Consider the following 112,469-nt stretch of genomic DNA (forward strand, 5'->3'; position numbering starts at 1 on the left):
GGGTGGGCGACCAGGTGCCGGGACGGCCGGTGCGCTCGCAGCTGATCCGGCTGATGCAGGCCAAGGCCCGTACCGAGCTGGCGGTGCGGCGCGCGGCGGCGGTCCGACGGCTGCGGGAGGTGGCCGACCTGGAGTTCGTCAACGGCGGCGGCACCGGCAGCGTGGAGTCCACCGTGGCCGAACGCGCCGTCACCGAGGTGGCGGCCGGGTCCGGGCTGTTCGTGCCGCGGCTCTTCGACCACTACCGCTCGTTCCGGGGCCGCCCGGCCGCGCTGTTCGGCCAGCCGGTGGTGCGCCGCCCCGGCCTCGGCGTGGTGACGGTGCTCGGCGGCGGCTACCCGGCCTCCGGCGCGGCCGGCCCGGACCGCTCGCCGGTGCCGTACCTGCCGGCCGGACTGCGCTACGACCCGGTGGAGGGCGCCGGGGAGGTGCAGACCCCGCTGCTCGGCCCGGCCGCGGACGACCTGCTGATCGGCGACCGGGTCTGGTTCCGGCACGCCAAGGCGGGCGAGCTGTGCGAACGCTTCGCCGAGCTGCACCTGGTCGAGGGCGACCGGATCGTCCGGACGGTGCCGACGTACCGGGGCGAGGGCCGGACGTTCCTCTGACGCTTCGTCCGTCTTTGCCCTACCGTGGTGCCGACACCGCGAACACCGAGGGGGCAGCATGGACACCGAACTCGTGCAGGAGATGGTGAGGTCCGGGGCGACCTCGGTGGCCGGCCTGATGGCCACGGCCGCCTGGAACCAGGCCGGCTCACGGATCGCCCGGCTGTTCGGGCGCGGCGAGCGGGACGAGGAGGCGAGCGCGGAGCTGGAGGTGATCCGCGCCGAGGTGCTGGAGGCGGGCGACGACGACGAGGTCCTGGCCGACCAGGCCGCGGCCCTCCGCAACCGGCTGCGCGCGCTGTTCCGGGAGAACCCGCAGGCAGCCGAGGAACTCCAGGAGATCCTGGCGGAGTTCGCGCCGAAGCCGCCCCAGCAGGTGGCCCACGAGACTTACAACCAGACGATCAACAACGGGACCTACAACGGAACCGTGATCATGGCGGGCAAGATCAACAACATGAACACCTGACCTTTCCCCAGCCTTAACGGGGCCCGATGGAACGGCTAACTCCAGCCTTCCGTCGGGCCTTTGCGCTGCTCGGGGGCCTACAGCCCGTCAACAAGCGCAGTGCGCCCGACTATTGCCTTCTGGTCCAGACCAATCCTACGCTTCCGCCGGGGGTCGCGCGCCGGGCCGGCGGCTCCCGAACGGGCAGGCGTGCCCTTTCCCCCACACCCGCCCGGAACGACGGTCGAGGAGTCCCCACCCCATGTCCATCAAGCGCAGTGCCCTGTCCGTCGGCGTGGTCGGCGCCGCGGTCCTCGCGGTGGCCGGTGCCACCGCCGGTACCGCCAGTGCCCACGGCACGATGACCAACCCGGTGAGCCGGGTCGCCGCCTGCTACGCCGAGGGCCCCGAGCACCCGGTGTCGCAGGTCTGCAAGGACCTCGTCGCCGCGAGCGGCACCCAGCCGCTGTACGACTGGAACGAGGTCAACATCGCCAACGCCAACGGCAACAGCCAGGCGCTGATCCCGGACGGCAAGCTCTGCTCGGCCAACCGCGACAAGTACGCGGCGCTGGACTGGCCGCGCGCCGACTGGCCGGCCACCGCGGTGAAGCCCGGCTCGTTCACCTTCCAGTTCCGCACCACCGCGCCGCACGTCGGCACCCAGACCGTCTACATCACCAAGGCGAGCTACGACCCGACCAAGCCGCTGAAGTGGTCGGACCTCGACCCGACCCCGGTCGCCCAGGTGCAGGTCGACCGCAACGCCGTCAACGGCTCCTACAGCTACTCCGGCACCCTGCCGCAGCGCACCGGCCGCCAGGTGCTGTACACGGTGTGGCAGCGCAGCGACAGCCCCGAGGCCTTCTACGCCTGCTCCGACGTCGACTTCGGCACCTCCACCACCGCCGTGTCGGCGCTCGCCGCCCAGGCCCCGGCCGCGCCCAGCGACGCCCAGATCGCGGCCGACGCCTCGAAGTCCACGGTCGCCCACCACGGCCACGGCGGGGACCCGGACTCCCCGGCCGGCCAGGTGATCCCGACCGCCTCCGCGGCCGTGGGCGGCACCTCGGCCACCGGCCCGCTGCTGCTCGCCGGCGCGGCCGCGATCAGCGTCGGCTGGGCCGGCATGGTGCTCCGGCGCCGTCGCGTCGAGGCTGTTCGACGCGACTCCTGACGCCGGGCGCGGGGCCGGGCCGGCCACTCCCCCGTCCGGCCCGGCTCCCGTGACACGTGCGGCGACACGAGACGGCGGCCCCACCCGGAGGATTCCTCCGGGTGGGGCCGCCGCCGTGTGAGGAGCGTCCGACCTCAGGTGGTGCTGCCGCTGGTCCCGCCGGAGCCCGAGCCCGAACCGGGCAGGCCCGGGAGCGTCGGCAGCTTGCCCTTGTAGGCGGTGATGCCCTGGACCACGGTGTCCATCACCGCGACGTCCGGCGCCTTGTCGGCGATGTCGAAGCCGAAGTGCACCGAGACCAGCGACTTGCCGTCCGCGGACGGGAAGACCACCGTCTCCACGTAGCCGTTGTTGCCCTTGGGCGCGTCCACCTTCCAGCGGACCAGGTAGCCGTCCTGCCCGTTGACCTTCACGGCCTCGGACTTGAGCTCCTGGTGCCCGGTGATCTCGCCGTACGCGTCCTTGGCGGCCCCCGCGATGTCGGCCCTGGCCGCCGCCTGGACGTCGGTGCCACCGCCGTCGATCTTGCCGGTGTTCACCCCGCCGAGGGTGCAGCTGCTCTTGCCGTCCGCGCAGGTGTACGAGCCGACGGTGATCATGGCGTAGCCCTGGTTGGTGGTGCCGGCCTCCCAGCCGTCCGGGACGGGCAGGGTGAGCCGGTTCACCACGTCGATCGCCTGGTCGGTGCCGGGCAGCAGCTTGCCGTTGCCCTTGCCGCCACCGCCCTTGCCGCCCTTGCCGCTGCCGCCGTTGCCACCGCTGCCCCCGCTGCCGTCGCCGTCGCCGTTGCCCGGGTCGCCGAAGCCGGGGATGCCGTTGCCCCACGGGCCGTAGCCGCCCTGGGGAGCCGGCCGGGCGCTGCCGCGCGGGGAGCGGTCCCCGTGGCCGTCCATCGCGAGGTAGGTGATCCCCGAGCCGGCGCCCAGACCGAGCAGGGCGGCCACGGTGGTGGCCAGCGCGAGCTTGGAGGGCTTGCGCCGGGGCCTGGGCGGCGGCCCGGCGGGCGAACCGTAGGCGGCGCCGAAGGCCGGCGGCTCCGGGAAGCGGACGGTCGGGCCGCTGTCCAGCACCTCGCCCTCCAGCACCCGGGGCTGCTCGGCCGTGCCCGCTGCCGCCGTCGGCTCCGCCTGTGGAGCGTCCGCCTGGGCGGCGCCCGGTGCCGGGGCGTCCGCGGGCGCGGGCCGGGTGTCGGCCGTCCAGCCCTTGCCGTCCCACCACCGCTGCGGCCTCGGCTCGGAGGTGGTGTCCTTCGGATCCGGGTACCACCCGGCGGGAATCTGCTCGCTCACGGTAGAGAATCTAAAGCCAGCCGGATAAACGCGAAATCAGCGCAGCAGGGAATTCCCGCCGTTTTCGATGAGATTCCGGTGAGAACCCGGTGCGCCGGGCCGCGGCGGCGGCTACAGCGGGGTGACGTACGCCCCGGAGATGCCCCCGTCGACCAGGAACTCGCTCGCTGTGATGAACGAGGAGTCGTCGCTGGCCAGGAAGGCCACCGCGGCGGCGATCTCCTCGGCCCGGGCGAAGCGGCCGAGCGGAATGTGCACCAGCCGGCGGGCGGCCCGCTCCGGGTCCTTGGCGAACAGCTCGCGCAGCAGCGGGGTGTCCACCGGCCCCGGCGAGAGCGCGTTGACCCGGATGCCCTCCCGGGCGAACTGCACGCCCAGCTCGCGGGACATCGCCAGCACCCCGCCCTTGGAGGCGGTGTAGGAGATCTGCGAGGTGGCCGCGCCCATCCGGGCCACGAAGCTGGCGGTGTTGATGATCGAGCCCCGCCCGTGCCGGCGCATGTACGGCAGCGCGGTCTTGCAGCACAGGTAGACCGAGGTCAGGTTGACCTCCTGGACCTTGCGCCAGGCGTCCAGGCCGGTGGTCAGGATCGAGTCGTCCTCGGGCGGCGAGATGCCCGCGTTGTTGAACGCGACGTCCACGCTGCCGTACGTCTCGTACGCCTCGTCGAACAGCGCCTCGACCATGTACGGGTCGGTGACGTCGGTGTGCACGAAGAGCCCGCCGACCTCCTTGGCGGCGGCCCGTCCGGTCTCCTCGTCCAGGTCGGCGCAGACCACCTTCGCCCCCTCCGAGGCGAGCCGGCGGGCGGCGGCCAGGCCGATGCCGCTGCCCGCGCCGGTGACCACGGCGGTGCGGCCGACCAGCCGGCGGCAGACGGTCTCGTTGTCGCTCATCGGACTGTCACTCCTCGCTGTGGATGAAGACGTTCTTGGTCTCGGTGAAGTGGCGCAGCGCGTCCGGCCCCAGCTCGCGGCCCACCCCGGACTCGCCGAAGCCGCCGAAGGGCGTCCAGTAACGCACCGAGGCGTGCGAGTTGACCGACAGGTTGCCCGCCCGGACGCCCCGGGCCAGGCGCAGCGCGCGGCCGACGTCCCTGGTCCAGATCGAGCCGGACAGGCCGTAACGGGTGGCGTTGGCCAGCCGCAGCGCGTCGGCCTCGTCGGTGAACGGCAGGACGGCGGCGACCGGGCCGAAGATCTCCTCGGTGACGGCCGGGGCGTGCGGGTCCTCGGGGGCGATCACCGTCGGCGGGTACCAGTAGCCGGGCCCGTCCGGGATCTTGCCGCGGGCCAGCACCGGCAGTTCGGGGGTGAGGTAGGAGGCCACCCGGCGGACCTGGGCGGCGGAGATCAGCGGGCCGAGCGCGGTCTCCGGGTCGGTCGGGTCGCCGGTGCGCAGGGTCTCGACGGCGGGCAGCAGCAGGGCGAGGAAGTCCTCGTACACCTCGCGCTGGACCAGGATGCGGCTGCGGGCGCAGCAGTCCTGGCCACTGTTGTCGGCGAAGGACATCGGGTCGGCGGCGCGGGCCAGGTCGGCGTCGGCGAAGACGATGCTGGGGCTCTTGCCGCCGAGCTCCAGGGTGACCCGCTTGGCGCGGGCGGCGCAGCGGGCGGCGACCTCCTTGCCGACCACGGTCGAGCCGGTGAACGCGATCTTGCGCACGGCCGGGTGGTCCACCAGGGCCCGTCCGGTGGTGGCGCCCGCGCCGGGGACCACCTGGAACAGGCCCTCGGGCAGGCCGGCGGCGAGGGCGAGTTCGGCCAGGCGCAGCGCGGTCAGCGGGGTGGCCTCGGCGGGCTTGAGCAGCACGGCGTTGCCGGCCGCCAGGGCGGGGGCGAAGCCCCAGCCGGCGATCGGCATCGGGAAGTTCCACGGCGCGATCACCCCGACCACGCCGACCGGCTCGTGGATGGTCACGTCCAGGCCGCCGGGGACGGGGATCTGCCGGCCGGTCAGCCGTTCCACTCCCCCGGCCGCGTACTCCAGCAGGTCGCGGACGTTGCCGGCCTCCCAGCGCGCGTTGCCCACGGTGTGGCCGGCCTCGCTCACCTCCAGGGCGGCCAGCTCCGGGACGTGCAGCTCGACCTGGTCGGCGAACCGGCGCAGCAGCCGGGCGCGCTCGCCGGGGGCCAGCGCGGCCCAGCCGGCCTGGGCCCGCTCCGCGCGCCGGACGGCGGCGTCCAGCCGCTCGGGGGTGGTGTCCTGGACGGTGGCGAGCACCTCGCCGGTGGCGGGGTTGCGGACGGTGCCGCTGGTGGGATCGCTCGTAGGGGTCACGGCTCACATCCGTTCGAAGGATCGGTAGCGCTCCCAGTCGGTGACCGCCCCGTCGTAGGCGGACTGCTCGACCCGGGCCATGTTCAGGTAGTGCTCGACCACGTCGTCGCCGAAGGCCTCCCGGGCCAGTTCGCTGCCCGCCCAGAGGTCGGCCGCCTCGCGCAGCGATCCGGGCACCTGGGCGTACTCCTCGACGGCATAGGCGTTGCCGAGGCAGGGTGCGGGCAGTTCCAGCTTGCGCTGGAGCCCGTGCAGGCCGGCCGCGATCATCCCGGCCACCGCGAGGTACGGGTTCACGTCGCCGCCCGGCACCCGGTTCTCCATCCGCAGGCCGGGCCCGTGGCCGACCACCCGGTAGGCGCAGGTGCGGTTGTCCCGGCCCCAGGCGACGGCGGTCGGGGCGAAGGAGCCCGGGCGGAAGCGCTTGTAGGAGTTGATGTTCGGCGCGTACAGCAGGCTGAACTCGCGCAGCGCGAGCAGCTGGCCGGCCAGGAAGTGCCGCATGGTGTCGGTCATCCGGCCGTCCCGGTCGGCGAAGGCGGGCGCTCCGACGGCGTCGCGCAGCGAGAGGTGGATGTGGCAGCTGTTGCCCTCGCGCTCGTCGTACTTGGCCATGAAGGTGAGCGCGCAGCCGAGTTGGGCGGCGATCTCCTTCGCGCCGGTCTTGTAGACGCTGTGCTGGTCGCAGGTGGTGAGGGCGTCGGCGTAGCGGAAGGCGATCTCGTGCTGGCCGAGGTTGCACTCGCCCTTGGCAGACTCCACCACCAGGCCGGCGCCGGCCATCTCCGTGCGGATGCGGGAGAGCAGCGGCTCGACCCGGGCGGTGCCCAGCATCGAGTAGTCCACGTTGTAGAGGTTGGCCGGGGTCAGGCCACGGTAGCCGCCCTGCCAGGCCTGCTCGTAGGTGTCGCGGAAGACCAGGAACTCCAGCTCGGTGCCGACGTCGGCGGCCAGGCCGTGCTCGGCGAGCCGGGCGAGCTGGCGGCGCAGCAGCTGGCGCGGGGCGGCGTCCACCGGGTGGCCGCCGTGCCGGGCGAGGTCGGCGGTGACCTGGGCGGTGCCGGGCTGCCAGGGGGTCAGCCGCAGGGTGGCGAGGTCCGGGCGCATCGCGAAGTCGCCGTAGCCGGTGGCCCAGGACGAGAAGGCGTAGCCGTCCACGGTGTTCAGGTCGACGTCGACGGCCAGCAGGTAGTCGCAGGCCTCGGCGCCGTGCTCGGCGACCTCGTCGAGGAAGAACCGGGCGGCGAAGCGCTTGCCCTGGAGGCGGCCCTGCATGTCGGTGAAGGCGAGTGCGACGGTGTGCACCTCGCCGGCGTCCACCAGGGTGCGCAGCTCGTCCAGGGTCAGTGGTGGCCGGGGCGGCGAGCCCGCGGCGCTCTGTTCGGGCATGGCCGAACCCCTCTCCTCGATCACTCGCCAGTGCGCCGTTGATCACTCTTCGAGATCAGGCGGTCACAGCGAACCGTACGGCCTGCGGCTCACGGGGCGGAAGAGGGCGGGTGGGTGTCGAACGCGGATGTCGGGCGCCCATGGCGTGCGGACGCGCGTAGCCGGCACGGGTGGCCCGCGGGAGTGACCGCCGGGCGCGCCCGGCGGGCGTGGCTGACGGTGGATCAGGCGCTTCGGGTGGAGAATGCCCGCCATGGATCGCAGGCCTTTGATCGGCGTCAGCACCTACCTGGTGGACGCGAGTTGGAGCGACTGGCGGGCCCGCCGGGTGGTCCTGCTGCCCGAGCGGTACACCGCGCAGATCCGGGAGTCCGGCGGGATCGCGGTCCTGTTGCCGCCGGACGCCCCGGAGCGCGCGCCCGAGGTGCTGGCCCGGCTGGACGCCCTGGTGGTCGCGGGCGGGCCGGACATCGACCCGGCGTACTACGGGGAGCCGGCCCATCCGGCGACCGAGGTGGACTCGCCGGAGCGGGACGCCTGGGAGGTCGCGCTGCTGCGGGCGGCGCTGGCCGCCGGGATGCCGCTGCTGGCGGTCTGCCGGGGCATGCAGATCCTGAACGTGGTGTGCGGAGGGACGCTGGTGCAGCACCTGCCGGACGTGGTGACCCTCGACGTGCACGGCGGCGCACCCGGGCACTACGGCTCGCACCCGGTGCGGCCGGTGCCGGGGACGCTGCTGGGCGGGCTGCTGCCGGAGAGCGAACTGGACGTGCCGACCTTCCACCACCAGGCCGTCGACCGGCTCGGGGCGGGCCTGCGGGTGAGCGCCCACGCTCCGGACGGGACGGTGGAGGCGGTGGAGGGCCCGGGGTTCGCGCTCGGGGTGCAGTGGCACCCGGAGCAGGGGGACGATCTGCGGCTGATGCGGGCGCTGGTCCGGGCGGCCACTGCGGCTTCACTCGACGCGCTGGCGCTGGGGTAGCCCAACTGGGCGCGCAGGAACGGGAGTTCGGCTCGTACGACGGCTGCGGAGTGCGCCGGGTGCGGCCGCTTGGACGGCAACGACAACGGTCACCAGTACAACCTTTGGATCTTTGTCGATTCTGCGGTTCACTTCGGTTGCGGGGCGGTCGCTTCGCGCCCCCTTTCCCACCCGTGCGCCCCGAGAGGACTTCCATGGCCGGGCACGAGCACTCGCACGATGATCATGCACATGACCACAAGCACCCGCACGGCGGCGGCGGACATGCGCATGGGCACGGGCACGGCCATGGCCACGGGCCCGGCGGCCACTCGCACGGTGTCGCCGCCGACGCGGACCGCCGCTGGCTGCTCGGCGCCCTCGCCCTGATCGTCGTCTTCATGGCCGGCGAGGTCGTGGTCGGCTTCGCCGCCAGCTCCCTGGCGCTGATCTCGGACGCGGCGCACATGCTCACCGACGCCGCATCGATCGTGCTCGCCCTGGTCGCCATGCGGCTCGCCGCCCGCCCGGCCCGCGGCGGCTACACCTACGGCCTCAAGCGCGCCGAGATCCTCTCCGCCCAGGCCAACGGGGTGACCCTGCTGGTGCTGTCCGCCTGGCTGGGCTACGAGGCGGTCACCCGGCTGCTGGAGCCGCCGCAGGTCACCGGCTCGCTGGTGCTGATCACCGCGCTGGTCGGGATCGTGGTCAACCTCGCGGCCACCTGGTGCATGTCCAAGGCCAACCGCAGCTCGCTGAACGTCGAAGGCGCCTTCCAGCACGTCCTGACCGACCTCTACGCCTTCATCGCCACCGCCGTCGCCGGCCTGGTCGTCCTGACCACCGGCTTCGCCCGGGCCGACGCGATCGCCTCGCTGATCGTCGTCGCGCTGATGCTCAAGGCCGGCATCGCGCTGGTCCGGGACTCCGGGCGGATCTTCCTGGAAGCCGCCCCCGCCGGGATCGACCCGGACACGGTGGCCGACCGGATGGTCACCGAACCGCTGGTCGAGGAGATCCACGACCTGCACATCTGGGAGATCACCTCCGGCCAGCCCGCCCTGTCCGCGCACATCCTGGTCACCCCCGGCGGCGACTGCCACGCGGTGCGGCGGTCCTTGCAGCGCCGGCTCGCGGGCGAGTACGGCATCACCCACTCCACCCTCCAGGTCGACCACGTCGGCGAGGACGAGGCCGGCGCGCTGCTCCAGATCGCCGGGCCCGTCGACTCGTCCTCCGCCTCCTCCGCCGCCCCCGCTTCCGACCACTGCGGCGAGGCCCACGGCCCGGTGCACCGCGCGGGCCCGCACGAGCACTGAGAAGCGCTTCCTCGTCACCCCCATGCGGCATGATCTGAGGCGTGACCGCACCGCGACTGATGCTGCTCGACTCCGCCAGCCTGTACTTCCGGGCCTACTACGGCGTACCGGACACCCTGCGCTCGCCGCAGGGTGAGCCGGTCAACGCCGTCCGCGGCCTGCTGGACTTCATCGCCCGGCTGGTCCACGACCACCGCCCCGACCAGCTCGTCGCCTGCATGGACGCCGACTGGCGCCCCCAGTGGCGGGTGGACCTCGTCCCCTCCTACAAGACCCACCGGGTCGCCGAGGCGGCCGAGGACGGCGAGGAGGAAGTGCCCGACACGCTGGCCCCGCAGGTCCCGGTGATCGAGCAGGTGCTGGACGCCCTCGGCATCGCCCGGGTCGGCTCCCCCGGCTACGAGGCGGACGACGTGATCGGCACCCTCACCGCCCGCGCCACCGGGCCGGTGCAGATCGTCACCGGCGACCGCGACCTCTTCCAACTGGTCGACGACGCCCGCGGGATCACCGTGCTCTACCCGGTCAAGGGCATGGGCAACCTCCAGCTCACCGACGACGCGCTGCTGCTGGAGAAGTACGGCGTGCGCGGCGCCCAGTACGCCGACATGGCCGCCCTGCGCGGCGACCCGTCCGACGGCCTGCCCGGCGTCAAGGGCATCGGCGAGAAGACCGCCGCCCAGCTGATCAACGAGTACGGCGACCTCCCGGCCATCCGCGCCGCCGCCCTCGACCTCTCCTCCAGGCTCACCCCCGCCCGCCGCCGCAACATCGTCGAAGGCGCCGCGTACCTCGACGTCGCCCCCACGGTCGTCCGCGTCGCCACCGACGCCCCCCTCCCCGCCTTCGACCCCGCCCTCCCCCGCGAGCCCCTCGACCCCATGACCCTCGAATCCCTCGCCGCCCGCTGGGGCCTCGGCACCTCCCTCACCCGCCTCCTCGAAACCCTCGCCACCGGCTGAGCCCACCCGCGCCCATCCGCAGGGGCCCGCGCGTTCGCCCCGAACGCGCGGGCCCTTCGTCGTTCCCGGGAAGCTTGACCGATATCTACTTTGCGATGCAAAGTTCATGGCACAGCAAAGCATGACGGCATGACAAGGGGTGGATCATGGAGTCAACTCACCGGGGCAGCCCGTCCGAACTCCTCACCGAGACGGAAGGGCTCCAGGCCCGGGCCCGAACGCGACTACACGGCTCGGGGGTGCCGTTGCTCGGGTTCGGCCTGCTCGCACTGGCCGCCGTACCGATCGCCGGCCAGGCCTACAACTTCGGCGCCAACGGACGGTCCGTCGACTCCTACCCGGCCTTCGCCTACTCGGAGTACATCGACCTCTGCGTAGCGCACGACCTGAACGGCCCGTGCCAGACCGGCGAGTTCGACGGAGCCATCCTCCGCTTCCTCGCCTGGGGCGTCTGGTTCGCGCTGCTCCCGGCCGCCTGGCTGGCACTGGCCCACTGGTACCGGCGGCGCGGCGAGGCGCGCGGCATCGTCCCGCGCCGCAACAGCTGGGTCGCCGTCGCGGTCGGCATCGGCGTCCTGATCCCCGCGGTGCTGCTCGCCCTGCTCTCCGCGAACCGTGTGCCGTTCCTCCTGACGCTCCTCGGGAACACCTACGCCTCCCCCTGGTACGTGGTCGGCATCGGCCTGACCGCCCTCGGACTGACCGAGCGCAGCCCCCTGGTCGCCTCCGCCGGACTCCTCCACACCGCACTGCTCACCGCTTACCTCGCGGCCCCCTGGGAAAGCGGCTGGCTCCCCTGGCTCGACCGGGGCGACGGCGGCTGGAGCGACGGCCCGCAGCCGAAGGCCCTGCTGCTGGCCGCGGTCCTGCTCGCCACCGGACTGGCGCAGTGGACGGCGGCCCGCCGCACAGCGGGGGCATCCCGTACGGTCGCTCCATGAGCGTTGCCGACGAAGCCGAGGAACAGCACCCGACCCTGGCCCTGGACGACACCGTCCACCAGCGGGTCCGGCTGGGCATCCTGGCCATCGCCCGGGAGGCCGACCGGGTCGAGTTCGGCTTCCTCAAGGAGCAGCTGGGCGCCACCGACGGCAACCTGTCCCGCCACCTCAAGGTCCTGGAGGACTCCGGCCTCATCACCCTCTCCAAGGGCTACGTCGGCCGCCGCCCCCGCACCTGGATCTCCCTCACCCCCCGCGGCGCCGAAGCCCTCGACCACGAACTCCGCGCCCTCCGCGCCCTCGTCCGCCGCCTCGACGCCACCGGGGAGTAGGAAGTCGGCCCGCCCGACTTCCTACTCCCCGACCACTACGCGGCCGGCCAGCCGTGGTGGGTCAGGCCGCCGGGGTCGGTGAGGGCGCCGCGGATTCCGGCGGCCGGGTAGGGGATCAGGTCCTCGGGCAGGTCGTCCTCGGTGAACCAGCGCAAGTCCAGGCACTTCTCCGGCTCACGGTTGACCGGCTCCCCCTCCCACCGGGTGGCGAGGTAGAACAGCCCGAGCCGCAAGGTCCCGGGGTCCTGGTGGGGCACGACGGTGTAGGCGAGGAACAGGCAGGCCGGGTCGGTCGCGATCCCGGTCTCCTCCTCCAGCTCACGGGCGGCCCCGCAGGCCGGCTTCTCCCCCGGATCGAGCTTGCCGCTGGGGGCGTGCCACTGGCCGTAACCGTAGGGTCCGCCGCGTTGGGACAGCAGGACCTTGCCGTCCGGAGTGCGCAGGATGACGTGGACGTCCACCACCGGAGGCGCGACTGCCGCTCCGCCGACGGGGTTGGTGCTGGTGCTCATGTTCTCTCTAACTCCCGTACGGGATTTTGGTGTTGATCATTTGAGGCGGGACCGCTTCCAGGATGGCCTGTGCGGTCTGCTCGGGAGTCAGGTGGGTGGTGTCGACGGTGTGCAGCCGGTAGCCGAGCCGTTCGAGCACGGGGGCGGCCTCGGCGTAGAGCCGGAGTTCGCGGGTGGTCGCGGCGGCATCGAGCTCGAAGCGGTGCCGGGTGCCCCGGCGGGCGAGGCGGCGTTGCACGGTGTCGGGGTCGGCGGTGAGGAGGACCGCGAGGTCGGGCACGTCCACGTCGAGGATCTGGATGCCATCGACGGCACCCCGGTGCTCGAAGTGAAGCCCTGGTTCGAGGAGTTCGGTCCGCGCGGAGAGGTGCGGCAACCTGCTTGGCCACCGAGATGCTCCGCGATTACTTCGCCCCGACGCCCCCGACGTCCCCGACGCCCTGAGCGCCCTCACTCGGGACGAGCGAGGACACTCAGGTCAAGTACGGAGATTCGGTTCATCGCAGGAAGTCGGCTGAACCGACTTCCTGCGCAACGTCACTCAAATCCGTTGCTGCTTCGGCCCGCCGAAGCGGCGCCGACAAGAAGGGGGTGGGGAGCCGCCATGGCCGCAGGCCTGGCGGCTCCCCCTCTCGGGTCGCCGGGAGGGCATGCGGAAGGGGCCCGCACGTTCGGGTGAACGGGCGGGCCCCTTGCGGGTGTTCGGTCAGCCCACGGAGGAGTAGGCGATGATGCCGCGGCGGAGGCTGTCGACGGCCTTGCGGGCGGTCTTGCGGAGCTCGGCGTCCTCGCCGGCGGCGTCCTGGATCTGGCCGAGGACGTCGATCAGCTGCTTGGTCCAGCGGACGAAGTCGCCGGCCGGCATGTCGGCGTCGCGCAGGACCTGGTCGAGGTTGTGGCCGAGCGCCCAGCGGTAGGCGACCCAGGCGAAGCCGAGGTCGGGTTCGCGCTGGCCGACACCCTCGGCGGTGTTGATCCGGTGCTGCTCTTCCAGGGCGTCCAGGTGGCCCCAGATCCGGACCATCTTGCCGAGCGCCTCCTTGGCCGCGCCCTCCGGCACCCGGGGGGCGCCGGCGTCGTCGGCCTGGCGCGCCTCGTACACCAACGCCGAGGCGCAGGCGGCGAGTTCGGCGGCGGCGAGGCCGCTCCAGACGCCTTCGCGGATGCATTCGGAGGCGAGCAGGTCGAGTTCGCCGTAGAGCCGGCCGAGCCGCTTGCCGTCGTCGGTGACGGCGTCCCCGCTGAGGTAGCCGAGGTCGGTGAGCAGCGCGCAGACCCGGTCGAAGGTGCGGGCGATGGTGTGGGTGCGCGAGCGCATCCGGCGTTCCAGCAGCTCGGTGTCGCGGTGCAGCCGGTGGTAGCGCTCGGACCAGCGGGCGTGGTCCTCGCGGTCGGAGCAGCCGTGGCAGGGGTGCTGGCGCAGTTCGGCGCGCAGCCGGGTGATCTCCGGGTCGTCGGCGGCGGCCGCGCGGCCGCGCCGGAACCGCTCGGGCTCCAGGTGGCCGGCCTTGGTGCGCAGCGCCGAGGCGAGGTCGCGCCGGGACTGCGGGCTGCGCGGGTTGAAGGACTTGGGGATGCGCAGCCGCTCGATCGCGACGACCGGGTACGGGAAGTCGATCATGGCGAGCCGCTTGACCTGCCGCTCGGCGGTGAGCACCACCGGGCGCGGGCCGTCCTGGAAGTCGGGGTGGCGCGGGCCGCCCCGGCCGGTGCGGTTGACCGGCGGCAGGCCCGGGTCGAGGACCAGGGCGAGGCCGGCGAACTTGCCGGTGGGGACGTGGATGACGTCGCCCGGCTTGAGCTGCTCGATCGATTCGGCGGCGGCCGCGCGGCGCTGGCTGGTGCCCTCCCTGGCGAGCTCGTTCTCGCGGTCCTTGAGCTTGCGGCGCAGCTCCATGTACGCGTCGAAGTCGCCGAGGTGGCAGGTCATCGACTCGCGGTAGCCCTCCAGCCCCTCTTCGTTGCGCTGCACCTGGCGGGCGATGCCGACCACCGAGCGGTCCGCCTGGAACTGGGCGAAGGACGTCTCCAGCAGCTCGCGCGAACGGTGCCGGCCGAACTGGGAGACCAGGTTGACGGCCATGTTGTACGAGGGCCGGAACGAGGACTTCAGCGGGTAGGTGCGGGTGCCGGCCAGGCCGGCCAGGGCCTCCGGGTCGAGGCCGCGCTGCCAGAGCACCACGGCGTGGCCCTCGACGTCGATGCCGCGCCGCCCGGCCCGGCCGGTGAGCTGGGTGTACTCGCCGGGGGTGATGTCGGCGTGGGTCTCGCCGTTCCACTTGACGAGCTTCTCCATGACCACCGAGCGGGCGGGCATGTTGATGCCGAGCGCCAGGGTCTCGGTCGCGAAGACGGCCTTGACCAGGCCCTTCACGAAGAGCTCCTCGACCACTTCCTTGAACCGGGGCAGCATCCCGGCGTGGTGGGCGGCGATGCCGCGCTCCAGCCCGTCCAGCCACTCGAAGTAGCCGAGGACGTGCAGGTCCTCGTCCGGGATGTCGGCGCAGCGCTCTTCGACGATGGCGCGGACCAGGGCCCGGTCGGAGTCCTTGTTGAGCCGCAGCCCGGAGCTGAGACACTGCTGGACGGCGGCCTCGCAGCCGGCCCGGCTGAAGATGAAGGTGATCGCGGGCAGCAGGCCCTCGGCGTCGAGCCGGTCGATGACGTCCACCCGGCCCGGCGTCCAGACCCGGCCGGGGCGGCCGTTGGGCATCGAGCGGCCCCGGCCGCGGCCGAAGCGGTCGCGCGGGTTGCGGTCGAGTTCGGAGCGGGCGAGCCGGACCAGTTCGGGGTTGACGGCCTTGCCGGGGTTCTTCAGGTTGTTCTTGGGGCGGCCGTCACGGTCGGGGTCGGCGAACAGGTCGTACATCCGGTTGCCGGCCATCACGTGCTGCCACAGCGGCACCGGCCTGGTCTCGGAGACGATCACCTTGGTGCCGCCGCGGACGGTGTCCAGCCAGTCGCCGAACTCCTCGGCGTTGGAGACGGTCGCGGAGAGCGAGACGAGGGTGACCGACTCGGGGAGGTGGATGATGACCTCCTCCCAGACGGCGCCGCGGAAGCGGTCGGCGAGGTAGTGCACCTCGTCCATCACGACGTAGCCGAGGCCGTCGAGGGTGCTGGAGCCCGCGTAGAGCATGTTGCGCAGCACCTCGGTGGTCATCACCACCACGGGGGCGTCGCCGTTGACGCTGTTGTCGCCGGTGAGCAGGCCGACCTTGGCGGCGCCGTAGCGCTTGACCAGGTCCCCGTACTTCTGGTTGGAGAGCGCCTTGATCGGCGTGGTGTAGAAGCACTTGCGGCCGGCGGCCAGGGCCAGGTGCACGGCGAACTCGCCGACGATGGTCTTCCCGGAGCCGGTGGGGGCGGCGACCAGGACGCCGGAGCCGGCCTCCAGCGTCTCGCAGGCCTCCACCTGGAAGTCGTCGAGCGGGAAGTCGTACAGCTGCTGGAAGCCGTACAGGGCGGTGGCCTGCTCCTTGGCCCGGCGACGGCTGGCCGCGTACGCCTCGGCGGGGCTGAGCTCCTGGTCGTCCTGGGGCTCTGGCTGGGGGGTGTTCATCGCCGTCCGGGTGTGGTTGGTGTGATCTCGCATCTCAGCCAGAGGTTACCCGGGAGGGCTGACATCGATAGCACCCTTTTTCGGCGCGACGGTGAGCGACGGGGCGCGACGGAACGCGACGGTGAGCGCCCCGGTCCGACGGGCTCCCACCCCGCCGCCTCAGCCCTTCAGCAGCTCCGCCAGCCCGTCCGCCAGCCGCTCGTACTCCGCCGGCCGGTTGTACAGCTGCGCGCTGACCCGCAGCACCCCGCCGCCGGCCCACGGGCGGACGGCGATCCGGGTGCCGAGCCGCTGCCACACCTCGGCCATCAGCTCCCGCACCTGCGCCTCGGTCTCGCCGTGCCCGGCCGGCAGCCGGACGGTGCGCATCCACACCCCGGCCGTCGCGGGCAGCGGCTCCAGGCCGGTCCGTTCGACCAGCGTCCGGAGGCCGTACGCGGCGAGCGCGGTGTTGTGCGCGGTCACCGCCGGGTGCCCGAGCTCGCGCAGCAGCGCGAAGCCGGCCGGGGCGGCCAGCCAGGGCGTGTAGTCGCAGGTGCCGCGCCACTCGACGCTGTAGGGGAAGCCCTTGTCGTGCTCCCAGGACAGGGCCAGCGGGCGCACCCGGCCGGTCCACTCGGGGCGGACGGCGAGCACCCCGGTGGCGCGCGGGGCGAAGGCCCACTTGTGCAGGTTGCCGAACCAGAAGTCGGCGTTCGGGTCGATCGGGGCGGGCAGCATGCCGGGGGCGTGGGCGCCGTCCACCACGGTGGTCACGCCGCGGGCGCGCAGTTCGGCGAGCAGGGCCGGGCCGGCCACCAGGCGGGCGGTGGGCGAGGTGAGCTGGTCCAGGACGGCGACGGTGACGCGCTCGTCGACGGCGGCGAGCACCGCCTCGCGGACGGCGTGCTCGTCCGGGGCGTCCAGCGGCACCGGGGCCACCACCACCTCGGCGCCGGTCTCGGCGGCCCGGCGGGCCGCGGCCTGGACCACCGAGCCGTAGCCGTGGTCGGTGACCAGGATCCGGTCGCCGGGCGCGAGCGGGATGCTGGCCAGGGCGATCGCGACCGCCTCGGTGACGTTGGGGACGAACGCGAGCCGGTCCGGGTCGGTCTCCAGTTCGGCGGCGATCAGGGTACGGGCGGCGGCGACCCGGGCCGGGAGGTCGGCGAAGAAGCCGTCCGGGTCCTGCTCGTGCTCGACGCGCAGCCGCTCCTGCACCCGCTGGACGGGGACGGGCACGGCGCCGAACGAGCCGTGGTTCAGGTGCGCCGCGTGCGGCGACACGCTGAACAGCCCGTCGGCGGCCGGCAGCGGGGCCGGGGGTTCGACGGTCCGCGGGTCCTCGATCACGGCTTCCTCCGCTGGCTGAGGTGCCGTCGGCCGACGCCGGCCGGCACCTGGAACGGCGTGTGACAGGTCACGGAGAGGCTACTGGCCGGGCCGTGCGGTGTCTCCCCCGCCGACCGCGCGATCCGTTGACCGGTGCGCCGTCCCGCGAAAGGCCCCGGATCCCCCCGACGAAAAGGGACCCGGGGCCGGCTTCCTTGCCCGGCCTCAGCGCCCCAGGGCGCGGGCTGTGCCCGGCCTCAGCGCCCCAGGGCGCGGGCGGTGCGGGCGGCGGTCAGCATCCCGAGGACGGTGATCGCCGCGATCCCGAAGGTCATGTACCGGGCCGAGTCGACCGGGCTGTCGGCGCCCAGGTTGACCAGGGTGCCGGCCAGCGCCGAGGTCACCGAGAAGGCGATCAGCTGGGTGGTGTTGATCGCCGCGGCCGCCTTGCCGCCCTCGGCCGGGTCGCTGCTGCTGCGCATCGCGGCCACGCTCAGGTGCGGGAAGGCCAGCCCGATCCCGGTGCCGGCGCCGAACAGCGCCACCGCCCAGAGCAGCACCCGGAGCCCGGAGGCGTGCCCGGTCTGGGTCAGCCCGTACAGCAGCAGGCCGCCGACCAGCACCAGCGGGGCGGTGCGGATCGCCGCGGCCCGGCCGCGCGCCGACTCGATCCCGACGCTGAACAGCTGGGCGGCCGTCCAGCCGGCCGAGATCGCGGCGCCCAGGAACCCGGCCACCAGCGGGCCGAGGCCGCCCAGCTGCTGGCCGAACAGCGGGATGAAGTTCTCCGCCACGACGCCCGCGCAGAGCACCGCCACGGTCAGGTAGAGCCACTTCAGCGGGCTGCCGGCCCGGTAGGTCCGCTGCGGCAGCACCGTCGCCGACGCGCGCCGTTCGACCGCCACGAAGCCCACCAGCAGGCCCAGTCCGGTGAGCAGGCAGAGCGCCGTCGGCCAGCCGCTCGGCACGGTGGAGCTGACGCTGAAGGCGGCCGCGGCCAGGGTGAGCAGCAGCAGCGAGGGCAGGGGCACCGGGCCGCTTCCCTCCCCGGCGTTGCCGGAGGGCCCGGGCAGCACCCGGCGGGCCAGCACCGCCAGCACCAGCGCGGCGGCCAGCAGCAGGACGTACGCCCAGCGCCAGGCGCCGAGTTGGGCGAAGAGCCCGCCCAGCGACGGCCCGACCAGGGTGCCGACGCCCCACATAGCGGAGACCAGTCCGGCCGCCCGGGTCCACAGCCGCTCCGGCAGCGCGCCGCGGATCACGGCGTAGCCGAGCCCGGCCACCAGCCCGCCGCCGAGGCCCTGCACCACCCGGCCGAGGATCAGCGCCGCCATCGACGGGCTGAGCGCGTTGACCACCGCTCCGGCGCCGAAGACCAGGAAGCCGAGCACGTACGCCCGGGCGGCGCCGAGGCGGTCCAGCAGCCGGCTGACCAGCATCGAGGCGATGACGGCGGCCATCAGGAAGCCGGTGGCCACCCACGCGTAGTACCGCTCGCCGCCGATGCCGGCCACGATCGAGGGCATCAGCGCGGCGGTGAGGTAGAGGTTCATCGCGTACAGCGCGACGCCGCCCGCCAGGATCGAGGCGGCCGCGGCGTACCGACGGGAGAAGAGTTCGCGCCACCCACCGGAGGCCCCCGCGTGCGAGACCTCAGCCGGGTAACTGCCCAGCTCGGCATGGTCGGTGTCGCTCTTGACGGCAGTCGATTCGGTCACGTCCGGTACGCTAGGACTTCAAGAGAACTTGAAGTCAAGGAGCCGCCATGACCACCGCCCCGGTCGATCTGCTGAGCGTCGGCGAGGTGGCCCGGCGGGCCGGGATCGCCACGTCGGCCGTGCGTTTCTACGAGGAGCAGGGGCTGATCTCCTCCGAGCGCACCACGGGCAACCAGCGGCGCTACCGGCGGCACGTGCTGCGCCGGATCTCGCTGATCCTGGTCGCCAAGCGGCTCGGCATTCCGCTCTCCGAGGTCGCCGAGGTCTTCACCGGACTACCCGAGGACCGGATGCCCGGCAAGCACGACTGGGAGCGCATCTCCCGGCGCTGGGCCGAGCAGCTGCGCGCCCGCCGGGTCGAGTTGGAGCGGCTGGAGGGCGAGCTGACCGGCTGCATCGGCTGCGGCTGCGTGTCGCTGCGCCGCTGCCGGGTGCTCAACCCGGGCGACGAACTGGCCGCCGAGGGCCCGGGGCCGCGCCGGCTGCTGCCGGAGGACGGGCTGCTGCCCGCCGAGGAGTGAGCGGGCCCGCCCGGAGGGGCACCCGGGCGGGCCCGGTCGGACGCGGCCCTCGCAGGGTTCCCCGCCGCGTCCGACCGGGGGTCCGGCGCGACCCGACCCTCCGGAGGTCGGTGACTTCCGGAAAGCAGTGGGCCGTCCCACCGGATGATCAGTAACATAGTAATGTGAAATTGCACTGCACAAGAGGTGGCGCCACCCGTTACCGAGCTGTGTCCGTGCCCCGCGCATCTCCCCCTTCCCGCCCAGGAGTTCACCGGTGAACCTGCCCCCGACCGGCCTCAACACCGGGAGCCACGACCTCCCGGTCTCCCCCGCCCTCGCCTCGTTCATGGGCTCCCACTGGAGCGCCACCCCGCTCCCCGCCGATCGACGCGTCCCCGGCTACGACCGCTTCCCCGGCCGCCGCGCCCGGCTCTGCGCCGCCTTCCCCGGCGAGCGGCTGATCGTCCCGGCCGGCCGGCTCAAGGTCCGCTGCAACGACCTCGACTACCGCTTCCGCCCGCACAGCGCGTACGTCTGGCTCACCGGCCTCACCGGCGAGGACCAGGCCGACCACGTGCTGGTCCTCGAACCGGCCGGCCCCGAGGGCCACGAGCCGGTCCTCTACCTGCGGCCCCGCTCCCCGCGCGACGGCGGCGAGTTCTACCGCGACCGCCGCTACGGCGAGTTCTGGGTCGGCCCCCGGCCCGACCTCGCCGAGGCGGCCCGGCTCACCGGGGTACGCACCGAGCACCTCGACGACCTCGGCAAGCTGCTCTCCGGCCCGCAGCCGCCCACCCGGGTGCTGGCCGACACCGACCCGCTGGTCGACGAGGCCACCGAACGGCGCGGCCCCACCGCGGCGGACGGCGAACTGGCCGCCGTCCTCGCCGAGTTGCGCCTGGTCAAGGACGAGTGGGAGATCGGCCAGCTGCAACTGGCCGTCGACCACACCACCACCGGCTTCGAGGACGTCGTCCGCGCCCTGCCCACCGCCCTGCGCCACCACCGCGGCGAACGCTGGATCGAGGGCGTCTTCGACCTGCGCGCCCGCGCCGAGGGCAACGGCACCTCCTACACCACCATCGCCGCCTCCGGCGCCCACGCCTGCGTCCTGCACTGGATCCGCAACGACGGCGCCCTCGACCCGAACTCCCTGCTGCTGCTGGACGCCGGCGTCGAGACCGACACCCTCTACGCCGCCGACATCACCCGCACCCTGCCGCTCAGCGGCACCTTCACCCCGGTCCAGCGCCAGGCCTACGACCTCGTCCTCGCCGCCCAGAGCGCCGGCATCGCCGCGCTGCGCCCGGGGGCGCGGTTCCGCGACTTCCACCGCGCCGCCATGCGGGTCATCGCCGAGGGCCTCGCCGACTGGGGCGTCCTGCCCGTCTCCGCCGAGGAGGCCCTCGCCGAGGACAACGGCCTGTACCGCCGCTACACCCTCTGCGGCAGCGGCCACATGCTCGGCCTCGACTACCACGACTGCGCCAAGTCCCGCGCCGACCGCTACCTCGACGGCACCCTGGAGGAGGGCATGGTCCTCACCGTCGAACCCGGCCTCTACCTCCAGCCCGACGACGAGACCCTCCCCGCCGAACTCCGCGGCCTCGGCATCCGCATCGAGGACGATCTGGTCATCACCGCGGACGGCGCCCACCTGATGTCGAGCGCCCTGCCCCGCACCGCCGACGCCGTCGAATCCTGGATGGCCGAGCTGCTGGACTGAGACCCGCCCTGGCTCACGCCCCGCGCGCCGCGCCCCACAGGTCGGTGACGATGGCCTCCGCCGGGCCGGTACGGGCCAGCAGGTGGGCGGTACCGGCCCACAGGTGCATGGCGGCGGTGTCGCCCCGGCGGGCGGCCGCGACGCGCAAGGGGGTGGTGAGGCGGTTGACCTCGGGGTAGGCGGGCGGGGCGTACGGGCCGTAGCGGTCGATGAAGGCGTTGCGCAGGCCGCGGGCCGGGCGGCCGGTGAAGGCGCGGGTGACGGCCGTCTCCGGGAGTTCCACGAGCGCGTCCTGGTGGGCGGCCGGGGCACCGGACTCGTCGGAGCGCAGCAGCGCCGTGCCCAGCTGCACCGCCGCCGCCCCCGCCCGCAGCGCCGCCGCGATGGCCGCGCCGTCGCCGAGCCCGCCCGCGGCGATCAGCGGCAGCGCCGTCACCTCCCGTACGGCGGGCAGCAGTCGGAGCAGCGGCAGCTCTCCCGGCCGGTCCGTCACCCGGTGGGTGCCCCGGTGCCCGCCGGCCTCCGGGCCCTGCACGCAGAGCGCGTCCATCCCGACGGCCTCGGCGTCGCGTGCCTCCTGCGGCGTGGTGACGGTGGCGACCTGGGCCGTCCCGACCGCCCGCAGCGCCGCCGCCTCCTCGGCCGTCGGCAGCCCGAAGGTGTACGAGACCACCGGCACCGGGTCCGCGACCAGCGCGGCGAGCTTGGCCTCCCAGTCGTCCCGGTCCGGCCCGACCTCCTCCGGCAGCGTCACGCCCCACTGCTCGGCCTCCGGCCGCAGCCGCTCCCGGTAGGCCGCGACGGCCGCGCCGTCCCCGGGCTCGCCCGGCACGAAGAGGTTCACCCCGAACGGCCGATCGGTCGTCTTCCGGACCTCGGCGATCTGCTCGGCCATCGCGGCGGCGGACTTCATCCCGGCGGCCAGGAACCCCAGCCCGCCGGCCCGGTTCACCGCCACCACCAGCTCGGGCGTCGAAGGACCGCCCGCCATCGGGGCGCCGATCACGGGTACGGCGAGGTCAGGGACACGGACGGCCATCGGGGGTCTCCTCAGGTACGGGACGGCCCACTCTACGCTCGGCGGATCAGCCCCCGCCGCCGCGACTCCCGGACCGCCGCCGTACGCGAGTCCACCCCCAACTTGGTGTAGATGTGCACCAGATGGGACTTCACCGTGGCCTGGCTCAGGTGCAGCCGCTGGCTGATCTGCTGATTGGTCAGCCCGTCCGCGACCAGCCCCAGCACCTCGGTCTCCCGGGCGCTGAGCGCCGCCGCCGGCGTCCGCATCCGCTCCAGCAGCCGGTCCGCCACGCTGGGCGCCAGCGCGCTGCGCCCGGCCGCCGCGGCCCGTACGGCCTGGGCCAGCTCCTCCGGCGGCGCGTCCTTCAGCAGGTAGCCGGTGGCGCCCGCCTCCAGGGCCGGCAGGGTGTCCGCGTCGGTGTCGTAGGTGGTGACGACCAGCACCCGCGGCGCGCCCGCCCTGGCGGTGATCGCCGCGGTGGCCTGCGCCCCGTTCATCGCCGAACCGGGCCCGAACTGGAGGTCCATCAGCACCACGTCCACGCCCGGCTCCGCCGCCAGCTCGACGGCCCGCTCGGCGGTGGCCGCCTCCGCCACGATGGCGAAGTCCGACTCGCACTCCAACACCGCCCGCAGCCCGGCCCGCACCACCGGGTGGTCGTCCGCGATGAGCAGCCGGATCACTGGCCCGCCTCCGCGCCGGCCGGCAGCTGCACCGCCACCGCCGTGCCCTGCCCGGGCGCCGACTCCACCGTGAAGCTGCCGCCGAGCGCCCGCGCCCGGGCCCGCATCGAGGGCAGCCCGAAGCCGCCCTCCTCGCTGGTGCGGCCCGCGACCACGGCCGGATCGAACCCGTCCCCGTCGTCGACCACGTCCAACGCCACCTCGCCCTCCATGTAGCTGAGTGTCACCTCCGCCCGGGTGGCCCCCGCGTGCCGGACGGTGTTGCCGAGCGCCGACTGCGCGATCCGCAGCAGCGCGACCTCCTGCGCGGCCGGCAGCCGGAGCGGGTCGCCGGAGACGTGCAGGTGGACGGGCAGCGCGCCGTGCGCCGTCGTCGTCGCGCACAGCCGCTCCAGCGCGACCGGCAGCGGATCGCCGTCCAGCGAGGGCGGGGTCAGCGCCCGGACGAACCGCCGGGCCTCGTCCAGGTTGTCCTGGGCGGCCTGCCGCGCCTGCTCGACGTACCCGGCGGCCGCCTCGGTGCGCTCGGGCAGCGCCCGCTGGGCGGCCCGCAGCAGCAGCTGGATGGAGCTGAGGCTCTGTGCGAGGGTGTCGTGGATCTCCCGGGCGAGCCGCTCGCGCTCGGCCAGCACCCCGGCCGCGTGGTGGGCGGAGGCGAGGTCGGCGCGGGCGGCGGTCAGCTCGTCGATCAGCCGGCGCCGCTCCTCGCTCTCCCGGTACAGCGCCTGGTAGCCGAGCACGGTGGCGGTGGCGACGGCCGCGCCGAGCGCGGGCCCGATCGAGGCGGCGAGGCTGAAGCTGTGCTGGTGCCAGGACCACGCGGTGATCGCCCCGACGGCGGTCAGCGCGACGGCCACCGGCCCGCCGCGCCGCCCCAGCAGGTGCAGCTCCAGGAAGTACAGCGGGAACGCCAGCCAGACCCCGTCCTGGGTGGCGAGCAGCACGCCCGCCCAGGTGACGCCGAGCAGCGCCAGCCAGAGCGCGGCCGCCCGGCGCAAGCGGCGGACGGCGGCCAGCTGCGGCCCGACGGTGTAGACGGCGGCCATCGCGGTGGCCGCGGCGCCGACGGCGGCCGGATCGCCGCTGTGGTCGACGAAGACGGCCCGGGCGACGGCGAGCGCGAGGAGGCCCGCCACGAGCAGGTGCAGGCAGACCTGGAGGACGCGGGCGACGGGGGTGGTTCTGGATCGTTCGGTCGCCATCCGTCCAGCCTAAGTCGGCGCCGACAGCCGGGCATCAATCAAAAGGTTGAACTCCGCGTCTGCCCTTTGATGCCCAGGATGCAATCCCCGGCGCGATGCCTCCAGGCCCCTGCGTCCACGACCGTGGAAGCGTCGGAAGACACCCTGTCCGCTTCGTAGGAAAGGCCCAGCGTGTTCGTCGCCTGGAGGGACCTGAGGTTCGCCAAGGGCCGGTTCGCCCTGATGGGGACCGTCATCGTGCTGATCACCGTCCTGGTCGGCCTGCTGTCCGGGCTGACCGCCGGACTCGGCCGGCAGAACATCTCCGCGATCACCGGCCTGCCCGCCGACCACCTGGTGTTCGGCAAGCCCGCCGACGGCCAGAAGCTCTCCTTCACCGACTCCCAGGTCACCCCCGACCAGTGGCAGGCCTGGGCCCGCGAGCCCGGCGTCACCTCCGCCCAGCCGCTCGGCATCACCACCACCAAGGCCGCCGCCGGCCGGCGCACCGCCGCGCTGTCCGCCTTCGGCGTCCCGGAGGACTCCGGGCTCGCCCCGAAGGGCGCCCGGATCGCCCCCGGCCAGGCCGTGCTGTCCAGGACCGCCGCCGAGAACCTGGGCGGCCTCACCCCCGGCGCCGAGTTCACCCTGGCCGGGCACCCGCTGCGGGTCTCCGCCGTCGAGGGCGACGCCGCGTACAGCCACACCCCGGTGATCTGGACCAGCCTCGGCGACTGGCAGCAGGCCGCCCCCGGCGGCGCCGGCCACGCCACCGTCATCGCGCTCGACACCGCGAAGGGCGCCGACCTCGCCGCCGCCGACGCCCGCCACGGCACCGAGACCCGCACCCGCGACGACGCCCTCACCGCGATCGGCTCGTACACCTCGGAGAACGGCTCCCTCCAGCTGATGCGCGGCTTCCTGTTCGCCATCTCGGCCCTGGTGATCGGCGCGTTCTTCACCGTCTGGACGATCCAGCGCAGCGGCGACATCGCCGTCCTCAAGGCCCTCGGCGCCTCCACCCGCTACCTGCTGCGCGACGCCCTCGGCCAGGCCGTCCTGCTGCTGGTGCTCGGCACCGTCCTCGGCACCGCGATCGCCCTCGGCGCCGGGGCTCTGATCGGCTCCGCCGTCCCCTTCGTGCTGGACGCCCCGACCCTCCTGCTGCCCGCCACCGTCATGATCGCCCTCGGCGCGATCGGCGCGGCCCTGTCCATCCGCCGGATCACCTCCGTCGACCCGCTGACCGCCCTGGGGAGTGCCCGATGACTCTCATGCTCGACCGCATCACCTTGACCTACCCGGACGGCGACGGCCGGCTCACCGCCCTGGACGAGGTCTCGCTGACCGTCCCCAAGGGCTCGGTCACGGCCGTCGTCGGCCCGTCCGGCTCCGGCAAGTCCAGCCTGCTGGCGGTGGCCGCCACCCTGATCACCCCGGACTCCGGGCAGGTCGTGATCGACGGCACCGACACCGCGGGCCTCGGCCGGGCCGACCTCACCGCGCTGCGCCGCACCAGGATCGGCATCGTCTTCCAGCAGGCCAACCTGCTGCCCTCGCTCACCGCCGTGGAGCAGCTCCAGGTGATGGCCCACCTGGACGGCCGCGCCCCGCGCAGCGCCCTGCCCCGCGCCCTGGAGCTCCTGGACGCCGTCGGCCTGCGCGACCAGGCCGCCCGCCGCCCGCACCAGCTCTCCGGCGGCCAGCGCCAGCGGGTCAACATCGCCCGCGCCCTGATGAACGACCCGACCGTGCTCCTGGTGGACGAACCCACCAGCGCTCTCGACCACGAACGCGGCGCCGCCGTCCTGGACCTGCTCACCGAGCTCACCCACCGCCGCGCCACCGCGACCGTCCTGGTCACCCACGACCGCACCCATCTGACGGCCGTCGACCAGATCGCCGAGGTGCGGGACGGCAGACTGACGATCCCGACGGCGGCGGTCTGAACTACTTCTTCGCCGTCAGCACGTCGTCCACCGACAGCGTCACCGAGGCGCCGATCGACTCCGGCAGGGTGAAGGACTGCCCGGGGTGGTGGACGGCGTGCAACCGGTACTCGCCGTCCTCGGGGTCGGTCAGCACCATGACACGCTGCTTGCCACGATCCACGATGACGTAGACCGGCACCCCGGCTTCCGCGTACAGAGTCGGCTTGATCTTGAGATCGATCAGGTGGTTCGAGGAGGTCACCTCCACCACGAGCCTGAAGATCGCCGGGTCGTAGCAGTTGCGCTCGACCAGGTGGTCGGCGTAGTCGGCATCGACGATCGACATGTCCGGAACGGCGTAGTCCGACGGCCCGTGGGGCAGCCAGAGGCCGATCCCCTGAATCACCCGGGTCGTCTTGCCGTGGAGGCCTGCTACGAGGAACGGAATGCTGAGGCTGGTGAGAGAGTCACCGTGTTGTCCGTCCGGAGGCGGCGTCACTGTGATCTGTTCTCCGAGGATCTCGACCCGGTGCCCCACGAACTGCTTGGAGATCAGCTCAGCGGATTCGAGCAGCGTCATCTGCTCGAAGGGGCCCTCCAGTGCTGCGGCGGACATGGATTCCTCCTGGCTGCCGATGTCGAGACCATCATCGTAGAGCTCGGGCGCCTGCCGACGCCCGATTCCCAGCCTTCACCCGAACGAGCGGTTTGGCCCCTACCGGGCCTGGAGGCGCAGGGCCGGCTGGTCGTCCTCGGCGGTCTGCTGACCGGCCCAGAGGGAGCGGACGTGGCCGAGGTGGCGGGTCATGCAGGCTTCGGCCGCCTCGGCGTCGCCGGCGAGCATCAGGTCGAGCAGCTCCAGGTGCTCCTCCGCCGAGGAGACCAGCTCGCCGCGCTCGTCGAGACGGTTGAGGCCGTACAGCCGGGAGCGCTTGCGCAGGTCGCCGACCACGTCGACCAGCCGGGTGTTGCCGGCCAGGCCGAGCAGGTCCAGGTGGAACTGGCGGTCGGCCTCCAGGTAGCCGATCAGGTCGTGCTTGCGCGCCGCCGCGACGATCGCCTCGGCCTGCGGGCGCAGCCGTTCCAGCTGCTCCTCGGTGGCGGTGCGGGCCACCCGGCCGACGGTCGGGACCTCGATCAGGGCGCGGATCTCGGTGTAGTCGTCGAGGTCGCGTTCGGTGAGCTCGGTGACCCGGAAGCCCTTGTTGCGGACGGCCTCGACCAGGCCCTCGCGGGCGAGGTCGAGCATGGCCTCGCGGACCGGGGTCGCGGAGACGCCGAAGTCGGCGGCGAGCGCCGGGGCGGAGTAGACGACACCGGGCCGCAGTTCGCCGGAGATCAGGGCCGCCCGGAGTGCGTGGGCGACCTGGTCGCGGAGCCGCTCCTGGACGGAGATCAGGGTGCGGGATTTGAGGTCGGCCATGGTGTTCCTCCGGATGGGTGCAGAACACCAGCGTACAATGTCACGTTACGTTGCGTACGCAACAGCCGGTGATCCGAGCACCCGCCGATCCGGCCCCCGCGACGCCGAAAAGCCGTGGTGGCAGCGGCGATCGGCCGCTGCCACCACCCCCGTCAGCCCCCCGCTGGCCCTCCCCACCCCCCCACGGACGGCTACGCCCGGCGGAAGCGTCCCACGAGTGCGCTCAGGCTGTCCTCGCCGTGCCCGGCCTCGACGGCCCGCCGGAGCACCTGCGCCAGCAGCGCCGGCAGCTCGCCGTCCACCCCGGAGGCCTCCGCGGTGTGCCGGACGTGCTCGATGCCGGCGAGCCCCATGGTCAGCCGGTCGACGTCGCCGCGGTGGTCCCCGGCGGTGATCCGCGGCGCGTAGAACTCGATCATCCACGGCATCAGCGCGGCGGTGGAGACGGCGTGCGGCCGGAACTCCTCGGCCGAGATGCCGTTGGCCTCGGCGATCGCGGTGGCGTGCAGGTAGCCGACCATCGAGGTCCAGAACAGGTCCATCTGGATCTGGTAGTACAGCTGCGCCAGCCCGGGGTCGTCCCCCCGGTAGTCCGTCCCGGCGAGCACCTCCAGGGTGTCCCGGTACCGCTCGAACAGCTCGGCCGGTCCGCTGTAGAAGACGGACGACTCGGGGCTGCCGATGCCCGACGGCGGCACCTGCACCCCGCCGTTCAGGTGCTCGGCCCCGCGCTCGGCGAGCCAGCGGGTGACCTCGCGGGCCCGCTCGGGGGTGTCCGAGCCGAGGTTCGCGAAGACCTTCCCCTTCAGCGCCGGCTCGGCCGACTCCAGCACGGCGATCACCGCGTCGTAGTCGGTGAGGCTGAGCACCACCAGCTCGTTCGCCGCCACCGCGGCCTCTGCGCTCGGCGCCGACTCGGCACCCCGGCCCACCAGTTCGGCCGCCCGCCCGGCCGTACGGTTCCACACCGTGACGGCGTGCCCGGCGTCCAGGAACGCCCCGGCCATGGCCTGCCCCATCGGGCCGAGCCCGATCACCGTCACCGGGCGCTTCGACTGCTGCTCCACGGACATGCGTCTCCCCCTCCACGAGAACGAATCACTAGAACGAACGCTCTATCCAGAGCGACGGAGCTGACGCTAACACGGCTCTAGAGCGAACGCTCTATTCATTCCTTCGGCTAGGATCACGACGTGAAGACGCCCGTGACCAAGCCCGCGAACAAGCCCGCGGGTGCGCCCGAGAAGACCGCCACCGTCGGCACCCGCGAGCGGATCGTCCGGACCACCTCCCGGCTGCTGCAACGCCAGGGGTACGAGGGCACCGGGATCAAGCAGATCTCCCGCGAGGCCGAGGCCACCCTCGGCTCCGTCTACCACTTCTTCCCGGGCGGGAAGCAGGAGTTGGCCGCCGCGGCGATCCGACACGGGGACGAGGAGTTCGCCGTCCTGCTGCGCGCCGGGCTGGGCTCCTCGGCGGACCCCGGCGAGGCGATCACCACCTGCACCCGGATGCTCGCCGACGAACTGCGCGCCTCCGGCTGGCAGGACGGCTGCCCGATCACCACCACGGCGCTGGAGACCGTCGGCCGGGTGCCGGTGATCGAACAGGCCGTGGCCGAAGCCTTCGCCAACTGGCGAGCCATCGTGGCGGATTGGCTGCTCGCCGCCGGCATCGACGCGGAGGACGCCCGCGAGCTGGCCGACACGGTCCTCAACACCCTCGAAGGCGCTGAGCTCTCCGCCCAGGTCGCCCGCGACGAGGAGCCCCTACTGGTCAGCGGCCGGCACCTGGCCCGGCTGCTCGCGACCTACCGCTGAAGCGCGGCCGACAGCCCTCGGGAGCAACGGACTTGTCGATCGAAGCGGCACTCTACGACGGCCGCCCCCACACCGTCCGACGCGGCAGCGGCCGACGCGGCGGCCCAGCCCTGCTGCACCTGTCGACCGACCACGGCCCCGGCCTCGCCGAGGCGCTGGCCGCACACGCCGGGCCGTCCGACCACCGGCTGGGCCGGATCGACCCGTACGGGGACACCCTGTTCAACGAGCAGGACGCCGGCGCCGCCTTCGAGGAGGCCACCGCCCTGCTCGCCCGCTGCACCACCGAGGCGCAGCGGGCGGCCGTCCGCGACCTGCGCAACCTGCTGGCCAACTGCGCGGCCACCCCGGGGAGTTGGCTCTGCCTCATCGGCGACTGAGCGGCCGCTACGGCGACCGGTCAACCCCGGCCCGCCGGTACACCTGCGCCGCGACCGCCAGGTCCTCCCAGGCCATCCCGACGCTCTTGAAGAACCGCGGCCGCTCCCGCGGCACCGGCGCCTCGCCGCGCACCAGCTCCGCGAGGTTCCACAGCCGCCGCCCCGCCACGCCCGCCAGCAGCAGGTCCCCGGCCTCCCGGGCCGCGACCGCGCGCGCCTCCACGTACAGCTCGGCCCGGTCGACCAGCGCCGCGTCCACCTCCCGCGCGTCCGGCTCGTGCGAGCCGACCGCCGCCACCGCCGCGTGCGCGGGCACCAGCGCGCCGTCGAACAGCGGCGTGCGCGCGGTGGTGCAGCAGACCACCAGGTCCGCCGCCGCGACCGCCTCCGGCCCGCCGACCTCGGCCGTCAGGCCGAGGCCCCGCCCGTACGCGGCCAGCGCTCCCGCCCGCCCGGCGTCGCGCGCCACCACGGTGAGCCTGGTCAGCGGCCGGACGGCGAGCAGCGCGTCCAGGTGCCCGTACGCCTGCGGCCCGGAGCCGAACAGCACCAGGTGCTCCGCCCGCGGCACCGCCAGCCGCCGCAGCGCGGCCGCGGTGACGGCGGGCGTGCGCAGCGCGGTGAGCGCGGCGCCGTCCAGCAGCGCGACCGGTTGCAGGGTGGGCCCGTCGAGCAGCAGGTAGCTGCCGGTGATCCGGGGCAGCCCGCGCGCCGGGTTGGCCGGCGCCACCCCGGCGATCTTCACGCCCGCGTACGGCCCGGCGGCGGCCGGCATCAGCAGCAGCTCCCCGGCGGGCACCGGTACGGCCGACCGGGCGGGTGCCGCCTCCGGGTCGAACCCGTCCAGCAGCACCCGCTCGATCGCCCCCACCGCCTCGGCGGGCCCGACCCCGCCGACCCCAGGCACGGCGTACCGGAGCGGCGCGACAGCCGCACCGGAGGACTCGGCCGGTCTCACAGCAGGAACCCCGCCCCCAGCTCGTCGCCCGGCTCCAGGACGAAGCCGTGCTCGCCGGTGCGGAACGCCGCGCCGCCGACCTCGGTGACCACGCCCTCGCCCAGCGGGTCGCCGCCGGGCAGCAGCGAGCCGGTGAAGACGGTGCCGATGACCGACTCGTGCCGCAGCGGCTCGCCGGGGGCCAGCCGCCCCTCGGCGGCGAGCACCGCGATCCGGGCGGAGGTGCCGGAGCCGCAGGGCGAGCGGTCGATCTGCCCGTCCGCGAAGACGGTGACGTTCCGCTGGTTCAACCCGCCGTCAGCGGAGGGGAGTTCGTCGTACAGCACCACCCCGTACACGCCGGACAGCCGGGTGGTCGACGGCCGCCGAGCCGTCCAGTGCCGCTCTGATCTCCCGCCCCAGTGCGGTGAGTTCGGGCAGCCGCGCCGGTTCCACGGCCAGGCCCAGCGCGGCCGCCGGAACGGCGGCGTAGCAGGCGCCGGAGTGCGCCACCGCGACCTCCACGGTGCCGCGCGAGGTCTCCACCGGCAGCTTCAGCGCGGTCACCCGGGTGGGCACGTTGCGGAAGGTCACCCCGGTGGTCCGCCCGCAGGACCGGTGCACCAGGGCGGTGACCCGGCCGGACGGCACGTCGATCCGCACCGGCGCCACGCCGTCGGCGGGGGCCGCCACCAGGCCGGAGTCCACCGCCCAGGCGCCGAGCGCGATGGTGCCGTGCCCGCAGGCGGTGGAGTAGCCGTCCTTGTGCCAGAACAGCACCCCCAGGTGCGCCCCGTCGTCGTCCGGCGGCACCAGGAAGCCGCCGTACATCCCGGCGTGGCCGCGCGGCTCCCGGCTGAGCAGCCGCCGGACCTCGTCCAGCGCGCTGGGCCGGGGCGCGGTCGCGCTGCCGCCCGCGCCGAGCGCGATGGCCCGGCGCTCGGCGACGGTGTCGCCGGGGATCGGCGGCGCGCCCTCCAGCACGATCCGGAACGGCTCACCGGCCGTGTGGTAGTCGACGGTGCGCACGAACATCAGGCGGCTCCGCCCGGCAGCACGCTGACGGTCCGGCTGACGGTGTAGAAGTCCAGGGCCGCCTGGCCCTGTTCGCGGTCGCCGTGGCCGGCGCCCTTGGTGCCGCCGAACGGCAGGTGGAAGTCGACGCCGCTGGACGGGGCGTTGACCCGGACCATGCCCGCGTCCAGCCGGTCGGCGGCGGCCAGCGCCACGTCCAGGCTGCGGGTGTGCACCGAGGTGGAGAGGCTGTGCGGGGTGTCGTTGGCGAGCGCGATCGCCTCGTCCAGGTCGGCGGCGGCGTGCAGCACCGCGATCGGTCCGAAGAACTCCTCACTGGCCAGCGGGTGTTCGGCCGGTACGTCGGTGAGCAGGGTCGGCTCGACGTACCAGCCGGCCCGATCTGGCACCCGGCCGCCGGCGAGCACCACGGCCCCGGCCTCGACGGCCGAGGAGACGGCGCCGGTCAGCCGGTCCCGCGCACCGGCGTTGATCACCGGTCCGCAGACCGTGTCGTCGACCGCCGCGAGCGCCTTGACCAGCGCCTCGCGCAGCGGCTCGTACGCGGCGCCGACCGCGATCACCCGGCTGGTGGCGGTGCACTTCTGCCCGGCGTATCCGGCGATGGCCGCGGCGAGGTGCCCGGCGGCCGGCTCGATGTCGGCGTCCGGCAGCACCAGCGCGGCGTTCAGCCCGCCGAGTTCGGCCTGCACCGGCACCCCGCGCTCGGTCGCGGCCCGCACCACGGCCCGGCCGACGCCGGTCGAGCCGGTGAAGGAGACCACGTCGGCCGTGTCCACCAGCGCCGCGCCCTCCGTCGCCCCGCCGGGCAGCACCGTGAACACGTCCTCGGGCAGGCCGGCCGACGCGGCCAGCTCCGCCAACCGCAGCGCGCAGGCCGTCGCCTCCGGCGCGGGCTTGAGCACCACCGCGTTGCCGACCGCGAGGGCCGGTGCGGCCTTCCAACCGGGGATCGCCAGCGGGAAGTTCCACGGCGCGATCAGCCCGGCCACCCCGTACGGGCGACGCCGGGTGAACAGCAGTCCGGGCCCGGCGGCGGTCTCGTGCACCGCCCCGGACGGCGCGTACGGCGCCTGCGCGTAGTAGCGCCAGATCGCCGCGGTCCGGGCGACCTCACCGGCCGCCTCGGCCTGCGGCTTGCCGACCTCGCGCACGATCAGCGCGGCCAGCTCCGGCGCGTGCGCCTCCACGGCGTCCGCCATCCGGCCGAGGGCCGCCGAGCGGGCGGCCGCCCCGGCGGCGAGCCAGTCGCCCTGCGCCGCCCGGGCCCGCCCGACGGCGGCCCGCACGGCCTCGGCACCGGGCTCCTCGACGGCGACCACCAGGTCGTCCGGGTCGGCGGGGTTGTACGAGGTGATGGTCACGGCCGGCAGCCCTTCGAAGGAGGAACGGGGGAGTTCAGAGCAGGAAGCCCGCCGGGAACGGGTCGTTCGGGTCGAGGAAGTACTGGGCGGTGCCGGTGACCCAGGCCCGCCCGGTGACGGTGGGCACCACCGCCGTCCGCCCGGCCACCTCGGTCTCCTCGACCAGCCGCCCGGTGAAGGTGGTCCCGATGAAGGAGTCGTTGCGGAAGTCCCGTCCGAGCGGCAGTTCGCCGCGCGCGTGCAGCTGGGCCATCCGGGCCGAGGTGCCGGTGCCGCAGGGCGAGCGGTCGAACCAGCCGGGGTGGATGGCCATCGCGTGCCGGGAGTGCGCGGCGGTGGAGCCGGGGGCGAGCAGCTGGACGTGGTGGCAGCCGTGGATGGACGGGTTCTCCGGGTGCGCCGGCCGGTCGGGGCTCTCGTTGATCGCCGCCATCATGGCCAGGCCCGCGTCCAGGATCTCCTGCTTGCGCTCGCGCGCGAACGGCAGCCCGAACTCGGCGAGCGGCAGGATGGCGTAGAAGTTGCCGCCGTACGCGAGGTCGTAGGTCACCGTGCCGTAGCCGGGCACCTCGATCTTGCGGTCCAGGGCGACGGAGTAGGACGGCACGTTGCGGATGGTCACCGCCTTGGCGGCACCGTCCTCGACCCTCACCTCGGCGACCACCAGCCCGGCCGGGGTGTCCAGCCGGACGGTCGTGACCGGCTCGACCACCGGCACCATCCCGGTCTCGACCAGGACGGTGGCGACCCCGATGGTGCCGTGGCCGCACATCGGCAGCAGTCCGGAGACCTCGATGTAGAGCACCCCGAAGTCGGCGTCCGGCCGGGTCGGCGGCTGGAGGATCGCGCCGCTCATCGCCGCGTGGCCGCGCGGCTCGTACATCAGCAGGGTGCGGAAGTGGTCCAGGTGCTGCTGGAAGTGCACCCGGCGCTCGGCCATGGTGGCGCCGGGGATGACGCCGAAGCCTCCGGTGATCACCCGGGTCGGCATGCCCTCGGTGTGCGAGTCGACGGCGTGGAACACATGACGGCTGCGCATGGGTCACAGCTCCCGTACAGGTTCGGATGGTTGGAGGGGCGCCGGACCGGCCGGGGCCGGAGTCGGCGGAGCTCAGACCAGCCCGTCGGCCAGCGCCTTCCCGGTGGCCGCGCGCACGGCCGCCTCGACCTCCGGGGTGAGCGGCACCCGCGGGGCGCGCACCGGGCCGCCCAGGCGCCCGGCGATGTCCATGGAGAGCTTGATGGCCTGGACGAACTCGGTCTTGGAGTCCCAACGCAGCAGCGAGTGCAGCGACTTGTAGAGCGGCAGCGCGCTCTCCAGGTCGTGCCGGACGGCGGCGTCGTAGAGCGCCACCGAGGCGGCCGGCAGCGCGTTCGGGTAACCGGCGATCCAGCCGACCGCGCCGGCCAGCGCCAGTTCCAGCAGCACGTCGTCGGCACCGATCAACAGGTCGAGCCCGGGGGCCAGTTCGGCGATCTCGTACGCCCGGCGGACGTCGCCGCTGAACTCCTTGACCGCCACGATCGAGCCCTCGCCGTGCAGTTGGGCGAGCAGCGCGGGGACGAGGTCCACCTTGGTGTCGATCGGGTTGTTGTACGCCACGATCGGCAGGCCCGCCTTGGCGACCTCCGCGTAGTGGGCGCGCACCGAGGCGTGGTCGGCCCGGTAGGCGTTCGGCGGCAGCAGCAGGACGGAGCCGGCGCCGGCCTCGGCAGCGTGCTCGGCCCAGCGGCGGGACTCGGCGCTGCCGTACGCGGCCACCCCCGGCATGACCCGGGAGCCGTCGCCGGCCGCCTCGATCGCGACCTCGACCACCTTGGCGCGCTCCTCTGCGGTGAGCGTCTGGTACTCACCCAGCGAGCCGTTGGGGACGACGCCCTCGCAGCCGGAGTCGATCAGCCAGCGGACGTGCTCGGCGTAGGCGTCGTAGTCGACGGAGTGGTCCGGGCGCAGCGGCAGCGTGGTGGCGACCATGACGCCGCGCCAGGGACGGGTGGTGTCGTGCTGGGTGATGGACACATGAACTCCTTGATGAGGTGTGACATTTTATAAGTGGGGGCGGGCCGCAGACAAGCTCCCCGACCCGCCCGGTCGAGCCCTACTCGGCGGCCAACTGCGAGAGCGGCACCGGACAACCCAGCGGCCGCCGGTCCGGCCCCGGCTCACCCGAGCCGGCCAGGCAGGCCACGGCCGGACCGCACATCCGGCCCTGGCACCAGCCCATCCCGGCCCGGGTGAGCAGCTTGACGGTGCGCGGATCTCCCGCGCCCAGGTCGTCCACGGCCTCCCGGATCGCCGCGACCGGCACCTCCTCGCACCGGCAGACGTCGGTGTCCGGGCGCAGCCAGCCGGTCCAGCCCGAGCCCGGCCGGTGGGCGGCGGCCATCAACCCGGCGAAGGCCCGCAGCCGGGCCCGGCGGCGCAGCAGCACGGTCGCGGGCAGCGCCCCGGCGACCGCGTGCGCGGCCAGCTCCCCCTCGGCGAGGGCGAGGTCCGCGCCGCCGACGCCGTTGGTCTCCCCCGCCGACCAGAGGCCGGGCACGCTGGTGCGCAGCCGGGCGTCCACCGCCAGCGCGACCGCGCCGTCCGGCCCGGTGGCGGTCCGCGCGCCCAGTTCGGTGGCCAGGTCGATCTGGGGCAGCAGCCCGTGGCCGACGGCGAGCGCGTCGCAGTCGATCCGCCGCTCGGTGCCGGGCACCGGCCGCCAGTCGGCGTCCAGCCGGGCCACCGTCACACCGGTGACCCGCTCCGTCCCGTGCGCCTCGACCACCGCGCTGCGCGGGCGCAGCCGGACGCCGTGCCGCAGCAGCGCGCCGCCGTGCCCGGCGCCTTCGACCAGCTTGCCGGGCACGCCCGCCAGCACGCCGGGGCGCCGCCCGTACCCGAGGTAGGCGGTGGCCTCCACCACGGCGGGCACCTCGGCCCCGGCGGCGACCAGCGAGGAGGCCGCCGCGAGCAGCAGCGGGCCGCTGCCGGCCACCACGATCCGCCTGCCGGGCAGCACCAGCCCGGCCTTGAGCATGGCCTGCGCGCCGCCCGCGGTGACCACCCCGGGCAGGGTCCAGCCGGGGAACGGCAGCTGCCGCTCGTAGGCGCCGGTGGCGAGCAGCACCGACCGGGACCGGACGGTGGCCCGGTCGGTGCCCTCCGGCCCGCGGGTGACGTGCAGCGCGAAGCCGTCCCCGGTGCGCTCCAGTGCCCACACCTGGTGCCCGCTCCGGAACGCGGCCCGCCCCGCGCTCTCGTGCCCGGCGAGCCGGTCGGCCAGCCCGGTGTAGACGGACCAGCGGTGGTGCAGCCGGTCCGGCCGGGCCGCGCCGAGGCCGGGCGCCGGATGGCGGTAGTACTGCCCGCCGGTGCGCTGCGCGCCGTCCAGCAGGACGCAGCTCAGCCCGAGGTCGGCGGCGGTGACGGCGGCGGCCAGTCCGGCCGGGCCGGCGCCGATCACGGCGAGGTCGAAGGTCTCAGACGGCGAGGTCGGCACGGCCGTGGCCCTCCTGGGTGGTGACGGTGGTGCCGGGCTCGGCGGGGAGCAGGCAGGTGCGCTGGTTGGGGCGGCCGTCCACGGTGGCCAGGCAGTCGAAGCAGGCGCCGATCCCGCAGAACGCGCCGCGCGGCTTCCCGCCGACCCGGGTGGTACGCCAGGCGAGCACGCCGTCGGCCCAGAGCGCGGCGGCGATCGACTGGCCGGGCAGCGCGGGGACGGGTCGCCCGTCGAACTCGATGTGGTGGGCGGGCCCGGGCTCGGCCTCGACCAGCCCGGCGGGGGTGCGGCGGCGCATCGGCGGCCTCTCCGATCTCACGGGTCCGACAGGGAACCGCACGGGCCATGGGTCATCTCACGGGCCCGGCGGTGAGGGCAGGGAATCTCCCGACCGGGCCGTCACCCGGCCGGGAAGCGGTCCGCCCGGAACGGCGCGAGGTCCGGCTCCGGCCGCTTGCCGGTGAGCTGCTCGCTGATCAGCAGCCCGGTCGCCGGGGCCAGCCCGATGCCGGCCCCCTCGTGCCCGCAGGCGTGGTACAGCCCGGGTACCCGGGGGTCCGCCCCGATCGCCGGGAGGTGGTCCGGCAGGTACGGGCGAAAGCCCCGGTAGGCGCGCAGCACGGTGACCTCGGAGAGCACCGGGAAGAGCTCCGCGGCCTGGGCGGCCAGTCGGCGCAGCACCTCCTGGGAGAGCGTGCGGTCGAAGCCGACCCGCTCCCGGCTGGCGCCGATCAGCACCGGCCCGCCCGGGGTGCCCTCCACCACGGCGGAGGTCTCCAGCCCGGCCGAGCCGCTGGCCACGTTGGCCACGTAGTCGGCGGCGTACACCTTGTGCCGGACGATCCGCGGCAGCGGCTCGGTGACCAGGACGAAGCCGCGCCGGGGCAGCACCGGCAGGTGCGCTCCGGCCAGCGCGGCCAGCTCGCCGCCCCAGGTCCCGGCCGCGTTCACCACGGCGGGCGTGGCCAGGCTGCGCCGGTCGGTCCGCACGGCGCGCACGGCGCCGTCCGGGCCCCGGTCCACCGCCGTGACGCTCTCCCCGGTGATCAGCTCCGCGCCCATCCGGCGGGCCTCGCGCAGCAGGTGGGCGGCGGCCAGGGCGGGCTGGACCTGGGCGTCCTGCGGGTAGTGGAAGCCGCCGGCCAGGCCCTCGGCCAGGTGCGGCTCCAGCTCGCGCAGCCGCTCGCCGGGCACCTCCTCGGCCTGGACCCCGGCCTCCCGCTGCCGGGCGGCGAAGGCCCGCAGCGCCTCCTGCCCGGCGGCGGTCGGGGCGACCACCAGGCCGCCCTTGGCCTCGTACTCGATCGCCGGGCCGAGCCGCTCGGCGAGTTCGCGCCAGAGCCGGGTGCTGAGCAGGGCGAGGTCGAGTTCGGGGCCTGGCTCCTTGTCGGAGACCAGCAGGTTGCCCTCGCCCGCGCCGGTGGTCCCACCGGCCACCGGTCCGCGGTCCACGACGGTGACGGCGAGCCCGGCGCGGGCGGCGTAGTAGGCGCAGGCGGCGCCGACCACACCGGCGCCGACCACGACGACGTCCAGGGGAGGCCTCTCGGCGGTCATCAGCACACCAGTAATATGTCACATGCCATCGCCACTGACCAGAGGGCGGCGAAAAGCCCCGGCCCACCGCTCGAAAGCGGCGGACCGGGGCCGATCGGGGCCGATCAGATCAAGGGCCTGCTCAGGTGATGTCGTCCATCTCGTCCCGGCGGGACGCCGGCACCGGCGCACCGGCCGCCGGGGTGGTCGAGGCCTGGACCATCTCCGCCCCGGCCACCGGCCGCACGGTGAGGTCCACCTGCGAGGCCTCCTCGTCGTCCAGGTCCGCGTCCGGGTTGTTGCGGCGCTTGCGCTTGTCGTTGAAGAGCGCGACCCCCACCGCGACGAAGTACAGCCCCCAGATCGGCGCGGCCAGGGCCAGCATGCTCAGCGGCTCGGCGCTCGGCGTGGCGAAGGCCGCGAACACCGTGATGCCCATGACCATGCCGCGCCACCAGCCCAGCAGCCGCTTGCCGGTGACCACGCCGATCATGTTCAGCATCACCAGCAGCAGCGGGAACTCGAAGGCCAGGCCGAAGACCAGCACCATCCGGGTGGCGATGTCGAAGTAGTCCTCGGGCGGCAGGATCGGCGTGGTGTTGTTCGGGGTGAACGAGATCAGCACGTCGACCGTGGTCGGCAGCACCAGGATGGCCAGGGCCACGCCGGCCAGGAACAGCGGCGTCCCGCAGACCAGGAAGATGACCGTGTACTTCTTCTCGTGCCGGTGCAGGCCGGGCGCCACGAAGGCCCAGACCTGGTACAGCCAGATCGGCACGGTCGCGACCACACCGGCCGTCAGGGCCACCTTGAGCATCCAGGTGAAACCGGCGGTCAGACCGATGTTGGAGACCTGGGCGCACTTGCCGTGGTAGTGCTCGACCAGTTCCTTGGTGTCACAGCGCGGCAGCGGCTTCAGCAGCAGGTCCTCCAGCTGCCGGTGGTAGATCGCCGCCACGATGGTGAGCAGCACGATCGCCAGGACCGACTTGATCACCCGGTTGCGCAGTTCCCGCAGGTGATCGGCGAGGGCCATCCGCCCCTCAGGATCTTTTGGCGCCTTCGACGCCTTGGAGAGCTTGCTCAACCCCGGTCCTCAACTCGTGCGTGGGGGCCCGCCGGTCGACGGGCCTCCGAAGTCGCGTACGTCACGTGCGCCGCGCTCAGTGCGGGCGCTGGTCGGACTCGCCGTCCGAACGCATCGCCTTGGCCTCGCTCTTCAGGATCCGCATCGACTTCCCCAGCGAGCGCGCCACCTCGGGCAGTCGCTTGGCTCCGAACAGCACGATGGCGAGAACCACGATCACCACGATCGCGGTCATCGAGATGCGCATGCGCGACCACCTTCACTCATGGCGGCCCGACGAGCCGTCCGCTGCGGATGGTAACCGCTGCGGATGACGCCACGACGACGGCCGCCCGAACAGGACAGCGGCCCCCGGTACACGGTTCAGGAGCCACCTGAGAGCGTAACCCGCCCTCACCCGCACGCAGCAGTCCCCGGTACCGCCGGGAGTCCGGCCGTGCCAAGCGACCGGGACGGCTGTCCGACCGAAACGGCTACGCGACCGGGACACCCTGCTCCGCGGCCGGGACACTCTCGCCCGGCACCGCGTCCGCCAGCTCCTCCGCCGCCGTGGCCAACGCCCGCGAGGCCTGGTCCACACCCTTGGCGAGCGTCCGCACGTCCAGCCAGAGCCGGATCGCGAGGACCCCGAGGACCAGCAGGCCCGCGGTGGCGAGCAGGACGGCGGCGACGAGCATCCAGGACATGCGCCCCAGCCTATACGCGCCGTACGGGGGTCAACCCTCCACCGGGACGAGCCGCATGGTCCGCACCCCGGCCCCGGTGAGCGCCTCGACGATCTTCTCCCCGGCCGGCTTGCGCACCGCCGCCCCGCACCGCGGGCAGCCGAAGCTGTAGTGCGCCTGGGCCGGGGTGCGGCCGAGGGTGAGCCGGAACTCCTCGGCCGGGAGCTCCACCTTCTCCCGACACTCGGAGCAGTACACCTTGAATCTGGTCCCGGGTTCCACCGCTCAGACCTGCCCCTCCCCGTAGGCGGCCAGCGCCTCCCGCGCGGCCGAGCGCGCCTGCTCGGCCAGTTCGGGCGGCGAGACGATCCGGCCGTCCCGGCCCAGCCGCAGCGCCAGCGGGCGCAGCTGGGAGGGGTCGGCGCTGCGCAGGGTGATCCGCAGCCCGCCGTCCGGCAGTTCCTCGGCCCGGTCGTGGGTGTAGTACTCGGCCACCCAGCGGCCGCCGGAGGAGACCTCGACCACCACCTCCGGGTCGTCCGCCGCCGGGTTGACCAGCCCGCCACTCAGGTCGCGCGGCTCGCGCCGGGGCGGGTCGGCCGGGACGTCCAGGACACGGATCTCGGCGACCCGGTCGAGCCGGAACATCCGGTGGTCCTCGGAGGTGCGGCACCACGCCTCAAGGTAGGTGTGGCCCTCGGTGAGCAGCCGGATCGGGTCGACCTCGCGCTCGGTCATCCCGCCGCGCCCGTGCGAGTAGTAGCGCAGCCAGAGCCGGCGGCCCTCGCTGAGCGCGCGGTCGATGTCGGCGAAGACGTGGCTCTCGGCCTCGAAGGTCACGCCGACCCGGGCACTGCCCTCGGCACTCTCCCCTGCCGCGTTCTCGATCTTGGCGACGGCCCGGGTGAGCGCCTCCCGGTCCCCGGCCCGCAGGCCCGGCAGCCCGGCCACCGCCCGGGCGGCCACCAGCAACGCGGTCGCCTCGTCGGCGGCCAGCCGCAGCGGCTGGGCCACGTCGTCGACGTTGTGCCACCAGATCCGCTCGCCGTCGGTGTCGATGTCGAGCAGGTCGCCGCCGCGGAAACTGGTGCCGCACATCGGCAGCACGTTGAGGTCCCCGATCAGCTCGCGCTCGCTGATCCCGAAGGCCCGGGCCACCTCGGCGACCTCGGCGCCCGGCCGCTCCCGCAGGTAGGTGACCAGCGACAGCATCCGTCGTGTCTGGTCGATCGCATTGCTCATGCCCGCACATCCTCAGTACCCGCGACCGCCCGCAGCCGGTCGATCACATCCGCCCTCAGCTCCTCCGGCCCGAGCACCAGCACGTCCGGCCCGAACTCGGCCAGGTCCGCGCCCAGCCCGTTGCCGTACGGGATCTCCAGCTCGTCCCAGGCCTCGTCCACCCGGGTGCTGGTCAGCGCCTTGGTGCGCAGCGGGAAGCCGGCGTCCCGGCGGACCCGTACGGTCGCGGTGGCGGTGGCGCCCTCGCCGGCGAACTTCGCCACGGTGGCCCGGACGTCCACGTGCTCGGGCACGGTGCCGAGGAAGGCCCCGGACTTCGCCTTCACCCGGCCGGTGATCCGGCTGAGCCGAAACACCCGGGCGTCGCCCCGGTCCCGGTCGTACCCGGCCAGGTACCAGTGCCCGCGCCAGCACTCCAGCGCCCACGGCTCGACGCTGCGCTGCTCGACGGCGGCGGCGCCGGCCTTGCGGTACTCGAAGGTGACCGGACGGCGGTCCCGGGCGGCGGTGAGCAGCGGCTCGAACGCGGCCTCCCGGGCGGGAATGCGCGGCTCCAGGGCGGTACGGCCCTCGGCCTCGGCGAACGGCACCCCGGCCGCGCGCAGCTTCTGGAGGGCGCCGCTGGCCGCGCCGGACATCTTGGCCTGCTGCCAGACCCGGGCGGCCAGGGTCAGCGCGGCCGCCTCCTCGGCGTCCAGGGCGATCTCGGGCAGCCGGTTGCGGTCGGCCCGGGCCAGGTAGCCGAGCTCGCCGTCCAGGGTGCTCTCGTCGACGTCGATCACCAGGCCGAGCTCGCGCAGGTCGTCCTTGTCCCGCTCGAACATCCGGTTGAAGGCGTCCTCGCTGCTGCTCTGCCAGGCCTCGCGGTACGCCTCGATGGATTCCCGCAGCTCCTTCTTGGAGAGCGGACGTCTGGTGTTCATCAGGCACAGGGCGAGATTCATCAGCCGCTCTGCCTTGGCGATCGCCATCGCTGACCCTTCCGGTGTGCCGCGCCGCGCGCGGGGTGCGCCAACCGGGCGATCACCACCCGGCGGGACCGACCGTACCGGTAGCGGTACGCCGTGCAAAAGCGGCCTCCCGAAACGCCCGTGGGCCGGGCCCCCGGAGGGGTCCGGCCCACGGCCACGACGGGCTCAGACGCCCAGCAGGTCGACCACGAAGATCAGGGTCGAGTGCGGCGGGATCGCCGGGGTCGGCGACTGGGCGCCGTACGCCAGGTGCGACGGGATGGTCAGCTCGCGACGGCCGCCGACCTTCATGCCGACGACGCCCTGGTCCCAGCCCTTGATGACGCGGCCGGCGCCCAGCGGGAACTGGAACGGGCCGGTGCCCCGGTTCCAGCTCGCGTCGAACTCCTCGCCGGTCTCGAAGGTCACGCCGACGTAGCGGACGCTGACGACCTGGCCCGGCTTGGCCTCATCGCCGTCACCGACGACGATGTCGCGGATCTGCAGCTCCTTCGGGGCGTCCCCGATCGGGAAGTCGATCTCGGGCTTCTCGTTGAGGTTGACGCTCACAGTCCCTCTTCTCACATTCACTGTCATGGCGGCCGCGTGTGCGCTGTCGTCGCGCCCGCGCGGCCGGACCCGAAGGTCACACGCGCACCATTGTCACCCGGAAGTGACTCAGCCCTGACCGGCGTCCAGGATGTCCACCACGAAGACCAGCGTCGAGTTGGCCGGGATGTCGCCCTGGCCCTTGTCGCCGTAGCCCAGCGAGGCCGGGATCACCAGCTCGACCCGGCTGCCGACCGTCTGGCCCTCCAGGCCCTGGTCCCAGCCCTGGATGACCTGGCCGCCGCCGACCGGGAAGGTGAACGCCTGGCCCTTGCTGAGCGAGGAGTCGAACACCTTGCCGTCCTTGAACAGCGCGCCGGTGTACTGGACGACGACCTTCTCGCCCTTCTCCACCTTCGGCCCGGTGCCCTTGATCAGGACGTGCGACTTCAGCTCGGTCGGGTCCGCCGCCCCGGGCACCGGGGTGATCTCGGCCGGCTTCTTGCCGTTGTCCTTGACCTGCGGGAAGTCCGCCGGCGGCGGGGTGACGGTACCGCTGACCACCGCGTCGGGCGCGTTGGCGTTGCGGATGTCGATCACGAAGATCAGGTCGTCCTTGGCGCCGATCGACATGTCGGCCTTGCCCTGCGAGCCGAAGGCGGCGGCCGGCGGGGCCACCACCAGCAGCCGGGAGCCGGCCTTCTTGCCGATCACGGCCTGGTCCAGCGCCGGGATCAGCGCGTCGGTGCCGGCCTGGAAGATCTGCGGCTTCCCGCTGGCGTCGTACGAGCTCGGGATGTCCTTGCCGGTGTTCCAGTCCTTGGCGGTGTAGTCCACCGAGGTCCAGGAGTTCTTGTCCACCTTGGCGCCGGTGCCCTCGGTGAGCACCTTGACCACGAACGAGCCGTCGGACGCCTCGCCCGGCACCTGGATCTCGGCCTTCTTGCCGAACTCGCCGGTGACCGTCGGCAGCACCTTGGCGCTGTCCTTGATCGGCGGCACCGGCTCGGCGCTCGGCGTGGGCGGCGCGGTCTTGGCGGCGTCCGGCTTGGCGGCCGAGGCGCTGTCCTTGGAGCCGTCCTTGTTCACCATGTAGAGCGTGATGCCGCTGCCGACCAGCAGCACGGCCAGCACCGTGCCGAGGATCACGCCCAGCTTGCCGACGCCGGGCGGGTTCTCGTCGTACCCGGCCTCCGAGCTGTCGGACTTGCGCACGTTGGACGCGAAGATCTGCGGGGCGTCGTCCGTCTTGGTCCCGCCCGAGGCGCGCGGCTCGTCGCCGGGCTGCGCCCAGCCGGCCTGCTGCGCCAGGATCGCCGGGGGAACGACGATCGACTCGCGCTCCGCCCCAGCCGGGCCGCCGGGACGAGAGGCGACCGGGTCACCCGCAGAGCTGTCGTTCGCCGCGGTGCCGGCCCCGCCCGGGCTCGGCGTCTTCTCAGTCATGACTCCCCATCCATCTCGCCACGAGGTCTTCCAGATCTACGCCCGGCGTGGAACGCCGGCCTGCGGTCGCACCGCCCGCCCCGGACCTCGGCGCCGGGCGGCGCCTGCCACAGTGCGTGGGCAGTATGACAGCTCAGGATGAGGGCGGACGCTTCGTTGTACGAGCGTCCGCCCAAGCGTACGGAATCCCCGGGGTGACTTCGAGGGCCCCGTCCGATGGATCCTGACGGGGACCTGCCCGGGCCCTAGACCGCTTCCAGGATGTCGATCACGAAGACCAGGGTCGAGTTCGGCGGCACCGAGCCCTGGGCCTTGTCCTGGTAGCCGAGCGCGGGCGGCACCACCAGCAGGATCCGGCTGCCGACGTTCTGCCCGACCAGCCCCTTGTCCCAGCCTTCGATCACACTGCCGGTGCCGATCTGCACCGCCTGCGCGCCGCCGTGCGTCCAGGAGGCGTCGAACTGCTGCCCGTCGGCCCACAGCACCCCGGTGTACTGCACCACCAAGGTCTGCCCGCTCTTGACCTGCTTGCCCTCGCCCTTGATCAGCACCGCCTGCTCCAGGTCGGCGGGCGGGGCCTGCCCGGCCGGGACGGTGATCGTCGCCGCCGCCTTGCCGTTGTCCTTGACCTGCGGCATCGTCGCGGCCGGCTCGGCCATCGTCCCGCTGAGCGTGGAGTCCGGCGGCAGGCTCTCCATGATGTCCAGGACGAACACCACGGTGTCGCCCTTGTTGACGCCCAGCTGGGTGGAGCCCTGCTCGCCGAAGGCCGCCGCCGGCGGAGCCACCACCAGCAGCCGGGTTCCCACCTTCTTGCCGATCACGCTCTGGTCCAGCGCCGGCACCAGCTGCCCGCTGCCGGCCTGGTAGAGCTGCGGCTTGCCGTTGGCGTCGTACGAGCTGGGCAGGTCCTTGCCCGTGGTCCAGTTCTTGGCGGTGTAGTTGACCGTCACCCAGTCGCCCTTGTTGACGGCCGCGCGGTCGCCCTCGCTGACCGTGTTCACCACGAACTGGCCGGTGGGCTGCTGGCCCTCGGGGATGGTGATGGTGGCCTTGCTGCCGAACCCGCCACCCGAAAGGGTGGGCATCGGCGACGCCTCGCCGACCGGGGCGGGCACCGTCGGGGCGGCGCTGGCCGGGGACGGCGACGCCGGTGAGGCCGCCTTGGGCGAACTGCCACAGGCGACCGCGAGCAGCAGCGGCAGGGTGAGAAGCAAACCGGCGGTGCGGCGCACGGTGGTCCTAACTGTCGGTCGAAGTCGGCTCTCCAGACTCGACGGACAGCGTATGCCCGGCATGCGTCCGGCCCCGGTAGACACCACCGGGGCCGGACGCGTGCCTGATCACAACGCCTCAGGGGCTACATCCCCGCGATCAGCTTCTCCACCCGCTCGTCCACCGAGCGGAACGGGTCCTTGCACAGCACCGTGCGCTGCGCCTGGTCGTTCAGCTTCAGGTGCACCCAGTCCACCGTGAAGTCCCTGCGCTGCTCCTGCGCCCGGCGGATGAAGTCCCCGCGCAGCCGCGCCCGGGTGGTCTGCGGCGGGATCGACTTGGCCTCGAAGGTCTTGAGGTCGGTGGTCACCCGCTGCGCCTGCCCCTTGCCCTGGAGCAGGTAGAACAGGCCGCGGCGGCGGTGGATGTCGTGGTACGCGAGGTCGATCTGGGCCACCCGCGGGTTGGACATGCTCATCTGGTGCTTCTCGCGGTAGCGCTCGATGAGCTTGTACTTCATGATCCAGTCGATCTCGGTGGCCACCCCGTCCAGCCGCTCGGTGCGCACGGCCTCCAGGGTGCGGCCCCACAGGTCCAGCACCCGGCCGACGGTGCCGGTGTTGATGCCCTTGCGGTCGGCGAACTCCAGGGCCTTGGTGTAGTACTCCTCCTGGATGTCCAGCGCGCTGGCCTCGCGGCCGTTGGCGAGCCGCACCTGGTGGGTGCCGGTGAGGTCGTGGCTGACCTCGCGGATCGCCCGGATCGGGTTCTCCAGGGTCAGGTCGCGCATCACCACGCCGGCCTCGATCAGCCGCAGCACCAGGTCGGTGGTGCCGACCTTGAGCAGCGTCGTGGTCTCGGACATGTTGGAGTCGCCGACGATCACGTGCAGCCGGCGGTAGCGCTCGGCGTCCGCGTGCGGCTCGTCGCGGGTGTTGATGATCGGACGTGAGCGGGTGGTGGCGGAGCTGACGCCCTCCCAGATGTGCTCGGCGCGCTGGCTGACGCAGAACACCGCGCCGCGCGGGGTCTGGAGCACCTTGCCGGCGCCGCAGATCAGCTGCCGGGTGACCAGGAACGGGATCAGCACGTCGGCCAGCCGGGAGAACTCGCCGTGCCGGGCCACCAGGTAGTTCTCGTGGCAGCCGTAGGAGTTGCCGGCCGAGTCGGTGTTGTTCTTGAAGAGGTAGACGTCCCCCGCGATGCCTTCCTCGTGCAGCCGCCGCTCGGCGTCCACCAGGAGCCCTTCGAGGATGCGCTCCCCCGCCTTGTCGTGCGTCACCAGCTCGACGACGTCGTCGCACTCGGGGGTCGCGTACTCGGGGTGGGAGCCGACGTCGAGGTAGAGGCGGGCGCCGTTGCGCAGGAAGACGTTGCTGCTGCGGCCCCAGGAGACGACCCGGCGGAACAGGTACCGCGCCACCTCGTCCGGTGACAGCCGTCGCTGCCCACGGAACGTGCAGGTCACGCCGTACTCGTTCTCCAGCCCGAAAATCCGGCGGTCCATGAGCACTCCATTCTCTGTCGGAGCTGTCCGAAACCGCCTCCACGACGACTGGGCCGCCGCAGGGGCACCGGAGTCCCGTACGGCGGTCCGGCCGCCGCACGGGACTCCTCAGGAACTGCTACACCGGCGTGCCGTCCGCCGGATTGTCCTCGTCGTCCGCCTCGGCGGACTGGTCCCCGTCGAGCAGCCGGCCCAGCTGGTTGCCCAGGATCCGCTTGAACTTGCGCTGCTGGAACCGCTGGCGGTCGAGGACCGCTACCTCCAGCTGCTCCGGCGTGAGGCTGCGCGGGCTGCCGCCGTTGGGGTCGCGGGCGAGCGAGTCCACCGCGACCTTCACCGCCTCGGTCAGGCTCAGGCCGGCGCGGTGGCGCTGGCCCAGGTAGTTGCCGATCGAGTCGGCGTTGCCGCCGACCACCACGTAGTTCTTCTCGTCCACCACCGAACCGTCCGGCGTGAGCCGGTAGATCTGGTCGTTGTCGGCGGTGCGGCCGACCTCGGCCACGATCAGCTCGACCTCGTACGGCTTCTCGCCGACCGAGGAGAAGATGGTGCCCAGCGTCTGGGCGTACACGTTGGCCAGGCCGCGGGCGGTGACGTCGGCCCGGTCGTAGGAGTAGCCGCGCAGGTCGGCGTAGCGGACGCCGCCGATGCGCAGGTTCTCGAACTCGTTGTAGCGGCCGACCGCCGCGAAGGCGATCTTGTCGTAGATCTCGGAGACCTTGTGGAGCGCCCTGGAGGTGTTCTCCGCGACGAAGACGATGCCGTCGGCGTAGGTGAGCACGACCACGCTGCGGCCGCGCGCGATGCCCTTGCGGGCGTACTCCGCGCGGTCGGCCATGGCCTGCTGGGGTGAGACGTAGAACGGTGTCGACACCGGCGGTCGTCCCTTTCCTGTGAGGTGATGGCTAGAGCAGCGGGGCCTGCGGGCCGTTGGGGCGGGCCAGCCGGTCGTCGGTGATGGCGACGGTCGTCTGCGCGACCTCCGCCTCGGTGAGCCGGCGGAAGCCGTCCTCGGTGATCAGCGAGACGATCGGGAAGATCCGGCGCGCGAGGTCAGGGCCGCCGGTGGCGGAGTCGTCGTCCGCCGCGTCGTACAGCGCCTGGACGACCAGGGTGACGGCCTGGTCGGCCGTCAGGTCCTCGCGGTAGAGCTTCTTCATCGAGCCGCGGGCGAAGACCGAGCCCGAGCCGGTGGCGGCGAACCCGCGTTCCTCGGAACGCCCGCCGGTGACGTCGTAGTTGAAGATCCGGCCGCGGCCGCGGTCCAGGTCGTAGCCGGCGAACAGCGGCACCACCGCGAGGCCCTGCATCGCCATGCCGAGGTTGCCCCGGATCATGGTGGTGAGCCGGTTGGCCTTGCCCTCCAGGGAGAGCGTGGCGCCCTCGATCTTCTCGTAGTGCTCCAGCTCCAGTTGGAACAGCCGGACCATCTCGATCGCGAGGCCGGCGGTGCCGGCGATGCCGACCGCGCTGTACTCGTCGGCCGGGAAGACCTTCTCCATGTCCCGCTGGGCGATCACGTTGCCCATCGTCGCCCGCCGGTCACCCGCGATGACCACGCCGCCGTCGAAGACCGCGGCCACGATCGTGGTCCCGTGCGGGGCCTCGACCACGGCCCCCTCGGGGAGCGAGCGGCGGCCCGGGAGCAGCTCGGGCTGGTGCTCGGCGAGGAAGTCGATGAACGAGGACGACCCCGGGGTCAGGAAGGCAGCCGGTAGACGCCCGGTGCCACGAGTGTTGGCTTCCACACGATTCCTTCCAGGTAGCTTGAAGCGCGCGCTGCCCGCACCCTACCCGCCCGACGATCACTGTCCACGAGTGGAGGGGCCGGTGCCGGACGGTCGCGACCGTGAATTCCGGAATGCCCGGTGACGAGCTATTGCCCGCCCTTCTGGACGAATCCCCGGACGAAATCCTCGGCATTCGACTCAAGGACCTCGTCGATTTCGTCCAGTACCGCGTCGACGTCGTCGCTCAGCTTTTCCTGGCGCTCCTTGAGGTCGTCGGAATTCTGGCTTTCCGCGGCCTGCTCCTCGACCTCCTCGGAGGAGCGGTTCGCCCGCTGCTGGCCGCCGCCGGTGTCCTTGCTCGCCATTTCCCTCACCCCGCTCGATTCGTCTGGCACGGTTGGGTCTCCGCTTGCTGCATCGACCCTATACACAAGGTGCGACAGCCGCTCCCGGTTTGCCGGTGGCGCTTCCTGTCCAACACCCGCTGCCACCCCGGATGATTCCCATTCGGCGGACGTTCACCCATGGTGATCGAAAAGTTACCCGCCGGACAGCACCCGGAGCAGGTCCTCCGCCGTGCGGCAGCGGTCCAGCAGCTCCTTGACGTGGTTGCGGGTGCCGCGCAGCGGCTCCAGCGTGGGCACCCGCTGCAACGAGTCCCGGCCGGGCAGGTCGAAGATCACCGAGTCCCAGGAGGCCGCCGCGACGTGCTCCGCGTACTGCTCCAGGCAGCGCCCGCGGAAGTACGCCCGGGTGTCCTCCGGCGGCTTGGAGACGGCCCGCTCGACTTCATCCTCGGTCAGCAGCCGCTCGAACCGGCCACGGGCCACCAGACGGTTGTAGAGGCCCTTCTCCGGCCGTACGTCGCTGTACTGGAGGTCGACCAGGTGCAGCCGCGGGTTCTCCCAGCCCAGGGCGTCCCGGCTGCGGTAGCCCTCCAGGATCTCCCGCTTGGCGACCCAGTCCAGTTGCCGGGAGAGGGACATCGGGTCGCGCTCCAGCCGCCCCAGGACGTCCTCCCAGCGCGCCAGCACGTCCACCGTCTGCTCGTCCGCGTCGTTGCCGAAGCGGTCCTCGACGTACTTGCGGGCCAGTTCGAAGTACTCCAGCTGGAGCTGGACGGCGGTGAGCTTGCGCCCGTTGCGCAGGGTGATCAGGTGCTTGAGCGTCGGGTCGTGGGAGACCCGGTGGAGGGTGCGCACCGGCTGGTCGACGGCGAGGTCGGCGGCGATGAACGCGTCCTCGATCATCGACAGGACCAGCGAGGTGGTGCCCAGCTTGAGGTAGGTGGAGATCTCGGAGAGGTTGGCGTCCCCGATGATCACGTGCAGCCTGCGGTACTTCTCGGCGTCGGCGTGCGGCTCGTCCCGGGTGTTGATGATCGGGCGCTTGAGCGTGGTCTCCAGGCCGACCTCGACCTCGAAGTAGTCCGCCCGCTGGCTGATCTGGAAGCCGTGCGCCGAGCCGTCCTGGCCGATGCCGACCCGGCCGGCGCCGGTGACCACCTGGCGGGAGACGAAGAACGGGGTGAGGTGGCGGACGATGTCGGCGAACGGTGTCGCCCGCTTCATCAGGTAGTTCTCGTGGGTACCGTAGGAGGCGCCCTTGTTGTCGGTGTTGTTCTTGTACAGGTGGATGTTCTGCCCGTTGGGCAGTTCCAGCGCGCGCTGCGCGGCGGCGGCCATGATCCGCTCGCCGGCCTTGTCCCAGAGCACGGCGTCGCGCGGGTTGGTCACCTCGGGCGAGCTGTACTCGGGGTGCGCGTGGTCCACGTAGAACCGGGCCCCGTTGGTGAGGATCACATTGGCGAGGCCGATGTCCTCGTCGGTGAGCTGGCTGGCGTCCGCGACCTCGCGGGCCAGGTCGAACCCCCGTGCGTCGCGCAGCGGATTCTCCTCCTCGAAGTCCCAGCGGGCCCGCCGTGCCCGGTGCATCGCCGCCGCGTACGCGTTGACGATCTGGGACGAGGTGAGCATGGCGTTGGCGTTGGGGTGCCCGGGCACGGAGATCCCGTACTCGGTTTCGATGCCCATCACGCGCCGTACGGTCATGCGGCCCTCCTTGCCCGGTGCGCCGCCCCCGACGGGCGGAGCACGCTGACGTACCGCCGAACAACACCGACGCCGGGTCCCTTCCCGCGGACGGTGGGTCGAGCCTAGAACCCGGCGCCGACCGGCGGGCCCGGAGACGCGCCGTCCGGCTGCGGGGCCGCGAGGCGCCACAGCCGGACGGGGTGCGTACAGCTCCGGGGACCGCTGCCGGCCCGGGTAACCGCGTGCTTACAGGTACTGCCCCGTGTTGGCGACAGTGTCGATCGAGCGGCCGGACTCGGCGCCCTGCTTGCCGGTGACCAGCGTGCGGATGAAGACGATCCGCTCGCCCTTCTTGCCGGAGATGCGGGCCCAGTCGTCCGGGTTGGTGGTGTTCGGGAGGTCCTCGTTCTCCTTGAACTCGTCGACGCAGGCGGCGAGCAGGTGGGAGACGCGCAGACCGCGCTGACCGTGGTCGAGGAAGTCCTTGATGGCCATCTTCTTCGCCCGGTCGACGATGTTCTGGATCATCGCGCCGGAGTTGAAGTCCTTGAAGTACAGGACCTCCTTGTCACCGTTGGCGTAGGTGACCTCCAGGAAGCGGTTCTCCTCCGTCTCGGAGTACATCCGCTCCACCACCGACTGGATCATCGCGGCGACGGTGGCCTCGACGGAGCCGTCGTGCTCCTTGAGGTCGTCCGGGTGGAACGGCAGCGAGTCCCTGAGGTACTTGGAGAAGATGTCCTTCGCGGCCTCGGCGTCCGGACGCTCGATCTTGATCTTGACGTCCAGCCGGCCGGGCCGCAGGATCGCCGGGTCGATCATGTCCTCGCGGTTCGAGGCGCCGATGACGATGACGTTCTCCAGGCCCTCCACGCCGTCGATCTCGGCCAGCAGCTGCGGGACGATGGTGTTCTCCACGTCCGAGCTGACACCCGAGCCGCGGGTGCGGAACAGCGACTCCATCTCGTCGAAGAAGACGATGACGGGCGTGCCCTCGCCCGCCTTCTCCCGGGCCCGCTGGAAGACCAGGCGGATCTGCCGCTCGGTCTCGCCGACGTACTTGTTGAGCAGCTCGGGGCCCTTGATGTTGAGGAAGTAGCTCTTCCCCTGGGGGCGGCCGGTCACCTCGGCGACCTTCTTCGCCAGCGAGTTGGCGACCGCCTTGGCGATCAGCGTCTTGCCGCAGCCGGGCGGGCCGTAGAGCAGCACGCCCTTGGGCGGGCGCAGCTCGTATTCCTTGAAGAGGTCGGCGTGCAGGTACGGCAGCTCGACCGCGTCGCGGATCAGCTCGATCTGGTTGCTGAGGCCGCCGATCTGCCGGTAGTCGATGTCCGGGACCTCTTCGAGGACCAGCTCCTCGACCTCGGACTTCGGCACGACCTCGAACACGTAGCCGGAGCGGGGCTCCAGCAGCAGGGAGTCCCCGGCCCGGATGGTCATCCCGCGCAGCGGCTCGGCGAGGCGCACCACGCGCTCCTCGTCGGTGTGCCCCAGGACCAGGGCACGCTCGCCGTCGTCCAGGACCTCTTTGAGGGTGACGATCTCGCCGATGCTCTCGAAGGCCATCGCGTCCACGATGTTGAGGGCCTCGTTGAGCATCACTTCCTGACCGCGTCGCACCTCGTCGAGGGCGACGGTGGGGCTGACGTTCACGCGGAGCTTGCGCCCACCGGTGAAGATGTCCGCGGTGCCGTCCTCGTTCGCGTCGAGGAAGGTGCCGAAGCCGGCCGGGGGCTGAGCCAGCCGGTCCACTTCCTCCTTGAGGGCCACGATCTGGTCGCGGGCCTCGCGCAGGGTGGACGCGAGCCGTTCGTTCTGGGCGGTCACGCCCGCCAGGTTGGTCTGGAGCTCGACGATCCGCTCTTCGAGGATCCTCGAATTGCGCGGCGAGTCGGCGAGCTTGCGGCGCAGCACGGCGATTTCCTGCTCAAGGTACGAGACCTGTGCGGCCTCGTCGGAACCACGAGCGGGCCTGCCGGTGCTGCGGTTGTAGTCGTCATCGTGGGCAGCCACGGTCCTCACCTCCTCCGGGGAGCTGGACGCTTCCAGACCCTACCTGGGACCAGGGGTCCGTAAACCCCTAGATCAAGAAAGATGGAACGGGCGTGTCCGATCTTCGCCCCAGCGTGCTTCCCCTCTGCTTAGGGGGATACCCACCGCGCACCACCCAAAGCGGGCCAGATGTATCGTCGAGCGAAGTGATATCCGATCGCGACCACAACTCAGGGTCCGATCGTTGTACGAATGGCGGGATTGCTCCAGGAATAGGGGCGACCCGGGACAGAAACGGCAGGGGACCCATGTCGGTGACCGAGCAGACGGCGGCAGCGGCCGAGGCGCTGGAGGTGTGGATCGACCAGGATCTGTGCACCGGCGACGGCATCTGCGCGCAGTACGCACCCGAGGTCTTCGAGCTCGACATCGACGGGCTGGCCTACGTGAAGGGGCCGGACGACGAGCTGCGCCAGCAGCCCGGGGAGACCGCCCCGGTGCCGCTGACGATCCTTCAGGACGTGGTGGACTCGGCGAAGGAGTGCCCCGGCGATTGCATCCACGTGCGCCGGGTCGCCGACCGGGTCGAGGTGTACGGTCCGGACGCGGAGTAGTCGACCCGTCACACGGCGGAGACCGGGGCGGCGGTCTGGGAGCGTTCCCAGCCGCCGCCCTTCGGCGTCCAGGTGAGGTCGAGTGAGATGTCGGGCCGGAAGCGCGGCACGTCCTCGCTGGAGTACCCCTGCGCGTGGCCGGTGACGGCGCCGTCCGAACGCACCGCGATCCGGCTCACGGTGAGGTTCTCGCGCTCGGTGAGCAGGGTGGCCGCCACTTCCGGGCGGCCGTCCGGGCCGAAGTCGAGCAGGAAGACGGCGTCCGGCGGGGTGCCGGTTTCGGCGGCGCAGTGCGCGGCTACCACCGTGGCGGCCCGCCCGTCGCCGAGCCGCGCGGACACGTCGAGCACCGTCTTGACCGGGAACGGGCCGCAGTCCAGCGGGAGTTGGACCTGGGCCGGGTCGGGGCCCGCGGTCGCGGCGAGCGGCTTGGGCGCGGGGTGCGCGGACACCGGGGTGCCGGTCGCCGGGGAGGCGGCCAGCGCGGCCGCCACCACCGCGCCGCAGCCGGCCAGGGCGACGATCCAGTGCCAGGGGGCGGTTCTCGCGTGCCGGGGCCGGGTGCGGCCCCCCGGTGCCTGCTGTCCAGCCGTCGCCGTCGTCGTCCCGACCGCGGTCTCCACCAGGCGTCCCCTCCAGGGTTCCGGCCACCAACGCGTGTGCGAGCATCGTCCCACACCGCGATCGGGCCGATGCGAAAGGGGTGGTACGAGCACCTTGCTCGTACCACCCCTCGGCGGTCTTCGGACTCAGCCCAGGTCGGGCTGCTCCGTCTCCGTGTCGCGGGCGGCCTTGCGGGCGGCCGCGCGTTCCTGGAGGGTGGGCTCGGGCGCCCCGCTGTCGTAGTCCTCGCCGTACGCGCCCTTGGCCGGACGGCGGCGGCGCAGCGGCGGCTCGACGCCGTCCGCCAGGCGGCGGGCGGTGAGCAGGAAGCCGGTGTGGCCGATCATCCGGTGGTCCGGGCGGACCGCCAGGCCCTCCAGGTGCCAGGTGCGGACCATGGTCTCCCAGGCCTGCGGCTCGGTGAAGGTGCCGTGGTCGCGCAGCGCCTCGACGGTCTTCGACATCTGCGTGGTGGTGGCCACGTAGCAGCAGATGAGACCGCCGGGGACGAGCGCCTTGGAGGCGACGTCCAGGCACTCCCAGGGGGCCAGCATGTCGAGGATGACGCGGTCGACGTCGGTCTCGACCAGGTTGTCCTGGAGGTCGCCGACGGTCAGCTTCCACGCCGGGTGCGGACCGCCGAAGTAGCGCTCGACGTTCCCCTGGGCGATGTCGGCGAAGTCCTGGCGGCGCTCGTAGGAGGCCAGCATGCCCTGCTCTCCGACGGCGCGCAGCAGGTACGTGCTGAGCGCGCCGGAGCCGACACCGGCTTCGACGACGCGGGCGCCGGCGAAGATGTCGGCCATCGCCAGGATCTGACCCGCGTCCTTCGGGTAGATCACGGCGGCGCCGCGCGGCATGGACAGGACGTAGTCGGGGAGCAGGGGGCGCAGCGCGAGGTACGGGACGTTACCCGTGGTGCGCACGACCGTGCCCTCAGGAGCGCCGATCAGCTCGTCGTGCGGGAACGCACCCTTGTGGGTGTGGAACTGGTTCCCGGCCTGGAGCGTGAACGTGTAGTGGCGACCCTTGGGGTCGGTCAGCTGGACCTGGTCCCCGACCTGGAAGGGCCCGCGTCGGCGGGCGGCACCGGTCGGTTCGGACATGCGGACAATCCTAAGGGAAGCGCGCCCGCCCGCGAGACGCGGGTGATCACCGGGCAGTCAGCGGCCGCCCACGGCGGCGGTCAGCCGCTGCTCGATGTCACTCAGCGCGGCGACGCCGTACACCCGGCCGTCCGGCTCGACCACCAGGTACTCCCCCGCCGGAGCGGCCTGGATGGCGCGCAGCAGGTCCTCGCCGCCGAGGTCGGCGTCCAGCCGCAGACCGGGCTCCAGGTCGCGGGCGAGCGGGCCGACGGCCACCCAGGGGCGGCGGTGCTCGGGCACCGAGCGGACGGCGGACTCACGCACGATGGCGATCGGCTCGCCCCGGCCGTCCACCACGATCACCGCGCCGGCCTTGGCCTCGTGGGCCCGGCGCAGCGCCTCGCCGAGCGGGGTGTCGGCGGTGACCTCGACGGCCCGCCGGGCGAGGTCGCGCAGCCGCAGCGCGGGCAGCGCCTCCTTGAGCCGGGCGTTGCGCAGGCTGCCGGTGGCGCCGTTCCAGATGATCGCGGCGAGCACGGCGGCCAGCACCGCGTCCACCAGGGTGTCGGTGGAGCTGCGCTCGACCCCGCGGGCGGCGCTCGCCAGCGGCAGGCCGATCAGCACCGCGACGGCCAGGGCGCGGCCGACCCAGGCGGCGGCCACCGTGCCGGCCATCGGCTTGCCGGTGAGCGCCCAGACGACCGCGCGCAGCATCCGGCCGCCGTCCAGCGGCAGGCCGGGCAGCAGGTTGAAGGCGGCGACCACCAGGTTGGAGATCATCAGGCCGGTCAGCAGCACCCCGGGCACGGTGGACAGCTCCACCGCCCGCACCGCGAGGTAGAACACCCCGCCGAGCGCCAGCGAGAGCAGCGGGCCCACGAAGGCCAGCCAGAACTCCCGCCAGGGGCTCTCCGCCTCGTTCTCGATCTCGGAGACCCCGCCGAAGAACTGGAGCTGGATCCGCCGCACCCCGAGCTTGTAGCGCAGCGCGACCAGGGTGTGGGCGAGCTCGTGCACCAGGACGGAGGCGTAGAAGGCGACCGCGAAGAAGAACGCGATCAGGTAGCGGGTGGCGCCGAGGTCGGGCAGCACCTCGCCCAGCTGCCCGCCGAACACCCAGGTGATCAGGGCGGCGATGACGAACCAGGAGGGGGTGACGTAGATGGGCACGCCGAAGGGCCGGCCCATCAGGAGGCCGCCGCCGCGCTCGGGCGGCGCCCCTGCCGGACGCCGGCCACCGTCCTGCGGTGGCTGCTCGGAGGGCCGCTGCCCTCTGCTGTCGCTCACCGTGATCCCTTCGGTCGTCTCTCCCGTCGTGCCCCGGTGCGCCCACGCTACGTGATCGCCGCCCGACGGTGCCGCGCGCCCCTCTTTCCGGCTTCATACCCACTCCGGCGCCGCTCTGGCAGCACCGTGGCAGCGGGATGACAGCAAAGGGCAATAGGGTCGTAGCCATGCAGCACACCGAGACCAGCAGTGCCGCCGGGCGTCCGGCGGCACCCCCGACCGGCCTCTCCCCGTCGCGCGCGGGGGACTTCCTCACCTGTCCCCTGCTGTACCGGCTGCGGGTGATCGACCGGCTGCCCGAGCCGCCGAGCTCGGCGGCGACCAGGGGCACGCTGGTGCACGCGGTGCTGGAGCGGCTCTTCGACAGCCCGGCGACCGAGCGGACGCCGGAGCGGGCCCTGGGCCTGCTGCGCCCGCAGTGGGAGCGGCTGTTGGGCGAGCGCCCGGAGCTGGCCTCGCTGTTCCCGGAGGACCCGGACGGCGCGGCGCTGACCCGTTGGCTGGCGGACGCCGAGAAGCTGCTCGGCCAGTGGTTCCGGCTGGAGGACCCGACCCGGCTGCACCCGGTGGAGCGGGAGCTCTACGTGGAGACGGCCCTGGAGTCGGGGCTGCTGCTGCGCGGCTACATCGACCGGGTGGACGTCGCCCCCACCGGTGAGGTCCGGCTGGTCGACTACAAGACCGGCCGGGCGCCCTCGCGGGACTTCGAGGGCAAGGCGATGTTCCAGATGAAGTTCTACGCCCTGGTGGTGTGGCGCTGGAAGGGCGTGATCCCCAAGCGCCTCCAGCTGGTCTACCTCGGCGGCGGCGGGGACGTGGTCACGTACGACCCGGACCAGGCGGACCTGCTCGCGGTGGAGCGCAAGCTCCAGGCGCTGTGGGAGCGGATCAGCCACGCGGTGGCCACCGGGGACTTCCCGGCCACCCGCAACCGCCTCTGCGACTGGTGCGACCACCAGGCCAGCTGCCCGGAGTTCGGCGGCACCCCGCCGCCCTACCCCCTGCCGCTGGCCCGTACGTCGGATGAGAGCGATCCCACGGGGGATCCGATGAGCGAGGAGTCCTAGGTGACGATCCGAGTGCTGCTGGTCGACGACCAGCCGCTGCTGCGCACCGGTTTCCGGATGATCCTGGAGGCCGAGTCCGACCTCGTGGTGGTCGGTGAGGCCGGCGACGGCCAGCAGGCGCTGGACCAGGTGCGGGCGCTCCAGCCCGACGTGGTGCTGATGGACATCCGGATGCCCAGGATGGACGGCGTCGAGGCGACCCGCCGGATCGCCGGCCCGGGGCGCGACGGCCCGGCCAAGGTGCTGGTGCTGACCACCTTCGACCTGGACGAGTACGTGGTGGAGGCGCTGCGCGCGGGTGCCAGCGGCTTCCTGCTGAAGGACGTCCCGGCCGAGGAGCTGGTGCAGGCGATCCGGGTGGTCGCGGACGGCGCGGCGATGCTGGCACCGAGCATCACCCGCCGGCTGCTGGACATGTACGCCACCAAGCTGCCCTCGGGCGACGAGGCGCCGCCGCAGGCGCTGGGCGCGCTGACCGAGCGCGAGCTGGAGGTGCTGAAGCTGGTGGCGCGCGGGCTGTCGAACGCGGAGATCGCGGCCGAGCTGTTCGTCAGCGAGACCACCGTGAAGACCCATGTGGGCCATGTGCTGACCAAGCTCCAGCTGCGCGACCGGGTGCAGGCGGCGGTGTACGCCTACGAGAGCGGCCTGGTGCGCCCGGGCGCCCTGTAGGACCGGCCCGCGGGCAGAAACGTCACGGCGGCCCGCCTGCTCCCCCGTACCGACGGGGAAGCGGGCGGGCCGCCGCTTCGTGCCTGCTACTTGTTGGTCCGGCTGATCTCCCAGAAGCGGAAGTAGCCGGTGGTGTCGACGGTGGACTCGACGCCGGTGACGTACGAGCGCGACGCGTAGAAGGACTTGTTCTGGTACAGCGGGATCATCGGCACGCTCTCGGCCCCGATCTGCTGGATCTGCGTGTAGGTGGCGGCCGCCGTGCTGCGGTCGGTCTGCTTGAGGCCGTCCGGCACCAGCCGGCCGCTGATCCGCGCGTCGTCCCAACCGGTGTGGTAGGCACCGCCGTTGACCAACAGCGGGGTGAGGTAGTTGTCCGGGTCCGGGTAGTCGGCGAACCAACCGATGACGTACGCCTGGTACTTGCCGTCGGCCCAGCCCTTGCGGTAGGCGTCCCAGTCCGGCTCCTGGGCGAGCGTCACCTGGAAGAGGCCGCCGGTCTCCAGCTGCTTCTTGAGCGTCTCGGCCTCGTTGCTGCCGGCCCGCGAACGGGACCAGGTGAGGGTGAACTTGACCGGGGTCTGAACCTTGGCGTCGGCCAGGATCTTCTTGGCCTTGTTCACGTCCTGGTCGCCGTAGCGGTCGAAGAAGGCCGTGCTGTGGCCGGGCAGGCCGGCCGGGACCATGGAGTAGAGCGCCTGGACGGTGCGGGCGAAGACGTCGCGGGCCAGCGCCTTGCGGTCCATCATCTGAGCGGCGGCCTGGCGGACGGCCTGGTTGCTCATCAGCGGGTCCTTGGTGTTGAACACCAGGTACCGGGTGTCGTTGCTGTCGCCCTCGGCCACCTGGAGGTCGGTCTTGCCGCCCTGCTGGTCGGAGCGGACCTGGGCGGCGGTGTTCGGCTCCAGGCTGTTGTCGGTGACGTCGACCTCGCTCTTGTCCAGCGCGGCCTTCAGGTCGTCGGCCTTGTCGAAGTACCGCACCGTGAACTTGCTGTTGCGCAGCTTGGCCTCGCCGCCGTACTTGTCGTTGGCCGCCAGCACGACCTTGCCCAGCTGCTTGCCGCCCTTGAAGCTCTCGATCGACTCGATGCGGTACGGGCCGGAGCCGATCTGCTTGTCGTTGGGCAGCGCCTTGTCGGCGGGGTAGTACTGGTGGTCCACGATGGCGCCGGCCGGGGTCGCCAGCTTGGCCGGCAGGGTGGAGTCGGGGGTGGAGAGGTGGAAGATCACCTCGTTGTCGCCCTTGGCCTCGACGGACTTGATCGAGTCGAGCAGTTCGGCCGGGCCGCTGGGGTCGTTGATCTTCTTGGTGCGCTCGACCGAGAAGACCACGTCCTGGGCCGTCAGCGGGTGCCCGTTGGAGAACTTCAGACCGGGCTTCAGGGTGCAGTGGTACTCGGTGGCCTCACCGTTGGTGAACTCGCAGGACTGCGCGGCGTCCGGGGAGGGCGAGCTGGCGGCGGCCTGGAAGGTGAGCAGCGACTGGAAGGTGTTGCGCAGCAGCGTCCAGGAGCCGGCGTCGTAGGCGACGGCCGGGTCCAGGACACCGGTCAGCTGGCTGGTACCCATGGTGATCGACTTGTCGCCGCCGCCCCCATTGACCACGTCGGTCACCGATCCGCACCCGGTCACCGAGACGGCGACCAGACCGGCGCAACCGAGTACTGCCAGGCGTTCAGCTGAAGTCTTCACGAGGCGCGTCCTTCTGGGTGGCACGAACTGGAGTAGCGTGCCACATCGAACACGTACCACCGGTACCTGGTCAGGTGACGTTTGGGACACGGTGGTTCAGGGCATCACGGCGCGCTCGACGAGTTGTCAGCCATTGCCCGATATTTCCCCCGGCGTCTCCGATCCGGAGGCTTGCCGGGCCACGTACCGGCCGGTAAGTCAGAGCTGCAATGAGATGACAATCACACTCGCGAAGTGACCAGTGAGCGCAGCAGGTCGAGGTCGACCCGCTCCAGCGAGGACAGCACCAGCCGCCCCGGAGCCGGCTCGATCGGCGCCACCGAGGGCACCGCGATCACCGGGCAGCCGGCCGCCTCGCCGGCCCGCACCCCGGTCGGGGTGTCCTCGATCACCACGCAGCGGGCGGGCTCCGCGCCCAGCCGGCGGGCCGCCTCCAGGTACGGGTCGGGGAACGGCTTGGTGCGCGCCACCTCGTCCCCGCCGATGGTGAAGGCGAAGCGCTCGGCGCCCAGCGAGCGCAGCACGATGTCGATCACGTGCCGCTGCGAGGCGGACACCAGGGCGGCCGGAATGCCGTGCGCGGCAAGGGTGTTGAGCAGCCGCTCGGCGCCGGGCATGAGCGGCACGCCGTCGGCCAGCAGGTCGACGAAGCGCTGACCGACCAGCACACCGAGGTCGGCCGGGGCGATGTCCACCCCGGTGCGGGCGACCAGATAGTCCATCACCCTGCTCATCGGGCCGCCGACCACGTGGGCGCGGTCCGCCTCGTCCAGCTCGTGGCCCAGCTCGGCGAAGAGCGAGGTCTCGGCCTGCCACCAGAAGTCCTCGGTGTCCACCATCGTCCCGTCCATGTCCAGCAGCACCGCCTGGAGCCCGCGGCCGTCCCCGTGGTCGAGGATGCGCGTGGCGGTGGAACTGGTGGTCATGGCGGGTCCTTCCGGCAGGCCCGGGCGTGCCCGGGGAAGGCGCGGGCCGACCCGCTGGTGAGCGGACCGGCCCGTTCAGGATCATCAAGGATACGCCCGCTTCGTCCGGAAAGAGCGAACGCTGCGGGAACCCGGGGTTACCGGGCGTTGAAGTACTTCGCCTCCGGGTGGTGGATCACGATCGCGTCGGTGGACTGCTCCGGGTGGAGCTGGAACTCCTCGGAGAGCACCACGCCGATCCGCTCCGGCTTCAGCAGCTCGGCGATCTTCGCCCGGTCCTCCAGCTCGGGGCAGGCCCCGTAGCCGAGCGAGAAGCGGGCGCCGCGGTACTTAAGCGCGAACATGTCCTTGACGTCCTGCGGGTCCTCGCCGGAGAAGCCCAGCTCGTAGCGGACCCGCGCGTGCCAGAACTCGGCCAGCGCCTCGGCCAGCTGCACCGACAGGCCGTGCAGCTCCAGGTAGTCGCGGTAGGAGTTGCCCGCGAACAGCTCGTTGGCCGCCTCCGAGATCCGGTTGCCCATGGTGACCACCTGGAGGCCCACCACGTCCCGCACCCCGGACTCCTCCGGGCGGAAGAAGTCGGCCAGGCAGAGCCGGCGCCCGCGCCGCTGGCGCGGGAAGGTGAAGCGGGTGCGCTCGGTGCCGTCCTCGTGGAAGACGATCAGGTCGTCGCCCTTGGAGTTGGCCGGGTAGTAGCCGTAGACCACGGCGGCCTCCAGCCAGCCCTCGGTCTGGAGCCGGTCCAGCCAGGCCCGCAGCCGCGGCCGGCCCTCGGTCTCCACCAGCTCCTCGTACGAGGGCCCGTCGCCGGTGCGGGAGGCCTTCAGGCCCCACTGCCCCTTGAACAGCGCGTCCTCGTCCAGCCAGGAGGCGTAGTCCGCGAACGGGATGCCCTTGACGATCCGGTCGCCCCAGAACGGCGGGGTGGGCACGGTGTTGTCGACGGTGACGTCGGAGCGGATCTGGCCGAGGTTGACCTCGGGCTCCGGCTCCTCCACCTCGACCCGGGCGTGCCGGCGCTGCTTCAGCTCCGGCAGGGCCGCGCCGGGCACGCCGCGCTTGACCGCGACCAGCGCGTCCATCAGCCGCAGGCCCTCGAAGGCGTCCCGGGCGTAGCGGACCTCGCCCTCGTAGATCTCGTGCAGGTCCTGCTCGACGTAGGCCCGGGTGAGCGCGGCGCCGCCGAGGATCACCGGGAAGGACGCGGCCAGCTTGCGCTGGTTCAGCTCCTCCAGGTTCTCCTTCATGATCACGGTGGACTTCACCAGCAGCCCGGACATCCCGATCACGTCCGCGTTGTGCTCCTGCGCGGCGTCCAGGATCGCCGAGACCGGCTGCTTGATGCCCAGGTTGACGACGTTGTAGCCGTTGTTGGACAGGATGATGTCGACCAGGTTCTTGCCGATGTCGTGGACGTCGCCCTTGACGGTGGCCAGCACGATGGTGCCCTTGCCCTCGCTGTCGGACTTCTCCATGTACGGCTCCAGGTGGGCCACCGCGGTCTTCATCACCTCGGCGGACTGGAGCACGAACGGCAGCTGCATCTGGCCGGAGCCGAACAGCTCGCCGATCACCTTCATGCCGGCCAGCAGGGTGTCGTTGATGATCTCCAGCGCCGGGCGGACGGTCAGCGCCTCGTCCAGGTCGGCCTCCAGGCCGCTCCGCTCCCCGTCGATGATCCGGCGCTGGAGCCGCTCCTCCAGCGGGAGCGCGGCCAGCTCCTCGGCCTTGGAGGCCTTGACCGAGGCGGTGGAGACGCCCTCGAACAGCTCCAGCAGGCGCTGCAACGGGTCGTAGCCGTCCCGGCGGCGGTCGTAGACCAAGTCGAGGGCGGCCTCGCGCTGGTCCTCGGGGATGCGGGAGATCGGCAGGATCTTGGAGGCGTGCACGATCGCCGAGTCCAGGCCGGCCTCCACGCACTCGTGCAGGAAGACCGAGTTGAGCACCACCCGGGCGGCCGGGTTGAGGCCGAAGGAGATGTTGGACAGGCCGAGGGTGGTCTGCACCCCGGGGCGGCGGCGCTTGAGCTCGCGGATCGCCTCGATGGTCTCGATGCCGTCCCGGCGGGACTCCTCCTGACCGGTGGCCAGGGTGAAGGTGAGGCAGTCGACCAGGATCGAGCCCTCGTCGATGCCGTAGTCGGCGGTCAGCTCGGCGATCAGCCGCTCGGCGATCTCGACCTTCTTCTCGGCGGTGCGGGCCTGGCCCTCCTCGTCGATGGTCAGCGCGATCAGGCCGGCGCCGTGCTCCCGGGCCAGCGAGGCGATCCTGCCGAAGCGCGAGTCCGGGGCGTTGCCGTCCTCGTAGTTCACCGAGTTGAGCACCGCGCGGCCGCCGAGCGCCTCCAGGCCGGCCCGCAGGACGGGCGGCTCGGTGGAGTCCAGCACGATCGGCAGGGTGGAGGCGGTGGCCAGCCGGCCGGCGATCTCCTTCATGTCGGCGACGCCGTCGCGGCCGACGTAGTCCACGCAGAGGTCCAGCAGGTGGGAGCCGTCCCGGATCTGGTCGCGGGCGATCTCCACACAGGCCTGCCAGTCGCCGGCCAGCATCGACTCGCGGAACTTCTTCGAGCCGTTGGCGTTGGTGCGCTCGCCGATCGCCAGGTACGACGTGTCCTGACGGAACGGCACCGCCTGGTACAGCGAGGCCGCCGAGGGCTCCGGCCGCGGGTCGCGCGGGGCGATCGGGCGGCCCTGGACCCGCTCGACCACCTGGCGCAGGTGCTCGGGCGTGGTGCCGCAGCAGCCGCCGACCAGCGACAGCCCGTACTCCTGGGTGAACACGTCGTGGGCGTCGGCCAGCTCGGCCGGGGACAGCGGGTAGTGGGCGCCGTCCTTGCCGAGCACCGGCAGGCCCGCGTTCGGCATGCAGGACAGGCCGATCCGGGCGTTCTTGGCCAGGTAGCGCAGGTGCTCGCTCATCTCGGCCGGGCCGGTGGCGCAGTTCAGGCCGATGTAGTCGACGCCCAGCGGCTCCAGCGCGGTGAGCGCGGCGCCGATCTCGGAGCCGAGCAGCATGGTGCCGGTGGTCTCCACCGTCACCTGCACCAGCACCGGCAGGTCCAGCCCGGCCTCGGCCAGAGCCCGCTTGGAGCCCAGGATCGCGGCCTTGGTCTGGAGCAGGTCCTGGCTGGTCTCGACCAGCAGCGCGTCGGCGCCGCCGGCGATCAGGCCGGCCGCGTTGCGCTGGAAGCCGTCGCGCAGCGTCTCGTACGGGGCGTGGCCCAGGGTCGGCAGCTTGGTGCCGGGGCCGATCGAGCCGAGCACCCAGCGGGTGCGGCCGTCGGCGACGGTGTGGGTGTCGGCCGTCTCGCGGGCGATCCGGGCGCCGGCCTCGGACAGCTCGAAGATCCGCTCGGCGATCTCGTACTCGCCCAGGGCGCTGAAGTTGGCGCCGAAGGTGTTGGTCTCCACGCAGTCCACGCCCACGCCGAAGTAGGCCTCGTGGACGGACCGGACGATGTCCGGGCGGGTGATGTTGAGGACCTCGTTGCAGCCTTCGAGGTTCTGGAAGTCCTCCAGCGTCGGATCCTGCGCCTGGAGCATGGTGCCCATGGCACCGTCGGCGACCACCACCCGGGTGGCGAGCGCTTCGCGCAGCGCGTTCGCGCGGCTCTGCTGAGTGACGGACGGATCGGCTGCGATGGCCATGGGGCGTCTCCCTGGTGCGACGGCTGTCGGCTTTGCGAGCCCGCTTGCTCGGGCACGCACGTGGTCAGGGTATCCGGCCTTCGGGTGGGCCCGCCCTACCGTTCCGTATCCTGAACGCTCGACCGCGAGGGGGGAGCGAGCGTGTGGCCGGATTCCGGATCTTCGCGCAGCGTGTCGGCCGGGTCCTGACGGCCCCGGTCCGCGCGCTGCGCACCCGTTGGCGAGCATGGTCCTGGTGGCGCCGGGCGCTGCTGGTGCTGGTCCTGGCGGCGGCCGTGCCCACCGCCGCACTCGGCTCGGTCTTCGTCATGTTCCGGCTGCACTACACGGGCACCCCCGGCGCCGAGGCCCACACCCGGGGCCGGGACGCGCTCTGGCTCGGCCACGCCTGGGTGGACGGCCGCAAGACCGACGCCGACGTGGCCGCGCTGGGCCGGCAGCTGGCCGGCACCGGCATCCGGGACCTCTATGTGCACACCGGCCCGCTGGAGCACGACGGCACGCTGCCGCCGTCCGTCCACCCCCGGGGCCGCTGGTTCACCGACGCGGTGCACGCCGCGCTGCCGGGCGTGCGCGTCCAGGCCTGGCTGGGCGACGAGGTCAAGCCGGAGCGGGACGCGATGGACCTGGAGGACGGCCCCACCCGCGACCGGGTCACCGCCTCCGCCGGCCAGGTGCTGGACCTCGGCTTCGACGGGGTGCACTTCGACATGGAGCCGATCCGCCCCGGTTCGGCCGGCTGGCTGACCCTGCTCGACCAGGTCCGCCCGGTCACCGCGGCGCGCGGCGCCAAGCTGTCGGTGGCCGTCCCGCAGATCGACCCGGTCCCGGGCCTGCACACGGCCGGCATCCTGCTCACCGACCACGGCAAGTGGTGGGACCAGGCGTACTTCACGCAGACCGCCCGCCGGGTCGGCCAGATCGCGGTGATGAGCTATGACACCTCGATGCCCACCGAGCCGCTGTACGGCGGCTACGTCGCCCGGCAGACCGAGCTCGCCCTGCGGGCCACCCCGGCCGACGTGGACCTGCTGATGGGCCTGCCGTTCTTCTGGGACGACAAGTGGGGCCACTGGGGCGACGCCGAGACCGTCCCGGCCGCCGTCCGGGGCGTCCGGCTGGGCCTGGGCCGGGAGGACCCGCGGCGGCAGAACTTCGGCGTCGCGCTGTACGTGGACTTCGCATCGCTGCCCGAGCACTGGGCGGCGTACCGTGACGGCTGGGTGGACGCAGCGTAACGACTCCACTACTCCCCGCTCGCGCAAGTGACCTGACGGTCCGTCAGCCACGGACGCGCGATATCCGGTGGATCGCGGCGGCCCGCTCCCCCAGACTGTCCCGGTGCCCGGCCGCGGTGCGCATCAAAGCCCGTAGGCTGGGCAGGTAGGGACCATGGAGCGAGGCGTTCCATGGGAGACGAGAGGTTCGACAGTCGGCAGCCGGCCCGTCGGCGCCCGGGCAGGCCAGCCTGGGCGGCGCAGGTCCGACCGCCGACCGGAGGGAGACGCTGGGTGATCGAGCTGGAAGATGTTCCCGAGTTGATCGACCCGGTCATGGTCTGCGCCTTCGAGGGCTGGAACGACGCGGGCGACGCCGCCTCCGCGGCTCTGGCACATCTGGACGAGACCTGGAGCGGCAAGGTGTTCGCCGCCCTGGACGCGGAGGACTACTACGACTTCCAGGTCAACCGGCCCACGGTCTGGCTGGACGGCGGCATCCGCCGGATCACCTGGCCGACCACCCGGCTCTCGGTGATCCGGGTGACGGAACCGAAGACCAGGGACGTCGTGCTGGTCCGCGGCATCGAGCCGAGCATGCGCTGGCGCTCGTTCTGCAACGAGCTGCTGGGCTTCGCCCACGAGCTGGGCGTCGAGCTGGTGGTGATCCTGGGCGCCCTGCTCGGGGACACCCCGCACAGCCGTCCGGTGCCGGTCAGCGGGGTCACCTCCGACCCGGACCTGGCCCGTCGCCTGGACCTGGAGGAGAGCCGCTACGAGGGCCCCACCGGCATCGTCGGGGTGCTCCAGGAGGCGTGCACCCACGCCGGAGTGCCGGCCGTGACGCTCTGGGCGGCGGTGCCGCACTACGTCTCGCAGCCGCCGAACCCCAAGGCGACGCTGGCCCTGGTCAACAAGCTGGAGGACCTGCTGGACCTGCGCATCCCGCCGGGCGAGCTGGCCGAGGACGCCCGGGCCTGGCAGCTCGGCGTGGACCAGCTGGCCGCCGAGGACAGCGAGGTGGCCGAGTACGTCCAGCAGCTGGAGGAGGCGCAGGACACCGCGGAGCTGCCGGAGGCGTCCGGGGACGCCATCGCCCGCGAGTTCGAGCGCTACCTGCGCCGCCGGGAGAACGTCGGGCCGACCGGCGAGAAGCCGGTGTCCGGGCACGCCACGGTGGAGCGGCCGGCCGAGCCGGAGGCGCCGGGCGGCACCCGGGAGAGCCCGGACGGCGCCGAGGAGGAGTGAGCGGCGGTACGGCGAAGGGGCGGTCAGGACAGGTGTCCTGACCGCCCCTTCGGCGTGCTCCGGGTGGTCCGGGTACGTCAGGTGCTCACAGCGCGACGCCGAGCAGGGCGTCCACGGTGCGGGTCACCAGGCCGGGCGCGCCGGTGTCGGTGCCGCCCTCGGCCTCCTGCCGGGCCGCCCAGCGGTCCACCGCGGCCAGCGCGGCGGGCGCGTCCAGGTCGTTCGCGAGCGCCGCACGCACCTCGGTGAGCAGCTGCTCGGCCGCCGGGCCGTCCGGGCGGGAGACCGCGGCGCGCCAGCGGGCGAGGCGCTCGACGGCCTCGTCCAGGGTGCCCTTGGTCCACTCCCAGTCCGCGCGGTAGTGGTGCGCGAGCAGCGCCAGGCGGATCGCCGCCGGGTCGACGCCCTCGCGGCGCAGCGCCGAGACGAAGACCAGGTTGCCGCGGGACTTGGACATCTTGTGGCCGTCCAGGGCGACCATGCCGGCGTGCACGTACGCCTTGGCGTACGGGTGGGCGCCGGTGGCGACCTGGGCGTGCGCGGCGCCCATCTCGTGGTGCGGGAAGGAGAGGTCGCTGCCGCCGCCCTGGATGTCGAAGGACATGCCGAGGTACTGGAGGGCGATGGCGACGCACTCGATGTGCCAGCCGGGGCGGCCGTGGCCGAGCTCGGTGTCCCAGGCGGGCTCGCCCGGGCGGGCGGCCAGCCAGAGCAGGGCGTCCAGCGGGTTGCGCTTGCCGGGGCGGTCCGGGTCGCCGCCGCGCTCGGCGAAGACCGGGCGCATGGCCTCGTGGGTGAGGCCGGAGACCTCGCCGAAGCGCGGGTCGGCGTCGACCGAGAAGTAGATGTCGCCGTCCACCGTGTAGGCGGCGCCGGAGGCCAGCAGCTTCTGGACGATCGGGACGATCCACGGGATCGACTCGACGGCGCCGATGTAGTGGGCCGGCGGGAGCATGCGCAGCGCGGTCATGTCCTCGCGGAACAGGGCCGTCTCGCGCTCGGCCAGGGCGGTCCAGTCCTGTCCGGTCTCGATCGCGCGGGCGAGCAGCGGGTCGTCGACGTCGGTGACGTTCTGGATGTACAGGACGTCGTGGCCGGCGTCCTTCCAGACGCGCTGCACCAGGTCGAACGCGTTGTAGGTGGCGGCGTGGCCCATGTGGGTCGCGTCGTAGGGGGTGATGCCGCAAACGTAGATCCGGGCGGTGCCGTCCAGCGGCACGACCTCGCGGACCGTGCCCGCTGCGGTGTCGTGGATGTGGAGGGGGAGCCCCTGACCAGGCAGGGCGGGAACCTCGGAGGCGGGCCAGGCATGCATGGAAACAACTTTAACCTTGCGAACATTTGAAAGCCTAACCAGTGCGAAAGATCGACTGGTTTCGATCTTTTCCGTTGCCCGAGCGTTTCCCGCCTGGTATTGGGCTGTTTCCACGCCGGTTCCGCGCTGGTTCCGGGCGGGTGAGCGCCCCGGCCCCGGACATGGGTGAGCGCCCGGTCGGCCCTGCCACCGACCGGGCGCCCGGCTCCCCCGGGGGAGCGGTCGGAGCCGCTACGACCGCTGCCAGAGGGCCGGCACGTTCGGCGGCTCCCAGCCGACCATGGCGGTGTGCGCCTGGAGGCAGACGTAGGAGACGCCGGAGTAGGTCACGCGGTCGCCCGCGTTGTAGGAGGTGCCCGCAGCCCAGGTGCCGCTCGGCGGCGGGGTGGTGGGCCCGCCGGTCGGGGTGGGCGTCGGGCTCGGCGTGCCCGGGGTCTGCGGGACGTTCAGCACGAAGTCGAAGCTCGCCTCGCGGGTCTGGCCGTTCTGCCGGACGTTCATCAGCAGCCGGGCGTCGTAGATGGTGTCCGTGCTGTTGCGCGGCTCCCCCGGGAAGTACAGCTGGGTGGTGACGATCTGCCGGCCGGGGGCCTGGAGCTTGACGTGCAGGTGCCGGGTGCGGCCCGGGTAGAGGCCCGGCACGATGGTGTCCAGCTTGTACGCGCCGTTGGCGTCGGTGAACTGGTGGCCGCGGAAGGTGTACGTGACGTTGTCGTAGTTGCCGTTGGTGTCGGCCTGCCAGAAGTCCAGCAGCACGCCGGAGATGGGTTGGCAGGCGCGGCCGAAGACGTAGCCGCTGACGACCAGGTGGGTGCCGGGGCCGTCGTTGACCATCGAGCTGCGCAGCGGGGAGTTGGGCTTGAAGTACGGCCCTTCGATCTGCTCGACGGTGGGGGCGTCGCCGTCGTGGCAGTCGGGGGTGAGCCCGAGCGGCTGTCCGCTGTCGATCTGGTCCCGGGCCAGCGCCACTCCGCCGCCGACCAGCAGCGGGGCGGCCCCTAGCGCGGCGGCGGCCTTCAGGACGGTCTTTCGGCTGATCATGCCGTCGGACGTGGGCATGCGCCGTCTCCTTCTCGTGAGGCGGGGGGGTGGGGCGGCCCTTGCCATGGTGGGGGCATGACAAGGGCCGGACCGGTCACCCGTCCACGCGTGCCGGACCGGCCACCGGTGGCCAGCAGCAAAGTTACGGGCCGTCCGGCGCGACCGCGATGGACATGATCCGGGGATCGTGGTGATTTCCGTCGACCCTGGCCCGGAACTCCCCCGGGGTCATCCCGGTCTCCCGGCGGAAGAACCGGCAGAAGTACGCCGGATCGACGAAGCCGGCCTCCTTGGATACCTGACGGATCGTCAAATCCGTGCAGGCCAGCAGTCGCTTGGCCTCCAGGGTCTGCTGGTGGCGGATCAGCCCGCCGGGGGTGCGCCCGGTGGCCTGCTTCACCAGGGTCTGCAAGTGCCCCGGGGAGACGCCGAGTTCCTGCGCGGAGGAGGCCACCGAGTGCCGCACCCCGCCCGGCCGGGCGATCAACCGGGTGAAGGCGGCGGCCAGTTCGGACGAGCGGCCGGGCATCGTGGGGCGGTCCGGCGGAGCGCAGGCCCGCAGCGCCCGGACGATCAGGATGTGCAGGCTGGCCCGCAGCACGCCCTGGTAGCCGGGCGCCCTGGTCGTGTACTCGTACTCCATGTCGGCGAGCAACGCGCCGATCGCGTCGGCCTGTTCACCGAGCGCCAGGGCCGGGCGGACGGCCAGGGCGCGGAGCGCGGCGAGGTCCTGGGGGTGGCCGAGCAGGAAGTCCTCGTTGAACAGCACGACCCGGCCGGTCAGCTCCTCGGTGTCCGCCCAGTAGTGCACCTGGCCGGGCGTGATCACGCACAACTGCGGTGGCGCCAACGGCCGGTGGACGAGGTCCAGGACGTGGGCGCCGCGGCCGCCGGTGACGTGGACGATCTCGTAGAACGAGTGCCGGTGGGGGAAGCCGGCCCGGGTGAGCGGGCCGATCTCGTCGAAGCTGCCGACGGCGAAGGGGAGCAAGTGGGGCAGCGGGACCTGTAACCGGTGCAACGGCAGGTCCGGCGTGGTTCGTGGGGTGGGGGTGGTCCGTCGCACATCCATCGGAGCAGTGTGCGACCTGTCCCGGGGACAGGTCCAGACCATCTCCCCTCGATCTCACGTGCCGGGCGGATGCCGGGCCCTACACCGGCGGCCAGGGGATCGCGGGCCAGTCCGTGGGCGGCAGCGGGTGCCGCCCGGAGTCGCGCAGCCCGGCCACCCGGGCCCGGGTGGCGTCCAGTTCGGCCGCCGTCAGGTGCGGGGCCAGCCGCTCGGCCAGCTCGCCGTCCAACTGCTCGGCGAGCCGGGCCAGCACCTCCAGCGCCTCGGTGGTCAGCGGATCGCCGGCCCAACCCCAGAGCAGGGTGCGCAGCTTGTCCTCGGTGTTGAAGGTGACGCCGTGATCGATGCCGTACACCCGGCCGTCGGCGGCCGGGATCAGGTGGCCGCCCTTGCGGTCGGCGTTGTTGAGCACCGCGTCCAGCACGGCGAGCCGGCGCAGCCGCCGGTCGTCGTGGTGCACCAGCAGCGCCGTCCGCCCGCCCTCGACCTCGGCCCGGACGATCGGCAGCCAGCCCGCCTCCGGGCCGCGCGGGTCCTGGAGCGCGAGCAACGGCTCGGCCCACGGATCCGGCTCGACCCACAACTGCACCATGCCGGGCCCGTGCGGGCCCTCGCGCAGCACGGTGGGCGGCACCAGCGCCCACCCGGTCGCGGCGGACAGCTCGTACGCGGCGATCTCGCGGCCGGCCAGCGTGCCGTCCGGGAAGTCCCACAGCGGGCGCTCGCCGGCCACCGGCTTGTAGACGGCCTGGGCGCTCAGCGAGCCGTGCGCCACCGAGCAGTACAGCGCGGCGTTGGAGGCGTCGGTGAGCCTGCCGTGCACGGTCAGTTCGCCCTGGCGCAGCAGCGCGAGGGCGGTGGGCACGTCGGCGGCCAGCGCGGCGGCGGCCGTCGGATCGGCCTGCGGCGGGGTGTCGGTGTTCAGCGCCGGTAGCCGTTCGCGCGCGGGCACAGGTGCCCCTCCGGGTCGAGCGGCAGGTTGCAGAACGGGCACGGCTTGCGGCCCGCCGCGACCAGGTCCAGCGCGCGCTTGGCGAAGACCCGGGCCATCGCGCCGGACAGCCGCACCCGCAGCATGTCCGGGCCGGTGTCGTCGTCGGTGAAGACGGCCTCCTCGCCGTCCTCCTCCTCGTCCTCGACCAGCGCCTGGGCCTCGACCACCAGGCAGCTGTCCACGCTGTCCCAGGCCAGGGCCATGGTGCCGACCCGGAACTCCTGCTCCAGCGGGAGGTCCAGCGGGGCGGTGTCGAGCAGGTCCTTCGGGGCGGCGGCCGGGATCGCGGCGTCGCCGCCGCTGCGCCGCAGCGCCTCGTCCAGGACTTCCTCGATGCGCTCGGCGAGCGCCGCGACCTGGGTCTTCTCCAGCAGCACACTGGTGATCCGGCCCCGGGCGCTGGCCTGGAGGTAGAACGCCCTGGCGCCGGGCTGGCCGACGGTGCCGGCCACGAACCGTTCGGGCTGGTCGTAGAAGTAGACCTGACGGGGCACGCTCTCGCTCCGGATCGTGTCGGTCGGCGCGGTTCCGCCGGGGGCGGGCCGCGGCCGGATGGACTCGTTAGTCACCCTACGACCTCCGGGCTCCGGCCGGGGAGCCGAGCCGACGGCCGCGGGCGGGGTGGCACCCGGGGAACCAGCCGGTGACGCCCGGACGGCGCCTCCCCGGACGGCCCGTCGGCGGGGTGGCTCAGGCGGTGCCGCCGACGACCGCGTCGCCGGTCGGGGTGGCCGCGGCCGGGCCGGGCCGAGGGGCGAGCGAGGCGAGGTCGCCGGTGTCGCCCATCCTCAGCACGAAGGGCCGCTGCGGGGTGTAGCGGATCGCGGTGACCGAGCAGGGCTCGACGCTGATCCGCTGGAAGTGGTCCAGATGCAGCCCGAGCGCGTCGGCCACCACGGCCTTGATCACGTCCCCGTGCGAGCAGGCGATCCAGACCGCGTCCTCACCGTGTTCGGCGGCGATCTTCTGGTTCCACTCGCGCACCGCGTCCACCGTGCGGTGGCTCAGCGCGCGCAGCGACTCCCCGCCGGGGAAGGCGGCCGCGGCGGCGTGGTCCTGCACGGTGCGCCAGAGCGGCTCCTTGGCCAGCTCGGCCAGCGGACGACCGGTCCACTCGCCGTAGTGGCACTCCCCCAGCCGCTCGTCCTCGGCCGGCGGGCCCAGCTCGGGCCGGGCCGCCAGCAGCGGCTCCAGGGTCTGCCGGCAGCGCTCCAGCGGGCTGCTGACCGCCTGCGCCAGCGGGATGCCGGCCAGCCGGTCGGCGAGCGCGGCGGCCTGGCCGCGCCCGGTGTCGTCGAGGTCCACCCCGGGGGTCCAACCGGCCAGGATTCCGGCGGTGTTGGCGGTGGAGCGGCCGTGGCGGACGAGCAGCAGGGTGGGCATGGGGTCAGCCTACGGCCTCCGGGCCCCGGCGCGGGCCCCCGCTGCACCCGCCCTCGTCCCGGCCGTTCCGTTCGGGACCCGCCGTCCGGTTCGGTGGGCCCGAGTTGCCCGGAGTTGCCCCGCGCCCGTATCGGACGGCCCCGATCGGGGGACAATGGCCCTCATGATCGTCCACTGCGCCGCCTACCACGACGGCCGCCGGATCGAGGCCCCCGAGGACCTGGCCGGCGCGCTCACCGCCGCCCGCGCGGCCGGTCCGGACGGCTTCGTCTGGATCGGCCTCTTCGAGCCCAGCACCGAGGAACTCGACCTCGTCGGCAAGGAGTTCGCGCTGCACCCGCTGGCCGTCGAGGACGCCGTCAGCGCCCACCAGCGCCCCAAGGTCGAGGCCTACCAGGGCTCGCTGTTCGTCGCCCTGAAGACCGTCGGCTACCACCCGGGCTCCCATGTCGTCACGGTCGGCGAGGTGATGGTCTTCCTCGGCCCGGACTTCGTGCTGACCGTCCGGCACGGCGAGGACAGCCCGCTCAGCGGCCTGCGGGCCACCCTGGAGCAGGACCCCGAACTGCTGCGCTACGGCCCCAGTTCGGTGCTGCACTCGGTCTGCGACACCATCGTGGACGGCTACGTCGAGGTGGCCGCCGCGCTCCAGGGCGACCTGGACGAGCTGGAGGCGGACATCTTCTCCCCCGGCCGGGTCTCCGGCGGCACCGCCGGGCGGATCTACGGCTACAAGCGCCAGGTGATGTCCGTGCGCCGGGCCACCGGCCCGCTGCTGGAGCCGATGCTCGCCCTGCAGCGCGGCGCCCGCTTCGTCCGCCCCGAGGCCGCGCCCTACCTGCGGGACGTCGCCGACCACGTCGCCCGGGTGAACGACCAGGTGGACGGCATGGACCGGCTGCTGTCCGACATCCTCAGCGCCAACCTGGCGCAGATCAGCGTGCAGCAGAACGACGACATGCGGAAGATCTCGGCCTGGGCGGCGCTGGCCGCCGTGCCGACGATGATCGCGGGCATCTATGGGATGAACTTCGAGCACATGCCCGAGCTGCACCAGGTCTGGGGCTACCCGGCGGTGCTGGTGCTGATGGCGGTGGTCTGCCTGGTGCTGCACCGGGTGTTCAAGCGGCACGACTGGCTGTAGCGCCGCTCGAACACCGCTGCCGGTCAGGCCAGTCCGGCCCGCTCCAGCGCCTCGACGCCGGTGCGCAGCGCCTGGACCCGCTCGTCCAGGGTGAACCCGGACGGGGCCAGGGTCAGCGTGGTGACGCCGGCGTCGGCGTAGGCCTGCATCCGGTCGGCGATCCGGACGGTGTCGCCGATCAGCGAGGTGGCGTCGATCAGGTCGTGCGGGACGGCGGCCGCGGCGCCGGCGTAGTCCTTGGCCAGGTACTTCTCCTGGACCTCGTCGGCGGCCTGCTCGTAGCCCATCCGCCGGGCGATCTGGTTGTAGAAGTTCTTCTCCTTGCTGCCCATGCCGCCGATGTACAGGGCGGCGTACGAGCGCAGGCCGTCCACGCCGGCCTTGATGTCCTCGCCGACCGCGAGGTTCACCGTCGGGCAGAGGTCGAAGCCGTCCAGCGTCTTCCCGGCCTCGGCCCGGCCGGCCGTCAGCGGGTCCAGCGAGAGCGCGGCGTGCTCGGGCGAGAAGAAGATGCCGAGCCAGCCGTCGGCGATCTCGCCGGTCAGCTCCAGGTTCTTCGGGCCGATCGCGGCGATGTACAGCGGGATGTGCTCGCGCACCGGGTGCACCGTGAGCTTGATCGGCTTGCCCGGGCCGCCGGGCAGCGGCAGCGTCCAGTTGGCGCCCTCGTGCACCAGGCGCTCGCGGGACATCGCCTTGCGGATGATCTCCACGTACTCGCGGGTGCGGGCGAGCGGCTTGTCGAACTTCACGCCGTACCAGCCCTCGGACACCTGCGGGCCGGAGACGCCGAGGCCGAGCCGGAACCGGCCGCCGGAGAGGGTGTCCAGGGTCGCGGCGGTCATCGCGGTCATCGCCGGAGTCCGGGCCGGGATCTGGAAGATGGCCGAGCCGACGTCGATCCGTTCGGTCTTCGCGGCGACGAAGCTGAGCACCGTCGCGGCGTCCGAGCCGTACGCCTCCGCCGCCCAGCAGACCGCGTAGCCGAGCCGGTCCGCCTCCTGGGCCACGGCGATGTTGTCGGCGTCCATGCCGAGTCCCCAGTAGCCGAGGTTGATCCCGAGTCGCATCTGCCGCACCTTCCAGTGGGTTGGGGTTGTGGGCAGGGTAACCATGCCCACGCCGAACCTGCTACTGGCGAGTAGAGGTGCTCTGGGTCACACCGGCGCCGGTGATCGTTGTGCGGGTCTGCACCCCTGTCCGGGCACCGGCCGCTACGCTCAGCCGACGTGGGGAGCACTCTCCCCACCTGCGCGTTTACAGGGCTGCCGGTGCTCCCGGGAGCACCGGCCAGTGGAGGGCCCGTCCGATGGAACAGCGTCACCTCGGCCGCACCGGCCTACAGGTCTCCCGGCTCGGCCTCGGCACCATGACCTGGGGCCGCGACACCGACGAGCCCGAGGCCGCCGAGCAGCTCAAGGAGTTCGTCGACGCCGGCGGCAACCTGGTCGACACCGCCGACGTGTACGCGGACGGCGGCGCCGAGTACCTGATCTCCCGGCTCACCGACACCCTGATCCCCCGCTCCGAACTCCTCATCGCCACCAAGGCGGGCAGCGTCCCGGAGTCCGCCCGCCGCTTCGACGGCTCCCGCGGCCACCTGCTCGCCGCCCTGGACGCCTCGCTGCGCCGGCTCGGCACCGACTACGTCGACCTGTGGCAGGTGCACTCCTTCGACCCCGCGACCCCGGCCGAGGAGACGCTCAGCGCCCTCGACATCGCCGTCTCCTCCGGGCGCGCCCGCTACGTCGGGGTCTGCGACTTCAGCGGCTGGCAGCTCGCCCGCGCCGCCACCTGGCAGCGCGCCCACCACGGGCGGGTGCCACTGGCCGGGGCGCAGCTGGAGTACTCACTGCTCCAGCGCGGCATCGAGCGGGAGGCGCTGCCCGCCGCGCTGGACGCCGGGGTCGGGGTGCTGGCCGGCTCGCCGCTCGGGCGCGGAGTGCTCACCGGCAAGTACCGGCACGGCGTCCCCCAGGACTCGCGCGGCGCCTCGGCGTACCTGGCCGGGTACGTCCAGCCGTACCTCGGGGAGCGGTCGCGGCGGATCGTGGACGCCCTCGCCACCGCCGCCGACGGGCTCGCCAGCAGCCCGCTGGCGGTCGCGCTGGCCTGGGTGCGGGACCGGCCCGGGGTGGCCAGCGCGCTGGTCGGAGCCCGGACGGTGGCCCAGCTCCAGTCGGCCCTGTCGGTGGAGGCGCTTACGCTTCCGGATGAGATCCGCGGTGCGCTGGACGACATCTCGTCCCCGGTGCACCGCTACCCGGACCAGGGGTGGACCGAACTGTGACCCTTGGCCCGGGTTGTCGAGCAGAACGCGCAGTGGAGTGACCTTTGGAGCGGACGACGATGACTGACACGGGGAACGGCGCTCCGGAGGTGACCGCCGGAGCCCAGCTGACCCCGGAGCAGAAGGCGGCGAAGTTCGCGGAGCTGGCCCAGCGGATCCGCGGCATGCAGCCGGAGGACGCCGCGGAGAGTGCCGCGCGGGCGGGTGCCGCACGGGCGGAGGCCTCGATGCTGGAGGCCTCGACGGAGGACGCTCCGGAGCCCGAGGCGTCGGAGCCGGCTGCCCCGACCCCTCCGGCTGCCCCCGCGGCCCCGGCCGCCCCTGCCGCTCCTGCCGCTCCGGCCCCGGTGGTGTCCGACCGGCAGCGCGGCGAGGCGCTCCGCGCCACCGCCGAGGTGCTGACCGCCGGCGGCGCCCCGGCCGAGCTGGCCCCGGCCGCCGTGACCGCGTTCGGCGAGGAGGCCCCCGAGCGGCTGCGCGAGGACCCGTGGGCCGTGCTGGGCCTGCCCGGCGTCCGGCCCGAACACGCGGACGGCTTCGCCCAGAAACTGCTCGGCCCCGGCGCCGCGCCGGGCGACCCGCGCCGCGGCCGGGCGCTGGTGCTCTGGCTGCTGGAGCAGGCGGCGCTGCGCGGGCACTCGGCCCTGGAGCTGACCGAGGTGGTGGCCGGGCTCGGCCGGCTGCGGATGCCGGACCCGGCCGCCGCCATCGAGTCCGCCGTCGAGAACGGGCGGGTGCTGACCTTCCAGGAGGAGCCGGCCGGCGCCGAGGGGGCCCACGCGGCGGGTGGCGGCGAGGAGGACGAGGCGCCGACCCGGACGCTGCTCGCGCTGGAGGGGCTGGGGATGGCGGAGGTCAGCCTCACCGAGAAGCTGCTCCAGCTGATGGCCACCTTCGTGCCGGGCGAGGACACCGAGTCGGCCGAGGGCGAGAAGGAGGGCGAGGAGGAGGACGAGGCCGAGGGCGAGGCTGCCGCCGAGTCGGCCCCCATCGCCCCCGGCCCGACCGCCTGGGCGGCCGCCGCCGAGGCCGCGTCGTCCTCCTCGGCGACCGCCCTGATCAAGGCCGTCGCCGAGCACCCCCTGGTGCTGCACACCGGCGGCGAGGCCGCCCGCGCCGAGCCGGCCGCGCTGGTCACCGCCGCCCGCGGCCTCGGGCTGCGGGCCTGGGCCGCCACCTGGACCGACCAGGGCCGGGACGCGCTCGCCGCAACCGGCGCCGAGGCCGGTGCCGAGGCCGGTGCCGAGGCCGGTGCCGAGGCGGAAATCCCCGTGGTCACCCTCGCCGAGCTGCTCTCCGGCGCCGCCGGCCCCGGCCGCGCCCCGGACGGCACCCTCGCCCTGGACCTGCTGGTCGTGCTGGACGCCCCGCTGCTGGACGTCGAGCTGGCCGCCACCGTCCTGGAGTCGCTCGCCGACGGCACCCGACTGGTGCTCAGCGGCGATCCGGGCCAGCTCTGGTCGGCCGGCCCCGGCCGGTTCTTCGCCGACCTGCTGGCCGCCAAGGCCTGCCCGGCGGTCGCCTCCCGCACCCCGGACTTCGGCCCGATCGGCGAGCTGGTCTCCGGCGTCGGCGTCGGCGAGCTCCAGCCGGTCGAGGCGCCGGACAAGGAAGTGGTCATCCTGACCGCCAAGGACGCCGGCGAGGCCGTCCACCGCGCCATCCAGCTGCTCACCGACTCCATCCCGCGCGCCCTCGGCATCCCGGTCGAGCAGGTGGTGCTGCTCACCCCGGGCCACGGCGGCCCGGCGGGCACCCGGGCGCTCAACGCCGCCGCCAAGGCCCGGCTCAATCCCGGCCCCGGCCGGTTCGGCGGCTTCGACCCGGGCGACCGGGTGGTCGACTCCCCCGCGCCCGGCATCACCCGCCCGGCCCGGGTGCTGGACGGCGACGCCACCGGGCTGCACCTGGAGTACCCGGACGGCTCGCGCCGGACGGTCCCGCCCGCCGAGGCCGCGCGGCTGCGGCACGGCTGGGCGCTGACCGTCCACCAGGCGCTCGGCCGGCGCTGGCCGGGTGCGGTGGTGGTGCTCCCGGAGGACGCCGCCCCGGCGCTCACCCGGCAGTGGGTCTACACGGCCTTCGGCCGTGGCGAGCGGCACCTGTCGGTGGTGCACGCGGCGGGCCCGGCGCTCGCCCAGGCCGTCGCCGAGCGCCCGGCGCAGCCGCGCACCACCCGGCTGCGGGCGATCCTCGCCGAGAACGCCGCCGACTCGGCGTACTGACCGGTCGTTCCGGCCGCCCCCCGGTGCGGGGCCGGCCGGAACGACACGACGGGCGGGCCCCGGTGATCCCGGGCCCGCCCGTCGGCGTTTCTTCGCGTCCTGGACGGCTTCAGTCGTCCAGGTCCTCGTCGTCGTAGACCTCGCTCACGTCGAACCGGCAGATCAGCAGCTGCGGGTCGGCGTGCTCGAAGGGCTCCGGCAGCCACTCGCCCGGCTCGGTCGGCTCGGCGGCCGCGACCCAGAGCGTGGAGTCGCCCTCCTCCAGGCCGAACTCCTCGCTGCGTGCGGCGATCTCGTCCGGCTCGTACTCACCGAACAGCACGCCGATCGCGGCGTTCACCTCGCCCGTGCCGGAGCCGCCCGGGGTGAGCGAGTCGTCCAGCCGCTCGGCCTGGGCACGCAGCCGCTTGGGGTCGACGACGTGGTAGTCGCGGCGGATCAACACGCTGATCGCCTCGGGCTGTTCGGGGCCGTGGTACCCCCCAGGGCCCTCGTCCCCGGGGATCTCGAAGGGCGTGACCTCGTCGTAGGCCTCGTACAGGAGCTGGTCGTAGGCGATGGCCGCCGTCGCGAGCTGCTCGTAGGCGGCGGACACGGCGGGATCATCGGCTGCGTTGGGGCTTGACACCGCTTCCAGATGACGGTCGATGGCGGCCTTGACCGCCTCAGCGGCGGCGCGTACCTCGGCAATGGTGGGCTGCGCGGCATCAGACATGGTGCAGACGCTATCTCCCCGCGGTGTCGGTACGCACAGCGGTTGTCACCTACACCCGCGATTTCACCGCAACTTCCCCCCTGATGTCCGATCCGTGCCGCTTCGTCCCTGCGCGGCACCGGCGCGAAGCGGGCGCCGAGGGCGCGCACCGGGCTCCGCGGGGCCGTCCGGGCACGGCTTCGCGCGCCGGGATCGGGGTATTCCTTCCCCAGCGACAACAGAGCTGATCCACTGTCAGTCGACTGTCCGGTCCACACCCCCACGGGCCGCCGCTCCCGCACCGGAGTGCCGGCCGGAAACACCCGGGCCGACTGTCCGGGGCAGGCCGTAGGCTTGCTCGAAGGTGATCCCCAGGAGGAGCGTTTTGACCCCACGGAAGCCGGTCCGGCAGCCGGAGTACGAGTACCAGTCCCTGCGCATGCCGCGCGGCACCACGCGCAACGCGGCGCGCCAACTGCTCACCGAGCACGCCGAGTACGGGCGCTGGGAGCTCGACCGGCTGCGGTTGTTCCCCGACGGCAGCCGGACGGTCCGGCTGAAGCGGCGGATCATCCGGCAGGTCCGGAGCTGGTGACGAGCGGGGCACCCGCTCCCCGGCGAGGCCCGGCACCGAGCCGTCACGCACCCGCGGCCGCCGCTTCGGCGGGCGGCCGCGGGTGTGCCGTTCCCATGGAAAGGCGCGCGCCCCGGTCAGGGCGCGCGCCGACCTCCGGTCCTTCGCGTCAGCGGACGCCGGCCCTGGCGCGACGGTAGAGCACGCCACCGCCGAGCAGCAGGGCGAGACCGGCGGCGCCGAGCAGCTCGACGTCACCGGCACCGGTGTGCGCCAGCTGGGCCGGGGCCTGGGCGGGCTTGACGGCCGACTCCGCCGCCACGACCGGCGGAGTGCTGCGCGGGACGGGCGGGGCCTCCTCGGCGGAGACCTGCGGCGGGGTCGGGCAGGCCTCGGCGCAGCCCTCGGCCGGCGGGGCGACGGGGGGCTTCGGGGCGGGCGTCTCCACGTTGGCGCAGTGGTTGCCGAAGGCCGGGTTGCCGACTCCGGCCACGTTCACCGAGTTGCCGCAGGCGTTGACCGGGACGTCCACCGGCGCCTGGACGCTGTTGCCGGAGAGCACGCCCGGCGAGTTGGTGGCGACGCCGGAGGCGCCGGCCCCCGGGGTGGCCGTCCCGGTGCCCTGGAAGCCGCCGGCCTCGGAGCCGCCGAGGCCGCTGCCGCCGACACCGCTGCCGCTGGTAGCACCACCACCGACACCGCTGCCGCCGATGCCGCCTCCGGTACCGCTGCCGCCCGTGCCGCTGCCACCGCCGGGGTGACCGGTCTGGGCGGGCTTGGCGGCCTGGTGCCCCCCACCGCTGACGTTGGCGCACTTGTTGCCGAAGGACGGGTTCAGCAAGCCGACCAGGTCGATCGTGTTGCCGCAGAGGTTGATCGGTGCGTCGATCGGCACCTGCACCGAGTTGCCCGAGACGACACCGGGCGAACCGGTAGCCACCCCCTGCGCCTCGGCGCCACCCGCGTAGGCGTAGCCGGCGGTCGAGGCCAGCACACTGCCGGTGGCCACGGCCGTGAGGATCCCCTTCTTGGCTACATTCCTCATGTTTTCCCCTGACATCTAGAGATGACGTGTCGACCCTGGCATGAACCTGTAAAGAAGTCGGAATTTCGGTATATCCGTAAATCACGCAAGGGCTTCGGCTGCACACGGGTTAACGAGGGGCCAACGGGGAGGTTGAGCCGAACGCATCGGCTTCACCCGATCGAGGGATTGTGCCGAATCCCCTGTATCCGGCACGCCCGAGAGGTATCGGCCTGAGAGCTGCCGGCCCGAGACGGATCGGCCGAGAGGCGTCGACCCGAGAGGCACCCGGCAGTCGCCGGAGAAACCGAACGCCCCCGGTGCGGCGCGTCCGCCGCCCGGGGGCCGGGTCGAGTCTGCTCAACAGGCCCCAGTGGCCCGGAGGTTGGCTCAGGCGTTGCCGCAGGCGTTGCCGAACACCGGGTTCAGCAGGCCGATGACGCTGATGCTGTTGCCACAGACGTTGACCGGGATGTGCACCGGAACCTGAATCGAGTTGCCCGAAGCGACACCCGGGGAGCCGACGGCCGCACCCTCGGCGACACCGTGAGCGGACGCGATGCCCGCGGCGGCGAACACCAGGCCACCGGTGGCGGCGGTGACAGCGGCGATCTTCTTGACCTTCATCATTCCTCCTGTATGGACAACGCAACCCGTTCGGCGGGCTGCACAGGGATGAACGACGCTGCGGCAAACGGGGTACGGACCGGATCTCCCATTCACCCTCAACGGTGAGAACTCGCACGCATGATCGGCTTGAGATTCCCGGCAGAATCGCTTCTGTTGATCTCCCCCGACCCATCCCACAATCATCCGCTCGGACAATGCGGTCGGCCCGCTCCCGGCGCTCCGGAAGCGGGCCGACCCAGTCGCCTGATCAGGCTTGATCAGGGGAGATTCAGCAGGCGTCGATGAAGCGGTCCAGCACCCGGACGCCGAACTTCAGGCCGTCCACCGGCACCCGCTCGTCCACGCCGTGGAACATCCCGGCGAAGTCCAGCTCCGGCGGCAGCTGGAGCGGCGCGAAGCCGAAGCAGCGGATGCCCAGGTCCTGGAAGGACTTGGCGTCCGTCCCGCCCGACAGGCAGTACGGCACCGCCCGGGCGATCGGGTCCTCGGCGCGCAGCGCGGTCTGCATCGCCTCGACCAGGGCGCCGTCGAAGCCGGTCTCGATCGCCCGGTCCGAGTGCAGGCTCTCGCGCTTCACGCGCGGGCCGAGCACGCTGTCCAGCTCGGCCAGGAACTCCTCCTCGTAGCCGGGCAGGAAGCGCCCGTCCACGTGCGCGGTGGCCTGACCGGGGATCACGTTCACCTTGTACCCGGCGCCGAGCATGGTCGGCTGGGCGGTGTTGCGCAGGGTGGTGCCGATCATCTTGGCGATGCCGCCGAGGACGCGCAGCGTCTCGTCCATGTTCTCCGGGTCCAGCTCGACCCCGAGCGCGTCCGACAGCTCGTCCAGGAAGGCCCGGACGGTCTTGGTGATCCGCAGCGGGAACTGGTGCCGGCCGAGCCGGGCGACGGCCTCGCACAGCTCGGTGATCGCGTTGTCGTCGTTCTCCATCGAGCCGTGGCCGGCCCGGCCCTCGACCGTCAGGCGCATCCAGTGCATGCCCTTCTCGGCCGTCTCCACCAGGTAGAGGCGGACCTGGTCGTTGACCGTGAAGGAGAAGCCGCCGACCTCGCCGATCGCCTCGGTCACGCCCTCGAACAGCCCCGGGTGCTTGTCGACCAGGAAGCGGGCGCCGTAGGTGCCGCCGGCCTCCTCGTCGGCGAGGAAGGCCAGCACGATGTCGCGCGGGGGCTTGCGCCCGGTGCGCAGCCGGTCGCGGATGACGGCCAGGGTCATCGCGTCCATGTCCTTCATGTCGACCGCGCCGCGCCCCCAGACGCAGCCGTCCGCGATCTCGCCGCCGAACGGGTCGTACGTCCAGTCCGCGGCGTTGGCCGGCACCACGTCGGTGTGGCCGTGGATCAGCAGACCGGGGCGAGAGCGGTCCTCGCCCTCGATCCGGACCACCGTCGAGGCCCGCCCCTTGGCCGACTCGAAGATCTTCGGCTCCAGCCCGAACTCGGCGAGCTGTTCGGCGACGTACTCGGCCGCCCCCCGCTCACCCGGGCCGGAGCCGTCGCCGTAGTTGCTGGTGTCGATCCGGATCAGATCGCGACAGATCTCGGCGACCTCCGACTCGGCCGTCGCCTTCGGGGCCGCCGACTCGCTCCGCTCGCTCACGGTCACTCCTCGTCTTGGGCCCGCACCGACGCGCCAGCGCGCCACCCCCAGGACCTGCACCCGGGCCGTACGAGCACGTCCGCCCATCCTCCCCCAGCCCCCCGCCGCGATCCAGCCCCGCGGGCTCCCGAAACCCGCTGGTCACACCCCCGCCACCCGGCACCCCCTGCCCTCGTCACCGGTGCCGCTCCCCCGCGCGGAACCGTTTTGGGACCCCAAGCCGATCTTTGCTACAGTTACATCTGTCAGCGCGACGGACGAGAGATCGGAAGCCGCGAGGACGACACCTAGTCCGGGTGGCGGAATGGCAGACGCGCTAGCTTGAGGTGCTAGTGCCCTTTATCGGGCGTGGGGGTTCAAGTCCCCCCTCGGACACCAGCGAAGGGCCCCAGTTGATCTGGGGCCCTTCTGGTTTTCCGGTCGCCGTGGTTTTCCGGTCGCCGTGGCTTTCCGGCGGCGGTGTCCGGCTTATGTCACTCGTTGTTCCAGGTGGCGCCCGCGCCGGTGAACGAGCCGTAGACGCCGGTCTCGTCCACCCACATCCAGTAGTCCGCGTGTGAGATCCCGTCGGAGCTGACGGAGGACTCGGTGCCGGCGACACCGGCGCCGTTCTCGTTGACCACGAACTGGCCCTTGCCGAAACTCGCGTCCAGGCCTTCCGTGGCCGAGGCCAGGCCGGCGCAACCGATCACGAGCGGGACGGTGAGGGCGCCGACGGCCAGGACATGCTTGAGAGCACGCATGAAGATCTCCTCCACGGAGTTCCGGGTTGGGGCGGCGGGCGCCGTCCGGCCCCGCCGCGACTCAGGGAGCCACGGCGCAGCGTCGCGTCGCAACCGATGACACGCCCCCGTCCGGCCCCACGGCCCACCAGGATCGGTGGTCCTACCAGGGGAAATACAGCTCGTATGCTCATTTCTGAAGATCAGTCGGCTGGAGCACTCGCGCGCCCGCCGCTCCGAGCAGCGGATTCCCCCCGGAACCCAGGCGGGCTCCGGGGGGATTCCTGGCTCGGGTCAGCCCTGCTGGTAGGTGGCGCCGGCACCCGTGAAGGCGCCGGAGATGCCCTCGTTGTCCGCCCAGATCAGCATTTCGGCGTGCTGGACCCCGTCGGAGTTCAGCACCGAGTTGGTGCCCAGGACGCCGGCGCCGTCCTTGTTGACGACGAACTGGCCCGCGCTGTAGTTCGCATCCAAGCCTTCCGCAGCCGAGGCCAGGCCGGCACAGCCGATCACGAGCGGGACGGCGAGGGCACTGGCGGCCAGGACACGCTTGAGAGAACGCATGGAAATCTCCTCCACGGAGTTTCGGGGTGTGAGGCGGCGGCACCGATCGGCCCGCCGGATTCAGACAGCCACGCCCCGTATCCCGTCGCAACCGGCGTCGCGGGCATCCCGACCGATGCTCAGTCGGAAACGCCGTGTCGACCAGCAGAAATACTGATCAGGTGATTGTCGGGAGGATCATTCGGCCGGAGCAGACCGGCGACACTCGACAGCCCGACCGGTCCGGCGCCGCCGACGCCTCCGCGCCGCCTGGCGCCGCCTCGCCCCTCGCCGATGTCATTCGAACAGCCCGATACGGGGGCCTGCCGTACGGGAACAGTTGACCGAAGCCCAGGGACCCGGGGCCCGTGGGCGGGTCGTCGGGGTGGTCCTCAGGGCCGGCGGGCGTCGTTGCCCAGGGCGCTCTCGATGCCCTGGACCATCCGCCACAGCGGCGCCCGGCGGCTGGCGACCAGAACCACGACCTCGTCGGACTCGCCCTCGGCGGCGGCCTCCGCCGGGCGGTCGCTCCAGGTACCGGTCACGAAGGCCATCGCCGCGTCCACCTCGGCCACCCAGTCGCTCTCCCCGCCCGAGCGCAGCCAGGTGCGCAGGGCGTGGTTGTGCGCGGAGACGACGGCCGCGGCGATCACGTCCGCGCGCAGCGGGCCGTCCGGGCGGTCGGCGAAGCGGTCGCGCAGGTAAGCGGCGAGGGTGTGCTCGTAGCGCCAGACCACGGACAGCTCGTACGCCCGCAGGCCGGGCACCTTGCGGGTCAGGCGGTAGCGCTGGACGGAGAAGGAGGGCTGCTCGGCGTACATCCGCAGGACCAGGCGGGCGGCGTCGCAGGCGTGCTTGACCGGGTCCTCCTCGCCGCTGCCGGACTCCAGGAACTCCGTCATCTCGGCGAGGCTGCGCTCGTGGTCGGGGAAGACCACGTCCTCCTTGGCCGGGAAGTAGCGGAAGAAGGAGCGCCGGCCGACGCCGGCCAGCGAGACGATGTCGTCGACGGTCGTCTGCTCGAAGCCCCGCTCCAGGAAGAGCTCGAAGGCCGCGGCCACCAGCGCCTCGCGCATCGCCGGCTTCGAGGGCCCGTCATTCATGGGCTGGTCCTGCTCTTCCTTCTCGCTCATTCACCGGAACCTAACATCCACCCCCGGGGGTGGCGGGGACGGCCGGGCCGCCCGGTCGGGCCCGGCCGTCGGTGTGCTCGGGGGCGGGTTACGGGAGGTTGCGGGCCATGACGATCCGCTGGACCTGGTTGGTGCCCTCGTAGATCTGCGTGATCTTCGCGTCCCGCATCATCCGCTCCACCGGGTAGTCCCGGGTGTACCCGTACCCACCCAGCAACTGCACCGCGTCCGTCGTGATCTCCATCGCCGCGTCCGACGCGTAGCACTTCGCCGCCGCCCCGAAGAACGTCAGATCCGCGTCCCCACGCTGCGACTTCGCCGCCGCCGCGTACGTCAACTGCCGCGCCGCCTCCAGCTTCATCGCCATGTCCGCCAGCATGAACTGGACCCCCTGGAACTCCGCGATCGCCTTGCCGAACTGCTTGCGCTCCTTCACATACCCCTTGGCGTAGTCCAGCGCCCCCTGCGCGATCCCGATCGCCTGCGCCGCGATCGTCACCCGGGTGTGGTCCAGCGTCTTCATCGCCGTCGCGAAACCCGTGCCCTCCGCACCGATCATCCGATCCACCGGGATCCGCACATTGTCGAAGTACACCTCACGCGTCGGAGAGCCCTTGATCCCCAACTTCTTCTCCGGAGCCCCGAACGACACCCCCTCGTCGCCCTTCTCCACCACGAACGCCGAAATGCCCTTCGAACGCTTCTCCGGGTCGGTCACGGCCATCACCGTGTAGAACTCCGACACACCCGCGTTGGTGATCCAGCGCTTCACACCGTTCAGCACCCAGAAGTCCCCGTCCCGCACCGCCCGGGTCTTCATCCCCGCCGCGTCCGAACCCGCCTCCGGCTCCGACAGGCAGTACGAGAACATCCCCTCACCACGCGCCAGCGCCCCCAGGTACTTCGCCTTCAGCTCCTCCGAGCCCGACAGCTGCACCGGCAGCGACCCCAGCTTGTTCACCGCCGGAATCAACGAGGACGACGCGCACACCCGCGCCACCTCCTCGATCACGATCACCGTCGCCAACGCGTCCGCACCCGCACCGCCGAACTCCTCCGGCACGTGCACCGCGTGCAGGTCATTGCCCTGCAACGCGTCCAACGCCTCCCGCGGGAACCGCCCCTGCTCGTCCACCTCCGCCGCGAACGGAGCGATCTTCGCCTCGGCCAGCGAACGCACCGCCTCACGGAGCATCTCGTGCTCCTCGGAGATACGGAAGAGATCGAACTCCTGGCTCATGATCGCCACTCCTGTTTCACGACGGTACTCAGTACCCTTCATTATGCACGCGCAAGGCAAAAAGGGAACTCAGTGCCTTCCCTTTGCGGTACTGAGTTCCCTATCCTTTTCGTGCCGAACGTCTGGCGTACGTCCGCCGTACTTCCGCCGACAGAGCCGGCCCGAGCGCAGGGAGATGACAGCGTGGTCCACTCAGCCATCGATGCCGACAGCCGGAGTACGACGCTGTACTTCCAGCGCTGTACGTGGTGCAGCAACCCGACCTTCCAGCGATTGCTCTGCCCGACCTGCGGCTCCACCGAGCTGACGCTGGAGCCGAGCGAGGGCACCGGCGTGGTCCGGCGCTGCGCGGTCGAGCAGGCCCGCACGCCACTGGTCCGTCAGAAGTCCCTGATCCGGATGGCGGAGGGCTTCGACGTCTGGTGCATCGTCGACGGGATGCGCAGCACCGTCCCGATCGGCACCCGGGTGCGGCTGTTCTCCTCCCCCGACTCCGAGCAGCCGGAACTGCGGCTGCTGCCGATGGAGGAGCCACCGGTGACACCGGAACCCGAGCCGCGCCCGCTGCCGCCCACCCAGGGCGGCTTCACCCAGCACCTCGCGGCCTACGTGGCGGACTGAGCCTGGCTCCCGGCCGGGTGCCTGGAACCGCTCCTGGAACTGCTTCCGGAACGGACCCCGGAAGAGCTCTCGGAAGAGCTCCGGAGACGACGGAGGGCGTGGCACCGAGTACCACTCGGTGCCACGCCCTCACTGTCGTCCGTGACCTTCGGCGATCAGGCCTTGCGGGCCTTCACCTCGGCGGTGAGCTGCGGCAGGACCTCGAAGAGGTCGCCGACCACGCCGTAGTCGGCGAGCTCGAAGATCGGGGCCTCGGGGTCCTTGTTGACGGCCACGATGGTCTTCGAGGTCTGCATGCCGGCCCGGTGCTGAATGGCGCCCGAGATGCCGTTGGCCACGTACAGCTGCGGCGAGACCTGCTTGCCGGTCTGACCGACCTGGCTGCTGTGCGGGTACCAGCCGGCGTCCACGGCGGCGCGCGAGGCACCGACCGCGCCGCCCAGCGCGTCCGCGAGCTCCTCGACCACGCCGAAGCCCTCGGCGGCACCGACGCCACGGCCGCCGGAGACCACGATGGCGGCCTCGGTCAGCTCGGGACGGCCGGAGGACACCCGCGGGGTGCGCTCGACGACCTTGGCGGCGTTGCCGGTGAACTCGACGGCGACGTTCTCGACGGCGCCCGCGGCCGGGGCGGCCTCGGGGGCGACGGCGTTCGGCTTGACGGTGATGACCGGCACGCCGTTGCTCACCCGGGAGTCGACGGTGTACGAGGCGGCGAACACCGACTGGGTGGCGATCGGGCCCTGGTCGCCGGCCCGCAGGTCGACGGCGTCGGTGATGATGCCGGAGCCGAGGCGCAGCGCGACGCGGGCGGCGATCTCCTTGCCCTCGCCGGAGGACGTGACCAGGACGGCGGCGGCGTCGTTGGCCTTGGCGATCTGGGCCAGGGCGTCGACCTTGGGGACGACCAGCTGGTCGGTGAACTCGGCGCCGTCGGCGACGTACACCTTGGCCGCGCCGTACTCGCCGGCCTTGGCGGCGATGTCGGCGGCGGCCGCACCGGCGCCCAGGACGACGGCGGACGGCTCGCCGATGCGGCGGGCCAGGGTCAGCAGCTCCAGGGCCGGCTTGCGGACCACACCGTCGGCGTGGTCCACCAGGACGAGAATCTCAGCCATTGCTCAATGTCTCCGTGTTTCGCGGGGTCGGGGGGTGGGGGCGGCTCAGATGAACTTCTGGTCGGCGAGGCCGCCTTCTAGATGAACTTCTGGTCGGCGAGGAAGCCGGCGAGCTGCTTGCCGCCCTCGCCCTCGTCCTTGACGACCGTGCCCGCGGTACGCGCCGGACGCGCCGCCACCGACTCCACCGCCGTCCACGAGCCCGCCAGGCCGACCTCGTCCGCCTCGATGCCCAGGTCGTCCAGGTCCAGCGACTGCACCGGCTTCTTCTTCGCCGCCATGATCCCCTTGAACGACGGGTAACGGGCCTCGCCCGACTGGTCCGTCACCGAGACCACGGCCGGCAGCGAAGCCTCGACCAGCTCGGTCGCCGCGTCACCGTCCCGACGGCCCTTCACCACACCGCCCTCGACCGACACCTCCGACAGCAGCGTCACCTGCGGCACACCCAGACGCTCCGCCAGCAGCGCCGGCAGCACACCCATCGTCCCGTCCGTCGACGCCATACCACCGATCACCAGGTCGAACCCGACCCGCTCCAGCGCCTTCGCCAGGATCGCCGACGTCCCGATCACATCCGAACCGTGGATGTCGTCGTCGTTCACGTGCACGGCCTTGTCCGCACCCATCGACAGCGCCTTGCGCAACGCGTCCTTCGCGTCGTCCGGCCCCACCGTCAGCACCGTCACCTCGGCGCCCTCGTTCGCCTCCGCGATCCGCAGCGCCTGCTCCACGCCGTACTCGTCCAGCTCCGACAGGAGGCCGTCCACGCCCTCCCGGTCCGTGGTGTGGTCGTCCGCGAAACGACGGTCACCCGTCGCATCCGGCACGTACTTCACACAGACGACGATCCTCAAGCTCATGAGCGGTTCTCCTGTCACGGGTGCACGGATGCACTTTGATCCATGGCCTCAGGCATGCCGGGGGTACTGAGTGCCAAGCCCGCCCGGGTGCGACCAGCGCACCACGAGCACCACCTGGACCGGGATACCGTGTCGGCTCTCTTCGACTGGCGTCAGAGGCTCCACCGAGAGAATACGGCACTCAGTACCCCTCGTAAAGGAACTCAGTACCCTTCCCGGTTCCCCGCCTGAACGGCGGTGCCGGAAGCGGTTCGAAAGCGGACACAAGGTTTCCGCAAGCCCCGCCAGGTCCCGTCATGGAATCCGCCAGCCCGCCCGGGGAGCATCGGCCACGGGGCCCTTCACCGGCCCCGGCCTGGGATCAAGGAGGGGGAGAGGGATGACCTTGGTGCACGGGGAACAGGACATCACACCGGCCCGCGGGGGGAGCGACGGCACGGCCTGGAGCGACAACGGGCCGTGGGAGACGCTGCGGGACCGCAAGGAGGTGCTGGTCGTCGCCCAGACGATGGTGTACGCGCAGCGGCTCCACGACTTCTACTCGATGCTCGCCGCGGACCTGCGGGTCCAGGTGCGGTTCACGGTGGCACCGCACGTCTTCAACCGGGGCACCGCGGAGGTACTCCAGGCGCTGGGCGGCACCGTACTGCCGTGGAAGCAGGCGGTGCGGCAGGAGTTCGACCTGGTCCTGGCGGCCGGCTCCCGGGGGATGGAGCAGCTGCGCGGACCGATCGTCCGGCTGCCGCACGGCGCGGGCAACATCAAGCTGTCCCGGCGGAGCGCGCCGGACGGCGAGCGGGACGCCATCGGGCTCGGCCCGGACTACCTGTACTGGGAGGGGCGGCTCGTCCCCGCCTCGTTCGCGCTCGCCCACGAGGAGGAACTGCTCGAACTCCGGCGCAGCTGCCCGGAGGCCGTACCGATCGCCGAGGTGGTCGGCGACCCCTCCTACGACCGGATCGCCGCCGCGCTGCCGCACCGGGAGCGCTACCGGGCCGCGCTGGGGCTGCGGCCGGAGGAGAAGCTGGTGCTGGTCGCCTCCACCTGGGGCGACGGCTCGCTCTTCAGCCGGCTCGACGCCGTACTGCCCCGGCTGACCTCGGAACTTCCCCGGCGCGGCTACCGGACGGTCCTGCTGGCCCACCCGAACATCGCGGCCACCCACAGCTCCTACGCGGTCCGCTCCTGGGCGAGCGCCACCGCGCGGGGGGCCGTCACGGTCATCCCGCCCGAGACGGACTGGCGGCCACTGCTGGTCGCCGCCGACTTCATCGTCGGCGACCACGGCTCGGTCACCCTGTACGGCGCGATGACCGGCGCCCCCGTGCTGCTCGCCCAGTACCCGCACCGCCACGTCAACCCGCGCTCGCCGGCCGCCCAGCTGGCCGGCACCGCGCCGGCGCTCGCCCCCGGGCACCCGCTCGTCGGCCAACTCGCCTACGCCGCCGAGCAGTACCGCCCGGAGGAGTACGCCGCCATCGCCGCCCGGATCAGCTCGGAGCCGGGCCGCTTCGACCGGAACGCCCGCCGACTGCTGTACCGCGTCCTGGGGTTGGGCCAGCCGGCGCACACTCCGGATCCGGAACCGCTCCCCTTGCCCGCTCCGCTGCCCGATCCGCTGGACGCGGGCACGGCGGCCGGGTCACGGCGGGCCGGATGAGCGCGGCGGTGCACACGGTGCGGCTGACGCCGGTCGCCGGCCCCGGGACCGAGCCCGGTGTCCGATGGGCCGCGGCGCTGTTCGAGGCCCGGGTGAGTTCCCTCCCCGGCACCCTGCACGGGCTGTTGGCGGCGGAGCCGACCGCCGGGGCCGGGCCGGCCGGTCCCGGGTTCGAGGACGAGCACCTCGCGCTCGACCTCACCCGGACCCCGCCGAAGCGGTGGCGCCACCAGGCCGACGTGCTGCACGCCGGGCGGCTGCCGGCGGGCGGCGTCCTGGCCCGGCTCAGGGAGGTCCTGGCCGCCCACCCGGGCTGTGCGGTGGCCACCGCCGAGCACCGCACCGGGGTGCTGGTGCTGGGCCGGAGCGGGGCACCGCTGGTGCTGTGGCCGGCCGGGGCCTCCGGCGGCCCGCTTCCGCCGCTGGCCCTCGGCTCACTGGCCCACGCCTGGCTCGCGTTCGGCCGGCGGCTGGCCGAACTCTCCCGGGTGGACGTCCTCGGCCGGGTGGACGGCCTCTCCCGGGTGGACGTCCTCGGCCGGCACTCCCCCGAGCTCCCGCGGGCCTGTTTCAGGGCCCCGGGTCGTCGGCAGGGCGGTCCGAGGTGACCGGGGTGTCCGGGCCCGTGGCGTAAGCGGCGAGGCGGTCGGCCAGCCTGGCCGCCTCCGCCGTCGCGCCGAGCGCCTGGTAGCGGTCGCGCGACTCCTCGAACCGGGCACGGGCGGCGTCGGGGCGGCCGCGCCGCTCCTCCAGCTGCCCGGCGAACTCCAGCGTCCGGGCCTCCCAGTGCCCCGACAGCCGGGCCCGGAAGCCGGTGAGCGCCTCCCGGAGGCAGCGGTCGGCCTCGTCGTACGCGCCCAGCGCCGCGTGCGCCTGCCCGAGGAAGGCGATCGCGCGGGCGGCCTCGTAGTCGTCCTCGATCGAGGACAGCTCGCGATGCGCCCGCTCGATCGGCTCGACGGCCTCCGCGGCCCGGTCCGCGAGCAGCAGCACTTCCCCGAACGCCAGCCGGGCGAGCGCCGAACCCCGCAGGTAGCCCTGGGCCTCCCGGATCCGCACCACCTCACCCAGCCGGTCGGCCGCCTCGTCCAGGCGGCCGACCATCCGGTGGGTCTGGCTGAGCCCGTACAGCGCGTCGGCCTGCGCCAGCGGGTGCGCCAACTCCCGGGCGAGGTCGAGGGCTTCGAGGAACCAGTCGGCGGCCTCGGCCGCCTCGCCGGCGTTCCGCAGGCCGTTCCCGCCGGAGGTGAGCATGCGCAGCTCGCCGTGCCGGTCGCCGTCCGCCCGGGCCGCGCGCAGGCCGATCCGGTGGGCCTCGACCCAGAGCCGGGCCGGACGCAGCCGGAGGAACAACGGCCACATGGCGTCCGCGAGTTGCCAGGTGGCGGCGGACCGATCGCGGGCCGGCGCCCAGCGGAGCAGCTCGGCGAGGCGGTCGCGCTCCTCGTCGAGCCAGCCGAGCGCCTGCGTGTCGTCCGTGAACTCCCTTGCGGGATAAACCGGTTGGGACCGGTAGTCGCGCGGGAGCGTGCGGTGACTCGGGGAGACGACCGCCTCGGCGGCGGTGGCCGAGGCGAGGTACCAGTCGACGACCCGGTCGACGGCGGCACGGCCGAGCGGGGTGTCGGCCAGCTCGGCGCCATGCCCTTGGGCGTGCAGCCGGACCAGGTCGTGGAACCGGAACCGGCCGGACCCCAGCTCCTCCAGCAGGTGGACGTCCAGCAGGTCGTCCAGCAGCCGGTCGGCCGCGGCGAGGTCCACGTCGGCCACCACGGCGGCCGTCTCCAGGGTGAACCGGGCGAACGGCAGCAGGCCGAGCAGCCCGTACAGCCGGGCCGCGTCCGGCTCCAGCACGTCATACGAGGCGTCCAGCAGGCCCCGCACCGTCTCCCCGTCCGCGCGCAGCGCCGCGAGGCGGTCGGTGCCGCGCCCCAGGATCTCGGCCGTCGCGGCCAGCGACTGGACCGGTCGGGCCGCGATCCTGGCGGCCGCCAGGCAGATCGCCAGCGGCAGCCCGCCGCAGGCGCTCACCACCTCGGCCGCGGCGTCGCTCTCGTCCGCCACCCTGCTCCGGCCGACCCGTTCGGCGAGGATCTCGGCGGAGTCCGCCGTGGCGAGCGGGCTCAGCGGCCGGAACACGGCGCCGTCGATGCCCAGCCCGGTGAGCCGGCGGCGGCTGGTCACCACGACCACCGTGTGCTCCGAGCCGGGCAGCAGCGGTCTCACCTGCGCGGCCGTCGAGGCGTTGTCCAGCAGCACCGCGATCCGGCGCTCCGCCGCCAGCGAGCGCCAGAGCGCGGCCCCCTCCGCCAGGCTTCCGGGCACCGGCGAGATCCCGAAGGCCCGCAGGAAACCGCCGAGGGCCTCCGCGGGGTCGACGGGGCCCTCGGGCGCATAGCCGCGCAGGTCCGCGTAGAGCTGACCGTCCGGGAAGCGACCGGCCATTCCGCGCAGCCACCGGGCGGCCAGCGCCGTCTTCCCGACCCCGGCGGGGCCGGTCACCACCACGGTGACGTCGGCCGGCACCGCCTCTGGGGCGAGGGAGGAGTCCAGCGCCTCCAAGTCCGCCTTCCGGCCGATCAACTTACGCGGAGATGGCGGGAGTTGACGCGGCGTGGGCAGCGCCGGCGCGCCGTACAGGTGCAACCCGCCGTGGATCTCACCGGCCTGCACCACCGAACCGGACACCGTCGCGGCCCCGGCCAGCGAGTTCCGCACCACTCCACAGGGCAGATTGACATTGTTCACGGGCACCCGCCGAGCACGTTCGATCCTGCCACTGGCTCCCCCAGCCTCGGACGAATTATCGGTGCGGCGCTAGCATATGACGTATCGTCATGTCGAGATTATCCCCAAAGACGTGGCAGCGGAACCCCGCATTGGGTATGGCCGATCGACCCGGCCACATGCGATGCTCACCCGCGGCACGGCAAGTCGCCAGTCGACCGACGGGGGGCGTCGCGTGAAGTTCCATCTCCTCGGTGCAGTTGAACTGTCGGTAAACGGAGAGCCATTGGCGATTCGGTCCGACAAGCGGCGGCAGCTGCTGGCCGCCCTCGCCATGGAGGTCGGGAAGCCGCTCTCCCACGCCTCGCTCGCGTACCGACTGTGGGGCGAGGACCCTCCGCCCAGCGCACTGACCAGCCTGTACAGCCACGTCTCCCGCCTACGCGATCTACTCGAACGGGCAGCGCGGGCCTCGGGGACGAATGGCACCGGGGACGCGCCCACCATCGACACCCAATCGCACACGTACATTCTGCGGGCGGATCCCCAGCTGATCGACTGGTGGCAATATCTGGACTTCTCCAAGCAAGCCGGACTACTCACCGAGAACGGACAGGACCACCAGGCCAGAACCGTTCTCAGCCGCGCCTCCAGCCTGTGGTGCGGCGAACCACTGGCCGGCCTGCCCGGCGCCTGGGCCCAGACCACCCGCATCACCATGGCCGACCAGCACTTCGCCACCACGCTGCGTCGGATCGAGATCGATCTGCGCATCGGCCGCTTCGCCGAACTGATCCCCGAGCTCACCGCCCTGCGCGAGAACCGCCCCACCGACGAGCGGCTCGCCGGCCATCTGATGACCGCCCTCCACGCCGTCGGCCGAGCGACCGACGCACTGGCCGTCTACCCGGCCGTCGCCCGCCTGCTCCACACCCACTTCGCCACCGAGCCCGGCGAGACCCTCACCCGGCTCCACCGGTGCATCCTGCGCGGCGAGCCGCTTCCCGGCGCACCGGAGCGGGCCGAGGTCGCCCTGGACCCCGCACCCCCGGCCGCCGATCAGGCGGAGGCCCCCGGGCGCCCCCGCCTGATCGGCCGGGCGGACGACCTCCACCGAGTCCTGCCCGCCCCCGGTGCCCGGCTCGCCCAAGGCGGCGTGGTCACCGTCTCGGCGATCCTCGGCATGCCCGGGGTCGGCAAGACCACCCTCGCCCTGCACGCGGCCGACCTCATGCGCGAGCACTTCCCGGACGGCTACGTCCACCTCAATCTGCGCGCCCACGTCGGCAATCAGCCGCCGCTGACCTCGGAGGCCGCGGGCGCCCTGTTGCTCCGGCGCCTGGGCGTGCCCGCCACCACCATCCCGATCGACGCCGACGAGGTGTTCGCGCTCTGCGTGGAGACCCTGTCCTCGCGCCGGGCCGTCGTCGTGCTCGACGACGCCTCGAACGCCGCGCAGGTCCGGCCGCTGCTGCCGACCGCCCCGACCGCCCTGGTGATCGTGACGAGCCGCCGGCGGCTCACGGACCTGCCGGGTGCGCGGCCGGTGTTCCTGGACGTGCTGACGGTGGACGACGCCGTCTCCCTGTTCACCAACGTGGTCGGCCCCGAGCGCTCGACGGACATCGAGAGCATCATCAAGATCGTCGAGCGCTGCGGCCACCTGCCGCTCGCCGTCGAGATCATCGCCAGCCGCTTCAAGGGCCGCCCGTCCTGGACCTTGGACCATCTGGCCCGACGCCTCTCCCGGCCCGGTCGGCTCGCGGAGATCCGCATCAACTCGATCAACATCACCCAGGTCTTCGAGCTGTCGTACCGGTGCCTCTCCGCCAGACAGCGATCGGCCTTCCGACTGCTCGGCCTGTATCCCGGACCGGATTTCGGCGTCCACGCGGCTGCGGCTCTGTTCGGATGGAAGATCGATGAAACGGATGAGGTACTGGAGGCGCTGTTGAACGCCCACCTGATCATCGAGACCTCTCCGGACCGCTATCAACTGCATGATCTTCTCAGGGAGTTCGCAGTCAGCCTGGGAGTGAAACAGGGGCAACGGGAAGCAGCGGTCGAACGACTGATCCGCTTCTCCCTGCACGCCGCCGACCGGGCGGACCGGCTGCTCTATCCCCATAGATCGAGAACCGGGCTTCCGGAGGATCAACAACTCGGCAATCTGGCCGATCTGTTGAGTGCCATCGAGATGAACTCACCGGAATCCGCGCGGACTTGGCTGGATACCGAACACGCCAACCTGATCGCCCTGACCACGCACGCGCACGACATCGGGCTCGCGGAGGGCGGGGCCTGGCTCGCCCACGTCCTGGCCGGCCACCTGGAGGCCGAGGCCTACTGGCGCGAGGCGCAGGACATGCACCGGGCGGCCGCGACGCACTGGCGGTCGCAGGCGAACCACCGGCAGGAGGCACGGGCACTGATCGACCTGGGCGCGACGCTCGCCAACGCCTCGCACTACGAGCCGGCGACCGAGGCCCTCGAACGCGGGCTCGACCTCGCCCAGGCAGAGGGCGACCTGGACGCGGCAGCGAACGCGCTCAACCTGCTCGGGCGCCTGAGATGGGACCAAACCCGACACCACGAGGCTCTGGCCATCCAGCAAGAAGTACTGGCGATTCGCAAGAAACAGAACGACCAGTGGAACATGGCCCGATGCCTCGTCAACATCGGAATTCTGTACCGGTCCACCGGAAACTCGGAAGCAGCAACCATCGCCTACGAAAGCGCCCTGCCACTTTCCCGAAAGTTCAACGACAGGGTTCTGGAATTCCGAATACTCAACAATCTCGGGGATCTCCACCTCAGCTCCGGACGGAATCCGAAAGTACGCGGCATGTTCGAACGAATTCTGGAGATCGGGGGCGACTTCATGTCACAGCTCGACCTTTCCATAGTGCGCACCAACCTTGCGGCGACACTGACGATCCCCGAAGAGCTCGAATTTGCGCTCTCGCTCCATCAATCAGCCCTGGCGACCTTCCGAGAGGCCGGCAGCGTCCGCCACGAGGCCGACGCCCGCAACTGGCTCGGGGAGACCCTGCTCGCCGCCTGCCAGCCCGAGAAGGCCCGCGACCAGCACGCCGCCGCCTTGGACCTTGCCCGCTCCATTGACGCCACCCGCGAGGAGGTTGGCGCCCTTCGCGGCCTCGGCTGCTGCGAGGCCGCGCTCGGAAATCCGACTGCGGCCCTCGCACACCTGACGGCAGCTGCCGCCCTGGCCGAGCGGGTAGATATTTCCGACGAGGCAGCGCGGATCCGCACGGCGCTCGCGGATCTGAAATCGAACTGACCTTCCAGCGATCGCCATCGAAATGGCGTTCGATCATAGGCAGTGAGTTTGGCGCCTAGCTCGGCGTCTGGTTGAATCGACGCACCCCGGGATGCCTTCATGTCGATCCAAGCCAGAAAGTACGAACACGATGAGCATGTTCATGCACATAGCCTTGGCCGTCATTTCGATGCCGATTTGGTGCTAGCCGCGTAGCACGACGGCAGCCTCTCCCGTGTACACCCTGAACGACATCGACTCCTGCAAGTACAGGAGAATCGTTTCGGCATCGTGGGAGAGGTAGCCCACCGAGGCGTCCTGCCCGAGGAAGAGCTCGAAGTCTCCGCCTCGGGCGGACAGTAGATAGGCCCCTTCGATGGCCGGGGCCCAGATGATCTCACCGTCCAGCAGGCGGGCGAGGTGGTTGTGGACCGGGACGCCGTGGTCCGAGGCTTCGTTGACGGCGGTGAAGGCCGCGGCACCGAGCAGGAGTGAGTAGGGACCTCCGACTCCTCCGAGACGCAGAGCGGTGAGTGCTTTGCTGACCGCCTCAGGGTAATCCCTTACGTCGCTGGGGAGTTGGACCGGGGGGTTGGTGGAGGCCGCGCGGATGCCCTCGATCCCCGCGGCGGGATAGCCCTCGAAGATGGCGCGGTCCTCGGCGAGGGCCAGGCGACGGGCCGAGTCCTTGACCGGCTGCCAGTCGGAGTCGCGGGACCCGCGTTCGACGTCGTCCACGGCGTCGCGGCGGACGGTGAAGGGCACCCGGAGTTCGACCACCGGTTGGGCGGCGCGGGCGCGGGCCTGGACGCCGTCTGCCGGGGGGTCGATGCCGGTCAGGTGGCCGGTGCCGACGGCGGCGAGGGTGGCACCCTCGGGACCGGTGAGGTCGACCACCCGGCGGCCGGCGATGTGGAGCTTGAAGGTCTGACGGGCCTCCTCCTCGATCTCCTCCCACGCGGCGGCGGAGATCGGGGCGAGGTCGCGGTGGAGGTTGTCCATGGGAGCGGTCCTGTTCAGGTGGTCTGCTTGAGGCTGCCGATGCCGAGCGAGCCGTCCTTGGAAGTGACGGCGGGGGCGCAAGCGCCGGAGGGCACCGGCGGCAGGGAGTCCAGGAAGTCGGCGGTCGGGACGAAGAACAGCCCGCCGGTGACGGCGGTGGAGAAGTCGAGCAGCCGGTCGGTGGTGCCGGGCGGGTTGCCGACGAACATGTTGCGCAGCATCTCCTCGGTCACCCCCGGGTCCGCCGCGTAGCCGATGAAGTAGGTGCCGGCCTCGCCGCCGCGGCCCGCGTCGCCGAAGGTGCCGTACGGCATGTTGAACCGGACGATCTTCCGCTCCTCGCCGTCCGGGCCGGTGATCACGGTGAGCGCCACGTGCGAGTCGGCGGGTTTGACGTCGTCGGCCAGCTCGATGTCGGTGAGCTTGGTGCGGCCGACCGCCCCCTCCTGCTGCTCGACGCTGAGCGCGTTCCACTTGTCCATGTCGTGCACGTACCGCTGCACCATGACGTAGCTGCCGCCGCTGAACGCCGGGTCCTCCGCGCCGATCAGGGCCGCGTTCTCGGCGGCCCGGCCCTCCGGGTTTTCGGTGCCGTCGACGAAACCGAGCAGGTCCCGGTCGTCGAAGTATTTGAAGCCTTGGACGGAGTCGACGACGGCGGCCGCCCCGGCAAGCCGTTCGGTGAGCTGCGCGGCCAGTTCGAAGCAGAGGTCCATCCGCTCCGCCCGCAGGTGCAGCAGCAGGTCGCCGGGGGTGGCCGGGGCGCGGTGGCGGGGGCCGGCCACCTCCTGGAAGGGGTGCAGGGCGGCCGGGCGGGGGCCGGCGAAGAGCCGGTCCCAGAGGTCGGAGCCGATGCCGGTGACGCAGGTGAGGCCGCCTTCGGGGGCCCGGAAGCCGACGGCGCGGCGCAGCCCGGCGAGGTCGGGCAGCAGTGCGCGGACGGCGGATTCGCGGCCGGGTTCGACGGTGAGGACCAGGAAGACCGCCGCCGCGGTGAGCGGCGCGAGGACGGGCTGCGGGGTGGGCGGGGGTGATGCGGACGGCATGGGCGCGCTCCGGTCTCCGGGCCTGGTCATCCGTACGATTACACCCCAGAGCGGGCATATCGGCACGGTATGCGGCCCGGGAGAGTGCCTCCCACGCCGGGTACGCCGAGGGGCGGGCGCGCTTCCTTGAGCGCCCGCCCCTCGATCGGCCCTCGATCGGCCCTCGATCGGCCCTCCGGCCCCGGGGTCACACCCGCAGGGCCGCCAGTTGCTCGGCGAACGGCACCACCTGGTCGGGCAGCGCCGGCGACGCCGGGGCCCGCCCGGCCAGCAGGGCCGCCAGTTCGCCGGCCGCCCGGTCGATCCGGCGCGGCAGCCCGTCGGCGTACTTGTCCCCCGCCGCGCCCCAGTCGTCGGTGGCCGCGTAGACGGCGGTCGGCAGCACCACCGCGCGCAGGTAGCCGAACAGTGGGCGAACGGCGTGTTCCAGGACGAGCGAGTGCCGGGGGGTACCGCCGGTGGCGGCGATCAGTACCGGTTTGCCGGTGAGCACGTCGTCGTCGAGCACGTCGAAGAAGGACTTGAACAGGCCGCTGTACGAGGCCTTGAAGACCGGCGTCACCGCGATCAGGGCGTCCGCCTCCGTCACCGCCTCGATCGCCGCGCGCAGCCCGGCGCCGGGGAAGCCGGTGACGAAGTTGTTGGCGATCTCCACGGCCAGGTCCCGCAGTTCGACCACGGTGACCTCCACCTCCCGCCCCTCCGGGGCGAGTCGGCGCACGGTCGAGTCGGCGAGCCGGTCCGCCAGCAGTCGGGTCGAGGACGGCTTGCTCAGCCCGGCGCTCACCACCACCAGCTTGTACGCGGTCACTTGGCCACCTCCGTCATCTCGTTCTCCTGCTCCGCGCGGGCCGCGACCAGCGCGGCGTGGGTCGGCCCGTCCGGTACCTCGGCCGGGCGGCCCTTGGCGAACTCCTCGCGCAGCACCGGCACGACCTCCTCGCCGAGCAGGTCCAGCTGCTCCAGCACCGTCTTCAGCGGCAGGCCGGCGTGGTCCATGAGGAACAGCTGGCGCTGGTAGTCGCCGAAGGTCTCGCGGAAGGCCAGCGTCTTCTCGATGACCTCCTGGGGGCTTCCGACGGTCAGCGGGGTCTGCTCGGTGAACTCCTCCAGCGAGGGCCCGTGGCCGTACACCGGCGCGTTGTCGAAGTACGGGCGGAACTCGCGTACCGCGTCCTGGGAGTTCTTGCGCATGAACACCTGCCCGCCGAGGCCGACGATCGCCTGCTCCGGGGTGCCGTGGCCGTAGTGGGCGAAGCGCTCGCGGTAGAGGTTGATCAGCTTCCGGAAGTGCTCCTTGGGCCAGAAGATGTTGTTCGCGAAGAAGCCGTCGCCGTAGTAGGCGGCCTGCTCGGCGATCTCGGGGCTGCGGATCGAGCCGTGCCAGACGAACGGCGGGACGCCGTCGAGCGGGCGCGGGGTGGCGGTGAAGCCCTGGAGCGGGGTGCGGAAGCGGCCCTGCCAGTCCACCACGTCCTCGCGCCACAGCTGGTGCAGCAGCGCGTAGTTCTCGATCGCGAGCGGGATGCCCTGGCGGATGTCCTTGCCGAACCACGGGTAGACCGGGCCGGTGTTGCCGCGGCCCATCATGACGTCCACCCGGCCCTCGGCCAGGTGCTGGAGCATCGCGTAGTCCTCGGCGATCTTGACCGGGTCGTTGGTGGTGATCAGCGTGGTGGAGGTGGACAGGATGATGCGGTCGGTCTGCGCGGCGATGTAGCCGAGCATGGTCGTCGGCGAGGACGGGACGAAGGGCGGGTTGTGGTGCTCGCCCATGGCGAAGACGTCCAGGCCGACCTCCTCGGCCTTGCGGGCGATGGCCACCATGGCCTTGATCCGCTCGTGCTCGCTCGGGGTGCGGCCGGTGGTGGGGTCGGTCGTCACGTCGCCGACGGAGAAGATTCCGAACTGCATGCTGATCACCACATCCCAGGTAGTCCAACTTTCAACCACCTTAGCACCCGGGCGCGGCTCGGTATTCCCGGGTCGTCGCGAAGCCCCGGGCGGGGCGCCGCAGCGCTCCGCCCGGGGCGGTCGGTCGGACGGGGTCGGCTCACATGGTGCTCGTGACGCTCACCCCGCTGAAGCCCTGCTGGGCGTAGAGGCTGAAGTAGACGTAGCCGGCCGGCGGGTCGGTGACGGTCAGCATCTCGGAGTTGTCCGGGCCCGCCGAGCGCGCGGTGTAGCCGGTGGTGTACGCCCAGCCGGTCGGGTTGTAGTAGAGGTCACCGTTGCCGGTGCCGCCGCTGGTGGTGACCTTCACCTGCTTGGTGCCGGCCGGCACCAGGAGGTAGAAGTGCGCGTAGTTGCCCGTGGCGGCCGCGACGTTGCTGCGGGCACAGTTGGCGTCCAGCTGCCGGGTGTCGGCGGCGGTGCACTCGGGCACCTGCGGGACGGTCGGGGTGCCGGCGCAGGCACCGCTGGCGCAGGCGGTCAGCCAGCTGTCGAAGTCGACGTCGTAGCGGGTGCCGATGGTGGTCTTCAGCAGGGTTCGGGCGCCCGCCCAGTCCCCCGTCCGGTACTTGGCGAGAACGGCGTCCACGTCGGAGCGGTGCTGCTCCAGCATGTAGCGGACGGCGAGGTAGCCCCAACGGTAGACCCGGTCCTGGTCGCCGTAGCCGGTGTCGAAGAGGTCGCTCAGCTTGTAGGTGTGCTGCCCGGCCGCCGCGATGGCGCCGTCGTCGGTCACCCTGCGGTACGAGTAGGAGACGTACTCGGCGAAGCCCTCGACCCACCAGACGGTCGGGGTGGTCATGCCGGCGTCGAAGTCGCCGTACATGTCGAACCGGCCGTCGAGGTAGTGGGTGTACTCGTGGTTGAGGTTCCAGATCTCGAACGACGGACGGGCCCACTCGGCCTCGTAGCAGAGGAAGCGCGGCTGGTTGCCGACCGCGGCCGGGTTGCCCTCCAGGTACATGCCGCCGTTGTTGGTGTCGATGCCGTAGATCGCGGCGGCCAGCACCTGGTAGTCGAGCGAGGAGTGGAAGACCACGACCTCGATCGTGCCGTTGTGGTCGTCCTTGACCGGGCCGCTGTCCTTGGCCACCGTGTGGAAGAACGCGTCCTGCCCGGTCAGGCTGGTGCAGGCGGTGCCCAGCCGGGTGCCGTCCAGCGCCTGGGCGATCAGCTTGATGCTCGCGCTACAGGTGTAGTTCACGGTCAGCACACCGGCCTTGAGCTGGTCGGCGGCGTTGCAGGTGCCGTAGTACGAGCAGTTGCCGGCGTCGTAGTAGCCGACCGCCTCGGCGACCGCGGCCCACTGGAAGACCGTGCGGCCGTTCGGCGCCGACGCCGCCACCAGCGCCTTGGCGAGCGGACGGACCTTGGCCTGGAGCGCGGTGTCCTTCAGGAAGCGGGTCAGCTCCTTGGCCGCGTTGTAGACCAGCACCCCGTAGTCGCCGCCGAGCAGGTCATTGTTGCGGACGGCGAAGCCCGACAGCGCGTCCAGCACGCTCGGGTCGGCCTCGACGGCCGCGTCGAAGCCGGGCACCTGGTGGCCGCGGAACAGCACGGTGAACACCGGGTTGAGGCCCCAGGCCATGCCGGCCGGGTTCCAGGTGGAGCTGGTGTAGTCGGTCAGCAGCCGCTTGACCACCGGCAGGTAGCGGGTGTTCTCCTGCGCGCTGTCGACCAGGGTGACGGCCTCGCCCAGGATCGGCGCGTTGCCCGAGCTGACGTCGCGCGAGTGCGCGGCGGCGAAGAACGCGTCCAGCCCGGAGCGGATCGCGGTCTGGAGGGTGGTGCCGTACGTGCCGACGTCACCCGGGTGGTACCACTGCACGAAGTAGCCGGCGCGCAGGAACAGCACCAACTGCTCGACGGAGGTGGAGTTGTCGCCCGGGTAGCTGCCCGCCGCGTCGCGCAGCGCGTACGCCACCGTGGTCATCTGCTCCTCGCGGAACGCGCCGCGCGCGTCGCCGCCGGTGAGCTGGAACAGGCTGTTGATGCAGTCGATGTCGGCGGCCTTGACGTGCTGGACCAGGTCGTTGCCGGTCCGGCCGGTGAAGTCGCCGGTGTTGCAGGCCTGTTGGGCCGCCGTACCGAGGCCGTGGGGCTTGTCGGCCTGCCGGACCTCGGCCGGCCGGGTGTCCAGCGGCAGCGGGGCGCGCCGGTCGACGGAGGCCGACTGCCGTGCGCCGTCGGCGAGTTGGGTGGCGGCGCCGATCGCGGGTTGCGGAGCCGGCCCGGCGGGGGCGCCGGGGGTGGGCGCGTTGCCGGTGGCGGCGGGAGCGGCCTGGCTCTGCGGGGCGAACAGGCCGACCGCCAGGAGCAGGGAGAGCAGCAGCGTCAACAAGCGTGCCGGCTGCGGGGATCGCAGCAGACGGGAAGGGCTCACGTGAGGGCCTCCGGGCCGTCGTCGGCCGCGAGTTGGGGCGCGGCCGGTGGGGGTGTCGAGGACCGTTGGCGGCGGCGCCGCATGGGGGCGGGTCCGCCGTGAACACGGTGGGGGATGTGACATGTACCATGGCACACCTCACACGGCCTTGGGAACCCTGGGCGCTGTGCGCGGATTGCGGGGAAAACGGAAGGAGGCCGTGGTGACGGTTCGCCACCACGGCCTCTCGGCATCAGCCTCGCCGGATCCTCAACGACCCGGCGGGGACGGCTACTTGCGGAGCAGCAGGATCACACCCGCGGTCACCAGGCCGACCACGACGGCGGCCGCGCCGTACGCCAGGCGGTGCGCCCGCAGCACCGGGAGGAAGCGGTCCACGGCGTAGCGGCCGGGGCCGGTCAGGGCGAGCGCGGCGGCGCCGGCGGTGAGCAGCAGCTCGTACTCGCTGCCCTTCGGGGCGAAGAAGCCACCGCCCCAGGTGACGGCGATCGCGTTGACCATCGTGCCGACGATCGCGGCGCCCGCCAGCGGGGTCAACAGGCCGACGGCGAGGCCCAGTCCGCCCAGCAGCTCGGTGAGACCGGCGACCACGGCCATGGCGTGGCCGGCCGGGTAGCCGCTCATGGTGAAGAACTGACCGGTGCCGTCGATCCCGCCACCGCCGAACCAGCCGAACAGCTTCTGGCTGCCGTGCGCGGCCATGGTCAGGCCGAGGACCAGGCGCAGGAGCAGGAGTCCGGCGTCATAGGCGTGCGGGGAGGTCTCCGCGGGCCCGGAGATTCCTCGGGCCGGGCTGACGTTGGTGGTGGCGGCGGTCGTGCTCGGGCTGCTGCTCGGCATGCGCGTCTCCATCGATCGGGGTTCGGTCGTCGCCCGGCGGGGCCGTACAGCCGACCGGGCGCGGTCAGGGAATGTGGTGGTACGGCGGGCGCGGGTCGTCACCCGAGGCCATTGTTCAAATTTGAACCGCCGCTCTTCCGACCGTACCCCGAAGTTCGAATTTGAACAACTGACGGCCAGTCGGCGACTCGCGGGCCCCGCACGGGGCGGGGAGGGTGGAGGCATGGCTCACCGCAGGCAACCCCAACAGGCGGCATGGAACGGCACCCCGTACGCCGAGGCGCTGGCCGCCTTCGGCGAGCGGGTCCGGCTGGTCACCCCCGACCAGTGGGACTCCCCCACCCCGTGCGCCGACTGGTCCGTCCGCGACCTGGTCAACCACCTCACCGGCGAGCAGCTCTGGGTGCCCGAGCTGCTGATGGGCGCCACCATCGGCGAGGTCGGCGGGCGCTTCGACGGTGACGTGTGCGGCGCGGACCCGGTCACCGCCTGGACCGACGCCGCCGACGCCGCCCGGGAGGCCTGGGCCGTCCCCGGCGCCACCGAGCTGACCGTCCACCTCTCCTTCGCGGACACCTCGGGCCAGTACTACCTGGACCAGCTCACCACCGACCTGGTGATCCACTCCTGGGACCTCGCCGAGGGCATCGGACGGCTCACCCGCCTCCCGGCCGAACTCGTCGAGTTCGCGCTCGGCCAGTTCTCCGGCTACGGGGACCTCTCCGGCAGCGGGCTCTTCGACCCTCCGGTGCCGGTGCCCGCGGACGCCGGCCCGCAGACCCGGCTGCTCGCCCTCACCGGGCGACGGGACGGGGGGTGACCGGGCATGTCCCTCTGGCTCCTCCCGGACGGGCGGACCGACGCCGGATACTGGAAAGCGGCGGGGGCAGTCATCCGTGCGAGAGGCGGACGGGCCATGAGCCGCAGGCCGGACATCCTCGGCGAGTTCACCGCCGACCACCGGGCGGCCGTCGAGCTGCTCGACCGGATCGAGGCCGCACCGGTCGGCGCCCCCGGGCGCGTCGAGCTGCTGTCCCGACTGACCGACCTGCTCTTCACCCACTGCGCCGACGAGGAGGAGCACCTCTTCCCGGTGGTGCAGCACGACGTGCCCGACGGCGGGGCCCTGGTGTTCGGCAGCATCACCGACCACCTGGTGATCGGGCAGTACCTCGCCGACCTCCAGGGGCTCCAGCCGGACGACCCGGCCTTCGACACCCTGCTGCGCGGCCTCGCCGAAACCCTGCGCCGGCACCTGCGCAGCGAGGAGAAGCAGCTGTTCCCGGCCGCCCGCAAGGCCCTGCCGGCGGCCGCCCGGGCCGCGCTGGGCGACCGGCTGCGGGCGGAGCGGGCGGAACTGGACGCCTCGGGGTGATCAGTCCTTCGGGTTGGGTCGGCCCTTCGGGTTGACCAGCCCTCCGGGTCGAGTCGACCTGCCGGGTTGACCAGCCCTCCGGTCGACTCAGCCCTTCGGGCTGATCACCGCGAACCGGGCGCCGTCGCGGTCCCGCAGCCGGGCCACCCGCCCGTACGGGGAGTCGAAGGCCGGTCCGACCGCCCCGCCGCCCAGCTCCACGGCCAGGGCCAGCGCCCGGTCGGTGTCCGGGACGGCGAAGGACACCTCCCAGTGCGGCGGCATCCCGGCCGGGCCGCCCGCCTGCTCCTTGGCCAGCGCCGCGACGCTGTGCCCCTCGGCGCGCAGCACCACCCGGTCGTGCTCCCAGCGGACGTCGAAGCGCTCCGGGTCACGGCCGTCCCAGCGGAACACCTCGCCGTAGAACAGCGCCGCCGCGAACGGGTCCGGGGTGCGCAGCTCGATCCAGACCGGCGCCCCGGGCACGTCCAGCTTCCGGGCCCGACCCGGGCGGCCCTCCCAGATACCGAAGGCCGCGCCCGCCGGGTCCGCCGCGATGGCGATCCGCCCGGCGTCGAAGGCCAGCGGGCCGACCGCGAGCGTCGCGCCGCGCTCCCGCACCGCGTCGGCGGCCGCGTCGGCGCTCTCCGTCCCGAAGTAGCTGGTCCACGCGAGCGGGATCGCGCCACCGCCGACGACGCCCAGCCCGGCCACCGCCTCGCCGCCGGTCACCGCGTGCACATAGGGCCCGAAGCGGTCCGGGCTCGGCTCGAACTCCCAGCCCAGCAGCGGCCCGTAGAACTTCTTGGCGTCCTCCAGGTCCCGGGCCATCAGGCTCACCCAGCACGGAACGGCCGCCACGCAGCGCACCCTGGCGGCCGCCTCACCGCTGCCCATCGCGAACCTCCTCCTACCCGCCCGACCGCCGGGCCCCTCCCGACTCCGACGGCCCACCGGCCGCCCGGGACGCCCACAGCCTAGGCGGCCACCCGCACCACCCCGGGGAAGCCATGCCCGGGATCAGCGCACCCAGTTCTTCAGCGCTCCGGTGTCCAGGGAGATCCCCACCGGGTCGGGCAGCCGGACGGTCTTGCCGAAGGGGACGGTGGCGGGGCGCTCGGCCGCGGAGCGATCCGCCCGACATGACGCAGGTCACATGGCGGGCGGAAATTCCGGGGACGGATTCCCCGTTTCGGAGTACGTTGGATGAAGCGGGGAGAATTTCCCCGGATCCTGATGAGGAGCAGTCGTCGTGACCACCGCCACCGAGCCGGCCCGTTCCGCGGGGAGCGCGCGTACGCCGAAGTTGCGTGCGGACGCCAGTCGGAACCGGGAGCGAATCGTGTTGGCGGCCCGGGACGCGTTCGTCGAGTACGGTGCGGATGCGCCGCTGGACGAGATCGCGAAGCGGGCGGGGGTCGGCAATGCCACGCTGTACCGGAACTTCCCGGACCGGCGGGCGCTGATCCACGAGGTGGTGCTGCTCGTGAAGAACCGCGTCCTGACCCGCGCCGAGACGGCTGCGGCGGAAGCGGAACTCCCGGACGGCAGCGGCCCGTTCGACGCCCTCCAGCAGTTCGCGCACGCGTCCGTCGAGGAGAAGGTCGGCGGCCTCTGCGCCCTGTTCAGCAGCCATCTCTCCTCGTCCGACCCGGAGTTGGCCGAGGTCAGGGAGCGCCTGAGGTCCGCTGTCAGCGGGCTGATGGAGCGCGCCCAGGCCGCGGGCGAGCTGCGGCCGGACGTCGATTCCGGTGACCTGTTCATCGCGATGAGCCAGCTGACCCGCCCACTTCCGCACACCTCGTGCCGACTGCACGACGAGTTCGTCCACCGGCACCTCCAGATCTTCCTGGACGGCCTGCGCGCGCCGGCGCCTTCGGCGCTGCCCGGCCGGGCCGCGACCTTCGAGGACCTTCAGACCGAGAACTGACCGACCCACCACCGACCACCACCGGCCGTCCGGCGGCGCCCTGCCGCGCCCTCGCCGCATGCCGCCGACTCGCCTGACCGTACGTCAATCTTCCTTTGCCGTACGGCAGTCGACCGTTCACGCACACCCACAAGCACCGTGAAGTGAGTACCCCCATGCCTCAAGCCGACGCCCGACCGGCGACCCTGCCCGATCCCCGGCGCTGGAAGGCGCTGATATTCATCGGCCTCGCCCAACTGATGGTCGTGCTCGACGCGACCATCGTGAACATCGCCCTGCCCTCCGCCCAGCGGGACCTGGGCATCTCGGACGGCAACCGCCAGTGGGTGATCACCGCCTACGCGCTGGCCTTCGGCGGCCTGCTGCTGTTCGGCGGCCGGATCGCGGACCTCTGGGGCCGCAAGCGGGCCTTCACCGTCGGCCTCGTCGGCTTCGCGCTCGCCTCCGCGCTCGGCGGCGCCGCGGCCAACACCGCGATGCTGCTCGGCGCCCGCGCGCTCCAGGGCGTGTTCGGCGCGCTGCTCGCGCCGGCCGCGCTGTCGCTGCTCGCGGTGACCTTCACCGAGGCCAAGGAACGCGCCAAGGCCTTCGGCATCTACGGTGCGATCGCCGGTGGCGGTGGCGCCATCGGTCTGATCCTCGGCGGCCTGCTCACCGAGTACCTGAACTGGCGCTGGACCTTCTTCGTCAACATCCCGTTCGCCGTCGTGGCCACCGCCGGCGCGGTGCTGGTGATCCGCGAGCCCGCCGGGGGCCGCAACCGCAACCGGCTGGACATCCCCGGCGTGCTGCTGGTGACCACCGGCCTGGTCTCGCTGGTCTACGGCTTCACCCGCGCCGAGTCCGACGGCTGGTCAGCCGCCAGCACTCTGGGGCTGTTCGCCGCGGCCGCCGTGCTGCTGGCCGCCTTCGTGGCGGTGGAGTCCTTCGTCAAGGCCCCGCTGCTGCCGCTGCGGGTGCTGCTCGACCGCAACCGGGGCGGGGTGTACCTGTCGCTGGGCATGGCCGTGATCGGCATGTTCGGTCTGTTCCTCTTCCTGACCTACTACCTCCAGATCGTGCTCGATTACAGCCCGGTGCTGACCGGTGTGGCCTTCCTGCCGATGGTGGCGGGCATGATCACCGGCTCGACCCAGATCGGCGCCCGGCTGATGACCAAGGTCCCGGCCCGGTACCTGATGACGCCCGGCTTCCTGGTCGCCTCGGTGGGCATGTTCCTGCTGACCCACATCGGCCTGGACACCTCCTACCCGGCGCTGATCCTGCCCGGCCTGGTGCTGATGGGCCTCGGCATGGGCACCGCGTTCATGCCGGCCATGAGCCTCGCCACCCACGGCGTCCAGCCGCGGGACGCGGGTGTGGCCTCGGCGATGGTCAACACCTCGCAGCAGGTCGGCGGCGCCATCGGCACCGCGCTGCTGAACACCATCGCGGCCAGCGCCACCACCAGCTGGCTGACCTCGCACGCCATCGCCTCGGCCACCTCGCCGGAGGCCGCCAAGGCGTTCCAGGCCCAGGGCCTGGTGCACGGCTTCTCGACCGCGATCTGGGTGTCCTTCGGCATCCTGGTGGCGGCGGCCGCGGTCGCCTTCACCTTCGTCAACGCCGGCCGGCCCGGTGCCACGCCGGGCTCGGCGCAGGGCTCGGCGGCGGAGAACGAGGTGCCGGTGCTGGTGCACTGACCTCGGGCCCCAGGGGGCTTCCGTCCACTCGGGTGTGTTTCGCGGCCCGTCCGGTGTCTTCACGGCACCGGACGGGCCGCTTCCGTTCCCGGGCTCCGGGGAGAAGGACCCCCGGGGTGGAAACGGGGATCACTCCCCGATTATGGTGACTCCAGCGCGAATCGGGGACTCATCCCCGTTTCCTTGGGACGAGGTGCGTGCACATGACCCGGAATCAGAGCCCAGGACGGGGGCGGCGAACCGCCGACTGGGCGGACGGCCGGCTGGGGATCTACACCCTGGCCAGGGCGAACCTGCGGAAGATCTTCCCGGACCACTGGTCCTTCATGGTGGGCGAGATCTGCCTCTACACCTTCGTGATCATCATCCTGACCGGCGTCTGGCTGACGCTGTTCTTCAAGCCCGGCATGGGCGAGGTGGTCTACGCCGGCTCGTACGCGCCGCTCCGGGGCGTGCCGATGTCGGAGGCCTACGCCTCCACCGTGGACATCAGCTTCGAGGTGCGCGGCGGCCTGCTGATCCGGCAGATCCACCACTGGGCGGCGATCGTCTTCGTCGCGGCCATGTTCGTCCACATGATGCGGGTGTTCTTCACCGGCGCGTTCCGCAAGCCCCGCGAGATCAACTGGGTCTTCGGCTTCCTGCTGCTCTTCCTCGGCATGCTGGACGGCTTCTTCGGCTACTCGCTGCCGGACGACCTGCTCTCCGGCACCGGCATCCGGTTCATCGAGGGCTCGATCCTGGCCGTCCCGCTGATCGGCACGTACATCCAGATGTTCCTGTTCGGCGGCGAGTTCCCCGGCCACGACATCGTGCCGCGGTTCTTCACCCTCCACGTGCTGCTGATCCCCGGCATCATGCTGGGGCTCCTGGTGGCGCACCTGATCCTGGTCTTCCACCACAAGCACACCCAGTGGGCCGGGCCGGGCAGGACCGAGAAGAACGTCGTCGGCATGCCGCTGATGCCGGTCTACCTGGCCAAGGCCGGCGGGTTCTTCTTCCTGGTCTTCGGCGTCATCGCGCTGGTGGCGGCGATCGCGACCGTGAACCCGATCTGGGCGTACGGCCCGTACCGTTCGGACCAGGTCTCCACCGACGCCCAACCGGACTGGTACATGGGCTTCGCCGAGGGGCTGATCCGGATCATGCCCGGCTGGGAGATCGGGCTGTGGGGCCACACCCTCAACCTCGGAGTGCTCATCCCGTTCGCGCTGTTCCCGCTGGTCCTGGGCGCCATCGCGGTCCACCCGTTCGTGGAGGGCCGGCTGACCGACGACCGGCGGGAGCACCACCTGCTCGACCGGCCCCGCAACGCACCCGTCCGTACCGCGCTCGGCGCCGCCTGGATCAGCCTGTACCTGGTGGCGCTGGCGGCCGGCGGCAACGACCTCATCGCCACCCATCTGCACCTGTCGCTCGACTCCATCACCTACGCCGCCCGGGTCGGCTTCTTCGCCGTGCCGGTGACCGTCTTCACCGTCACCAAGCGTTGGTGCCTGGGCCTCCAGCGCCGGGACCGCGACAAGGTGCTGCACGGGCGCGAGACCGGTGTCATCAAGCGCCTGCCGCACGGTGAGTTCACCGAGGTGCACGCCCGGCTCTCGCCGGCGGAACTGCACCGGCTCACGGCGCACGAACAGCCCCGCCCCCTCGAACTGCCCGCCCCGGTGGACGAGAATGGAGTGGCCCGCCCGGCGGGGGCGCTCGCCCGCACCCGGACCCGGCTCTCCCGCGGCTTCCACGGCGAGGGCGGCCGGATCCCCAAGCCCACCGCCGAGGAGTTCCGCGAGATCACCGAGGGTCACGGGCACTGACCCGCCCCCCGACGGCACAGGGAGGACAGGTGCACCACCGAACCGACCGGCTCGCCGACAGCAGGTACCTGCTGCTCACCACCTTCGGCGAGGACGGCAGCCGGCTGGAGTCGCAGCTCTGGGTGGTGCCGGACGGCACCGCGCTCGGGGTCTGGACCCCGGCCCACTCCGGCGAGGCCGAACGGATCCGCCGCCACCCCCGGGTGCTGATCGGCCCCTGTGACGCCCACGGACGCCCCACCGGCCGCATGGTCCCCGCCCGGGCCAGGCTCTGCGGCCCCGACGACACGGCGCGCTACCGCACCTCGCTGATCAACAAGTACGGCCTGACGGCGCTGCTCGTGCTGGCCCGCAGCCGTTTTCGGGTCGGGCTGTCCGGGACGGTGGGCATCAGGATCACCCTGAGCGAGCTGGAGCAGCGGCTGGTCGGGCCGGAGTGGGATCCGCCGGCCACCTACAGCGTCAACTGACCCATCGGCACGCCGCGTTGAGTGCCGGGGCCGCGCAAGAGGGCGGCCCCGGCACTCGGCGCTCACGCCACCGCTCACGGCAGCGGGCAGGAGGTCAGGACAGCGGGTGGGTCGGGACCGGGCTGACCTCCTGGATCTCGCCGTGGGCCTTGGTGAGCAGCTGCGAGGCGAGCTCGTTGAGCGCGCGAGCCCCCGCGATCTCCTCGCCGACCCTCAGCTGTTCCGGGTCGGAGGGGTGCCGGCTGCTGTAGCCGTGGGCTCGCAGTTCGCTCCCGTCGCCGAGCCGCAGCATCGCCGCGGCGCTGGTCCGCGGCCCCTCTTCGCGGAACTCCATCTCGATGTGCCAACCGACCAGAGTCTGCATGGCGGATCACCTCCATCGGTTACTCCTCCAGGGTGCGCCGCACCCACCGCGAACACCAGGCCAGCGGGGGCGGGGGCGACCCCCTGAGGGGATCGAACGCGTTCAGGGGAGGCGAATCCGCTGGTCAGGGTGGTGGCCCAGTCGGAATGACCGGCGGATGATGTCGATGCGACCGGCCCTGGGGATCTCCGCCCCCGAGGGGTTCACGCTCTGCCGACGGGCCACCGCGATCCGTACGACCTCACGCCGAACGGGCAGTTGACGCCCGCCGAGGTGGGCACCGCGGTGTGGCGGCCGGCCGAGCACGCGACCGCCCTCACCGCCGCGCTCGGGCGGGCGCTGGACCTGGAGACCCCGGCGTGACCGGCGGCGGCGAGCCGAGCCCGCGCCGGCCGGGTGTCCGGGGCGCGGCCCGGGTGGAGCGGCTGGAGTCCTCCACGGTCCGCCTGGCGTCAGGTGTGGTGCGCTGGGATCGCGACGAGTAGCGCGCCGCCGTCCTGGACCCGGACCTCGAAGTGGTCGATGTCCCCGGGCTGGAGCGCCGCGCCACCGGTGGTGCGCACCGTGCCGTCCCGGCCGCCGTAGCCGCCCGCCGGGACGGACCAGGTGGTGACCGTCTGCTGTTCGCCGGTGCGCGAGACGGCGACCAGGCGGCAGGTCAACGGTCCATCGACTCCCGAGAGTCGGAGGCTGACCCGAGTGCCCCAGGTGGTGCCGTCCAGGCCGACGGTGGCGTGGGCGCCGGTGGCCGGGTCGGTGGCGCTGAACTGTTCGGCCACGGCGACCACGGCGGGGGTGTTGTCGGCGGTGAGGACCGCGACGGTGACGGCGGGGCCGGCGGCCATCATCGCGGTCGCGGCCAGGGCCAGCACCAGCCGCCGCACCCGGCCCCGGTGCCGGGCGGCGCCGACCTCGGCGACCAGCCGGTCCAGCAGTCGCGGGTCCGGCCGCGGGGTCGGGCCGGCCGGGTCCGCCCCGACAGCCCGGGCGGAGGCCGCGTACTCGGCCAACAACGGCTCCACTGCGCCGAGTTCGGCCACCTGACGGGCGCACTGAGGGCAGTCGGCGAGGTGGCGCTCGAAGGTGGCGCGCTCGGCGGGCTCCAACAGGCCGAGGACGTACGCGCCGGCGTCGGTGTGCTCCGGGGCGCCGTGGGGCCCGCCGGGCACCGGGTCGGGGCGTTCGGTCACGATGTCACTCCCCGTTCCTCCAGCGCGAGCCTGAGCGAGCGCAGCGCGTAGAACAGCCGCGAGCGCACCGTCCCGGCCGGGATGCCGAGTTCGGCGGCCGCCTCATTGGCCGTGCGGCCCTTCAGGTAGGTCTCGACGATGATCTCCCGGTGCGCGGGCGAGAGGTCCCCGAGCGCGTCCGCGACGGTCATCATCCGCAGGGCCCGGTCGATCTCGTCCTCGGCGGGCAGC

Annotated in this window: 103 protein-coding genes, 1 tRNA gene and 3 pseudogenes (2 of these 107 running past the window's edge); 34 read left to right on the forward strand and 73 right to left on the reverse strand. The window is 72.6% G+C overall.

What is annotated here, in order from left to right; translation table 11 throughout:
- From QWJ13_RS03105 to QWJ13_RS03115, 3 genes are all read left to right on the forward strand, one after another.
- A protein-coding gene (locus tag QWJ13_RS03105; protein ID WP_316520293.1) for an amino acid deaminase/aldolase crosses the window boundary here: on the forward strand, positions 1-608 show its end. 616 nt of this gene lie to the left of the window's left edge; only the last 608 of its 1,224 coding nucleotides appear in the window; its start codon lies off the left edge, out of view; it ends in the stop codon at positions 606-608.
- A 58-nt stretch (positions 609-666) separates the two neighbouring features.
- Positions 667-1,077 carry a hypothetical protein gene (locus QWJ13_RS03110; RefSeq protein WP_316520294.1) on the forward strand — a complete coding sequence of 137 codons (411 nt, stop codon included), beginning with the start codon at positions 667-669 and terminating at the stop codon, positions 1,075-1,077.
- 241 nt (positions 1,078-1,318) lie between these two features.
- A complete protein-coding gene (locus QWJ13_RS03115) occupies positions 1,319-2,233 on the forward strand; it encodes a lytic polysaccharide monooxygenase auxiliary activity family 9 protein (RefSeq protein WP_316520295.1) in 915 nt (304 codons plus the stop codon).
- Positions 2,234-2,367: 134 nt separating this feature from the next.
- Here the strand turns inward: QWJ13_RS03115 and QWJ13_RS03120 are convergent, their stop codons facing one another.
- The 4 genes from QWJ13_RS03120 to QWJ13_RS03135 form a co-directional block, all read right to left on the reverse strand.
- Positions 2,368-3,522 carry a DUF2510 domain-containing protein gene (locus QWJ13_RS03120; protein ID WP_316520296.1) on the reverse strand — a complete coding sequence of 385 codons (1,155 nt, stop codon included), beginning with the start codon at positions 3,520-3,522 and terminating at the stop codon, positions 2,368-2,370.
- Between the two features lie 111 nt (positions 3,523-3,633).
- A complete protein-coding gene (locus QWJ13_RS03125; protein WP_316520297.1) occupies positions 3,634-4,419 on the reverse strand; it encodes a 3-oxoacyl-ACP reductase in 786 nt (261 codons plus the stop codon).
- Between the two features lie 7 nt (positions 4,420-4,426).
- A complete protein-coding gene (locus QWJ13_RS03130) occupies positions 4,427-5,803 on the reverse strand; it encodes an aldehyde dehydrogenase family protein (protein ID WP_316520298.1) in 1,377 nt (458 codons plus the stop codon).
- A 3-nt stretch (positions 5,804-5,806) separates the two neighbouring features.
- Positions 5,807-7,192: a glutamine synthetase family protein gene (locus QWJ13_RS03135; RefSeq protein WP_316520299.1), complete on the reverse strand. Its 1,386-nt coding sequence runs from the start codon at positions 7,190-7,192 to the stop codon at positions 5,807-5,809.
- A 253-nt stretch (positions 7,193-7,445) separates the two neighbouring features.
- On the opposite strand from QWJ13_RS03135, the gene QWJ13_RS03140 reads away from it, so the two are divergent.
- The 5 genes from QWJ13_RS03140 to QWJ13_RS03160 all read left to right on the forward strand — a co-directional run bounded on the left by QWJ13_RS03140 (position 7,446) and on the right by QWJ13_RS03160 (position 11,707).
- The gene (locus QWJ13_RS03140) at positions 7,446-8,174 is read left to right on the forward strand and encodes a gamma-glutamyl-gamma-aminobutyrate hydrolase family protein (protein ID WP_316520300.1); all 729 of its coding nucleotides are present in this window, start codon (positions 7,446-7,448) and stop codon (positions 8,172-8,174) included.
- Positions 8,175-8,368: 194 nt separating this feature from the next.
- Positions 8,369-9,472 (forward strand): cation diffusion facilitator family transporter, encoded by a 1,104-nt coding sequence (locus QWJ13_RS03145; protein ID WP_316520301.1) that lies wholly within the window; start codon positions 8,369-8,371, stop codon positions 9,470-9,472.
- A 59-nt stretch (positions 9,473-9,531) separates the two neighbouring features.
- Positions 9,532-10,434, forward strand: coding sequence for a 5'-3' exonuclease (locus tag QWJ13_RS03150; RefSeq protein WP_316521620.1), 903 nt, complete (start codon positions 9,532-9,534; stop codon positions 10,432-10,434).
- 146 nt (positions 10,435-10,580) lie between these two features.
- Entirely contained in the window at positions 10,581-11,375 is a 795-nt protein-coding gene (locus QWJ13_RS03155; protein ID WP_316520302.1) for a hypothetical protein, read from the forward strand.
- A complete protein-coding gene (locus QWJ13_RS03160) occupies positions 11,372-11,707 on the forward strand; it encodes a winged helix-turn-helix domain-containing protein (protein WP_316520303.1) in 336 nt (111 codons plus the stop codon). Before QWJ13_RS03155 ends, QWJ13_RS03160 begins: the two co-directional genes overlap by 4 nt.
- A gap of 35 nt (positions 11,708-11,742) precedes the next feature.
- On the opposite strand, the gene QWJ13_RS03165 is transcribed toward QWJ13_RS03160, so the two are convergent.
- The 5 genes from QWJ13_RS03165 to QWJ13_RS03185 all read right to left on the reverse strand — a co-directional run bounded on the left by QWJ13_RS03165 (position 11,743) and on the right by QWJ13_RS03185 (position 18,810).
- Complete coding sequence (locus tag QWJ13_RS03165; RefSeq protein ID WP_316520304.1) at positions 11,743-12,219, reverse strand: NUDIX domain-containing protein; 477 nt, start codon at positions 12,217-12,219, stop codon at positions 11,743-11,745.
- Positions 12,220-12,226: 7 nt separating this feature from the next.
- Positions 12,227-12,595: a hypothetical protein gene (locus tag QWJ13_RS03170; protein ID WP_316521740.1), complete on the reverse strand. Its 369-nt coding sequence runs from the start codon at positions 12,593-12,595 to the stop codon at positions 12,227-12,229.
- A gap of 330 nt (positions 12,596-12,925) precedes the next feature.
- Positions 12,926-15,781 (reverse strand): DEAD/DEAH box helicase, encoded by a 2,856-nt coding sequence (locus QWJ13_RS03175; protein ID WP_316521622.1) that lies wholly within the window; start codon positions 15,779-15,781, stop codon positions 12,926-12,928.
- Positions 15,782-15,940: 159 nt separating this feature from the next.
- Entirely contained in the window at positions 15,941-17,113 is a 1,173-nt protein-coding gene (locus tag QWJ13_RS03180; RefSeq protein ID WP_316520306.1) for an aminotransferase class V-fold PLP-dependent enzyme, read from the reverse strand.
- Between the two features lie 236 nt (positions 17,114-17,349).
- Complete coding sequence (locus QWJ13_RS03185) at positions 17,350-18,810, reverse strand: MFS transporter (RefSeq protein WP_316520307.1); 1,461 nt, start codon at positions 18,808-18,810, stop codon at positions 17,350-17,352.
- 47 nt (positions 18,811-18,857) lie between these two features.
- On the opposite strand from QWJ13_RS03185, the gene soxR reads away from it, so the two are divergent.
- Both soxR and QWJ13_RS03195 read left to right on the forward strand, forming a co-directional pair.
- Entirely contained in the window at positions 18,858-19,331 is a 474-nt protein-coding gene (gene soxR / locus QWJ13_RS03190) for a redox-sensitive transcriptional activator SoxR (RefSeq protein WP_316520309.1), read from the forward strand.
- A 256-nt stretch (positions 19,332-19,587) separates the two neighbouring features.
- Complete coding sequence (locus tag QWJ13_RS03195; protein ID WP_316520310.1) at positions 19,588-21,039, forward strand: aminopeptidase P family protein; 1,452 nt, start codon at positions 19,588-19,590, stop codon at positions 21,037-21,039.
- 13 nt (positions 21,040-21,052) lie between these two features.
- Here the strand turns inward: QWJ13_RS03195 and QWJ13_RS03200 are convergent, their stop codons facing one another.
- The 3 genes from QWJ13_RS03200 to QWJ13_RS03210 are packed head-to-tail and all read right to left on the reverse strand — an operon-like array spanning position 21,053 to position 23,945.
- Complete coding sequence (locus tag QWJ13_RS03200) at positions 21,053-22,078, reverse strand: nitronate monooxygenase (protein ID WP_316520311.1); 1,026 nt, start codon at positions 22,076-22,078, stop codon at positions 21,053-21,055.
- Positions 22,079-22,110: 32 nt separating this feature from the next.
- On the reverse strand, positions 22,111-22,743 hold the full coding sequence (locus QWJ13_RS03205) for a response regulator transcription factor (protein WP_316520312.1): 633 nt from the start codon (positions 22,741-22,743) through the stop codon (positions 22,111-22,113).
- Positions 22,740-23,945, reverse strand: a complete 1,206-nt coding sequence (locus QWJ13_RS03210) for a sensor histidine kinase (protein WP_316520314.1) — start codon at positions 23,943-23,945, stop codon at positions 22,740-22,742. Before QWJ13_RS03210 ends, QWJ13_RS03205 begins: the two co-directional genes overlap by 4 nt.
- A 171-nt stretch (positions 23,946-24,116) precedes the next feature.
- On the opposite strand from QWJ13_RS03210, the gene QWJ13_RS03215 reads away from it, so the two are divergent.
- Together QWJ13_RS03215 and QWJ13_RS03220 are read left to right on the forward strand one after the other, a co-directional pair.
- The gene (locus tag QWJ13_RS03215) at positions 24,117-25,193 is read left to right on the forward strand and encodes an ABC transporter permease (protein ID WP_316520315.1); all 1,077 of its coding nucleotides are present in this window, start codon (positions 24,117-24,119) and stop codon (positions 25,191-25,193) included.
- Positions 25,190-25,873: an ABC transporter ATP-binding protein gene (locus QWJ13_RS03220; protein ID WP_316520317.1), complete on the forward strand. Its 684-nt coding sequence runs from the start codon at positions 25,190-25,192 to the stop codon at positions 25,871-25,873. The genes QWJ13_RS03215 and QWJ13_RS03220 overlap by 4 nt, the downstream gene beginning before the upstream one ends.
- 1 nt (position 25,874) lies before the next feature.
- On the opposite strand, the gene QWJ13_RS03225 is transcribed toward QWJ13_RS03220, so the two are convergent.
- The 3 genes from QWJ13_RS03225 to QWJ13_RS03235 all read right to left on the reverse strand — a co-directional run bounded on the left by QWJ13_RS03225 (position 25,875) and on the right by QWJ13_RS03235 (position 28,351).
- Entirely contained in the window at positions 25,875-26,471 is a 597-nt protein-coding gene (locus tag QWJ13_RS03225; RefSeq protein WP_316520318.1) for a Uma2 family endonuclease, read from the reverse strand.
- Positions 26,472-26,570: 99 nt separating this feature from the next.
- The gene (locus QWJ13_RS03230; RefSeq protein WP_316520319.1) at positions 26,571-27,278 is read right to left on the reverse strand and encodes a GntR family transcriptional regulator; all 708 of its coding nucleotides are present in this window, start codon (positions 27,276-27,278) and stop codon (positions 26,571-26,573) included.
- A gap of 191 nt (positions 27,279-27,469) precedes the next feature.
- Entirely contained in the window at positions 27,470-28,351 is an 882-nt protein-coding gene (locus QWJ13_RS03235; protein ID WP_316520321.1) for an NAD(P)-dependent oxidoreductase, read from the reverse strand.
- A 132-nt stretch (positions 28,352-28,483) separates the two neighbouring features.
- On the opposite strand from QWJ13_RS03235, the gene QWJ13_RS03240 reads away from it, so the two are divergent.
- Both QWJ13_RS03240 and QWJ13_RS03245 read left to right on the forward strand, forming a co-directional pair.
- Positions 28,484-29,098, forward strand: a complete 615-nt coding sequence (locus QWJ13_RS03240) for a TetR/AcrR family transcriptional regulator (protein ID WP_316521625.1) — start codon at positions 28,484-28,486, stop codon at positions 29,096-29,098.
- A gap of 32 nt (positions 29,099-29,130) precedes the next feature.
- Positions 29,131-29,478 carry a hypothetical protein gene (locus QWJ13_RS03245; RefSeq protein ID WP_316520322.1) on the forward strand — a complete coding sequence of 116 codons (348 nt, stop codon included), beginning with the start codon at positions 29,131-29,133 and terminating at the stop codon, positions 29,476-29,478.
- A 7-nt stretch (positions 29,479-29,485) separates the two neighbouring features.
- Here QWJ13_RS03245 and QWJ13_RS03250 read toward each other — a convergent pair whose 3' ends face one another.
- The 24 genes and pseudogenes from QWJ13_RS03250 to arc form a co-directional block, all read right to left on the reverse strand.
- Positions 29,486-30,385 carry an ornithine cyclodeaminase family protein gene (locus QWJ13_RS03250; RefSeq protein ID WP_316520324.1) on the reverse strand — a complete coding sequence of 300 codons (900 nt, stop codon included), beginning with the start codon at positions 30,383-30,385 and terminating at the stop codon, positions 29,486-29,488.
- A 47-nt stretch (positions 30,386-30,432) separates the two neighbouring features.
- Positions 30,433-31,450, reverse strand: a pseudogene (locus tag QWJ13_RS03260) (proline racemase family protein).
- A complete protein-coding gene (locus QWJ13_RS03265) occupies positions 31,450-32,823 on the reverse strand; it encodes an aldehyde dehydrogenase family protein (RefSeq protein ID WP_316521627.1) in 1,374 nt (457 codons plus the stop codon). The pseudogene QWJ13_RS03260 and the gene QWJ13_RS03265 overlap by 1 nt, the downstream one beginning before the upstream one ends.
- Positions 32,824-32,848: 25 nt before the next feature.
- Positions 32,849-33,853 (reverse strand): proline racemase family protein, encoded by a 1,005-nt coding sequence (locus QWJ13_RS03270; RefSeq protein WP_316520328.1) that lies wholly within the window; start codon positions 33,851-33,853, stop codon positions 32,849-32,851.
- Positions 33,854-33,925: 72 nt separating this feature from the next.
- On the reverse strand, positions 33,926-34,789 hold the full coding sequence (locus QWJ13_RS03275; protein ID WP_432277444.1) for a dihydrodipicolinate synthase family protein: 864 nt from the start codon (positions 34,787-34,789) through the stop codon (positions 33,926-33,928).
- 124 nt (positions 34,790-34,913) lie between these two features.
- Positions 34,914-36,299, reverse strand: coding sequence for an FAD-dependent oxidoreductase (locus QWJ13_RS03280; protein WP_316520331.1), 1,386 nt, complete (start codon positions 36,297-36,299; stop codon positions 34,914-34,916).
- Positions 36,280-36,597: a (2Fe-2S)-binding protein gene (locus QWJ13_RS03285; RefSeq protein ID WP_049652011.1), complete on the reverse strand. Its 318-nt coding sequence runs from the start codon at positions 36,595-36,597 to the stop codon at positions 36,280-36,282. The genes QWJ13_RS03280 and QWJ13_RS03285 overlap by 20 nt, the downstream gene beginning before the upstream one ends.
- Before the next feature lie 101 nt (positions 36,598-36,698).
- Positions 36,699-37,856 (reverse strand): NAD(P)/FAD-dependent oxidoreductase, encoded by a 1,158-nt coding sequence (locus QWJ13_RS03290; RefSeq protein WP_316520332.1) that lies wholly within the window; start codon positions 37,854-37,856, stop codon positions 36,699-36,701.
- Between the two features lie 121 nt (positions 37,857-37,977).
- Complete coding sequence (tatC, locus tag QWJ13_RS03295; RefSeq protein WP_432277445.1) at positions 37,978-38,871, reverse strand: twin-arginine translocase subunit TatC; 894 nt, start codon at positions 38,869-38,871, stop codon at positions 37,978-37,980.
- A 139-nt stretch (positions 38,872-39,010) separates the two neighbouring features.
- Positions 39,011-39,169, reverse strand: a pseudogene (tatA, locus tag QWJ13_RS03300) (Sec-independent protein translocase subunit TatA); the annotation flags it as partial.
- 226 nt (positions 39,170-39,395) lie between these two features.
- Positions 39,396-39,608 (reverse strand): hypothetical protein, encoded by a 213-nt coding sequence (locus QWJ13_RS03305; protein ID WP_316520334.1) that lies wholly within the window; start codon positions 39,606-39,608, stop codon positions 39,396-39,398.
- Between the two features lie 30 nt (positions 39,609-39,638).
- A complete protein-coding gene (locus QWJ13_RS03310; RefSeq protein WP_316520335.1) occupies positions 39,639-39,818 on the reverse strand; it encodes a hypothetical protein in 180 nt (59 codons plus the stop codon).
- 54 nt (positions 39,819-39,872) lie between these two features.
- Positions 39,873-40,829, reverse strand: coding sequence for a helix-turn-helix transcriptional regulator (locus tag QWJ13_RS03315; RefSeq protein ID WP_316520336.1), 957 nt, complete (start codon positions 40,827-40,829; stop codon positions 39,873-39,875).
- The gene (locus QWJ13_RS03320) at positions 40,826-41,800 is read right to left on the reverse strand and encodes a helix-turn-helix transcriptional regulator (RefSeq protein ID WP_316520337.1); all 975 of its coding nucleotides are present in this window, start codon (positions 41,798-41,800) and stop codon (positions 40,826-40,828) included. The genes QWJ13_RS03315 and QWJ13_RS03320 overlap by 4 nt, the downstream gene beginning before the upstream one ends.
- A gap of 165 nt (positions 41,801-41,965) precedes the next feature.
- On the reverse strand, positions 41,966-42,349 hold the full coding sequence (locus tag QWJ13_RS03325; RefSeq protein ID WP_316520338.1) for an FKBP-type peptidyl-prolyl cis-trans isomerase: 384 nt from the start codon (positions 42,347-42,349) through the stop codon (positions 41,966-41,968).
- 108 nt (positions 42,350-42,457) lie between these two features.
- On the reverse strand, positions 42,458-43,774 hold the full coding sequence (locus QWJ13_RS03330; RefSeq protein ID WP_316520340.1) for an FKBP-type peptidyl-prolyl cis-trans isomerase: 1,317 nt from the start codon (positions 43,772-43,774) through the stop codon (positions 42,458-42,460).
- Positions 43,775-44,019: 245 nt separating this feature from the next.
- Entirely contained in the window at positions 44,020-45,009 is a 990-nt protein-coding gene (locus tag QWJ13_RS03335) for an FKBP-type peptidyl-prolyl cis-trans isomerase (RefSeq protein WP_316520341.1), read from the reverse strand.
- Between the two features lie 125 nt (positions 45,010-45,134).
- Entirely contained in the window at positions 45,135-46,496 is a 1,362-nt protein-coding gene (gene pafA, locus QWJ13_RS03340) for a Pup--protein ligase (RefSeq protein WP_316520343.1), read from the reverse strand.
- A gap of 118 nt (positions 46,497-46,614) precedes the next feature.
- Entirely contained in the window at positions 46,615-47,370 is a 756-nt protein-coding gene (gene prcA, locus QWJ13_RS03345; RefSeq protein ID WP_316520345.1) for a proteasome subunit alpha, read from the reverse strand.
- A gap of 31 nt (positions 47,371-47,401) precedes the next feature.
- Entirely contained in the window at positions 47,402-48,199 is a 798-nt protein-coding gene (gene prcB / locus QWJ13_RS03350) for a proteasome subunit beta (protein ID WP_432277446.1), read from the reverse strand.
- Positions 48,196-48,273: pseudogene (locus tag QWJ13_RS34305) on the reverse strand (endonuclease VII domain-containing protein); the annotation flags it as partial. The pseudogene QWJ13_RS34305 and the gene prcB, both read right to left, overlap by 4 nt.
- 99 nt (positions 48,274-48,372) lie before the next feature.
- A complete protein-coding gene (locus tag QWJ13_RS03355; protein WP_188299085.1) occupies positions 48,373-48,591 on the reverse strand; it encodes a ubiquitin-like protein Pup in 219 nt (72 codons plus the stop codon).
- Positions 48,592-48,765: 174 nt separating this feature from the next.
- On the reverse strand, positions 48,766-50,277 hold the full coding sequence (gene dop, locus QWJ13_RS03360; RefSeq protein WP_316520349.1) for a depupylase/deamidase Dop: 1,512 nt from the start codon (positions 50,275-50,277) through the stop codon (positions 48,766-48,768).
- A gap of 228 nt (positions 50,278-50,505) precedes the next feature.
- Complete coding sequence (arc, locus tag QWJ13_RS03365) at positions 50,506-52,272, reverse strand: proteasome ATPase (RefSeq protein ID WP_316520350.1); 1,767 nt, start codon at positions 52,270-52,272, stop codon at positions 50,506-50,508.
- A 287-nt stretch (positions 52,273-52,559) separates the two neighbouring features.
- On the opposite strand from arc, the gene QWJ13_RS03370 reads away from it, so the two are divergent.
- Positions 52,560-52,865, forward strand: coding sequence for a ferredoxin (locus tag QWJ13_RS03370; RefSeq protein ID WP_316520352.1), 306 nt, complete (start codon positions 52,560-52,562; stop codon positions 52,863-52,865).
- Positions 52,866-52,873: 8 nt separating this feature from the next.
- On the opposite strand, the gene QWJ13_RS03375 is transcribed toward QWJ13_RS03370, so the two are convergent.
- From QWJ13_RS03375 to QWJ13_RS03385, 3 genes are all read right to left on the reverse strand, one after another.
- Positions 52,874-53,488: a hypothetical protein gene (locus tag QWJ13_RS03375; RefSeq protein WP_316520353.1), complete on the reverse strand. Its 615-nt coding sequence runs from the start codon at positions 53,486-53,488 to the stop codon at positions 52,874-52,876.
- A gap of 126 nt (positions 53,489-53,614) precedes the next feature.
- Positions 53,615-54,574 (reverse strand): tRNA (adenine-N1)-methyltransferase, encoded by a 960-nt coding sequence (locus QWJ13_RS03380; RefSeq protein WP_316520355.1) that lies wholly within the window; start codon positions 54,572-54,574, stop codon positions 53,615-53,617.
- Positions 54,575-54,631: 57 nt separating this feature from the next.
- Entirely contained in the window at positions 54,632-55,843 is a 1,212-nt protein-coding gene (locus tag QWJ13_RS03385) for a site-2 protease family protein (RefSeq protein ID WP_316520356.1), read from the reverse strand.
- 167 nt (positions 55,844-56,010) lie between these two features.
- Here QWJ13_RS03385 and QWJ13_RS03390 point away from each other — a divergent pair, with 167 nt between their 5' ends.
- The gene (locus QWJ13_RS03390; protein WP_316520357.1) at positions 56,011-56,910 is read left to right on the forward strand and encodes a RecB family exonuclease; all 900 of its coding nucleotides are present in this window, start codon (positions 56,011-56,013) and stop codon (positions 56,908-56,910) included.
- Positions 56,911-57,582 (forward strand): response regulator, encoded by a 672-nt coding sequence (locus tag QWJ13_RS03395; RefSeq protein WP_049650980.1) that lies wholly within the window; start codon positions 56,911-56,913, stop codon positions 57,580-57,582.
- 86 nt (positions 57,583-57,668) lie between these two features.
- Here QWJ13_RS03395 and QWJ13_RS03400 read toward each other — a convergent pair whose 3' ends face one another.
- The 3 genes from QWJ13_RS03400 to metH all read right to left on the reverse strand — a co-directional run bounded on the left by QWJ13_RS03400 (position 57,669) and on the right by metH (position 63,852).
- The gene (locus QWJ13_RS03400; RefSeq protein WP_316520359.1) at positions 57,669-59,276 is read right to left on the reverse strand and encodes an ABC transporter substrate-binding protein; all 1,608 of its coding nucleotides are present in this window, start codon (positions 59,274-59,276) and stop codon (positions 57,669-57,671) included.
- Between the two features lie 221 nt (positions 59,277-59,497).
- Positions 59,498-60,202, reverse strand: coding sequence for an HAD family hydrolase (locus QWJ13_RS03405; RefSeq protein WP_316520361.1), 705 nt, complete (start codon positions 60,200-60,202; stop codon positions 59,498-59,500).
- Between the two features lie 137 nt (positions 60,203-60,339).
- Positions 60,340-63,852 (reverse strand): methionine synthase, encoded by a 3,513-nt coding sequence (gene metH / locus QWJ13_RS03410; protein ID WP_316520362.1) that lies wholly within the window; start codon positions 63,850-63,852, stop codon positions 60,340-60,342.
- A 143-nt stretch (positions 63,853-63,995) separates the two neighbouring features.
- Here metH and QWJ13_RS03415 point away from each other — a divergent pair, with 143 nt between their 5' ends.
- Together QWJ13_RS03415 and QWJ13_RS03420 are read left to right on the forward strand one after the other, a co-directional pair.
- Complete coding sequence (locus tag QWJ13_RS03415) at positions 63,996-65,090, forward strand: glycoside hydrolase family 18 protein (RefSeq protein ID WP_316520364.1); 1,095 nt, start codon at positions 63,996-63,998, stop codon at positions 65,088-65,090.
- A gap of 273 nt (positions 65,091-65,363) precedes the next feature.
- Positions 65,364-66,317 carry a PAC2 family protein gene (locus QWJ13_RS03420; RefSeq protein ID WP_316520365.1) on the forward strand — a complete coding sequence of 318 codons (954 nt, stop codon included), beginning with the start codon at positions 65,364-65,366 and terminating at the stop codon, positions 66,315-66,317.
- 85 nt (positions 66,318-66,402) lie between these two features.
- Here QWJ13_RS03420 and mshC read toward each other — a convergent pair whose 3' ends face one another.
- From mshC to QWJ13_RS03450, 6 genes are all read right to left on the reverse strand, one after another.
- On the reverse strand, positions 66,403-67,632 hold the full coding sequence (mshC, locus tag QWJ13_RS03425; protein ID WP_316520367.1) for a cysteine--1-D-myo-inosityl 2-amino-2-deoxy-alpha-D-glucopyranoside ligase: 1,230 nt from the start codon (positions 67,630-67,632) through the stop codon (positions 66,403-66,405).
- 231 nt (positions 67,633-67,863) lie between these two features.
- Positions 67,864-68,691 (reverse strand): dioxygenase family protein, encoded by an 828-nt coding sequence (locus QWJ13_RS03430; RefSeq protein ID WP_316520369.1) that lies wholly within the window; start codon positions 68,689-68,691, stop codon positions 67,864-67,866.
- Positions 68,692-68,815: 124 nt separating this feature from the next.
- Positions 68,816-69,664 carry an AraC family transcriptional regulator gene (locus QWJ13_RS03435; protein WP_316520370.1) on the reverse strand — a complete coding sequence of 283 codons (849 nt, stop codon included), beginning with the start codon at positions 69,662-69,664 and terminating at the stop codon, positions 68,816-68,818.
- 160 nt (positions 69,665-69,824) lie between these two features.
- A complete protein-coding gene (locus tag QWJ13_RS03440; protein ID WP_432277414.1) occupies positions 69,825-70,697 on the reverse strand; it encodes an SCO1664 family protein in 873 nt (290 codons plus the stop codon).
- Positions 70,667-71,233: a DUF3090 domain-containing protein gene (locus tag QWJ13_RS03445; RefSeq protein ID WP_316520371.1), complete on the reverse strand. Its 567-nt coding sequence runs from the start codon at positions 71,231-71,233 to the stop codon at positions 70,667-70,669. Before QWJ13_RS03445 ends, QWJ13_RS03440 begins: the two co-directional genes overlap by 31 nt.
- A 196-nt stretch (positions 71,234-71,429) precedes the next feature.
- The gene (locus tag QWJ13_RS03450; RefSeq protein ID WP_316520373.1) at positions 71,430-72,122 is read right to left on the reverse strand and encodes a histidine phosphatase family protein; all 693 of its coding nucleotides are present in this window, start codon (positions 72,120-72,122) and stop codon (positions 71,430-71,432) included.
- 163 nt (positions 72,123-72,285) lie between these two features.
- On the opposite strand from QWJ13_RS03450, the gene QWJ13_RS03455 reads away from it, so the two are divergent.
- Entirely contained in the window at positions 72,286-73,266 is a 981-nt protein-coding gene (locus QWJ13_RS03455) for a magnesium and cobalt transport protein CorA (protein WP_316520374.1), read from the forward strand.
- 23 nt (positions 73,267-73,289) lie between these two features.
- Here QWJ13_RS03455 and QWJ13_RS03460 read toward each other — a convergent pair whose 3' ends face one another.
- Positions 73,290-74,336, reverse strand: a complete 1,047-nt coding sequence (locus tag QWJ13_RS03460; RefSeq protein ID WP_316520376.1) for an LLM class F420-dependent oxidoreductase — start codon at positions 74,334-74,336, stop codon at positions 73,290-73,292.
- 239 nt (positions 74,337-74,575) lie between these two features.
- On the opposite strand from QWJ13_RS03460, the gene QWJ13_RS03465 reads away from it, so the two are divergent.
- Together QWJ13_RS03465 and QWJ13_RS03470 are read left to right on the forward strand one after the other, a co-directional pair.
- Positions 74,576-75,556, forward strand: a complete 981-nt coding sequence (locus QWJ13_RS03465) for an aldo/keto reductase (protein WP_316520377.1) — start codon at positions 74,576-74,578, stop codon at positions 75,554-75,556.
- 59 nt (positions 75,557-75,615) lie between these two features.
- Positions 75,616-77,781: a helix-hairpin-helix domain-containing protein gene (locus QWJ13_RS03470; protein WP_316520379.1), complete on the forward strand. Its 2,166-nt coding sequence runs from the start codon at positions 75,616-75,618 to the stop codon at positions 77,779-77,781.
- Between the two features lie 109 nt (positions 77,782-77,890).
- Here the strand turns inward: QWJ13_RS03470 and QWJ13_RS03475 are convergent, their stop codons facing one another.
- A complete protein-coding gene (locus QWJ13_RS03475) occupies positions 77,891-78,496 on the reverse strand; it encodes a hypothetical protein (RefSeq protein ID WP_316520380.1) in 606 nt (201 codons plus the stop codon).
- 364 nt (positions 78,497-78,860) lie between these two features.
- On the opposite strand from QWJ13_RS03475, the gene QWJ13_RS03480 reads away from it, so the two are divergent.
- On the forward strand, positions 78,861-79,070 hold the full coding sequence (locus QWJ13_RS03480; protein ID WP_316520381.1) for a DUF5703 family protein: 210 nt from the start codon (positions 78,861-78,863) through the stop codon (positions 79,068-79,070).
- Positions 79,071-79,218: 148 nt separating this feature from the next.
- Here the strand turns inward: QWJ13_RS03480 and QWJ13_RS03485 are convergent, their stop codons facing one another.
- The 3 genes from QWJ13_RS03485 to QWJ13_RS03495 all read right to left on the reverse strand — a co-directional run bounded on the left by QWJ13_RS03485 (position 79,219) and on the right by QWJ13_RS03495 (position 82,303).
- On the reverse strand, positions 79,219-80,058 hold the full coding sequence (locus QWJ13_RS03485) for a chaplin (protein WP_432277415.1): 840 nt from the start codon (positions 80,056-80,058) through the stop codon (positions 79,219-79,221).
- A gap of 405 nt (positions 80,059-80,463) precedes the next feature.
- Positions 80,464-80,700: a chaplin gene (locus QWJ13_RS03490; protein ID WP_432277416.1), complete on the reverse strand. Its 237-nt coding sequence runs from the start codon at positions 80,698-80,700 to the stop codon at positions 80,464-80,466.
- Positions 80,701-80,971: 271 nt separating this feature from the next.
- Positions 80,972-82,303 carry a M20/M25/M40 family metallo-hydrolase gene (locus QWJ13_RS03495; RefSeq protein ID WP_316520385.1) on the reverse strand — a complete coding sequence of 444 codons (1,332 nt, stop codon included), beginning with the start codon at positions 82,301-82,303 and terminating at the stop codon, positions 80,972-80,974.
- Between the two features lie 290 nt (positions 82,304-82,593).
- On the opposite strand from QWJ13_RS03495, the gene QWJ13_RS03500 reads away from it, so the two are divergent.
- Positions 82,594-82,681: transfer RNA gene (locus QWJ13_RS03500), tRNA-Leu, on the forward strand.
- A gap of 95 nt (positions 82,682-82,776) precedes the next feature.
- On the opposite strand, the gene QWJ13_RS03505 is transcribed toward QWJ13_RS03500, so the two are convergent.
- From QWJ13_RS03505 to QWJ13_RS03520, 4 genes are all read right to left on the reverse strand, one after another.
- The gene (locus QWJ13_RS03505; RefSeq protein WP_316520386.1) at positions 82,777-83,046 is read right to left on the reverse strand and encodes a hypothetical protein; all 270 of its coding nucleotides are present in this window, start codon (positions 83,044-83,046) and stop codon (positions 82,777-82,779) included.
- Positions 83,047-83,319: 273 nt separating this feature from the next.
- A complete protein-coding gene (locus tag QWJ13_RS03510; RefSeq protein WP_316520387.1) occupies positions 83,320-83,589 on the reverse strand; it encodes a hypothetical protein in 270 nt (89 codons plus the stop codon).
- 371 nt (positions 83,590-83,960) lie between these two features.
- A complete protein-coding gene (locus tag QWJ13_RS03515) occupies positions 83,961-84,701 on the reverse strand; it encodes a TetR family transcriptional regulator (protein ID WP_316520389.1) in 741 nt (246 codons plus the stop codon).
- 88 nt (positions 84,702-84,789) lie between these two features.
- Positions 84,790-85,941: an acyl-CoA dehydrogenase family protein gene (locus QWJ13_RS03520; RefSeq protein ID WP_316520390.1), complete on the reverse strand. Its 1,152-nt coding sequence runs from the start codon at positions 85,939-85,941 to the stop codon at positions 84,790-84,792.
- 183 nt (positions 85,942-86,124) lie between these two features.
- Between QWJ13_RS03520 and QWJ13_RS03525 the strand changes: the two genes are divergently transcribed.
- Positions 86,125-86,562: a Zn-ribbon domain-containing OB-fold protein gene (locus QWJ13_RS03525; RefSeq protein WP_316520392.1), complete on the forward strand. Its 438-nt coding sequence runs from the start codon at positions 86,125-86,127 to the stop codon at positions 86,560-86,562.
- A 155-nt stretch (positions 86,563-86,717) separates the two neighbouring features.
- Here the strand turns inward: QWJ13_RS03525 and QWJ13_RS03530 are convergent, their stop codons facing one another.
- Both QWJ13_RS03530 and QWJ13_RS03535 read right to left on the reverse strand, forming a co-directional pair.
- Positions 86,718-87,680: an electron transfer flavoprotein subunit alpha/FixB family protein gene (locus QWJ13_RS03530; protein WP_316520393.1), complete on the reverse strand. Its 963-nt coding sequence runs from the start codon at positions 87,678-87,680 to the stop codon at positions 86,718-86,720.
- Between the two features lie 77 nt (positions 87,681-87,757).
- A complete protein-coding gene (locus QWJ13_RS03535; RefSeq protein ID WP_316520395.1) occupies positions 87,758-88,543 on the reverse strand; it encodes an electron transfer flavoprotein subunit beta/FixA family protein in 786 nt (261 codons plus the stop codon).
- A 379-nt stretch (positions 88,544-88,922) separates the two neighbouring features.
- On the opposite strand from QWJ13_RS03535, the gene QWJ13_RS03540 reads away from it, so the two are divergent.
- A complete protein-coding gene (locus QWJ13_RS03540) occupies positions 88,923-90,203 on the forward strand; it encodes a hypothetical protein (RefSeq protein WP_316520396.1) in 1,281 nt (426 codons plus the stop codon).
- Positions 90,200-90,811 (forward strand): hypothetical protein, encoded by a 612-nt coding sequence (locus QWJ13_RS03545; RefSeq protein ID WP_316520397.1) that lies wholly within the window; start codon positions 90,200-90,202, stop codon positions 90,809-90,811. Before QWJ13_RS03540 ends, QWJ13_RS03545 begins: the two co-directional genes overlap by 4 nt.
- Here the strand turns inward: QWJ13_RS03545 and QWJ13_RS03550 are convergent.
- Positions 90,774-92,951 (reverse strand): ATP-binding protein, encoded by a 2,178-nt coding sequence (locus QWJ13_RS03550; protein WP_316520398.1) that lies wholly within the window; start codon positions 92,949-92,951, stop codon positions 90,774-90,776. The genes QWJ13_RS03545 and QWJ13_RS03550 overlap by 38 nt on opposite strands.
- 214 nt (positions 92,952-93,165) lie before the next feature.
- Here QWJ13_RS03550 and QWJ13_RS03555 point away from each other — a divergent pair, with 214 nt between their 5' ends.
- Positions 93,166-96,231: an AfsR/SARP family transcriptional regulator gene (locus QWJ13_RS03555; RefSeq protein ID WP_316520399.1), complete on the forward strand. Its 3,066-nt coding sequence runs from the start codon at positions 93,166-93,168 to the stop codon at positions 96,229-96,231.
- Positions 96,232-96,414: 183 nt separating this feature from the next.
- Here the strand turns inward: QWJ13_RS03555 and QWJ13_RS03560 are convergent, their stop codons facing one another.
- The 6 genes from QWJ13_RS03560 to QWJ13_RS03585 all read right to left on the reverse strand — a co-directional run bounded on the left by QWJ13_RS03560 (position 96,415) and on the right by QWJ13_RS03585 (position 103,434).
- Positions 96,415-97,212: a family 1 encapsulin nanocompartment shell protein gene (locus QWJ13_RS03560; RefSeq protein ID WP_316520400.1), complete on the reverse strand. Its 798-nt coding sequence runs from the start codon at positions 97,210-97,212 to the stop codon at positions 96,415-96,417.
- A 14-nt stretch (positions 97,213-97,226) separates the two neighbouring features.
- Complete coding sequence (locus QWJ13_RS03565) at positions 97,227-98,258, reverse strand: Dyp-type peroxidase (protein WP_316520401.1); 1,032 nt, start codon at positions 98,256-98,258, stop codon at positions 97,227-97,229.
- 187 nt (positions 98,259-98,445) lie between these two features.
- Positions 98,446-99,069: an FMN reductase gene (locus QWJ13_RS03570; RefSeq protein WP_316520403.1), complete on the reverse strand. Its 624-nt coding sequence runs from the start codon at positions 99,067-99,069 to the stop codon at positions 98,446-98,448.
- Positions 99,066-100,172, reverse strand: coding sequence for an LLM class flavin-dependent oxidoreductase (locus QWJ13_RS03575; RefSeq protein ID WP_316520404.1), 1,107 nt, complete (start codon positions 100,170-100,172; stop codon positions 99,066-99,068). The genes QWJ13_RS03570 and QWJ13_RS03575 overlap by 4 nt, the downstream gene beginning before the upstream one ends.
- A gap of 139 nt (positions 100,173-100,311) precedes the next feature.
- Complete coding sequence (locus tag QWJ13_RS03580; RefSeq protein WP_316520406.1) at positions 100,312-102,594, reverse strand: M9 family metallopeptidase; 2,283 nt, start codon at positions 102,592-102,594, stop codon at positions 100,312-100,314.
- Between the two features lie 270 nt (positions 102,595-102,864).
- The gene (locus QWJ13_RS03585; protein WP_316520407.1) at positions 102,865-103,434 is read right to left on the reverse strand and encodes a DoxX family membrane protein; all 570 of its coding nucleotides are present in this window, start codon (positions 103,432-103,434) and stop codon (positions 102,865-102,867) included.
- Between the two features lie 223 nt (positions 103,435-103,657).
- Between QWJ13_RS03585 and QWJ13_RS03590 the strand changes: the two genes are divergently transcribed.
- Together QWJ13_RS03590 and QWJ13_RS03595 are read left to right on the forward strand one after the other, a co-directional pair.
- A complete protein-coding gene (locus QWJ13_RS03590) occupies positions 103,658-104,254 on the forward strand; it encodes a TIGR03086 family metal-binding protein (protein WP_316520409.1) in 597 nt (198 codons plus the stop codon).
- Positions 104,255-104,350: 96 nt separating this feature from the next.
- On the forward strand, positions 104,351-104,809 hold the full coding sequence (locus QWJ13_RS03595) for a hemerythrin domain-containing protein (protein ID WP_316520411.1): 459 nt from the start codon (positions 104,351-104,353) through the stop codon (positions 104,807-104,809).
- Between the two features lie 87 nt (positions 104,810-104,896).
- Here the strand turns inward: QWJ13_RS03595 and QWJ13_RS03600 are convergent, their stop codons facing one another.
- Positions 104,897-105,685 (reverse strand): VOC family protein, encoded by a 789-nt coding sequence (locus QWJ13_RS03600; protein WP_316520412.1) that lies wholly within the window; start codon positions 105,683-105,685, stop codon positions 104,897-104,899.
- A gap of 355 nt (positions 105,686-106,040) precedes the next feature.
- On the opposite strand from QWJ13_RS03600, the gene QWJ13_RS03605 reads away from it, so the two are divergent.
- From QWJ13_RS03605 to QWJ13_RS03620, 4 genes are all read left to right on the forward strand, one after another.
- Positions 106,041-106,718 (forward strand): TetR/AcrR family transcriptional regulator, encoded by a 678-nt coding sequence (locus tag QWJ13_RS03605; protein WP_316520413.1) that lies wholly within the window; start codon positions 106,041-106,043, stop codon positions 106,716-106,718.
- 155 nt (positions 106,719-106,873) lie between these two features.
- Positions 106,874-108,400: an MFS transporter gene (locus tag QWJ13_RS03610; protein WP_316520414.1), complete on the forward strand. Its 1,527-nt coding sequence runs from the start codon at positions 106,874-106,876 to the stop codon at positions 108,398-108,400.
- Positions 108,401-108,603: 203 nt separating this feature from the next.
- The gene (gene qcrB / locus QWJ13_RS03615; RefSeq protein WP_316520415.1) at positions 108,604-110,214 is read left to right on the forward strand and encodes a cytochrome bc1 complex cytochrome b subunit; all 1,611 of its coding nucleotides are present in this window, start codon (positions 108,604-108,606) and stop codon (positions 110,212-110,214) included.
- A gap of 29 nt (positions 110,215-110,243) precedes the next feature.
- A complete protein-coding gene (locus QWJ13_RS03620; RefSeq protein WP_316520416.1) occupies positions 110,244-110,684 on the forward strand; it encodes a PPOX class F420-dependent oxidoreductase in 441 nt (146 codons plus the stop codon).
- 94 nt (positions 110,685-110,778) lie between these two features.
- On the opposite strand, the gene QWJ13_RS03625 is transcribed toward QWJ13_RS03620, so the two are convergent.
- The 3 genes from QWJ13_RS03625 to QWJ13_RS03635 form a co-directional block, all read right to left on the reverse strand.
- Positions 110,779-111,048, reverse strand: coding sequence for a DUF1876 domain-containing protein (locus tag QWJ13_RS03625; protein WP_316520418.1), 270 nt, complete (start codon positions 111,046-111,048; stop codon positions 110,779-110,781).
- 452 nt (positions 111,049-111,500) lie between these two features.
- A complete protein-coding gene (locus tag QWJ13_RS03630; protein WP_316520419.1) occupies positions 111,501-112,238 on the reverse strand; it encodes a zf-HC2 domain-containing protein in 738 nt (245 codons plus the stop codon).
- Positions 112,235-112,469, reverse strand: the 3' end of a protein-coding gene (locus QWJ13_RS03635) for a sigma-70 family RNA polymerase sigma factor (RefSeq protein WP_432277417.1). Its footprint extends 338 nt past the window's final position; 235 of the gene's 573 nt are visible here — the last part of the coding sequence; its start codon lies off the right edge, out of view; the stop codon is at positions 112,235-112,237. The genes QWJ13_RS03630 and QWJ13_RS03635 overlap by 4 nt, the downstream gene beginning before the upstream one ends.

It is taken from the genome of Kitasatospora brasiliensis, from assembly GCF_032654805.1.
GTDB classification, from domain to species: Bacteria; Actinomycetota; Actinomycetes; order Streptomycetales; family Streptomycetaceae; genus Kitasatospora; species Kitasatospora brasiliensis.

Excerpts from the sequence above, each read along its gene's own strand:
- QWJ13_RS03370 (WP_316520352.1), top strand. The coding sequence starts at position 52,560 with ATGTCGGTGACCGAGCAGACGGCGGCAGCGGCCGAGGCGCTGGAGGTG.
- metH (WP_316520362.1), bottom strand. The coding sequence starts at position 63,852 with ATGGCCATCGCAGCCGATCCGTCCGTCACTCAGCAGAGCCGCGCGAAC.
- QWJ13_RS03460 (WP_316520376.1), bottom strand. The coding sequence starts at position 74,336 with ATGCGACTCGGGATCAACCTCGGCTACTGGGGACTCGGCATGGACGCC.
- QWJ13_RS03625 (WP_316520418.1), bottom strand. The coding sequence starts at position 111,048 with ATGCAGACTCTGGTCGGTTGGCACATCGAGATGGAGTTCCGCGAAGAG.
- QWJ13_RS03140 (WP_316520300.1), top strand. The coding sequence starts at position 7,446 with ATGGATCGCAGGCCTTTGATCGGCGTCAGCACCTACCTGGTGGACGCG.
- QWJ13_RS03475 (WP_316520380.1), bottom strand. The coding sequence starts at position 78,496 with ATGTCTGATGCCGCGCAGCCCACCATTGCCGAGGTACGCGCCGCCGCT.
- QWJ13_RS03315 (WP_316520336.1), bottom strand. The coding sequence starts at position 40,829 with ATGAGCAATGCGATCGACCAGACACGACGGATGCTGTCGCTGGTCACC.
- QWJ13_RS03210 (WP_316520314.1), bottom strand. The coding sequence starts at position 23,945 with ATGGCGACCGAACGATCCAGAACCACCCCCGTCGCCCGCGTCCTCCAG.
- QWJ13_RS03380 (WP_316520355.1), bottom strand. The coding sequence starts at position 54,574 with ATGTCCGAACCGACCGGTGCCGCCCGCCGACGCGGGCCCTTCCAGGTC.
- QWJ13_RS03540 (WP_316520396.1), top strand. The coding sequence starts at position 88,923 with ATGACCTTGGTGCACGGGGAACAGGACATCACACCGGCCCGCGGGGGG.
- tatC (WP_432277445.1), bottom strand. The coding sequence starts at position 38,871 with ATGGCCCTCGCCGATCACCTGCGGGAACTGCGCAACCGGGTGATCAAG.
- QWJ13_RS03585 (WP_316520407.1), bottom strand. The coding sequence starts at position 103,434 with ATGCCGAGCAGCAGCCCGAGCACGACCGCCGCCACCACCAACGTCAGC.
- QWJ13_RS03575 (WP_316520404.1), bottom strand. The coding sequence starts at position 100,172 with ATGCAGTTCGGAATCTTCTCCGTCGGCGACGTGACGACCGACCCCACC.
- QWJ13_RS03455 (WP_316520374.1), top strand. The coding sequence starts at position 72,286 with ATGATCGTCCACTGCGCCGCCTACCACGACGGCCGCCGGATCGAGGCC.
- QWJ13_RS03285 (WP_049652011.1), bottom strand. The coding sequence starts at position 36,597 with ATGCGCCGCCGCACCCCCGCCGGGCTGGTCGAGGCCGAGCCCGGGCCC.
- QWJ13_RS03450 (WP_316520373.1), bottom strand. The coding sequence starts at position 72,122 with ATGCCCACCCTGCTGCTCGTCCGCCACGGCCGCTCCACCGCCAACACC.
- QWJ13_RS03305 (WP_316520334.1), bottom strand. The coding sequence starts at position 39,608 with ATGTCCTGGATGCTCGTCGCCGCCGTCCTGCTCGCCACCGCGGGCCTG.
- QWJ13_RS03320 (WP_316520337.1), bottom strand. The coding sequence starts at position 41,800 with ATGGCGATCGCCAAGGCAGAGCGGCTGATGAATCTCGCCCTGTGCCTG.
- QWJ13_RS03275 (WP_432277444.1), bottom strand. The coding sequence starts at position 34,789 with ATGGTCGCCACCACGCTGCCGCTGCGCCCGGACCACTCCGTCGACTAC.
- QWJ13_RS03590 (WP_316520409.1), top strand. The coding sequence starts at position 103,658 with ATGGCTCACCGCAGGCAACCCCAACAGGCGGCATGGAACGGCACCCCG.
- QWJ13_RS03235 (WP_316520321.1), bottom strand. The coding sequence starts at position 28,351 with ATGTCCGTGGAGCAGCAGTCGAAGCGCCCGGTGACGGTGATCGGGCTC.
- QWJ13_RS03135 (WP_316520299.1), bottom strand. The coding sequence starts at position 7,192 with ATGCCCGAACAGAGCGCCGCGGGCTCGCCGCCCCGGCCACCACTGACC.
- QWJ13_RS03150 (WP_316521620.1), top strand. The coding sequence starts at position 9,532 with ATGCTGCTCGACTCCGCCAGCCTGTACTTCCGGGCCTACTACGGCGTA.
- QWJ13_RS03160 (WP_316520303.1), top strand. The coding sequence starts at position 11,372 with ATGAGCGTTGCCGACGAAGCCGAGGAACAGCACCCGACCCTGGCCCTG.
- QWJ13_RS03595 (WP_316520411.1), top strand. The coding sequence starts at position 104,351 with ATGAGCCGCAGGCCGGACATCCTCGGCGAGTTCACCGCCGACCACCGG.
- QWJ13_RS03405 (WP_316520361.1), bottom strand. The coding sequence starts at position 60,202 with ATGACCACCAGTTCCACCGCCACGCGCATCCTCGACCACGGGGACGGC.
- QWJ13_RS03290 (WP_316520332.1), bottom strand. The coding sequence starts at position 37,856 with ATGACCGCCGAGAGGCCTCCCCTGGACGTCGTCGTGGTCGGCGCCGGT.
- QWJ13_RS03330 (WP_316520340.1), bottom strand. The coding sequence starts at position 43,774 with ATGACTGAGAAGACGCCGAGCCCGGGCGGGGCCGGCACCGCGGCGAAC.
- QWJ13_RS03200 (WP_316520311.1), bottom strand. The coding sequence starts at position 22,078 with ATGGCCGTCCGTGTCCCTGACCTCGCCGTACCCGTGATCGGCGCCCCG.
- QWJ13_RS03600 (WP_316520412.1), bottom strand. The coding sequence starts at position 105,685 with ATGGGCAGCGGTGAGGCGGCCGCCAGGGTGCGCTGCGTGGCGGCCGTT.
- QWJ13_RS03145 (WP_316520301.1), top strand. The coding sequence starts at position 8,369 with ATGGCCGGGCACGAGCACTCGCACGATGATCATGCACATGACCACAAG.
- QWJ13_RS03510 (WP_316520387.1), bottom strand. The coding sequence starts at position 83,589 with ATGCGTTCTCTCAAGCGTGTCCTGGCCGCCAGTGCCCTCGCCGTCCCG.
- pafA (WP_316520343.1), bottom strand. The coding sequence starts at position 46,496 with ATGGACCGCCGGATTTTCGGGCTGGAGAACGAGTACGGCGTGACCTGC.
- dop (WP_316520349.1), bottom strand. The coding sequence starts at position 50,277 with ATGACCGTACGGCGCGTGATGGGCATCGAAACCGAGTACGGGATCTCC.
- QWJ13_RS03165 (WP_316520304.1), bottom strand. The coding sequence starts at position 12,219 with ATGAGCACCAGCACCAACCCCGTCGGCGGAGCGGCAGTCGCGCCTCCG.
- qcrB (WP_316520415.1), top strand. The coding sequence starts at position 108,604 with ATGACCCGGAATCAGAGCCCAGGACGGGGGCGGCGAACCGCCGACTGG.
- QWJ13_RS03545 (WP_316520397.1), top strand. The coding sequence starts at position 90,200 with ATGAGCGCGGCGGTGCACACGGTGCGGCTGACGCCGGTCGCCGGCCCC.
- QWJ13_RS03220 (WP_316520317.1), top strand. The coding sequence starts at position 25,190 with ATGACTCTCATGCTCGACCGCATCACCTTGACCTACCCGGACGGCGAC.
- QWJ13_RS03505 (WP_316520386.1), bottom strand. The coding sequence starts at position 83,046 with ATGCGTGCTCTCAAGCATGTCCTGGCCGTCGGCGCCCTCACCGTCCCG.
- QWJ13_RS03530 (WP_316520393.1), bottom strand. The coding sequence starts at position 87,680 with ATGGCTGAGATTCTCGTCCTGGTGGACCACGCCGACGGTGTGGTCCGC.
- QWJ13_RS03155 (WP_316520302.1), top strand. The coding sequence starts at position 10,581 with ATGGAGTCAACTCACCGGGGCAGCCCGTCCGAACTCCTCACCGAGACG.
- QWJ13_RS03535 (WP_316520395.1), bottom strand. The coding sequence starts at position 88,543 with ATGAGCTTGAGGATCGTCGTCTGTGTGAAGTACGTGCCGGATGCGACG.
- QWJ13_RS03390 (WP_316520357.1), top strand. The coding sequence starts at position 56,011 with ATGCAGCACACCGAGACCAGCAGTGCCGCCGGGCGTCCGGCGGCACCC.
- QWJ13_RS03490 (WP_432277416.1), bottom strand. The coding sequence starts at position 80,700 with ATGAAGGTCAAGAAGATCGCCGCTGTCACCGCCGCCACCGGTGGCCTG.
- QWJ13_RS03610 (WP_316520414.1), top strand. The coding sequence starts at position 106,874 with ATGCCTCAAGCCGACGCCCGACCGGCGACCCTGCCCGATCCCCGGCGC.
- QWJ13_RS03560 (WP_316520400.1), bottom strand. The coding sequence starts at position 97,212 with ATGGACAACCTCCACCGCGACCTCGCCCCGATCTCCGCCGCCGCGTGG.
- QWJ13_RS03230 (WP_316520319.1), bottom strand. The coding sequence starts at position 27,278 with ATGGCCGACCTCAAATCCCGCACCCTGATCTCCGTCCAGGAGCGGCTC.
- QWJ13_RS03430 (WP_316520369.1), bottom strand. The coding sequence starts at position 68,691 with ATGCCCACGTCCGACGGCATGATCAGCCGAAAGACCGTCCTGAAGGCC.
- QWJ13_RS03125 (WP_316520297.1), bottom strand. The coding sequence starts at position 4,419 with ATGAGCGACAACGAGACCGTCTGCCGCCGGCTGGTCGGCCGCACCGCC.
- QWJ13_RS03565 (WP_316520401.1), bottom strand. The coding sequence starts at position 98,258 with ATGCCGTCCGCATCACCCCCGCCCACCCCGCAGCCCGTCCTCGCGCCG.
- QWJ13_RS03225 (WP_316520318.1), bottom strand. The coding sequence starts at position 26,471 with ATGTCCGCCGCAGCACTGGAGGGCCCCTTCGAGCAGATGACGCTGCTC.
- QWJ13_RS03520 (WP_316520390.1), bottom strand. The coding sequence starts at position 85,941 with ATGAGCCAGGAGTTCGATCTCTTCCGTATCTCCGAGGAGCACGAGATG.
- QWJ13_RS03115 (WP_316520295.1), top strand. The coding sequence starts at position 1,319 with ATGTCCATCAAGCGCAGTGCCCTGTCCGTCGGCGTGGTCGGCGCCGCG.
- QWJ13_RS03465 (WP_316520377.1), top strand. The coding sequence starts at position 74,576 with ATGGAACAGCGTCACCTCGGCCGCACCGGCCTACAGGTCTCCCGGCTC.
- QWJ13_RS03470 (WP_316520379.1), top strand. The coding sequence starts at position 75,616 with ATGACTGACACGGGGAACGGCGCTCCGGAGGTGACCGCCGGAGCCCAG.
- QWJ13_RS03270 (WP_316520328.1), bottom strand. The coding sequence starts at position 33,853 with ATGCGCAGCCGTCATGTGTTCCACGCCGTCGACTCGCACACCGAGGGC.
- QWJ13_RS03355 (WP_188299085.1), bottom strand. The coding sequence starts at position 48,591 with ATGGCGAGCAAGGACACCGGCGGCGGCCAGCAGCGGGCGAACCGCTCC.
- soxR (WP_316520309.1), top strand. The coding sequence starts at position 18,858 with ATGACCACCGCCCCGGTCGATCTGCTGAGCGTCGGCGAGGTGGCCCGG.
- QWJ13_RS03515 (WP_316520389.1), bottom strand. The coding sequence starts at position 84,701 with ATGAGCGAGAAGGAAGAGCAGGACCAGCCCATGAATGACGGGCCCTCG.
- mshC (WP_316520367.1), bottom strand. The coding sequence starts at position 67,632 with ATGCATGCCTGGCCCGCCTCCGAGGTTCCCGCCCTGCCTGGTCAGGGG.
- QWJ13_RS03175 (WP_316521622.1), bottom strand. The coding sequence starts at position 15,781 with ATGAACACCCCCCAGCCAGAGCCCCAGGACGACCAGGAGCTCAGCCCC.
- QWJ13_RS03110 (WP_316520294.1), top strand. The coding sequence starts at position 667 with ATGGACACCGAACTCGTGCAGGAGATGGTGAGGTCCGGGGCGACCTCG.